General features: G+C 62.3%; 93 protein-coding genes and 1 tRNA gene. 46 read left to right on the top strand and 48 right to left on the bottom strand.

What is annotated here, in order from left to right; genetic code table 11:
* Positions 1-161: 161 nt before the first annotated feature.
* A complete protein-coding gene (gene purB, locus QP909_RS08970) occupies positions 162-1,592 on the bottom strand; it encodes an adenylosuccinate lyase (RefSeq protein ID WP_284766981.1) in 1,431 nt (476 codons plus the stop codon).
* Positions 1,593-1,633: 41 nt separating this feature from the next.
* Positions 1,634-2,908, bottom strand: coding sequence for a phosphoribosylamine--glycine ligase (purD, locus tag QP909_RS08975; protein WP_284766982.1), 1,275 nt, complete (start codon positions 2,906-2,908; stop codon positions 1,634-1,636).
* A 35-nt stretch (positions 2,909-2,943) separates the two neighbouring features.
* On the opposite strand from purD, the gene QP909_RS08980 reads away from it, so the two are divergent.
* Positions 2,944-3,372 carry an HIT family protein gene (locus QP909_RS08980; RefSeq protein WP_284766983.1) on the top strand — a complete coding sequence of 143 codons (429 nt, stop codon included), beginning with the start codon at positions 2,944-2,946 and terminating at the stop codon, positions 3,370-3,372.
* On the opposite strand, the gene QP909_RS08985 is transcribed toward QP909_RS08980, so the two are convergent.
* The 3 genes from QP909_RS08985 to QP909_RS08995 all read right to left on the bottom strand — a co-directional run bounded on the left by QP909_RS08985 (position 3,369) and on the right by QP909_RS08995 (position 7,523).
* Positions 3,369-4,874, bottom strand: coding sequence for a sensor histidine kinase (locus QP909_RS08985; protein ID WP_284767053.1), 1,506 nt, complete (start codon positions 4,872-4,874; stop codon positions 3,369-3,371). The two genes, QP909_RS08980 and QP909_RS08985, sit on opposite strands and share 4 nt — an antisense overlap.
* Positions 4,875-4,886: 12 nt before the next feature.
* Positions 4,887-5,591, bottom strand: a complete 705-nt coding sequence (locus QP909_RS08990; RefSeq protein ID WP_284766984.1) for a response regulator transcription factor — start codon at positions 5,589-5,591, stop codon at positions 4,887-4,889.
* A 186-nt stretch (positions 5,592-5,777) separates the two neighbouring features.
* The gene (locus tag QP909_RS08995; RefSeq protein ID WP_284766985.1) at positions 5,778-7,523 is read right to left on the bottom strand and encodes a pyruvate dehydrogenase; all 1,746 of its coding nucleotides are present in this window, start codon (positions 7,521-7,523) and stop codon (positions 5,778-5,780) included.
* Positions 7,524-7,695: 172 nt separating this feature from the next.
* Here QP909_RS08995 and QP909_RS09000 point away from each other — a divergent pair, with 172 nt between their 5' ends.
* Both QP909_RS09000 and QP909_RS09005 read left to right on the top strand, forming a co-directional pair.
* Entirely contained in the window at positions 7,696-9,207 is a 1,512-nt protein-coding gene (locus tag QP909_RS09000; protein WP_284766986.1) for an MFS transporter, read from the top strand.
* Complete coding sequence (locus QP909_RS09005) at positions 9,173-9,727, top strand: TetR family transcriptional regulator (protein WP_284766987.1); 555 nt, start codon at positions 9,173-9,175, stop codon at positions 9,725-9,727. Before QP909_RS09000 ends, QP909_RS09005 begins: the two co-directional genes overlap by 35 nt.
* Positions 9,728-9,755: 28 nt before the next feature.
* Here the strand turns inward: QP909_RS09005 and QP909_RS09010 are convergent.
* Positions 9,756-9,828 (bottom strand) — tRNA-Thr (locus tag QP909_RS09010).
* A 151-nt stretch (positions 9,829-9,979) separates the two neighbouring features.
* Between QP909_RS09010 and thrE the strand changes: the two genes are divergently transcribed.
* The 5 genes from thrE (at position 9,980) to otsB (ending at position 14,950) form a co-directional block, all read left to right on the top strand.
* A complete protein-coding gene (gene thrE / locus QP909_RS09015; RefSeq protein ID WP_284766988.1) occupies positions 9,980-11,716 on the top strand; it encodes a threonine/serine exporter ThrE in 1,737 nt (578 codons plus the stop codon).
* A gap of 86 nt (positions 11,717-11,802) precedes the next feature.
* Positions 11,803-12,174 carry a hypothetical protein gene (locus tag QP909_RS09020; RefSeq protein WP_005325749.1) on the top strand — a complete coding sequence of 124 codons (372 nt, stop codon included), beginning with the start codon at positions 11,803-11,805 and terminating at the stop codon, positions 12,172-12,174.
* 14 nt (positions 12,175-12,188) lie between these two features.
* Entirely contained in the window at positions 12,189-13,631 is a 1,443-nt protein-coding gene (locus QP909_RS09025) for an alpha,alpha-trehalose-phosphate synthase (UDP-forming) (protein ID WP_284766989.1), read from the top strand.
* A complete protein-coding gene (locus QP909_RS09030; RefSeq protein WP_284766990.1) occupies positions 13,628-14,149 on the top strand; it encodes an META domain-containing protein in 522 nt (173 codons plus the stop codon). Before QP909_RS09025 ends, QP909_RS09030 begins: the two co-directional genes overlap by 4 nt.
* Positions 14,150-14,167: 18 nt before the next feature.
* Positions 14,168-14,950 (top strand): trehalose-phosphatase, encoded by a 783-nt coding sequence (gene otsB / locus QP909_RS09035; RefSeq protein WP_284766991.1) that lies wholly within the window; start codon positions 14,168-14,170, stop codon positions 14,948-14,950.
* On the opposite strand, the gene QP909_RS09040 is transcribed toward otsB, so the two are convergent.
* A complete protein-coding gene (locus QP909_RS09040; protein ID WP_284766992.1) occupies positions 14,947-16,044 on the bottom strand; it encodes a LacI family DNA-binding transcriptional regulator in 1,098 nt (365 codons plus the stop codon). The genes otsB and QP909_RS09040 overlap by 4 nt on opposite strands.
* 50 nt (positions 16,045-16,094) lie before the next feature.
* On the opposite strand from QP909_RS09040, the gene QP909_RS09045 reads away from it, so the two are divergent.
* The 5 genes from QP909_RS09045 (at position 16,095) to QP909_RS09065 (ending at position 20,605) form a co-directional block, all read left to right on the top strand.
* On the top strand, positions 16,095-17,090 hold the full coding sequence (locus QP909_RS09045) for a metal ABC transporter solute-binding protein, Zn/Mn family (protein ID WP_502868646.1): 996 nt from the start codon (positions 16,095-16,097) through the stop codon (positions 17,088-17,090).
* Positions 17,090-17,791: a metal ABC transporter ATP-binding protein gene (locus QP909_RS09050; protein ID WP_284766994.1), complete on the top strand. Its 702-nt coding sequence runs from the start codon at positions 17,090-17,092 to the stop codon at positions 17,789-17,791. The genes QP909_RS09045 and QP909_RS09050 overlap by 1 nt, the downstream gene beginning before the upstream one ends.
* Positions 17,769-18,683, top strand: a complete 915-nt coding sequence (locus QP909_RS09055; protein WP_284766995.1) for a metal ABC transporter permease — start codon at positions 17,769-17,771, stop codon at positions 18,681-18,683. The genes QP909_RS09050 and QP909_RS09055 overlap by 23 nt, the downstream gene beginning before the upstream one ends.
* Before the next feature lie 11 nt (positions 18,684-18,694).
* Positions 18,695-19,531: a CE1 family esterase gene (locus QP909_RS09060; protein ID WP_284766996.1), complete on the top strand. Its 837-nt coding sequence runs from the start codon at positions 18,695-18,697 to the stop codon at positions 19,529-19,531.
* A 63-nt stretch (positions 19,532-19,594) separates the two neighbouring features.
* A complete protein-coding gene (locus QP909_RS09065; protein WP_284766997.1) occupies positions 19,595-20,605 on the top strand; it encodes an HNH endonuclease signature motif containing protein in 1,011 nt (336 codons plus the stop codon).
* 15 nt (positions 20,606-20,620) lie between these two features.
* Here the strand turns inward: QP909_RS09065 and rlmB are convergent, their stop codons facing one another.
* The 5 genes from rlmB to QP909_RS09090 are packed head-to-tail and all read right to left on the bottom strand — an operon-like array spanning position 20,621 to position 24,804.
* On the bottom strand, positions 20,621-21,568 hold the full coding sequence (rlmB, locus tag QP909_RS09070; RefSeq protein ID WP_049377351.1) for a 23S rRNA (guanosine(2251)-2'-O)-methyltransferase RlmB: 948 nt from the start codon (positions 21,566-21,568) through the stop codon (positions 20,621-20,623).
* A gap of 22 nt (positions 21,569-21,590) precedes the next feature.
* Positions 21,591-22,979, bottom strand: a complete 1,389-nt coding sequence (cysS, locus tag QP909_RS09075; protein WP_284766998.1) for a cysteine--tRNA ligase — start codon at positions 22,977-22,979, stop codon at positions 21,591-21,593.
* 44 nt (positions 22,980-23,023) lie between these two features.
* The gene (gene ispF / locus QP909_RS09080; RefSeq protein WP_086588190.1) at positions 23,024-23,506 is read right to left on the bottom strand and encodes a 2-C-methyl-D-erythritol 2,4-cyclodiphosphate synthase; all 483 of its coding nucleotides are present in this window, start codon (positions 23,504-23,506) and stop codon (positions 23,024-23,026) included.
* Positions 23,499-24,248, bottom strand: coding sequence for a 2-C-methyl-D-erythritol 4-phosphate cytidylyltransferase (ispD, locus tag QP909_RS09085; RefSeq protein ID WP_284766999.1), 750 nt, complete (start codon positions 24,246-24,248; stop codon positions 23,499-23,501). The genes ispF and ispD overlap by 8 nt, the downstream gene beginning before the upstream one ends.
* A complete protein-coding gene (locus QP909_RS09090; RefSeq protein ID WP_005325718.1) occupies positions 24,220-24,804 on the bottom strand; it encodes a CarD family transcriptional regulator in 585 nt (194 codons plus the stop codon). The genes ispD and QP909_RS09090 overlap by 29 nt, the downstream gene beginning before the upstream one ends.
* A 192-nt stretch (positions 24,805-24,996) precedes the next feature.
* Here QP909_RS09090 and QP909_RS09095 point away from each other — a divergent pair, with 192 nt between their 5' ends.
* Positions 24,997-25,584 carry a hypothetical protein gene (locus QP909_RS09095; RefSeq protein ID WP_284767000.1) on the top strand — a complete coding sequence of 196 codons (588 nt, stop codon included), beginning with the start codon at positions 24,997-24,999 and terminating at the stop codon, positions 25,582-25,584.
* 73 nt (positions 25,585-25,657) lie between these two features.
* Entirely contained in the window at positions 25,658-27,028 is a 1,371-nt protein-coding gene (gene radA, locus QP909_RS09100) for a DNA repair protein RadA (protein ID WP_284767001.1), read from the top strand.
* A gap of 3 nt (positions 27,029-27,031) precedes the next feature.
* Here radA and QP909_RS09105 read toward each other — a convergent pair whose 3' ends face one another.
* Positions 27,032-27,736, bottom strand: a complete 705-nt coding sequence (locus tag QP909_RS09105) for a hypothetical protein (protein WP_284767002.1) — start codon at positions 27,734-27,736, stop codon at positions 27,032-27,034.
* Positions 27,737-27,800: 64 nt separating this feature from the next.
* Positions 27,801-28,415 carry a carbonic anhydrase gene (locus QP909_RS09110; RefSeq protein ID WP_284767003.1) on the bottom strand — a complete coding sequence of 205 codons (615 nt, stop codon included), beginning with the start codon at positions 28,413-28,415 and terminating at the stop codon, positions 27,801-27,803.
* A 35-nt stretch (positions 28,416-28,450) separates the two neighbouring features.
* On the opposite strand from QP909_RS09110, the gene QP909_RS09115 reads away from it, so the two are divergent.
* Positions 28,451-29,311 carry an iron-sulfur binding domain-containing protein gene (locus QP909_RS09115; protein ID WP_239278228.1) on the top strand — a complete coding sequence of 287 codons (861 nt, stop codon included), beginning with the start codon at positions 28,451-28,453 and terminating at the stop codon, positions 29,309-29,311.
* A gap of 56 nt (positions 29,312-29,367) precedes the next feature.
* On the opposite strand, the gene QP909_RS09120 is transcribed toward QP909_RS09115, so the two are convergent.
* Positions 29,368-29,538, bottom strand: a complete 171-nt coding sequence (locus tag QP909_RS09120) for a DUF4236 domain-containing protein (protein ID WP_080970400.1) — start codon at positions 29,536-29,538, stop codon at positions 29,368-29,370.
* A gap of 58 nt (positions 29,539-29,596) precedes the next feature.
* On the opposite strand from QP909_RS09120, the gene QP909_RS09125 reads away from it, so the two are divergent.
* On the top strand, positions 29,597-30,808 hold the full coding sequence (locus QP909_RS09125) for a lipase family protein (RefSeq protein ID WP_284767004.1): 1,212 nt from the start codon (positions 29,597-29,599) through the stop codon (positions 30,806-30,808).
* An 89-nt stretch (positions 30,809-30,897) separates the two neighbouring features.
* On the opposite strand, the gene QP909_RS09130 is transcribed toward QP909_RS09125, so the two are convergent.
* Complete coding sequence (locus QP909_RS09130; RefSeq protein ID WP_284767005.1) at positions 30,898-33,660, bottom strand: ATP-dependent Clp protease ATP-binding subunit; 2,763 nt, start codon at positions 33,658-33,660, stop codon at positions 30,898-30,900.
* 217 nt (positions 33,661-33,877) lie between these two features.
* Here QP909_RS09130 and QP909_RS09135 point away from each other — a divergent pair, with 217 nt between their 5' ends.
* The gene (locus QP909_RS09135; protein WP_284767006.1) at positions 33,878-35,077 is read left to right on the top strand and encodes a serine/threonine protein kinase; all 1,200 of its coding nucleotides are present in this window, start codon (positions 33,878-33,880) and stop codon (positions 35,075-35,077) included.
* 54 nt (positions 35,078-35,131) lie between these two features.
* Here the strand turns inward: QP909_RS09135 and QP909_RS09140 are convergent, their stop codons facing one another.
* Positions 35,132-36,553, bottom strand: coding sequence for an MDR family MFS transporter (locus tag QP909_RS09140; protein ID WP_284767007.1), 1,422 nt, complete (start codon positions 36,551-36,553; stop codon positions 35,132-35,134).
* A 112-nt stretch (positions 36,554-36,665) separates the two neighbouring features.
* Between QP909_RS09140 and QP909_RS09145 the strand changes: the two genes are divergently transcribed.
* The 3 genes from QP909_RS09145 to crtI all read left to right on the top strand — a co-directional run bounded on the left by QP909_RS09145 (position 36,666) and on the right by crtI (position 40,907).
* A complete protein-coding gene (locus QP909_RS09145) occupies positions 36,666-38,102 on the top strand; it encodes a GuaB1 family IMP dehydrogenase-related protein (RefSeq protein ID WP_284767008.1) in 1,437 nt (478 codons plus the stop codon).
* A 389-nt stretch (positions 38,103-38,491) separates the two neighbouring features.
* Positions 38,492-39,367 carry a phytoene/squalene synthase family protein gene (locus QP909_RS09150; protein WP_284767009.1) on the top strand — a complete coding sequence of 292 codons (876 nt, stop codon included), beginning with the start codon at positions 38,492-38,494 and terminating at the stop codon, positions 39,365-39,367.
* Positions 39,368-39,377: 10 nt separating this feature from the next.
* Positions 39,378-40,907: a phytoene desaturase family protein gene (gene crtI, locus QP909_RS09155; RefSeq protein ID WP_284767010.1), complete on the top strand. Its 1,530-nt coding sequence runs from the start codon at positions 39,378-39,380 to the stop codon at positions 40,905-40,907.
* Between the two features lie 62 nt (positions 40,908-40,969).
* Here crtI and lysS read toward each other — a convergent pair whose 3' ends face one another.
* The gene (lysS, locus tag QP909_RS09160; protein WP_225746412.1) at positions 40,970-42,547 is read right to left on the bottom strand and encodes a lysine--tRNA ligase; all 1,578 of its coding nucleotides are present in this window, start codon (positions 42,545-42,547) and stop codon (positions 40,970-40,972) included.
* A gap of 189 nt (positions 42,548-42,736) precedes the next feature.
* Between lysS and QP909_RS09165 the strand changes: the two genes are divergently transcribed.
* The 6 genes from QP909_RS09165 (at position 42,737) to QP909_RS09190 (ending at position 50,613) form a co-directional block, all read left to right on the top strand.
* Positions 42,737-44,839, top strand: a complete 2,103-nt coding sequence (locus QP909_RS09165; RefSeq protein WP_284767011.1) for a PhoX family protein — start codon at positions 42,737-42,739, stop codon at positions 44,837-44,839.
* 225 nt (positions 44,840-45,064) lie between these two features.
* Entirely contained in the window at positions 45,065-46,777 is a 1,713-nt protein-coding gene (locus QP909_RS09170; protein WP_284767012.1) for a carbon starvation CstA family protein, read from the top strand.
* Positions 46,761-47,018, top strand: coding sequence for a cory-CC-star protein (locus tag QP909_RS09175; RefSeq protein WP_198492073.1), 258 nt, complete (start codon positions 46,761-46,763; stop codon positions 47,016-47,018). Before QP909_RS09170 ends, QP909_RS09175 begins: the two co-directional genes overlap by 17 nt.
* Positions 47,009-47,950, top strand: a complete 942-nt coding sequence (locus QP909_RS09180) for an ArsA family ATPase (protein ID WP_284767013.1) — start codon at positions 47,009-47,011, stop codon at positions 47,948-47,950. Before QP909_RS09175 ends, QP909_RS09180 begins: the two co-directional genes overlap by 10 nt.
* A gap of 49 nt (positions 47,951-47,999) precedes the next feature.
* Positions 48,000-49,298 (top strand): C1 family peptidase, encoded by a 1,299-nt coding sequence (locus QP909_RS09185; protein WP_284767014.1) that lies wholly within the window; start codon positions 48,000-48,002, stop codon positions 49,296-49,298.
* A gap of 13 nt (positions 49,299-49,311) precedes the next feature.
* The gene (locus QP909_RS09190; RefSeq protein WP_284767015.1) at positions 49,312-50,613 is read left to right on the top strand and encodes a C1 family peptidase; all 1,302 of its coding nucleotides are present in this window, start codon (positions 49,312-49,314) and stop codon (positions 50,611-50,613) included.
* Positions 50,614-50,625: 12 nt separating this feature from the next.
* Here QP909_RS09190 and QP909_RS09195 read toward each other — a convergent pair whose 3' ends face one another.
* Genes QP909_RS09195 through dacB form a run of 13 tightly spaced genes read right to left on the bottom strand, consistent with a single transcriptional unit; the run spans position 50,626 to position 61,994 of the window.
* Entirely contained in the window at positions 50,626-51,246 is a 621-nt protein-coding gene (locus QP909_RS09195) for a GNAT family N-acetyltransferase (RefSeq protein ID WP_284767016.1), read from the bottom strand.
* Positions 51,246-52,148, bottom strand: a complete 903-nt coding sequence (locus QP909_RS09200) for a pantoate--beta-alanine ligase (RefSeq protein ID WP_284767017.1) — start codon at positions 52,146-52,148, stop codon at positions 51,246-51,248. Before QP909_RS09200 ends, QP909_RS09195 begins: the two co-directional genes overlap by 1 nt.
* Entirely contained in the window at positions 52,145-52,819 is a 675-nt protein-coding gene (locus QP909_RS09205) for a 6PGD fold domain-containing protein (protein WP_284767018.1), read from the bottom strand. Before QP909_RS09205 ends, QP909_RS09200 begins: the two co-directional genes overlap by 4 nt.
* Entirely contained in the window at positions 52,820-53,860 is a 1,041-nt protein-coding gene (locus QP909_RS09210; protein ID WP_239278243.1) for a DUF6779 domain-containing protein, read from the bottom strand. It abuts the gene before it with no gap.
* Between the two features lie 5 nt (positions 53,861-53,865).
* Positions 53,866-54,339: a DUF3180 domain-containing protein gene (locus QP909_RS09215; protein WP_284767019.1), complete on the bottom strand. Its 474-nt coding sequence runs from the start codon at positions 54,337-54,339 to the stop codon at positions 53,866-53,868.
* The gene (folK, locus tag QP909_RS09220; RefSeq protein WP_284767020.1) at positions 54,336-54,821 is read right to left on the bottom strand and encodes a 2-amino-4-hydroxy-6-hydroxymethyldihydropteridine diphosphokinase; all 486 of its coding nucleotides are present in this window, start codon (positions 54,819-54,821) and stop codon (positions 54,336-54,338) included. The genes QP909_RS09215 and folK overlap by 4 nt, the downstream gene beginning before the upstream one ends.
* The gene (folB, locus tag QP909_RS09225; protein ID WP_284767021.1) at positions 54,821-55,201 is read right to left on the bottom strand and encodes a dihydroneopterin aldolase; all 381 of its coding nucleotides are present in this window, start codon (positions 55,199-55,201) and stop codon (positions 54,821-54,823) included. Before folB ends, folK begins: the two co-directional genes overlap by 1 nt.
* A gap of 3 nt (positions 55,202-55,204) precedes the next feature.
* Entirely contained in the window at positions 55,205-56,167 is a 963-nt protein-coding gene (folP, locus tag QP909_RS09230) for a dihydropteroate synthase (protein ID WP_284767022.1), read from the bottom strand.
* A gap of 37 nt (positions 56,168-56,204) precedes the next feature.
* The gene (folE, locus tag QP909_RS09235; RefSeq protein WP_005325658.1) at positions 56,205-56,798 is read right to left on the bottom strand and encodes a GTP cyclohydrolase I FolE; all 594 of its coding nucleotides are present in this window, start codon (positions 56,796-56,798) and stop codon (positions 56,205-56,207) included.
* A complete protein-coding gene (gene ftsH / locus QP909_RS09240; protein ID WP_284767023.1) occupies positions 56,798-59,155 on the bottom strand; it encodes an ATP-dependent zinc metalloprotease FtsH in 2,358 nt (785 codons plus the stop codon). The genes folE and ftsH overlap by 1 nt, the downstream gene beginning before the upstream one ends.
* A 12-nt stretch (positions 59,156-59,167) precedes the next feature.
* Positions 59,168-59,755, bottom strand: coding sequence for a hypoxanthine phosphoribosyltransferase (gene hpt, locus QP909_RS09245; RefSeq protein ID WP_284767024.1), 588 nt, complete (start codon positions 59,753-59,755; stop codon positions 59,168-59,170).
* A 12-nt stretch (positions 59,756-59,767) separates the two neighbouring features.
* Positions 59,768-60,718 carry a tRNA lysidine(34) synthetase TilS gene (gene tilS / locus QP909_RS09250; RefSeq protein WP_284767025.1) on the bottom strand — a complete coding sequence of 317 codons (951 nt, stop codon included), beginning with the start codon at positions 60,716-60,718 and terminating at the stop codon, positions 59,768-59,770.
* Complete coding sequence (gene dacB / locus QP909_RS09255; RefSeq protein WP_284767026.1) at positions 60,708-61,994, bottom strand: D-alanyl-D-alanine carboxypeptidase/D-alanyl-D-alanine endopeptidase; 1,287 nt, start codon at positions 61,992-61,994, stop codon at positions 60,708-60,710. The genes tilS and dacB overlap by 11 nt, the downstream gene beginning before the upstream one ends.
* A gap of 82 nt (positions 61,995-62,076) precedes the next feature.
* Here dacB and QP909_RS09260 point away from each other — a divergent pair, with 82 nt between their 5' ends.
* The gene (locus QP909_RS09260; protein ID WP_200435783.1) at positions 62,077-62,550 is read left to right on the top strand and encodes an inorganic diphosphatase; all 474 of its coding nucleotides are present in this window, start codon (positions 62,077-62,079) and stop codon (positions 62,548-62,550) included.
* Between the two features lie 209 nt (positions 62,551-62,759).
* Here QP909_RS09260 and QP909_RS09265 read toward each other — a convergent pair whose 3' ends face one another.
* From QP909_RS09265 to QP909_RS09275, 3 genes are read right to left on the bottom strand one after another with little or no spacing between them, the layout of a single operon-like run.
* Positions 62,760-63,335, bottom strand: coding sequence for a hypothetical protein (locus QP909_RS09265; protein WP_284767027.1), 576 nt, complete (start codon positions 63,333-63,335; stop codon positions 62,760-62,762).
* Positions 63,277-64,677 (bottom strand): FtsX-like permease family protein, encoded by a 1,401-nt coding sequence (locus QP909_RS09270; protein WP_284767028.1) that lies wholly within the window; start codon positions 64,675-64,677, stop codon positions 63,277-63,279. The genes QP909_RS09265 and QP909_RS09270 overlap by 59 nt, the downstream gene beginning before the upstream one ends.
* Positions 64,674-65,360: an ABC transporter ATP-binding protein gene (locus tag QP909_RS09275; RefSeq protein WP_284767029.1), complete on the bottom strand. Its 687-nt coding sequence runs from the start codon at positions 65,358-65,360 to the stop codon at positions 64,674-64,676. The genes QP909_RS09270 and QP909_RS09275 overlap by 4 nt, the downstream gene beginning before the upstream one ends.
* A 110-nt stretch (positions 65,361-65,470) precedes the next feature.
* On the opposite strand from QP909_RS09275, the gene QP909_RS09280 reads away from it, so the two are divergent.
* Both QP909_RS09280 and QP909_RS09285 read left to right on the top strand, forming a co-directional pair.
* Positions 65,471-66,163, top strand: a complete 693-nt coding sequence (locus QP909_RS09280; RefSeq protein WP_005325646.1) for a sensor histidine kinase — start codon at positions 65,471-65,473, stop codon at positions 66,161-66,163.
* 3 nt (positions 66,164-66,166) lie between these two features.
* Positions 66,167-66,823 (top strand): LuxR C-terminal-related transcriptional regulator, encoded by a 657-nt coding sequence (locus tag QP909_RS09285; protein ID WP_284767030.1) that lies wholly within the window; start codon positions 66,167-66,169, stop codon positions 66,821-66,823.
* 286 nt (positions 66,824-67,109) lie between these two features.
* On the opposite strand, the gene QP909_RS09290 is transcribed toward QP909_RS09285, so the two are convergent.
* The gene (locus tag QP909_RS09290; RefSeq protein WP_284767031.1) at positions 67,110-67,436 is read right to left on the bottom strand and encodes a hypothetical protein; all 327 of its coding nucleotides are present in this window, start codon (positions 67,434-67,436) and stop codon (positions 67,110-67,112) included.
* Positions 67,437-68,370: 934 nt separating this feature from the next.
* Between QP909_RS09290 and QP909_RS09295 the strand changes: the two genes are divergently transcribed.
* From QP909_RS09295 to QP909_RS09305, 3 genes are read left to right on the top strand one after another with little or no spacing between them, the layout of a single operon-like run.
* Positions 68,371-68,667, top strand: coding sequence for a rhodanese-like domain-containing protein (locus QP909_RS09295; protein ID WP_005325643.1), 297 nt, complete (start codon positions 68,371-68,373; stop codon positions 68,665-68,667).
* A 37-nt stretch (positions 68,668-68,704) separates the two neighbouring features.
* On the top strand, positions 68,705-69,163 hold the full coding sequence (locus QP909_RS09300) for a MarR family winged helix-turn-helix transcriptional regulator (protein ID WP_284767032.1): 459 nt from the start codon (positions 68,705-68,707) through the stop codon (positions 69,161-69,163).
* On the top strand, positions 69,164-73,087 hold the full coding sequence (locus tag QP909_RS09305; protein WP_284767033.1) for a Pls/PosA family non-ribosomal peptide synthetase: 3,924 nt from the start codon (positions 69,164-69,166) through the stop codon (positions 73,085-73,087).
* A gap of 22 nt (positions 73,088-73,109) precedes the next feature.
* On the opposite strand, the gene QP909_RS09310 is transcribed toward QP909_RS09305, so the two are convergent.
* The 7 genes from QP909_RS09310 to QP909_RS09340 all read right to left on the bottom strand — a co-directional run bounded on the left by QP909_RS09310 (position 73,110) and on the right by QP909_RS09340 (position 82,243).
* Positions 73,110-74,756: a metallophosphoesterase family protein gene (locus tag QP909_RS09310; protein ID WP_284767034.1), complete on the bottom strand. Its 1,647-nt coding sequence runs from the start codon at positions 74,754-74,756 to the stop codon at positions 73,110-73,112.
* A 105-nt stretch (positions 74,757-74,861) separates the two neighbouring features.
* Positions 74,862-76,010 carry an alpha/beta hydrolase gene (locus QP909_RS09315; RefSeq protein ID WP_284767035.1) on the bottom strand — a complete coding sequence of 383 codons (1,149 nt, stop codon included), beginning with the start codon at positions 76,008-76,010 and terminating at the stop codon, positions 74,862-74,864.
* Positions 76,011-76,287: 277 nt separating this feature from the next.
* Entirely contained in the window at positions 76,288-77,187 is a 900-nt protein-coding gene (ppk2, locus tag QP909_RS09320; protein ID WP_005329883.1) for a polyphosphate kinase 2, read from the bottom strand.
* 154 nt (positions 77,188-77,341) lie between these two features.
* Entirely contained in the window at positions 77,342-77,488 is a 147-nt protein-coding gene (locus QP909_RS09325; protein WP_284767036.1) for a hypothetical protein, read from the bottom strand.
* Between the two features lie 35 nt (positions 77,489-77,523).
* Positions 77,524-77,706 (bottom strand): hypothetical protein, encoded by a 183-nt coding sequence (locus QP909_RS09330; protein ID WP_284767037.1) that lies wholly within the window; start codon positions 77,704-77,706, stop codon positions 77,524-77,526.
* A gap of 687 nt (positions 77,707-78,393) precedes the next feature.
* Positions 78,394-80,040: a chaperonin GroEL gene (gene groL / locus QP909_RS09335; protein ID WP_023019954.1), complete on the bottom strand. Its 1,647-nt coding sequence runs from the start codon at positions 80,038-80,040 to the stop codon at positions 78,394-78,396.
* A gap of 232 nt (positions 80,041-80,272) precedes the next feature.
* Positions 80,273-82,243 (bottom strand): OPT family oligopeptide transporter, encoded by a 1,971-nt coding sequence (locus QP909_RS09340; protein ID WP_284767038.1) that lies wholly within the window; start codon positions 82,241-82,243, stop codon positions 80,273-80,275.
* A gap of 228 nt (positions 82,244-82,471) precedes the next feature.
* On the opposite strand from QP909_RS09340, the gene QP909_RS09345 reads away from it, so the two are divergent.
* The 8 genes from QP909_RS09345 to QP909_RS09380 all read left to right on the top strand — a co-directional run bounded on the left by QP909_RS09345 (position 82,472) and on the right by QP909_RS09380 (position 92,128).
* Positions 82,472-83,839, top strand: coding sequence for a dipeptidase (locus tag QP909_RS09345; RefSeq protein ID WP_284767039.1), 1,368 nt, complete (start codon positions 82,472-82,474; stop codon positions 83,837-83,839).
* 330 nt (positions 83,840-84,169) lie between these two features.
* A complete protein-coding gene (locus QP909_RS09350; protein ID WP_284767041.1) occupies positions 84,170-87,151 on the top strand; it encodes a Na+/H+ antiporter subunit A in 2,982 nt (993 codons plus the stop codon).
* On the top strand, positions 87,152-87,652 hold the full coding sequence (locus QP909_RS09355) for a Na(+)/H(+) antiporter subunit C (protein WP_284767042.1): 501 nt from the start codon (positions 87,152-87,154) through the stop codon (positions 87,650-87,652).
* The gene (locus QP909_RS09360) at positions 87,645-89,471 is read left to right on the top strand and encodes a Na+/H+ antiporter subunit D (RefSeq protein ID WP_284767043.1); all 1,827 of its coding nucleotides are present in this window, start codon (positions 87,645-87,647) and stop codon (positions 89,469-89,471) included. The genes QP909_RS09355 and QP909_RS09360 overlap by 8 nt, the downstream gene beginning before the upstream one ends.
* Positions 89,464-89,991, top strand: coding sequence for a Na+/H+ antiporter subunit E (locus QP909_RS09365; protein WP_284767045.1), 528 nt, complete (start codon positions 89,464-89,466; stop codon positions 89,989-89,991). Before QP909_RS09360 ends, QP909_RS09365 begins: the two co-directional genes overlap by 8 nt.
* Positions 89,991-90,266 (top strand): monovalent cation/H+ antiporter complex subunit F, encoded by a 276-nt coding sequence (locus QP909_RS09370; RefSeq protein ID WP_049360305.1) that lies wholly within the window; start codon positions 89,991-89,993, stop codon positions 90,264-90,266. The genes QP909_RS09365 and QP909_RS09370 overlap by 1 nt, the downstream gene beginning before the upstream one ends.
* Complete coding sequence (locus QP909_RS09375; protein WP_284767047.1) at positions 90,263-90,643, top strand: monovalent cation/H(+) antiporter subunit G; 381 nt, start codon at positions 90,263-90,265, stop codon at positions 90,641-90,643. Before QP909_RS09370 ends, QP909_RS09375 begins: the two co-directional genes overlap by 4 nt.
* Positions 90,644-90,658: 15 nt before the next feature.
* The gene (locus tag QP909_RS09380; protein WP_284767048.1) at positions 90,659-92,128 is read left to right on the top strand and encodes a glycosyltransferase 87 family protein; all 1,470 of its coding nucleotides are present in this window, start codon (positions 90,659-90,661) and stop codon (positions 92,126-92,128) included.
* Positions 92,129-92,152: 24 nt separating this feature from the next.
* Here QP909_RS09380 and QP909_RS09385 read toward each other — a convergent pair whose 3' ends face one another.
* The 3 genes from QP909_RS09385 to QP909_RS09395 all read right to left on the bottom strand — a co-directional run bounded on the left by QP909_RS09385 (position 92,153) and on the right by QP909_RS09395 (position 94,573).
* Complete coding sequence (locus tag QP909_RS09385; protein WP_284767049.1) at positions 92,153-93,289, bottom strand: glutamate--cysteine ligase; 1,137 nt, start codon at positions 93,287-93,289, stop codon at positions 92,153-92,155.
* 181 nt (positions 93,290-93,470) lie between these two features.
* Positions 93,471-94,274, bottom strand: coding sequence for a LytR C-terminal domain-containing protein (locus QP909_RS09390; RefSeq protein WP_284767050.1), 804 nt, complete (start codon positions 94,272-94,274; stop codon positions 93,471-93,473).
* 23 nt (positions 94,275-94,297) lie between these two features.
* Positions 94,298-94,573, bottom strand: coding sequence for a DUF3263 domain-containing protein (locus tag QP909_RS09395; RefSeq protein ID WP_208853869.1), 276 nt, complete (start codon positions 94,571-94,573; stop codon positions 94,298-94,300).
* Between QP909_RS09395 and QP909_RS09400 the strand changes: the two genes are divergently transcribed.
* From QP909_RS09400 to cls, 4 genes are all read left to right on the top strand, one after another.
* Positions 94,572-95,195, top strand: a complete 624-nt coding sequence (locus tag QP909_RS09400) for a peptide deformylase (protein WP_239278272.1) — start codon at positions 94,572-94,574, stop codon at positions 95,193-95,195. The genes QP909_RS09395 and QP909_RS09400 overlap by 2 nt on opposite strands.
* Positions 95,195-96,184 (top strand): N-acetylglutamate synthase, CG3035 family, encoded by a 990-nt coding sequence (locus QP909_RS09405; protein WP_284767051.1) that lies wholly within the window; start codon positions 95,195-95,197, stop codon positions 96,182-96,184. The genes QP909_RS09400 and QP909_RS09405 overlap by 1 nt, the downstream gene beginning before the upstream one ends.
* 100 nt (positions 96,185-96,284) lie before the next feature.
* Entirely contained in the window at positions 96,285-97,094 is an 810-nt protein-coding gene (locus QP909_RS09410; RefSeq protein WP_005325598.1) for an exodeoxyribonuclease III, read from the top strand.
* On the top strand, positions 97,095-98,558 hold the full coding sequence (gene cls / locus QP909_RS09415) for a cardiolipin synthase (protein ID WP_005325597.1): 1,464 nt from the start codon (positions 97,095-97,097) through the stop codon (positions 98,556-98,558). It abuts the gene before it with no gap.
* A 155-nt stretch (positions 98,559-98,713) separates the two neighbouring features.
* Here the strand turns inward: cls and QP909_RS09420 are convergent, their stop codons facing one another.
* Positions 98,714-99,616 carry a DUF2262 domain-containing protein gene (locus QP909_RS09420; protein ID WP_005325596.1) on the bottom strand — a complete coding sequence of 301 codons (903 nt, stop codon included), beginning with the start codon at positions 99,614-99,616 and terminating at the stop codon, positions 98,714-98,716.
* 135 nt (positions 99,617-99,751) lie between these two features.
* Between QP909_RS09420 and QP909_RS09425 the strand changes: the two genes are divergently transcribed.
* The gene (locus QP909_RS09425; RefSeq protein WP_005325595.1) at positions 99,752-100,486 is read left to right on the top strand and encodes a hypothetical protein; all 735 of its coding nucleotides are present in this window, start codon (positions 99,752-99,754) and stop codon (positions 100,484-100,486) included.
* Between the two features lie 501 nt (positions 100,487-100,987).
* On the opposite strand, the gene QP909_RS09430 is transcribed toward QP909_RS09425, so the two are convergent.
* Positions 100,988-101,452 carry a hypothetical protein gene (locus QP909_RS09430; protein ID WP_005325594.1) on the bottom strand — a complete coding sequence of 155 codons (465 nt, stop codon included), beginning with the start codon at positions 101,450-101,452 and terminating at the stop codon, positions 100,988-100,990.
* A 101-nt stretch (positions 101,453-101,553) separates the two neighbouring features.
* Positions 101,554-101,958: a hypothetical protein gene (locus tag QP909_RS09435; protein ID WP_284767052.1), complete on the bottom strand. Its 405-nt coding sequence runs from the start codon at positions 101,956-101,958 to the stop codon at positions 101,554-101,556.
* Between the last annotated feature and the right edge of the window lie 148 nt (positions 101,959-102,106).

The following is a 102,106-nucleotide window of genomic DNA, read 5'->3' on the forward strand; positions in this document are numbered from 1 at the left end:
ACTTCGAGCTCTCAATGAAAACTACTCCCCACTAATCGGAAACTGATTTCTCAGTCCAACTAATGGGGAGCAGTTCACCGCGCGGGATTCGGGGGCTATTTGATCGAAATGCGAAAAAGAAAGACGCACTGCAAAAAGGAAGGAGCCCAGCGAGGATCGTTTTAGAGGATCTCGCCCGGGGTATAGGCCGCGGCCTTGGGATGCTCGCCTACCAGTGCGTTGATGCGGTTGAGCACCTGGCTGACCTGGGACTCGGCGGCGCCGATGAAGGCGTGCTTATCGGCCAGGGCGGCCTCGAGGTCGGACTCGTCCATGGGCAGGCGGTCATCGGCGGCGAGGCGTTGGACTAGGTCCTGCTCACCGCCGTTTTCGCGCATATTGAGCGCGACGGCCACGGCGTTTTCCTTGATGACCTCGTGAGCGGTCTCGCGGCCCACGCCGGCGCGCACGGCCGCCATGAGGATGCGGGTGGTGGCCAGGAAGGGCAGGTAGCGCTCCAGTTCGCGGTCGATCATGGCCGGGAAGGCACCGAACTCGTCGAGGACGGTGAGGAAGGTTTCGAATTGGCCGTCGAGGGCGAAGAAGGCGTCGGGAAGCGCGACGCGGCGGACGACGGAGCAGAAAACATCACCCTCGTTCCACTGCTGGCCAGCGAGGTCCGCGGCCATGGTGAGGTAGCCGCGGAGGATGACCTGCAGGCCGCCGACGCGCTCGCAGGAGCGGGCGTTCATCTTGTGCGGCATGGCAGAGGAGCCAACCTGGCCCTCCTTGAAGCCCTCGGTGACGGTCTCGTTGCCGGCCATCAAGCGGATGGTGGTGGCCAGCGAGGACGGGGCGGCGCCGAGCTCCACGAGGGCGGAGATGGCGTCGAAGTCGAGGGAGCGCGGGTAGACCTGGCCCACGGAATTGAAGATGCGGTGGAAGCCTAGGTAATCCGCGATGGCCGTCTCTAGGGAGGCGAGCTTGTCCTCGGAGCCGCCCATGAGATCGAGCATGTCCTGGGAGGTGCCCATCGGGCCCTTGATGCCGCGCAGCGGGTAACGGCCGAGGAGGTCTTCGACGCGCTCGATGGCCAGCAGCATCTCATCGCCGGCCGTAGCGAAGCGCTTGCCCAGGGTGGTGGCCTGCGCGGCCACGTTGTGGGAGCGGCCCGCCATGACCAAAGACTGGTACTCGGCGGCGTGACGGCCGATGCGGGAGACCACTGCGATGGCCTTATCGCGGATGATCTCCAGCGAGGTGTGGATCTGCAGCTGCTCCACGTTCTCGGTGAGATCGCGGCTGGTCATGCCCTTGTGAATGTGCTCGTAGCCGGCCAGCGCATTGAATTCTTCGATGCGGGCCTTCACATCGTGGCGGGTGACACGCTCGCGCTCCGCGATGGACTCGAGGTTCACGTCCTCTACCACGGCCTCGTAGGCATCAATGGCCTTGGCGGGGATGTCTACGCCCAGATCCTTCTGGGCGCGCATGACCGCGATCCAGAGCTTGCGCTCCAAGATGATTTTATGCTCCGGGCTCCAGATATTGGACAGCTCCGCGGAGGCATAGCGGGAGGACAGGACGTTGGAAATCTTCTTCTTTTCAGCCACGTGGCTATTATTCCATGCCTGCCCCGCCGCGGGGTGAAGGGTTAGAGAGAAATCTCACCGTCTTCTGCTCGCTTGCCGATGTCCCGGCGCACAAAGCCACCCGCAAACTCGATGCCGTCGACGGTGGCGTAGGCGTCTGCGCGGGCGTCGGCAAGCGTGGAACCCTTGCCCAGCACGCTGAGCACGCGGCCGCCCGCGGTGCGGTAGGCGCCATCGGTATGCACGGTGCCGGCATGGAGGACGCGCTGCGGATCGTCCAGGGCGGCGCCGGAGATGGCATCGCCCTTGCGCGGGGAGGCCGGGTAGCCCTCGGCCGCCATGACGATGATGACGGCGAAGCCATCCTCCCACTCCAGCGGCGGGAGCTCGGAGAGGGTGCCGGTGGCCGTGGCGTGGAGGGCCTCAGCCAGTGGGGACTTGAGCAGGGAGAGCACTGCCTGGGTCTCTGGGTCGCCGAAGCGGCAGTTGAACTCGACGACGGCCGGGCCTTCTTCGCCCCAGGCCAGGCCGGCGTAGAGCAGACCGGAATAAGGGGTGCCGCGGCGCGCCATCTCCTTGGCCACAGGGGTGCAGACCTCGTCCACGATGCGCTGCACGCCGTCCTCCGGCAGCCACGGCAGCGGGGTGTAGGCGCCCATGCCACCGGTATTGGGGCCTTCGTCGTTGTCATAGGCACGCTTGTGATCCTGGGCCGGCAGCAGTGGGACGACGGTCTCGCCATCGACTAAGCAGAAGAGAGAGACTTCGGGGCCGTCGAGGAAGGATTCCAACAGCACCGGGTTGCCGGCCGCGAGGACGGCATCGACGTGGGCGCGGGCGGCGGCGCGGTCCGGGGTGACTACGACACCCTTGCCGCCGGCCAGGCCATCGTCTTTGACCACGAACTGCGGGCCAAAGCGGTCGAGGGCGGCTTCAATGTCGTCCTCGGTGGAGCCCGGGCGCAGCTGCTCCGCGCGGGCGGTCTTGACACCGGCGGACTCCATGACGTCCTTGGCAAAGGCCTTGGATCCCTCGATCTGGGCTGCGTCTTTGCTGGGGCCGAAGACAGCGATGCCGGCCGCGCGCAGGGCATCGGCCACGCCGGCGACGAGGGGAACCTCAGGGCCGATGACAACGAGGTCCGCGGCGATGCTCTGGGCGAGCTCCACCATGCGATCAGCGTCATCTACCTGGGAGTAATCCGGGTGGACGGTAGCGAGGGCGGACATGGCCGCGCTGCCCGGCGCGGCGTGGATTTCGGTGCTTTTGAGGTCGGCGGACAGGCCCTTGACAAGGGCGTGTTCACGGCCGCCCGAACCAATTACGAGAATGCGCATGCCCACCATCATAACTAGCGGGTAGCCTGGCACACATGGCTTCTGTATTTACAAAGATCATTAATGGTGAACTACCCGCTCGCTTTGTCTACCGCGATGAGACCTGCGTGGCTTTCCTCTCCATCGAGCCGCTGCGCTACGGCCACACCCTGGTCGTGCCCATCGAGGAAGTAGATAAGTGGACCGACCTGGATCCCCAGACCTGGGCCCACCTCAACGAGGTCGCCCTGGAAATCGGCGGCGCTATCAAGACCGCATTTGATACCCCGCGCACCGGCTACATCATCGCCGGATTCGATGTCCCGCACACCCATATCCACCTCTTCCCCACCGAGAAGATGGAAGAGTATGACTTTGCCAAGGCCTTCGACGCCGAGAACACCGACGATGCCGCGATGGATGAGGCGGCCGCCCGCATCCGTCAGCACCTCGGCTGCAACGAGGACGGTATTCGGGAGGACTAGGGCTCAGAGGGGGCGTCGGCAAGCGCGGGCAGGCGCACCGTAAAGGTGGTGCCGCGGCCGAGCTCGGAGTCGACGCTAATGCTGCCATCGTGCTGCTCCACCAGGGAGTGGACGATGGCCAGGCCCAAGCCGGAGCCACCGGTATCGCGGGTGCGCGAGGTATCCGCGCGGTAGAAACGCTCGAAGATGTGCGCCGCATCTTCCTGGGACATGCCCTTGCCGTCATCGCTGACATCGACCAGCACATCATTGTCCTCGCGGCGCAGGCGCAGCGTCACCGTGGCATCATCGCCGCCGTGGCGGATGCCGTTGGTCACCAGGTTGAGCAGCACCTGGTGCAGGCGGCTCGCATCGCCATTGACCACCGGGATGGACTTGGCATCATTGGCCACCTTAATCTCGCGGCCGGGGAAGGCCGCGCGCGCGGAAGAGCCCACGGACAGGGCCAGCTCCAGCAGGTCTACGGGGTGCAGGTCTAGGCGCGTGCCCTCGGCGCGGGTAAGAGCCAACAGGTCCTCCACCAGCAGGGACATGCGCTTGGACTCATCATCGATCTTAGAAAAGACCAGATCCACGTCCTTGGTGGCGCCGGAGCGATAGAGCTCGGTATAGCCGCGCAGGCTGGTCAGCGGCGTGCGCAGCTCATGCGAGGCATCGCCGACGAAGCGACGCATCTGTTCCTCTTTTTCCTGCGCGCGCACGACGGAGCGCTGCAGCTGCCCCAGCATGATATTGAGCGCGGCGGCCAACTGGCCCACCTCGGTGTGCAGCGGCCATTTGGGAACGCGCTTGTCTAGGTCGCCTGCCGCGATTTGCGACGCCGTCTTTTCCACCACCCGCAGCGGCCGCAACGCCCTGCGAATAAACCAGAAACCTACGGCCGCAATGGCGGCCAAAGCAATGGCAGCAATGGTCACCTGCACCATGGCTAGGCCGTGCAGGATTTCTTTTTCATGGGTCATGTCCTTAGCAATGACCGTGATGACGCCCTTGGAATCCGCGAAGGCGAGCGCGCGCCACTTGGTGTTGTTCTCGATGGAACCCACGGTGGTGGGGTAGCCGCCGAGCGGGATATTCTCCGCATTCGGGGTGGTTGACGATGGTCCCGAGTAGCGGATGGTGCCATCGGGCAGGTAGTTCAACACCACGTATTCGGTAGGCGGGCGCTTGGTGTGATCGCCGATGAAGAAGTCATTACTGATATCGCGCGCCCAAGTAGTCGACGCGGAGCGCAGCTCATCATCAACGTTATTGAAGAGCACGTTGCGCATGATGGAATTCACCGCAAAGGACGAGCCCGTAATGCCGAGCCCGGAGACCACGACGAGGAGGATGACCAGCCACGTCCGCAGCGGCATTGCCTGCGGAATCTGGGAAAACATTCGCCGCTTGGAGGACTTTTCCTCCCCTTCGCCTTGCCCCAGGCCCTCAAGCCACATGGACTGCGGGCGCGCCGCCGCCGGTGCAGGCGCCTGGCCCTGGGTCTCCTGTGAATCTTCCATCACTTAAGCACTTTAGGAGCGCGGGGTGCGCAGTACATAACCCACGCCGCGCACGGTGTGGATCAGCTGCGTCTCGCCGGTATCAATCTTGCGGCGCAGGTAAGAGATATAGGACTCGACCACGTTGCCATCGCCGCCGAAATCGTAGTGCCACACATTGTCCAAAATCTTGGACTTGGACAGCACCACTTCCTTGTTCTGCATGAGGTAGCGCAGGAGGTTGAACTCGGTGGGAGAAAGCTCGATGAGCTCGCCGGCCTTGGTGACCTCATGGGTGTCATCATTGAGCGTCAGATCCGCATAGCTCATGGTGGCATCGTTGGTGGATTCTTCCGCCGCGCCGCCGCGGCGCATGATAACGCGCAGGCGGGTGATCACTTCTTCCAGGCTAAATGGCTTCGTCACGTAATCATCCGCGCCGATGGTCAGGCCGTGGATGCGCTTGTCCACACCGTCCTTAGCGGTGAGGTAGAGCACCGGGCCGTCCAAGCCTTCTTGGCGCAGCTTGCCCAGCAGCTCGAAGCCATCCATGCCCGGCATCATGACGTCCAGGATGTAGGCATCAGGGTTTACTTCGCGGGCAATGCGCAGCGCCTCGTTGCCGGAATTGGCGCTGTACACCTCGAAGTTCTGGAACTTCAGCGATACGGTGAGTAGCTCCACAATATTGGGTTCGTCATCGACGACAAGAACCTTGGCGAGTTTAGTGTCTTCCATGTTCTCCTCAGATCCCCTTAAAGGTTGTGATTTTCTAACACGTCATCATGGCACGCTTGCTTTCCAGCCTACTGAAGAGTTTCTGCCTGAATCCTGTGAACGTGAGTACTCGGCCTGGTCGGGGCAAAAGAAAACCACGCCCCTCCTTAGGTGAGGAAGGGCGTGGTAGCTAGCGCAGCGCGCTATTTAGAAGTCCTGCGGGCGTGGGATGTTGCGCAGGTTGGACTTTGCCATGGTGATCATCTGGCCAACGCCACCGTCCAGAACGGTGCGGGTGGCAGCCTTGGAGAAGCCCATGAGCTGCTCGATGGTCAGCGTCGGTGGCAGGGAGAGGGCGTTGGGGTCAGTAACGACGTCGATAAGAGCCGGGCCGTTATAAGCCAGCGCCTTCTTGATCTGCTCCGGTGCGTCCTTCGGATCCTCGATGCGGAAGTGCTTGATGCCGGAAGCTTCTGCAATCTTGGCGTAGTTGACGGACTCGTGGTCGGTCTCGTGCTCCGGCAGCCCCTGCACCAGCATCTCCAGCTTGACCATGCCCAAAGAAGAGTTGTTGAACACGAACATCTTGATAGGCAGGTTGTGCAGCTTCACGGTGAGCAGCTCACCCATCAGCATGGACAGTCCGCCATCACCGGAGAAGGTGATGACCTGGCGGCCCGGGTTAGCAGCCTGTGCACCTAGTGCCTGCGGCAGGGCGTTGGCCATGGTGCCGTGGCGGAAGGAGCCGATCTGCTCGCGCTTGCCGTTAGCGGTGATGTAGCGAGCGCCCCACACGTTGCACATGCCGGTATCGACGGTGAAGATGGCATCCTCATCGGCGTTCTTGTCAATGAGGTCAGCAACGTACTCCGGGTGGATCGGGGTGTGCTTGTCCACGTTGGAGGTATAAGCCTCAACGACGTGCTCCAGCTTGCCGTAGTGCTTCTTGAGCATCTTGTCCAGGAAGGAGCGGTCCTTCTTCTCATCCACGTGCGGCAAGATGTTCTCGATGGTGGCGGCTACGTCACCGGTGACCGGGTAGGAAATCTTGGTGCGGCGGCCGATGTGGGAGCCGTTGATGTCTACCTGCGCCACATTGGCATCTGGCAGGAAGTCGTTGTACGGGAAGTCGGTACCCAACAGGATGAGCAGGTCAGCCTCGTGGGTGGCCTCGTGTGCCGCACCGTAGCCCAGCAGGCCGTTCATGCCTACGTCAAACGGGTTCTCGTACTGGATGTACATCTTGCCGCCCAGGGCGTGGCCGATGGGAGCCTTGATCTTCTCCGCCAGCTTGAGCACCTGCTCACGGGCGTTCTTGACGCCGGCACCGACGAAGAGGGTGACGGACTTGGCCTCGTTGATGGCCTGGGTCAGGGCAGCGGCCTCGGCCGGATCCGGGAAGACGACCGGGCGGCCAGTAGAGATCTTGGACTCGACGAAGGAGTCATCCTCGGCGTCCTGCATGGAGACGTCACCCGGGATAACGAGGACGGAAACGCCATTGCCGGCCATGCTGGACTGGATGGCGTGGTGCAGGACAACGCCGCCCTGCTCAGCGGAGTTGACCATCTCGCAGTAGCCAGAGCACTCCTGGAAGATTGCCTCTGGGTGGGTCTCCTGGAAGAACTTGGAGCCGATCTGGCGGGATGGGATGTGGGAAGCCAGTGCCAGCACCTTAGCGCCGTTGCGGTGGGCGTCGTACAGGCCCTGGATCAGGTGGGTATTGCCCGGGCCGCAGGATGCGGCACATACAGCCAGCTTGCCGGTGGTCAGGGAATCTGCCTCAGCAGCGAAGGCTGCTGCTTCCTCGTTGCGGACGTGAATCCACTCGATGGAGGAGCGACGAACGGCATCCACGATCGGGTTCAGGGAGTCACCGACGAGGCCATAAATGCGCTCGACACCCTGCTTTTCCAGGGTGTCAACTAGCTGTTCTGCATAGTTACGTGCCATTAAAAATCATCCTTAACTCTTAATTGGTGTTAATACCACTGTGCTACTTAGGCCGCAGGAAAGTCCACTCATCTCCTATACACTCACACACTGCGCCCAGCTGTGAGGAAGGCAATACTAACCTATATTCGGATGCAAACTGTAACGACCGTTCGGTACTGTTTACTGCGCTATGAGTATCCACCCGCCCCGCGCACAAGACCACACCGCTGCGACCTCCACGGCCGCCCAGCGGTGGTCTTTCTGCGCCGTCATCTCTCTGGGGTTACTCATGGTTGGGCTGGATAATTCCATCCTCTACACCGCATTGCCGCAGCTGTCGCAGCAATTGCACACGACCGATACCCAGCAGCTCTGGATTATCAACGCCTACGCGTTGGTGCTCTCCGGCCTCCTTCTTGGCGCCGGCACACTGGGCGATCGCACCGGCCACCGGCGGATGTTCCTCATCGGCTTGGCCGTCTTCGGCGGCGCTTCCCTGCTCGCCGCTTATTCCCCCAGCGCTTGGACGCTGGTTTTAGGTCGCGCCTTCTTGGGCTGCGGCGCCGCCATTATGATGCCGTCGAGCCTTGCGCTTCTCCGCCTGACCTTTCCCGATGAGGTGGAGCGCAATACGGCCATTGGCATCTGGGGTTCTGTCGCCGTCATCGGCGCGGCGGCTGGCCCCACCGTGGGCGGCTTCTTTTTGGAGCATTTCTGGTGGGGCTCGGTCTTTTTGCTCAATGTCCCGGTTGTGGTCGTGACCATTGTGCTGACCTTGTTCCTTGCCCCGCCAAACGCTCCGAACCCTCATAAACACTGGGACTTCCCCTCGTCCCTGTATTCCCTTATCACTCTCGCCAGCCTGGTGCTGGCCATTAAATCCCTGGCACACAACTGGCCGCTAAGCGCCGCCGCAGGCATCGTCTTCATCTGCGGCGCGCTCGCCTTTGGCCGCCGCCAGGCTCGCTTGTCAGATCCCCTGCTGACCTTCGATATCTTTGGCTCCCGCATCTTTAGCGGCGGGGCCCTAACGGCCGGCGGCGCCATGTTCGGTCTCGCCGGCCTGGAGCTGCTGAGTACCCAAAAGCTGCAGCTTGTCGACGCCCTCTCACCCCTCCACGCCGGCCTCATCATCTCCGCCATGGCGCTCTCTGCCATCCCTACCTCCATCCTGGGAGGTGCCACCTTGCATCGCGTGGGGTTCCTCCCACTCATTAGCGGCGGATTCTTGCTCATGGCTGCCGGCATGGCCCTGGTGGTGGTGAGCCGGGGTGAGACGCTTCCCCTACTTGTCTCCGCCTTAGTACTCACCGGCCTAGGCGCGGGCCTGGCCATGTCCGTGTCCTCCACCGCCATCATCAATGCCGCGCCCCTTCATCGCACGGGCATGGCCTCGGGTGTAGAAGCGGTCTCCTATGAATTCGGCACCCTGATCTCCATTGCACTAACTGGCACCCTTGTGCCGCTGCTCATGGCCCGTGAATTGCCCCCGCACCTCGCGGAACTGGGAACCGACGCACTGCATCACCCCGCTTCCCACGCGGCCGCCGCTAGCGCCTACAATGCCGGATATCTTTCCACCATCGGCGGCCTAGCCTGCTTCGCCTTGCTCCTAGCCGCGATAACCGCCTGGTGTTTCCGCGATAACCCCAGATCAGGAGATCCCTATGCCGCGACTCAACAAAAAGGCTGCAGCCCTTGAAGCTGCGCTCGATATCATCGCCGCCGAGGACGTCTCTGGCCTTACCTACGACTCCCTGGCGCAAGCGACCGGCATGTCCAAGTCTGGACTCATTTATCACTTCCCTACCCGCCACGCCTTGCTCGTAGACTGCCATCGGTTTTGCGCCGCACGCTGGGAAACAGAACTCGAGCGCCTGGCCGGCGGCCACCCGGCAAGCGAGCTCAGCTGGGCCGAGCGCTCCCGAGCGCTCGTATTGTCGATGGGCAAGAACGACCCGCTCATCCAACTTTTGATGTGCGTACATTCCCAGACCCATCCGGATTTTTCCGCCCAGTGGGCCGAGGTGGATGCGCGCTGGATGGTCGATCCTTCCGCCGCCGAGACGGACGAGGATGATCTGCTGGTCATGCTTCTTAGTACCGGCCTGTGGGTGCACGATCACCTCAACCAGCGCAAGCTGTCCCCCGCTAATCGCCAGCGCATGGTCGACCGGCTTTTTCGGCTTATTGACGCCCCCTCAAAAACCACCGAAGGCTAGGCCCACCCCTGGGCCTAGCCTCCTTTTGAGCTGGAGACGAGACTTGAACTCGCAACCTACGCATTACAAGTGCGTTGCGCTACCAATTGCGCCACTCCAGCACCGCGGGAGAAATCCCGCTCGTTGCATAGTACCCGAGCCCCGCCGCCGAGGGGAAAGCCGGTCCCCCATCTATGCATTGTCAGGGTGCAGGGGCTAAAGTTCAGGCAGAATCTTTCCCACATTCCCAGCGCTTTTTCGAGGGTTATTTCCGTGTCATTTTTGTCCGCTATGCGGGAGCGCCTGCGCGCTTCCTCGGGCCAGGTAGCCATCATCGACGCGGCTAAAGCCGCACCGCCGCCATCACCACTCGCCCCGGTCGATCTGACCGACGCCGCCCAGGTCACCGGCGTTATGGAGATCGCCGCTCGCATTGGTGAAATCCTCATCGGAGCCGGCACCGCCAACTCGGATGCGCGCGCCCAGGTGCACCTAGCAGCGTCGTCGTATGGCTTGCACTACTGCCACGTGGACATCTTGATGAATACCATCACCATCCACACCACCATCGGCACCGGCGAGCAGCGCAAGAACCTGCACGTCTTCCGCGTGGTGCCGAGCATTGGCGTGGATTTTTCCAAGCTCGCGGCCGTCGATAAGCTCATTCGCTCCATCCACTCCGGCCAGATGCCGCCGGCCATGGCGGAGCAGCGCCTCGATGAGATCGACCGCATGCCCGCGCCCTATAAACCGTCCACGGTCATGCTCGGCTGGGGCGCGATGGGTGGCCTGATTTCCATGATGCTTGGCGGCGACCTGCTCGTCGGCGTAGTGGCTTTTGTGGTCTCCGCGCTCATCATGGGCTTGAACGCCTGGTTGGCTAATTACCGCCTGCCGCCCTTTTATCAGAATGTGGTCGGCGGCTTTTTCGCCGTCTTCCCGGCCGCCATTTTGTACAATGTCGCGGCCTCCTTCGGCATTAATTTCTCGCCCGCACAGATCATTGCCTCCGGCATCATCGTGCTGGTGGCGGGGCTGACGTTGGTGCAATCGCTTGTCGACGGCATCACTCGCGCCCCCGTCACCTCCTCCGCCAGATTCTTCGAGGCCCTGCTGTCCACCGGCGCCATCATCGCCGGCGTGGGCGTGGGCATCCAGCTGGCCGATTCGCTGGGCTTTAACCTGCCGCCGCTGGCCACGCTGGCCCCGCCGGTTTACCACGAAATTCCGCTGCTAGTACTACTTGGCGGTACCGGTTCTGCCGCCTTTGCGCTGGCCTGCGGCGCGGCCTGGATTGAGGTCACCATGTCTGGTCTTACGGCCGCGGCCGGCATGATTTTCTATTACTTCGTGGTGGTGCCCTTCGGCGTCGGCCCGGTGATTGCCTCTGGTCTTTCCGCAGTGGTCGTCGGCCTGGCCGGCGGTTTGATGTCGCGCCGCTGGGGAATCCCGCCGCTTATCACCATGATCGTGGGCTATACGCCGATGCTGCCCGGCCTCATGCTCTACCGCGGCATGTACGCCTCGCTCAATGAGCAGATGATTACCGGCTTTACCAATATGGCAACGGCGCTGGCTATTTCCGGCGCGCTGGCCGCCGGCGTGGTGCTGGGCGAGCGCGTGGCTCGCCGCCTGCGCCGCCCGCAGTATTTCCGCCCCTACTCCGCCTTCAAGCGCATCGGCCGCTTCTCCTTCCACAAGGCCACGCACTTGGCCCGCAAGGCCCCGCGCATCCCGCGCGTGCCGATGTCCCCGTTTGCCCCGCGCGTCAATCGCCCTGAGCTACCACCAAAGCTCGGGCCGAAACCACCGCAGCAGCACCCGCGCCACGAGGCCCAAAGCCATGCGCCGCATACCCGCTCGGCCGCGGACCTGTGGCCGGAGGATTCTCAGTGGCCGGCGCAGCCGCAGCAGCGCGAGAAGACCACCTATACCGTGCCCGGCACCGAAACGTTTCATGCCCAGAAACCGGAGCAGCCAGGCACCGAATCCGGACCCGAGCGGCCCTAAACGCCGCCGGTAGCGTACAATATTTGCTCTGATAGCTTTTCTTGCAAGCGCTTAAGTAGTTTCCACAACGTTCAGGAGGACACGTCGTGCCACCCAAGGTCCAAGACACCCACCCACAGGCTGACCAGAATCACGCCCTTGAGGAGGAGACCTCCCGCGCAGCCCGCCGCATCGTGGCCACCTATGCGCAGGACTTTCTCGACGGCGTGACCCTGATGTCCATGCTGGGCGTGGAGCCAAAGGGCCTGGTGCACAAGAAGGTGCTGGCGGAGCAGGCCGATGCCGCTCCAAAGAAGTCGACCAAGAAATCCAGCAAGAAGTCCACGAAGAAGTCGACTAAGAAGTCCACCAAGAAATCGACGAAGAAGTCGACCAAGAAGGCTACAAAGAAGGCCACCAAAAAGGCGACGAAGAAGGCCTCCAAGAAGGCAACGAAGAAGTCCACGAAGAAGTCTTAAGTTATTCTTGCACCATGAGTGAGCATGGCAATGACTTCGTGGTGGTGGCCAACCGCCTGCCGGTAGATCTGGAAACCCAGCCTGATGGCAGCCATGCCTGGACACCCTCGCCGGGCGGTCTGGTCACCGCTTTGTCTCCAGTCCTCGAATCGCACCAAGGATGCTGGGTGGGCTGGCCCGGTGTGGCCGATGCCGCACCAGAGCCCTTCCGCACCGATACCGGCGTGCTGCTGCACCCAGTCAAGCTCACCGAGTCCGATTTCGAGGGCTTTTACGAAGGTTTTTCTAATGCCACCCTGTGGCCGCTCTACCACGATCTCATCGTCACCCCTACCTATGACCGCGATTGGTGGCACGCCTATCGCGAGGTCAACCTGCGTTTTGCAGACGAGGTAGACGAGGTCGCCGCCGAGGGCGCCACCGTATGGGTACAGGACTACCAGCTGCAGCTTTTACCTGGCATCCTGCGCCAGAAGCGCCCGGATCTCACCATCGGATTCTTCCTGCACATCCCCTTCCCTTCTGCCGATCTCTTCCGCCAGCTGCCCTGGCGCGAGGAGCTCGTGCGCGGGCTACTTGGCGCGGATCTCATCGGCTTCCACTTGGAGGCCAATGCCCGCAACTTCTTGGAGCTTGCCCGCCGCCAGGGCCTCGACGTGGAAGGCGAGGCTAGTACCCGCGAGGTCACCGCGCATATTCGCCTGCCGCAAGGGCGCACCATTGGCGTGGGAGCCTTCCCCATTTCCATCGCAGCAAAGGACTTTGCCGCATTCACTGGGGAGGAGAAAGGGGACGTCGCCAAGCTGCGCGAAGAGCTGGGCTCACCCCAGCGCATTATTTTGGGCGTGGACCGGCTCGATTACACCAAAGGCATCCTGCAGCGGCTGACCGCCTTCGAGGAGCTGCTGGACACCGGCGTACTCGATCCGGAAGAGGTAACGCTGGTGCAGCTCGCCACGCCATCGCGCGAGCGCCTCGACCATTACAAGGCCACTCGCTCCAAGGTGGAAGAAGCCGTTGGCCGCATTAACGGGCGCTTTGCCCGCGTGGGCCACCCGGTGGTGCACTACCAGCACCGCGGCGTGGCCAAGAGCCTCCTGCGCTGCTACTACCGCATGGCCGATGTCATGCTGGTGACCCCCTTCAAGGACGGCATGAACCTGGTGGCCAAGGAATACGTCGCCTGCCACGACGATGGCTCGGGCGCGCTGGTACTCTCCGAGTTCGCCGGCGCGGCCGATGAGCTCAGCCAGGCCTACCTGTGCAATCCCTTCGATATCGAGTCTGTCAAGGCCGCCTTGCTCAATGCGCTCAAGGCGCTTGACGACGCCCCCTCGGCAATGACCCAGCGCATGCTCACCATGCACCAGCAGGTCACCGAGCACGACGTGCAGCTATGGTCCCAGTCCTTCCTGGGCTGCCTGCGCCAGGTCGAAGAACAGGAGGCGGGCGCATGATGTCTCGCTTTACCCGCCTGGCCGCAGCGCCCATTGCCGCGACCTGTGCCGCCGCATTACTGGCCGGCTGTGCTTCCGGCGACGAGGAGCCCCAAGCCCCCGGCGATGAGCAGATCCTGGATAAGCAGTGGCAGGTAGTCTCCATCAACACCACCCCGGACGCCGCCTCCACCATCCCGGAATCCATCCCGCAGGCACCCACGTTGAGCTTTGGCCAGTCCACAATGGTGGGCACCACCGGGTGCGCCCAAATGGTGGGCAAGGTGACCTATTCTGCCGATGATGAGCGCCAAAACATCCGCGAGGGCAACCGCCTCCACTTTGACGAGGTGGAGTTTGACGAGACCTCCGAGGATTGCCACGGCGCGTCCGTGTGGGCCGATAACCTGCTGCGCAACCTGATTTCCGCGGACCACGATTTCCACTACACCGTCAATTCCAATAACCAGCTGGTCTTGGAACTGGTCACCGATGAAGTGGACTCGCCGTCTATCAAGTTGGTTTCCCTGGGCGGATAGTTGCGTAGGCTGGAAGCCATGACGCTTTCAACTGCCATCAAGGCCCTTGCCGCCGCCGAGCACCTCGCGGTGGTGTCGGATTTCGACGGCACGCTCTCCCCCTTCGCCACGGCCATCTATGAGGTCGAGATGAACCAGGAGTCACTGCGCGCCCTGGATAAACTGGCCCACCTGCCGAATACCACCGCAGCCGTTCTCTCCGGCCGCCACCTCGAAGGCCTCCAGCGCGTGTGCCCGCTGCGCGAGCCCGTTCTCTTTGGCGGCTCCCACGGTGCCGAATCCTCCTGGGAGGAGACAGATCTGACCCCCGCGATGCGCGAGCACCTCGCCACCAAGGAAGCCGAGATTCGCGAGATCATGGAGCGCTTCCCCGGCGCGGATATCGAGGTCAAGCCCTTCCAGCGCGTTCTGCACCTGCGCGCGCTCGAGGATTCCGACCCAGAGGCTGCCGCCCAAGCTTATGAGGCCGGCTGCGCGCTCGATCCGGGCGGCTTCCCGCGCACGGCCGGCAAGTCCGTGGTGGAGTTCTCCGCCACCCAGGCCACCAAGGGCACGTGGATTGAGAACTTGCGCGAGCGCACCGGAGCCACCGCCGTGGTCTTCTTGGGCGATGACGTCACCGATGAGGACGGTTTCCGCGCCCTGCACCAGCCGCCAGACGTCGGCGTCAAGGTCGGCGAGGGCGAGACCGCGGCCGTAGTGCAGCTTGCCGACGTCGACGCCGTCGCCCACTTCCTCACCGAACTCGCCGCCGCCCGCGCGGCCCATGTCAGCCGCCCCAACAACGGCGGCGCTGCCTAGCGCGGCGGCGCCACCGTCCGCCCGGCCGCGAAGCTGGTCTGCAGCACGCGCCGTAGCACCGCAGTTTCGCCCGCGCCCGATTCCTCTGTGCCCGCGATGAGTTTGGCAAGCATGTGGCCGGCGGCCGCGCCCTTGGCCTTATTGGGTTGGACGATCGTCGTCAAGCCAAGGCGCTGCGCCGCATCAATGCCGTCGAAGCCGGTAACGGATAACTCACCGGGGACGTCGATGCCCCGCTCGCGCGCATAGGTCATCACGCCCAGCGCCATCGAGTCGGTTGTGCACAGGACGGCGGTGAGGTCGGGGTGGGCGTCGAGAAGCAACTGCGCGGCCGCCCGCGTGGTGTGCGCATCGTTGATGTGTTGAGTAACCACGGGCACGGTCTCGGGCGCGATGCCCGCCTGCGCAAAGACGTCCATGGCACCCATGACCCGGGCGCGCTGCACGTGCATATCGGCGCCCTGCAGCTCACCCCACGAAATGGGGCCATCGTGGCGCTCGCGTTTGAGACGAATCGCCAGCACTCCAATCTTGCGGTGGCCGGCCTCCACCAGCGCGCGGGCGGCCGGGGCAATCGCCGCGCGATCATCGATGCCCACGAACGGCAGGCCCGAATCCGTCGGCTGATCGCAGACCACCACCGGCAGCCCGCGGCCGCGCGCCGCCTCGAGGTAGGCATCCTCGGCCGCCACGGAGTAGACCACAAAGCCATCCACCGCAGCCGAGCCCACCAGGCTGGCCGCCTCCGCCTCGCCCTCAGGACCGGCCGGGATGAGGGTGAGCGTAGTCTGCGCGCCGGCCGAGGCTTCTGCCATGCCAGCCAGGAAATCCACCGAGGCCATGTCCTCGAAGGCATAGGACAGGTGCTCGGTCAGCAGCACGCCCACCGAGCCCGCGCGGCGAGTGCGCAGGCTGCGGGCCGTAGGGTCCGGCCCAGGATACCCCCGCGCCTTCGCCGCCGCCAGGATGCGCTCGCGCGTTGCGGCCGAAAGCTGGTCCGGCCGACTATAAGCATTGGATACCGTCGTGCGCGAAACACCCAGTTCGGCGGCCAGCGAGGCTAGCGTCTTGCGGGTGGGGCTGCGTTTCACCATGGCCGCAAGCATACCCCGCGGCCGTGTTTTCAATACATATTCAATTGACAATGGTTCCCATCAAACGCACACTGGAAGCTATGCATACCTCACTTCGCGCATCCGCAGCCCTCCTCGCGGCCGGTGGCCTCCTGCTGACCGCCACCGCCTGCTCCTCCGACACCGAGGACTCGGCCGCCGAGCCGGGCGCCCAGAAGAAGATTTCCATCGTCGCGTCCACCTCCATCTGGGCCGACGTCGCCCAAGCCGTGGCCGATACCGCCTCCGGCGTGGACATCGAGGTCAAGCCCATCGTCGAGGGCAACGGCGTTGACCCGCACCACTTCGAGCCTTCCGCGGCCGATATCGCCAAGGCCGAGGACGCGGACCTGCTCGTGGTCAACGGCGGCGGCTACGATTCCTGGATTTACCAGGCCGTCTCCGACCAGGACAACATCATCTCCGCCCTGCCGCTCACCGATCACGGCAAACTGGCCGATGAACCCAATGTCATGACCATCGACGCCGCCAAGGCCACCGCCAAGAAGGACCCGAAGAAGGTCACCAATATCGAGGGCAACGAGCACATCTGGTACGACCCGGCCGCGCTTGACGAGGTCGCAGGAAATATCGCTGACCAGATCAACGAACTCAATACCGATGCCAACGCCAGCACCGAGCGCGTGGATTCCCACGTCGACCGCCTGCGCGACAAGCTCAAGGAACTGCCGGGCGACCTCTCCTACGCGCAGACCGAGCCGATTGCGGACTACATCATGAAGTACACCTCCGGCAAGGATGTCACCCCAGAGGGCTACCGCAAGGCCACTATTTCTGAGGGCGAGCCCACCGCGGCCGACCTCGCTGCCTTCACCAAGGCGATTAAAGAGGACAAGGTAGACCTGCTTATCTTTAACCCACAGACCGAAACCGATACCGCCGGCCGCATCAAGTCCGCCGCGGAGGATGCGGACGTCTCTATCGTCGAAATCGGCGAGACCCCACCGGATGGCAAAGAATTCTGGACCTACTATGACGAGGTCACCGATTCCCTAGGGCAGCTCTAGTGCTCATCCAGTTTCATGACGCAGCGGTTGCCCCGCTGTGGTCCAGCCTTAACCTCGCCGTTGACCGCGGCGAGTTTATCGCCGTTTTGGGCCCCAATGGCGTGGGCAAATCCACCCTGCTCGGCACCATCTTGGGAACCCGCAAGCTCACGGCCGGCACCGTCGACGTTAACTGCCGCGTCGGCTTCATCCCGCAGCAACGCATGTTCCCGGCCGACCTGCCGCTGCGCGCCCGCGATTTAGTCTCGCTCTCGCTCGCCCACGGCGCTTTCCGACGCCGCCGCCCACCCCGCCATCGCGTCGACGAGCTCCTCGCCGAGGTCGGTGCCACCGGCCTGCGCGACCGCCGCGTCGGCCAGCTTTCCGGCGGCCAGCAGCAGCTCATCCGCCAAGCCCAAGCGCTGGCCAACGACCCCGAGCTCATCCTCGCCGACGAGCCGCTGCTCTCGCTCGACCCGGCACGCCAGCAAGCCACCGTGGACAAGCTGGATGCGCTGCGCCGCGAGCGCGGTACCTCCATCATGTTTGTCACCCATGGCATCAACCCGGTGCTCGGCGTGACCGATAAGGTGCTCTACCTCGCCCCTGGCGGCCATACCTTCGGCACCGTGGATGAGGTCATGCGCTCCGATGTCCTTTCCGAGCTCTACGGTTCCAAGGTCAACGTCTTAAACGTCGATGGGAGGCTTATCGTTGTCTAGCTTTGTAGAAGACACCCAGTACCTGCTCAGCGTGGACTTTGTGCAGTCCTCGCTTATCGCCTCCGCGTTGCTGGGCATTCTCTCCGGCGTGATGACCTCGCTCATCGTGCTGCGCCAGATGTCCTTTTCCGTCCACGCCACCTCCGAGCTTGCGCTCATGGGTGCCTCGGCCGCGCTGCTCTTCGGCCTCAACCTGGGCTTCGGCGCGGTGGCCGGCGCCATCGTCGCCGCCATCATCCTCGCCGTGCTGGGCTTTAAGGGCCAACAAGATAGCGCCATCGGCGTGGTCATGAGCTTTGGCCTCGGCCTCTCGGTGCTGTTTTTACACCTCTACCCCGGCAATGCAAATACCGCGATGACGTTGCTGACCGGCCAGATCGTCGGTGTGTCTTCGGCCTCGGTATGGCTCTTGGCCGCGACCACCGTGGTCATCCTCGCCGCCGTAGCCATCCTGTGGCGGCCGATGCTCTTCGCTTCGGCCGACCCGGTCATGGCCCAGGCAGCCGGCGTACCCACCCGCTTCATTTCCGTCGCCTTCGCCGTACTCGTAGGCTTGGCGGCCGCGCAGTCGGTACAAATTGTCGGCTCGCTGCTCGTCATGGCTCTGCTCATTACCCCGGGTGCGGCGGCCGTGCAGATTACTTCCTCGCCCCTGCGCGCGGTCATGTGGGCCACCATCTTTGCTGAGGTCTCGGCCGTGGGCGGCTTTGTCTTGTCGCTCGCGCCCGGCCTTCCAGTCTCGGTTTTTGTTACCACCATTTCTTTTGTCATTTACTTGGTGTGCCGCCTCATTGGCTGGCAGCGCAATAAAAAGGCGGTGCGTGACGAGGTCGCCGCGCAGCGCTTCCACGCCGACTGCCACAGCACCGCCGAGGAGCACCACGCCGACTAGACTGGGCGGCTATGCACGTACACCGCCGCACCGCGGATGTGGATGGCCGCACCCGCCGCTTCCTCGTCATCGCGCCGGATAACCCCGGCCCGCGCCCGGACCTCTTGCTCTTCTTCCACGGCTCGCTGCAGTCCGGCAGCGTGATGCGCCGCTTTACCAACGGCACCTTCGACGAACTTGCCGACGCCACCAATACCGTCCTCGTCTACCCCGACGGCATCGACCGCCATTTCAACGATTGCCGCAGCATCCTGCCGGTTACCGCCCGCGCGGAGAACGTGGACGACGTTGCCTTTACTGCCTTCCTCGTCGAAGAGATGCGGCGCGAATTCGGTACCGACCGCACCTTTGCCTGCGGCTACTCCAACGGCGGGCAGATGGTGCTCCGCCTGCTTTTCGACGCCCCCTTTAGCCTCACCCGCGCCTGCATTTTCGCTTCCACCCTGGGCGAGGGCGACAACCACGCGCCCAGCAACCCGGCCGGTTACAGGCCCACGCCACTGCTGTTTTTCCACGGCACCGCCGACCCGTACGCGCCTTATGAGGGCGGGGTCGCCGGGCTGGATGCCGAGCGCACCCGCGGACGTGTGCTTTCCGCGCCGGCCACCGCCGAGCACTTCGCGCTGGCCAATGGTTGCCAGCCGCCGCGCGACTACCGCCCCACCGCGGATGTCACCGCCACCGCATACGACGGCGATTTCCCCGTCGAGCTGTGGACCATGAAAGGCCTCGGCCACGTGATTCCCTCTAGCATGAAAACCGACCCACGCATAGGCCCAAATACGGATTCCTTCCGCGCTGTGGATAAGGTCCGCGAGTTCTTCGGCCTCGACGACGCCCAGGCTTAGTTATCCACACCCGCACCCAACGCACCGCGCGCCGGCGTGCACCCGCACTTAACGTGTGGAGCCGTGAACGCGCTACAAACATTCTTGACAGGCCTGGCCGCCGGCATGGACATCATCGCCGACTGCCATGGCCTTACTAAGCGCGCGCTTATCGACGCCGGCTGCCCCGACACCACCGCCGCCCGCCTTCTCACCCTCGCCGATACCTACTTCGGCCCCACCGCCTTTAGCCGGCTCCAGCGCGAATCCATCGCAGCGGCGCGCACCAACGAGCACAGCCTCACCGCGCTGCTGGCCATCGAGCGCCACGCCACCAAGCTGAAGAATAAGCGCCAGGCCTGGGCGCTGCGGCGGGAGCTGTGTGGGATGAAGGGGGACGTGTCGGACGTCGATAAGCAGGGGCGCAAGCGCGTGCGCGAGATTAAAGGCCCGCCGCAGCGCAAGCCCGGTGTCAAGCTCTACCGCCGCGCCGATGGGCCGTGGACCATGACCATTACCGGCAAGTCTGCGGACATCGCGGATATGCACGCCGCGCTTGATAAGGACGCCCCACTCGATTCGGTGCGCAAGATTTTCCAAGGCGACGCCGCGGCCTCCCCCGCGACCGTGACCACCACTGTGGTGCTGCGCTTGGACGAACTCGACCGCGTCGTCGACACCGCGGGCGATGACATCACCCTGCAGCTCACCAATGGTGCCCGGATGACCGGCGCGGACCTAGTGCGCCGCGCATTTACCGCGCACGGCTATGTGACTCTGATCCACCCCGTTAAAGGCCCAGTGAACTTGTACCGCACTGAGCGGCTCGCCTCGCCGAAGCAACGGACAATGGCCGCCGCGGAAAATCCCACCTGCCCGTGGCCGCAGTGCAATTACCCCGCCGATGAATGCCAAGTCCACCACCTCACCGCGTGGCGCCACGGCGGCGAAACTAACCCCGAAAATCTCACCATCGCCTGCCCGTATCACAACGGCGTCAACGACGATGACCCCAACGCCCCGCCGCTGCGCGGCCGCCTGGCCAGGGTGAATGGAACCATTAAGTGGCTTCCACCCTGGGCGGAAAGCGGCTAAAAACCTCGCTGGAGGTTACTGGGCCGCGCGGCGCTGGCGTGCGAATTCGGAGAGCACGGAGCCGGCCGCGACGGAAGCATTGAGGGACTCGACCCAGTCCGTCATCGGGATGGACATGATGACGTCGCAGTTTTCGCGCACCAAGCGGGAAATACCCTTGCCCTCGGAGCCGATGACGATGACCACGGGATCCGTCGCCCCGTTATAGGTATCCAGCGTGTGCTCGCCGCCGGCGTCCAGGCCGACGACCTGGTAACCGCTCTTTTGGAATTGCTGCACGGTGCGGGTGATATTCGTCGCGCGGGCAACCGGCAGGCGCGCCGCCGTGCCGGCCGAGGTACGCCACGCCACGGCGGTCACGGACGCGGAGCGACGCTCAGGGATGATGACGCCGTCGCCGCCGAAGGCCGCCACGGAGCGGATGACCGCGCCGAGGTTGCGCGGGTCGGTGATGTTATCCAGGATGACGAACATGCCTGGGCGTGCGTTCTCTGCTGCACGGGCGATGAGCTCGTCGACGTCGGCGTACTTATACGGCGGAATCTGCAGCCCGATGCCTTGGTGCATGCCGTTACCGGTCATGCGGTCCATCTCGTGGCGTTGCACCTCGATGATGGGGATATTGCGGGTATTGCACATGGCCACGGCCTCGGACAGTCGCTTGTCATTGCGGGTGCCGGCCACGATGTAGAGCGTGGTGGCCGGCACCTTGGCGTGCAGACACTCGATGACCGGGTTGCGGCCCACGACCATCTCGGCGGTCTCCTTCTGGTGGCGGCCGGAGTTGCGGCGCTCGCGCTCCAGCTTGGCCTTGTGCTTGGCGTGGTAGATGCGGTCCTCCGCCTTGGGCGTCGGGCCCTTGCCGGCTAGGCCCTTGCGGCGCTGGCCGCCGGAGCCCTTGGTTGCGCCCTTCTTATTGGTCTTGCGGATTCCCGCGCCACCGCGGCCGTGGGTACGTGCCATAATTTATGTCCTTTCGGAGTGCTTAACGCTGCGCCAGCGACCAGGTCGGGCCGTCTGGTGTATCGGTGATGGTGATGCCGGCGGCCGCAAGGCGGTCACGGACGGCGTCGGCAGTAGCGAAGTCCTTGTCCGCACGCGCCTGGGTGCGCCGCTCCAGCTCAGCTTGTACCAGCGCATCCAGCGCGGCATCCGCCCCGCTAGCTTGCGCTCCATCTTCCCACTCCAGCGGGTCAAAGCCAAGTACGTGCGCCATCGCGCGGACCTGGCTGGCCAGCGTGCGCGCCTCGGCCTCATCGCCGGCCGCGAGCGCCTTATTGCCGGCGCGGACGGTGGTGTGGATTTCCGCCAAAGCCTTGGGCACCGCGATGTCATCATTCATCGCGTCTTCAAAGCCCTGCGTCCACTCGCCAAGCTCCAGATCGTCGAAGTGGCCGAGGAAGTCCTCGATGCGGCGGTAGCCGGCGGCGGCCTCGGTCAGCGCGGCTTCGGAATACTCCAGCACGGAGCGGTAGTGTGCCGAGCCCAGGTAGTAGCGCAGCTCCACCGGGCGCACCAGCTCCAGCATATTCGGGATAGACAGCACGTTGCCCAACGACTTCGACATCTTCTCACCCGACATCGTCACCCAGTGGTTGTGCATCCAGTAATTAGCGAACTTATCGCCGGCCGCGTGCGACTGCGCGATTTCGTTCTCGTGGTGCGGGAACTGCAGGTCCAGGCCGCCGCAGTGGATATCGAAATTAGAGCCCAGGTAATAGGTGGACATGGCCGAGCACTCCAGGTGCCAGCCAGGGCGGCCGTCGCCCCACGGGGTAGGCCAGCTGGGCTCGCCCGGCTTCGCGGCCTTCCACAGGGCAAAGTCCTGTGCGCCGCGCTTGGCGGAATCCTCGCCTTCGCCCTGCTCCATTTCCTCTACCTTGTTGCCGGACAGCGAACCATAATCGGAGCCTTCGGCCTTGGTCCAGGCGGCGACGTCGAAGTAGACGGAGCCGTCGGCGGGGTAGGCAAAGCCGGCGTCGATAAGCCGCTGCATATAGTCGACCATCTGGGTGACAAAGCCGGTCGCGCGCGGCTCTACCGAAGGCGGGATGACGCCCAGGGTGTTATAGGCCTTAGTGAACTCGCGCTCATACGTCGACACCCACTCCCACCAGGGGCGATTATTCTCGGCCGCCTTGGTGAGGATCTTGTCATCAATATCTGTGACGTTGCGCACCAGGGCTACGTCATAGCCTTGGGCGAGCAGCCAGCGGCGCAGGATGTCGAAGGCGACGCCGGAGCGCAGATGCCCAATGTGCGGCTGCGCCTGCGGGGTGGCGCCGCACAGATAAATCGAGGCGTGGCCGGGGCGAATCGGCTCGAAATCGCGTTGGCTGCGGGTGGCTGTGTCATAAATGCGCAAAGTACTCACGCCACCCAGTCTAATTGACGCGTGCGCGGGGTTAGTGTGGTGGGCTAGGCGCGCCAGACGACGGCCGTGGCAACCGCTGCGCGGCCCTCCTTCCGGCCGGTGAAGCCTAAGTGGTCCGTCGTGGTGGCAGAGACGGACACGGGGGCACCAAGGATTTCGCTCAGTACCGCTTCGGCCTCTTCGCGGCGCGGGCCCATCTTGGGGGTCTGGCCGATGAGCTGGGCCGCGGCGTTGCCGATGATAAAGCCTTCGGATTCGAGCAGTTCGCGGCATTCGCGCAGCAGTTTCGCTCCGGATACGCCGTCGTATTCGGGCCGGCCGACACCCACGAAGGAGCCAAGGTCGCCGAGGTGGGAGGCGGATAAGAGGGCGTCGACAAGCGCGTGCGCTACCACGTCCCCGTCGGAGTGGCCCTCGCAGCCATCCACGCCCTCGAAGAGCAGGCCGGCGATCCAGCAGTCCTTGCCGGCCTCGATCTGGTGAGCATCGGTGGCGATGCCTACGCGCGGGATAATCGGGTTAGTCATGGGTCTCCTCGGTCAGGGCGTGGGCCAGGGTGAGATCGATGGGCGTGGTGATTTTGAACGCCAGGGTATCGCCTGGCACGGTTGCCACGCGCTCGCCGTGCCATTCCATGAGGCTGGCGTCATCCGTGGCGGTGAATTCGGGCTGCTCGGCCCAATAATCGAGGTTGGCCTGGCGCAGTGCAGGCAGGCGGAAGGCCTGCGGGGTTTGCACGGCGCGCAGGCGGGAGCGGTCGGGAGTGCTCACCACGGCGTCGGCCGCGACTTCCTTGATGGTATCGGCCACGGGAACCACGGGCACGGCCGCGGGGGCGCCTTCGAGCACACGCTTAGCGACGCCCCGCACCATCGCCGGCGGAGTCAGCGCCCGGGCCGCATCGTGGATGAGTACCACGGCGTCGTCGTCGGGAATTGCTTGCAGGCCGGCCCACACGGAATCGGCGCGCTCGCTGCCGCCGTGCACGAGGCGGATGGGCGCGGCGTTGGTGGTGTCTTTAGCGCCTGCGGTGTCGATGCGGCCGATAATCCGGGCTGCTTCGGGCTCCATATCTGGGCTGACCAGCACAATGACCTCGTCCACCACGCCGGAGGCCAGCAGCGCGCGCACGGAGCGCTCCAAGAGGGTGCGCCCGCGCAGCTCGACATAAGCCTTGGGCACCTCGGCACCGAGGCGGGTGCCTTGGCCGGCGGCCGCGATGAGCGCGATGACGCGCGGTTTAGTCTTCGTCGTCGAAGGAGAGGTCATCGAGATCGATGTCGTTGTCGATATCGGTGGTGATGGACTTATCGTCTACCAATCCGGCCGCGCGGTGGCGCTCGATGGTGGCATCGATCTCTTCCATCATGGTGTCGGCCTTCTTCTCATCGACCGGCTTGGCCAGCGCGAGCTCGCCCACCAGGATGGTGCGGGCCTTGCCCAGCATGCGCTTCTCGCCGGCCGAAAGGCCACGGTCCTGGTCGCGACGCCACAGGTCGCGAACGACCTCGGCGACCTTATTGATATCGCCGGAGGCCAAGCGCTCCTGGTTAGCCTTATAACGGCGGGACCAGTTGCCGGCCTCTTCAACGTCCTCGTCACGCAGCACGGAAAAGACCTTTTCCAGGCCTTCCTTGCCCACGACGTCGCGCACGCCGACGTTATCGGCATTCTTGATGGGCACGCGGACGACTAGGTCGGACTGGTTGATGTGCAGCACCAGGTATTCCAGCGTCTCGCCGCCCATCTCGCGGGTCTCGATATCCTCGATGACGGCCGCACCGTGGTGCGGGTAGACGACGACCTCGCCGACCTTATACTCCATTGCCACTCCTTGTGTTCCCGATTTATCCCGGTTGACTAAGGCCGCCATTTTATCACGCACGGCCGCCCCGCCTGCGGATACCCCCGTATACCCCCACGGTCTACCCGCCCGGTTTGGGACAAACTGTGTACTTTAATGCGAAAGGGACTAGGCTAAAGCGTTGATAAGCCCTGTGATCGCAATTGATGGAGGATGCTCAACGTGCAGTCCCTGAAGTCCGCCGCCCGCCGCGGTGCCATTATTTCCGTTACCGCCGTCTCCGCTCTGGCGCTGGCTTCTTGCTCGGCGGGTCATGTCACCCAGACCGCTGACAAGGTGGCTGCGGTCGATGGCGCTTCTGCAAGCACGGAAGACAACAAGGTTGCGGTTCGCGATGTCACCATCCTGGTAGAACCAGATGGCACCGCTGCCCTGAAGTTCACCGCCGTAAACCAGGGCTACGATACCGATGTCATCTCCTTGGAGTCCGTCAAGGTCGATGGCCAGCGCGTAGAGATGGACAAGGCTCAGCCGCTGCACCGCGACCAGTCCATCATCGCGGATTCCCAGAAGAACCTGGACGCCACCACCCAGCAGGATTCCGAGACCGTCCAGTACATCGCCACTACGCTGAAGAACGATGACTTCGGCTACGCCGGCAGCCGCCCAGTCACCTTCGAGTTCTCCAACGGTTCCATCGACGTGGACGCCACTATCGCCGCCACCCAGATGCAGTCCGGCGAGTTCGACCGCGACGTCGAGTCGTCCGAGGGCTACTCCTCCGAGGCTCCAAAGAACTAAGCCCCACCGCCCAAAAGTCTCGCCTCCAGCCCGTTTCGGGCCGGGGGCGTTTATGTGTTTTAGGCTAGAAGCCATGGCCAAGAAATCTCGCCCTATCCACACATGTTCCGAATGCGGCTACGTCTCGCCGAAGTGGCTCGGGCGCTGCCCCGACTGCGGGTCCTGGGGCACATTGGAGGAAAGGGCGCCGGTGGTGGCGGGGCCGGGTGTGCCGGGGGCGTCGGCAAGCAAGGGCGTAGCGCCGTCCAGCCCGGCGCAGCCGATTACCAAGATTGGGGCGCAGGCGACAAAGACGGTGCGCACCGGCATCGGTGAGCTCGACCGCGTGCTAGGAACCGGCATTGTGCCGGGTTCGGTGGTGCTTATGGCCGGCGAGCCCGGCGTGGGCAAATCTACGCTGCTGCTGGAAGTAGCCTCGCGGTGGGCCCAGCTCGGCCGCACCGTGCTCTACGCGACGGCCGAGGAATCCGCCGGCCAGGTCCGCTCCCGCGCCGAACGCACCGGGGCGCTGCAGGAATCGCTGTACTTGGCGGCCGAGTCCAACTTGGATGCGGTCTTTGGGCACGTGGATAAGCTTAAGCCGAGCCTCATTATCGTCGATTCGGTGCAGACCATGCACGCCGTGGGCGTGGAGGGCGTATCGGGCGGCGTGGCGCAATCGCGCGCGGTGACGGCCGCGCTGACTTCGCTGGCGAAGTCCACCGGCATTCCGGTGCTGCTGGTGGGCCACGTGACCAAAGACGGCAACGTGGCTGGCCCGCGCGTGCTGGAGCATCTTGTCGACGTCGTCTTAAACTTCGAGGGCGACCGTCAATCCAGCCTGCGTATGCTGCGCGGCATCAAGAATCGCTTTGGCGCCACCGATGAGGTGGGGTGTTTTGAGCAGACGGCCGGCGGCATTCGGGAAGTCGCAGACCCTTCCGGGCTGTTTCTCTCGCACCGCGGCACGACGCCGGATGGCTCGGCCGTGACGGTCGCGATGGACGGCGTGCGGCCGATCCTCGCGGAGGTGCAGGCGCTGACGGTGGACCCGGTAGCAAAGAACCCGCGGCGCGTGGTCACCGGGCTAGATTCCAACCGCGTGCCGATGGTGCTTGCGGTGCTACAGGCGCGAGCGGGCCAACGCACCAACGATAAGGATGCTTATGTCGCCACGGTGGGTGGCATGCGGATTACAGAAACCGCCACGGATTTAGCGGTGGCGCTGGCAACGTGGTCCTCGCTGCACGAGCAGCCGCTGCCGGCCAAGACGGTGGTCATCGGCGAGGTGGGCCTGGCCGGCGAGTTGCGGCCGGTGCCCAATGTGGAGCGGCGCTTGATGGAGGCCGCACGGCTGGGCTACAAGCACGCGATTGTCCCGCGCGGAGATATCGAGCCGGTAGAGGGCATGCGCGTGCACCAGGCCGGGACGCTGGGGCAGGCCATCGCCGCAGTGTCGGGGTAGCGCCTAGCGCAGCGTGAAGTCCTGCGGCGGGGAGGAGTTATCGCCGATGACGGTGTGGGCGAAGTAGGCCCCAGGTTCGGCCGCGGGGCGATCGGTGCACTCGCCCGGCTTGGAGGCCTGGCGGGACCATTCGGCCTCGAATTTCACGTCCTTGCCGGCCGGGAAGGTTTGCGAGCCGGTCTGCACGGAGGCGTAGCAATCCGTATCGGACCACACGCGCTGGTTATCGGCCATCTTGTAGACCTCGAAGCGCAGCAGGTTCTTGTCCAGGTCGATCTTGCAGTCCGCGGCCGTGGGGTTGGTGACCGTCATGAAGAACTTCGGCAGCTCGCCCTCCGGCACGGAGTAGTTCAGCATGGAGGTGCGCACCTGGAGGTCCGCGAGGTCGCAGGTCTTCTTGGCTGCCTCAGAGCTTGCAGGCGCAGCGCTCGACGGTTCGCTTTCGGCCGCCTTGCTTTCCGACGCCCCCTCGGCCGACGCCTCCGCAGCCGTCTCCGAGGCAGCCTCGGAGGTCTCCGGGGCGGCAGAAGACGAGGTCTGCTCCGGCGTGGGCGCAGGGGCGGCGGTATCAGCCGGCTCATCGCTGCTGCCCCCGAAGGCGGCCACGGCCGCCCAGATCAGCACCACGGCCAGCACGAGCACGATGATGAGCGCCGCCACGCGGCGGCGCTTGTAGATCTCTTCAGGTAGGGGCTTTTTCTGCGTCACGCTGTCAATTTTAAGCGGTGGGTGCGGGCCGGTGCGCTAAGCCCGCGCCGCGTGTCAGGTTGGGTTATTCCACCCCGAAGGTCTGCAGGGTTTCCACGCTGGAGTCTTCCAGCAGGTAGCGCGCGCCGACAACGCCCAAAACGCGCTCGTCTAATAGGCGGCGCACGTTGGGCACGCTGGCCACCAGCTGGGCGACGGTCTGGCGGGTGTGTTCCCGCTCGACGTCGTCAGTCGTGGCATTCGGTCCCGCCACCAGCGCGGAGGCGGCGACCTTCTCGATAATGGGTCGCTGCAGGCCGGTGGGCAGTTCGCCGCCGGCCACGAAACCGGTAGCCGCGCCGACCGCGCCACAAGATTGATGGCCGAGGACCACCAGCAGGTTGGGCTTGAGGGCGGCGAGGGCGTAGTCGAGGGAGGCCAAGACGGCGTCGTCAAGAATGTGGCCCGCGGTGCGGATGACAAAGGCATCGCCGAAGCCGATGTTGAAAACGTGCTCAATAGGGGCGCGGGAATCGGAACAGGAAATGACCACCACGCGGGGATCCTGACCTTGGGTCAGGCCTTCGCGGTTATAAATCTCGCGCACGTCGACGGTCTCGCCATCCAGCACGCGCTGATTTCCCGCCTTAAGGGCCTCCCATACGGCCTGCGGTTCGTGGGCAACATTACGTAAAGGCATAGGCCACATTCTAATGCCCTAGACTATCTCCCACGATGGATTCGCAAGCTCTTCTTTCCTGGTTTGATGCCAATGAACGCGACCTGCCGTGGCGCCGGCCTGGCACGAGCGCGTGGGGCGTGCTGCTCAGCGAGGTCATGAGCCAGCAGACGCCGGTCGCGCGCGTGGCTCCGGTGTGGGAGGAATGGATGCGGCGCTGGCCCACCCCGGCGGACTTTGCCCAGGCCACCCGGGCGGAGGTGCTGCGCGCCTGGGGCAAGCTGGGCTATCCGCGGCGCGCGCTGCGCCTGTGGGAGTGCGCGGCGGCCATTGGCGAGGGCGAGGTACCGGCGGACGTCGATAAGCTGCTGCGCCTGCCGGGCATCGGTGACTACACCGCGCGCGCCGTGGCCTGCTTCCACTATGGGGTCAACGTGCCGGTGGTCGATACCAATGTGCGCCGGGTGTATGCGCGCGCGGAGGAGGGCAGGTTCTTGGCGCCGCAGCCGTCGAAGCGGGAGTTAGCGGCCGTGGCGGAGCTGTTGCCGGCCGAGAATGGGCCGCGTTTTTCGGCCGCGCTCATGGAATTGGGCGCGCTGGTGTGCACAGCGAAGAATCCCTCCTGCGAGCAGTGCCCGCTGCGCGCGAGCTGTGCATGGCAGCTCGCTGGTCGGCCGCAGCCCAGTGCAGAGGAGCAGGCACGGGCAAAAAAGCGCGTGCAAAAATTCGTCGGCACGGACCGACAGGTGCGCGGCAAGATTTTGGACGTGCTGCGTGCGGCGGAGCGGCCGGTGCCGCAGTCCGAGATTGATGTGGTCTGGCCCGATGCGGCGCAGCGCTCCCGGGCGTTGGCTTCGCTGCTTACCGACGGCCTCGCCGAGCAAAACGACGCCGGCCTGTTCCACCTCCCTATTTAGGAGGTTAATAACGGCCAGCTATAATCGCAGGTCGCGATCCAGGGTGTGTGATCTGGTTAACGCCAGCGGCCGCGGAAATTGAATCCGCCCGGCAGGTTCACCCACATGCCGCCGCGGGAATTAAAGGTGACCGGTCCTACCTTGGTAGACATCGACGCGCCGGATCCGGAGACGTTGATCCAGCTATTCTTGCCGGTCTTTTTTCTTGAACGATACTGAAGTCCCATAGGCATATATTTTAGCAATTCCACTTCCACCGTTCCTACTGTGCAGTAGGTTTTGGGCATGAAAGGAATTTGCATAAGGCTTGTAGCCGTTTGTTCACTACTTCTTGGTACCCTCTTCGTTCCGCCGACAGCGCAGGCGGCGGTAACCTCGACCCGGCCTTCGCCGCACGTACTCGATGGCATCGGCCGCGGCCAGGCGTTCACCTACGACACCACCACGGATGGCGGTCAGCCAATTCAGGCCTCGGCCACCTTGTACGAGTCCACCGCACCGTGGCGTGGCAAGGGCGAGCGGCCCACCATCATCTTTGCGCCCGGCACTCGCGGCGCAGGAGACCAGTGTGCACCATCGCGCGCCGGCATGGGCCTAGGCTCAGTGGGACTAAGCAAGGTCGGCTCCCCCACCATCAACGCGAACTACGAGTACGGTTTCTACATGGGTGCGCTCCAGCATGGTGCTCGCGTCATCGTCGCGGACCTTATCGGACTCGGTATGCCAGGGCACCACACCTACGTTAATCACATTGAAGAAGCACACGCCATGCTTGATGCCGCCCGCTCCGGCCTGGAGCTGGCGCGCGCTCCGCAGGACGCCCCTATTGGGTTTGCGGGCTACTCGCAAGGCGGCGGTGCTTCGCTGGCCGCTGCGGAATTCGCCGACTCTTATGCACCCGAATTGAACGTGGCCGGAACCTACTCCGGCGCCCCGCCGGCTGACCTGCCCAAGGTCATGAAGGCCATCGACGGATCTTCCATCGTCCACGTGCTGGGCTACGCCATCAATGGCTTTGCTGAGCGTGACCCCAAATTCCGCGAAGCGGTCCTTGAAGAATTAAATCCCCGCGGCATCGACTTTCTGCACTCCGCGGCCACCAGCTGCGCGGGTGACTCCATCCTCATGTGGGGCTTTACCAACACCCGCCAACTCACCCGCACCGGGGAATCACTATCCGAGCTCGTAGAACGCAAGCCCGTCATCAAGGAAACCTTGCTACGGCAGAATCAGGGCAAGCACCCGCTCAAGGGCCCGGCGATGATCGCCAGCTCGCCGCACGATGACCTCATCCCGCACGAGCAGGTCCGCGCCGTCGCAGGAGCCTACTGCCAGATGGGCGGAACCGTAGAATTCATGGCCGCACCCGGCACCGCGACTATCCCGGGCGCTGGCGCCGACCACGCGCTGCCGCTCTACGTCAATATCCCGGTGGGTTTGAAATACCTCTTTGACCGTTTCAACGGAAAACCGGCACCATCTAATTGTGCTGTTTAAATGGCGCCCGACCCTACGGAACTACACATAAAAAGCCACCCAGCCTCGCAGAAAGCGAAGTACTGGGTGGCTTTAATCGTTGCCCCGAGTTACATCGGCTGGCCGGCGCCTGCTGGCGGCGGGTTGTGGCCGTCGTCATCGGAGTCGGAACCAGAGCCGGACTCTAGGTCGGTTCCGGCGGCGGTGGAGCCGCCATCGCCCGGAACGTCCGGAGTGATGGTGTCGGGCTCGCCGGCATCGGTGGAATCGGCGTCGTTTTCGCGCACCTCGGCGTCGTCAAGCTGCGGCTCCTCGGTGTCCTCCGGCAAAGGCTTCGGGCGTGGACTGAAGGTGAACTTCGCGCCCGTGTTGTCCTTGGACTCGCCGTCCCAGCCCTCGACGTCGACGGTGATGATTTCGCCGGCGCCGATTTCGCCGAAGAGGATCTTCTCAGAGAGCTGATCCTCGATCTCGCGCTGGATAGTGCGGCGCAGCGGACGAGCACCCAATACTGGGTCGAAGCCGCGCTTAGCCAGCAGGTCCTTGGCCTTCTGCGTGAGCTCGATGCCCATATCGCGCTCATCCAGCTGCTTGGCCACGCGGCCGATGAGCAGCTCGACCATCTCCACAATCTGCTCCTGGGTGAGCTGGTGGAAGACGACGATGTCATCGATACGGTTCAAGAACTCTGGGCGGAAGTGCTTCTTCAGCTCGTCGTTGACCTTCTGCTTCATCCGGTCGTACTGAGCATCCGCATCGTTCTCGGAGGAGCCGGTAAAGCCCAAGCCCACCGGCTTCGAGATGTCCTGGGTGCCCAGGTTCGAGGTGAAGATGAGAACGGTGTTCTTGAAGTCGACGACGCGACCCTGGCCGTCAGTAAGGCGGCCATCTTCCAGCACCTGCAGGAGGGTGTTGTAAATCTCCTTGTGGGCCTTCTCGATCTCATCGAAAAGCACAACGGAGAACGGCTTACGGCGAACCTTCTCGGTCAGCTGGCCACCCTCTTCGTAGCCTACATATCCCGGAGGTGCACCGAAGAGACGGGAGGCGGTGAAGCGATCGTGGAACTCACCCATGTCGATCTGGATGAGGTCATCATCCGAACCGAAGAGGAAGTTAGCCAGGGACTTCGACAGCTCGGTCTTACCCACACCGGACGGGCCGGCGAAGATGAAGGAACCGGACGGGCGGCGCGGATCCTTGAGGCCTGCACGGGTGCGGCGGATGGCGCGGGAGACGGACTTGACCGCCTCGTCCTGGCCAATGATGCGCTTGTGCAGCTCCTCTTCCATGTTGAGCAGGCGGTTGGATTCCTTCTCCGTCAGCTTCAGCACAGGGATGCCGGTCCAGTGCGCCAGAACCTCGGCGATCTGGTCCTCGCCCACCTCGGCGATTTCCTCTAGGTCACCGGAGCGCCACTGCTTTTCCTTCTCCGCGCGCTCCTCGCCCAGCTTGCGCTCCTTATCGCGCAGGCCGGCTGCCTTCTCAAAGTCCTGGGCATCAATGGCCGCTTCCTTTTCCTTGCGGACCTCAGCGATGCGGTCATCGACCTCGCGCAGGCCCTTCGGCGCGGTCATGCGCTTGATACGCATGCGGGCGCCAGCCTCATCGAGGAGGTCAACGGCCTTATCCGGCAAGAAACGATCATTGATGTAGCGATCCGAGAGGGAAGCTGCAGCATGCAGCGCCTCATCGGTGTAGGACACGCGGTGGTGTGCCTCGTACTTATCGCGCAGGCCCTTCAGGATCAAGAAGGTGTCATCCAGGGAAGGCTCCTCCACCTTGACTGGCTGGAAGCGGCGCTCCAGGGCGGCATCCTTTTCGATGTGCTTGCGGTATTCCTCAAGGGTCGTAGCACCGATGGTCTGCAGCTCGCCACGAGCCAGCTTCGGCTTGAGCAGCGAGGCAGCATCGATGGCGCCTTCAGCAGCACCAGCACCAACCAGGGTGTGGATCTCATCGATGAACAAGATGATGTCGCCGCGCTGGTTAATCTCCTTGAGCACCTTCTTCAGGCGTTCCTCAAAGTCACCGCGGTAACGGGAGCCAGCTACTAGGGAACCCAGGTCCAGCGAGTAGAGCTGCTTATCCTTGAGGGTCTCCGGAACCTTGCCGTTGACGATGTCGAGCGCCAAGCCCTCAACGACGGCGGTCTTACCAACGCCCGGCTCACCGATGAGCACCGGGTTATTCTTCGTACGGCGAGACAGCACCTGCATGATGCGCTCTACCTCGGACTCACGGCCAACGACCGGATCGAGCTTACCGTCCTTCGCGGCCTGGGTGAGGTTGCGGCCGAACTGGTCGAGCACCAGGGAATTGGAACGCTCGCCGGAACCGCCGGAGCCACCACGGCCGCCCGCGCCGGCACCTGCGCCTGCGCCGACCGGACCGGAGCCCTGGCCGTTGGAGGAACCGCCCTCCTGCTGGCCGCCCTCATAACCGGACAGCAGCTGGATAACCTGCTGGCGCACGCGCGGCAGGTCGGCGCCGAGCTTGGTCAGCACCTGGGCGGCAACGCCGTCGCCCTCGCGAATGAGACCCAATAGCAAGAACTCAGTACCGATGTACTTGTGTCCCATCTGCAGGCCTTCGCGCAGGGAAAGCTCCAAGACCTTCTTGGCGCGTGGGGTAAAGGGGATGTGGCCGGTGTGTGGCTGGCTACCCTGGCCAATGATTTCCTCGACCTCGCGGCGGACATCCTCCAGGGAGATACCCATGGATTCCAGCGCCTTGGCGGCCACGCCTTCGCCCTCATGGATAAGGCCGAGCAGGATGTGCTCGGTGCCGATGTAATTGTGGTTAAGCATGCGTGCTTCTTCCTGCGCCAAAACGATGACGCGGCGAGCACGATCGGTAAACCTCTCGAACATGATTCCCCTATACTTTCGCTTCTAATGTGATACCCACTCTAACGCGGCAGTCCGCCGATAATTTCCGGTTTTGTTCCCAGATGCCCGCAATACCGCCAGAATCCACCATATTCGCAGCTCACACGGGTGTACGCCGGTAGCGAACAGGGGCATGGGCATGTAATCTAGAATCGTTTTTGTTCCCTACCCCTCCCCACTATTTAAGGACGTCGCGACCGTGCCCCAGCTTCCTGAGTTCTTTGCCACCCAGCACAACCTGCACGAAGTGGCCGTGTTGGATGAGGCTCCATCGTCTACCCTCTTTGCTGTCGAAGATGGAAACACGCACCAGCAGCTAAGCGTGGAAATCTTCGCGCCGGAAATTACCGGAGTGGTGGACAAGTCCACGGCACTGCATGGGTTGCGCCACCCAGCCATCGCGCCGCTGGTGGGCACGGGCACCACCGCGAACGGGCAGGAATTCATCGTGCGCGAAGGGACTTCCGGAACCCAGCTTTCTGAGCTGCCCAATAATCTCAGCCGCGAAGAGGCCGCCGACGTCTTTGGTCCACTGGCGGGTGCGGTGGACTTCCTAATTTCCCGCGGCCGGGCAGATTTTGCGGTGCATGGGCTAAGGGAGGCCCGGGTGGGCGTCGATAAGCAACGCCAGGTTTCGGTGCTGGCTGCGGCCGGTCCGTCCGGCGAAGAGCACGGCGATGCGGTGGCGGCGTTTGAAGAGCTCGTCGCCCAGAAGTGCCCGGAGTATAAGCCCACTGGCACGGCAGAGAGTGCCAAGGATGTGGTGGAGCACCTGCGCCCGCAGCGCGAGTTTGATACCGCGCAGATTCCACGCGTGCAGGAGCCAGAACCGCGCCCTCAGCAGCAGTTTGCTCCGCCGCAACAGCCGCAACCGATGGGCCAGCCCATGGCGCAGCCGCAGCAACCGCTGGCACCCGCACCGAAGAAGAAGGGCAAGGGCGGGCTCATTGCGCTCATCACGGTGCTGGCGGTGGCCGCGATTGCTGCTGCGGCCGCGCTGTGGTTCTTCCTGTCCTACCCCAGCTGGAATGATAAGGAGCAAAACCTCGCGGATGCATATCCGGACTTGGTGGGCTCCCGCAGCGGCCAGGACGGCTTCGATGGGGCTAAGTGCTCCTCGCGCGACCCGGAGCCTGGCCAAGAGGCCAAGATTTCCTGCGTGGGCGATGGGTTCAACTACATCGTGACCTACTACCCCAGCGTGGAGGAGCGCGATGCCATGCTTCCCGACGCCGAACCGGTCGAGCTTTCCAATGACCAGTGCACCATCCAAAGCTTTGAGACCACCGCGGATGTTCCGACCTACGTAATGGCCGTGGAAGGCACCCAGTCCGCATTCCTGGTGTGGGGCGATAAGGCTGAAGAGGAGCGGCTGAACCTGCCGCTGTGCGCCTCTTAGCTCGCGCCCTAAAGTTTAAGGCCCGCTGGTGCGGGCCTTTATTTTTCCTCGTGCCTATTCCCCGGAGGGTACGCGCTTGAGGAACGGGGCCAGCACAACGACCACCAGCGAAAGCACTCCGGCAAAAAGGAAGGCCCAGTGCGCGCCGTGAGCCGTGGCGGCGGCCTCGTTCATACCTTGGGCCGCACCGGACTTGGTGCCACGGGTCAGGAAGGTCATCAGGAAGGCAGTGCCGGCCGCGCCCGCCAGCTGCTGCAGGGTATTGAGGATGGCGGAGCCGTGCGAGTAGAGCTCGTCTGGCAGGGAGGCCAGGGACGTCGTCATCAGCGGCGTCATCATGAGCGCAATGCCCAGGGCAAAAAGGATATGCATGCCAATGACCATCCATACCGCACTGTCCTCGTTGAGCAGGGTCATCAGCCACGTGCCCGCGGCTAGGAGCAGGGCGCCGGGGATCATGAGTGGGCGGGGCCCGTGGATGTCATAGAGGCGGCCGACCATCGGCGAGATGCCGCCTTGGAGCAAGCCACCAGGCATGACGACGAGCCCGGTGACCAGCGAGCTTACCGCCAGGGAGGTCTGCAGGTAGATGGGCAGGATATTGACCACGCCGAGCAATAGCCCAAACATGAGCAGCATGCCTAGTACCGCCACGGTGAAGTTGGGAACCGTAAACGGGCGCATGTCCAAAAGGGCGCGATTGTCCTTGGCCAGGCGCAGCTGGCGGCGGGTGAAAAGCGCCAGGGCCACGAGGCCGACGATGAGAACGACGATGTCTACCAGGCCATCACCCTCCAGCATGTTTTCCAGGGACGATACGGCGTAGACCAACCCGCCAAAGGCGATGACGGACAGGACTACGGACAGGAAATCCAGCGGGGTATCGCGCTTATCTCCCACGTTGACTAGGCGGAAATAGCCGGCGGCGCAGATGAGGCCGAGCAGCGGCACCATGGTCCAGAAGATGACATGCCAGCTAGACATGCTCAACACGAAGCCACCTACAGTGGGCCCGAGCGCCGGGGCCACGGAGATCACCACGGAGATAATGCCCATCACGCTGCCGCGGCGCTGCGGCGGGACGAGGGTCATTGCCACCGTCATCAGCGTAGGGATCATCAAGGCGGTGCCGGCCGCCTGGAATACGCGCCCCACCAGCAGCACGCCGAAGGCCGGGGCGAGCGCCGCCAGCACCGTACCGGCAAGAAATACGCCCGACGATGCCAAGAAGATCTGCCGGGTGGTGAACTTATCCATGAGAAAGCCGGTGGTCGGGATGACCACGCCCATGGTGAGGAGGAAACCGGTAAGCAGCCACTGGGCAGAGGTCGCGGGGATGTCGAAGTCCGCCATGATGGTGGGCAGCGCCACCGACAGGGCGGTCTCGTTCAGGATCATCACCATCGCGCCGAGGACGAGGATGGTGAGGTTGATTTTTACCTCTGCGGAAATGTGGGGATCTGGTTTCTGAGACACCCAGACAGGATACTGAGGCCGCGGGTGCGGGGAAAGTCGAGGAGTATAATTTTAGTGTCTTCATCCGCGCGGTGAGACCGCGCCACCCGAGCCTAAAGCGAGGTACACCCCAGTGCGTTTTCTCAACGATGCCCATCCGCCGTACGAATTGACCTACTCCGACGTATTTATGGTCCCGAGCCACTCCGAGGTGGGCTCGCGCCAGTCGGTAGACCTCACCACTGAGGACGGCACCGGAAATACCATCCCGCTCATCGTGGCCAATATGACCGCCGTGGCCGGGCGCCGCATGGCCGAGACCATCGCCCGGCGCGGCGGGCTAACCATCCTGCCACAGGACCTCTCCTTAGACGCGGCCGCAGAAACCATCGCCTCTGTGAAGGCGGCGGACTTGGTCTATGACACCCCAATTACCGTCAAGCCGCACCACACCGTGGGCTATACCAGCAACCTTTTGCACAAGCGCGCCCATGGTGCCGCCATCGTGGTCGAGGGGGACATGCCCATCGGCATCATCACCCCAAAGGACCTGCGCGGGCAGGATAACTTCACCGCCGTTGGCCAGCTAATGACTACCGACTTGGTCACGCTGCCGGTGGGCGTTGACCCACAGGAGGCTTTTACCAAGCTGCGCAAAACCTCCCGCAAGCTGGCGCCAGTGGTCAACCCGGATGGCACCTTGGCCGGAATCCTCACGAGGAAGGGCGCGGTGAGGGCGAAGATGTACAGGCCGGGCGTCGACAAGCAAGGCCGCTTACACATCGGTGCTGCGGTGGGCATCAACGGTGACGTGGAAGGTCGCGCCCGTGCCCTAGCGGAGGCCGGTGCTGACGTCCTCGTCATCGATACCGCCCACGGCCACCAGGAAAGCATGCTTACCGCGCTGCGCAAGGTCAACGCGCTGGAACTGGGGCTTCCCATCGCTGCCGGCAATATCGTCACGGCCGAGGGCGTGCGCGAGCTGGCCGCGGCCGGCGCGGACATTATCAAGGTCGGTGTGGGTCCGGGCGCGATGTGCACCACCCGCATGCAGACAGGCGTGGGCCGCCCGCAGTTCTCGGCCGTCCTAGAGTGTGCTGCAGCCGCCCGCGAGGTTGGCGCCCATGTTTGGGCCGACGGCGGCGTGCGCGACCCGCGCGATGTCGCCCTCGCACTTGCCGCAGGTGCCTCCAATGTCATGATCGGCTCCTGGTTCGCCGGCACCTTTGAATCCCCAGGTGACCTGCACAAGGATGCCGACGGCGCCTTTTATAAAGAATCCTTCGGTATGGCGTCGCGCCGGGCGGTGCGCGGCCGCAATTCCGATACCGAGGCCTTTGAGCGCGCCCGCCGCGAGATGTTCGAAGAGGGCATTTCTACCTCTCGCATCTATCTCGACCCCGAGCACGGCGGCGTGGAGCACCTGGTGGACCGGATTGTCTCTGGCGTGCGTTCCTCGTGTACCTACGCCGGTGCCGATTCCCTAGCCGCCTTCCGCGAACGCGCCACCGTGGGCGTGCAGTCCGCCGCCGGCTTTGCCGAGGGGCAGCCACGGGCCACGAACCGCTAAAACAATAACCCCAGTGATGTGCAGATGGCCTGCAGGGATCGCTCTGGGGCTTTCAAATGCGACACTACCATGGGAGCCATGACGCCTCAATCAGCTACCCAACGCCAGCTAATTGAATGGTTTTCAGCTCCCAGAATGAAAAGGTTTCTCGATCATCCTGACCCGGCGGCTCTTTATCTATGGAACACCCGCGTCTCGAAGGCATTCCTAGAAGATATTCAGCACGCTGAGGTACTTCTGAGGAACCACATAGACACAGCACTTCACAAAGTTTGTTCCTGGATCTCCCCGGAAGCGGCCTCCTGGATACTCGAACAGTCAAGAGTTCGAGTGCTAAGAAGCCAGCGTCCCTAGAAGCCCTCCGCTCAGCACGTGCTACGTTGACAGATATGTTGACTCGCTATGACCAAGCGGCCTCCCGCGCGGCCGCGCAGGTTATGGGGCAGTACTCCACCAGTTTCTCCCTGGCCACGCGGCTTTTGCGCGGACGGGTGCGCGCCGATATCCGCCACCTGTATGCGGTGGTGCGCATTGCAGACGAGCTTGTCGACGGCGCCGCAGCACAAGCCCACACCGACCCCGCCGCCGCGCTGGATGCCTACGAGCAGACCATCTTGGCCGCACCGCGACAGCGACTGCACACGGACCCGATAGTGCACGCTTATGCCATCACGGCTCGCCGCTGCGGCTTCCACCGCGAGTACCTTGCTGCCTTCTTTAGCTCCATGCGCGCGGACCTGACCCAGCGCGAATATTCCCCGTCGGAGCTACAGGACTATATCTACGGCTCAGCGGAAGCCATTGGGCTATTGTGCCTGCAAATTTTCTTGGCCGAGGAGGACGTCTCCCCGACCGACCGCGCCGCCATGGAGCGCGGCGCCCGCGCGCTAGGGTCAGCCTTTCAGAAGATTAATTTCCTGCGTGACCTGGCTGAGGATAGCTCCACTTTGGGCCGCACCTATTTTCAGCAGGCCCCATCTGGACGGATTGATGAGGCCACCAAGTCCGCGCTTATCGCAGAGATCCGCCGGGAGCTCGCCACCGCCGCGCTCACCATCGACTTACTGCCGGCCTCTGCACGGGTGGGGGTGAGCGCGGCGGCGGATATCTTTGCTGAGCTCACCAATCGCCTTGCCGCCACTCCGGCTACGGCGCTTGCCACTACACGGGTATCCGTTCCGAACCACACCAAGGCTTGGCTCGCGGCCCGCGCGGTGCGCCGTCGCGGCCGCAGCAGCCAGACCTCGGCTACGGGCGAAAACTAAGGAGAACATCATGCACGCCGTCGTCATTGGAGCCGGCATCGCCGGACTCGCCACCGCCGCTTTGCTCGGCCGCGAGGGCTACGAGGTCACCGTTGTGGACTCGCTGGATGAGGTAGGCGGGCGCGCCGGCAGCTTTGCGGAGGCCGGCTTCCGCTGGGATACCGGCCCGTCGTGGTACCTCATGCCCGAGGCATTCGATCACTTCTTTGCGCTGTGCGGCACCTCCACCGAGGCGGAGCTGGACTTGGTCGACCTCTCCCCCGCCTACCGCGTCTTTCATGGCGATACGCCGGTGGATGTGCGCTCCGGCATCGAGGAAGTCACCGCGCTTTTCGAGTCACTCGAGCCCGGCGCGGGGGAGAAGGTTCGCGAGTACTTAGCGCAGGCCAGCGATACCTACGAGATGGCGCTTAAGCACTTCCTCTACACCACCTTCTCCGCGCCGCTAAACCTGGTGCACCGCGATATCCGCACCCGGTTGTCCCGCCTTATAGCTCTGCTGACGGTGAACCTAAAGCAGCATGTGGGCCGGACGTTTTCTGATGCCCGCCTGCGCCAAATCTTGAGTTACCCGGCGGTCTTTTTGTCCTCCGAGCCGGCCGCTGCACCGGCACTGTATTTCTTGATGAGTCACACCGACCTGGTGGAGGGCGTGCGCTACCCGCAGGGTGGCTTTGCCGCCGTGGTCCAGGCTATCTACCGGCAGGCACAGAAATTCGGCGCCAGCTTCCGCTTGGGCGAGGAGGTTACTTCCATCAAGGTCGCCAATCGTCAGGTCACGGGCGTGCGCACGAATAAGGGCGCCATCCACGCCGATATCGTGGTCTCGGCGGCGGACGTGCACCACACCGAGACCCAGCTTTTACCGCCCCAGCTGCGCACCTACCCGGAGCGCTACTGGGGCCGGCGCAATCCCGGTCTGGGCACCGTGCTCGTTTTGGCCGGGGTAAAGGGCGATCTGCCCGAATTAGCGCACCATACGCTGCTTTTTAGCCAGGATTGGGATCCGGATTTCCGCGCCGTCTATTCCGGTCCGGAGCCTTCCCGGCCGTTGGGCGCCTCGAAGTCCATCTACGTATCCAAGACCTCGGCCACCGACCCGAACGTAGCGCCCGCGGGCTACGAAAACCTCTTCATTCTGGTGCCGGTGCCGGCCGCGGAGGCGCCCGGGTTCGGCAATGCCTACCACGCAGAGGAATCCGAGCGCGTTGCCGCGATTGCCGACGCCGCCCTTAACCACATCGCAGCCACGGCCGGGGTGCCGGATTTGGTAGACAGGGTCGTCGTCAAGCGCACGCTCGGCCCTGCCGATTTTGCCGAGCGCTACCATGCTTGGTCGGCCGGTTCTATTGGGCCCGCGCACACGCTGCGGCAATCGGCGTTTTTGCGCGGGCGTAATGCCTCGCGCAAGGTCGATGGACTCTATTACGCAGGAGCCACCACCGTGCCGGGCGTGGGCGTGCCGATGTGTCTGATTTCGGCCGAAAACATTATTAAGCGCCTGCGCGGCGATAAATCCGCCGGGCCGTTTTCGCACTAGCCCAGGCACGGCAAAAGCCGCCAGCCACGTGGGCTGACGGCTAGAGATTGGCCGCTGGGCTGCTACTTCTGCTCTGGTTTAACCAGTGGGAAGAGCACGGTTTCACGGATGCCCAGGCCGGTCAGGGCCATCAGCAGGCGGTCCATGCCCATGCCGGTGCCGGCCGTAGGAGGCATGCCCTGCTCCATTGCAGCAAGGAAGTCCTCGTCCAGCACCATGGCCTCGTCATCGCCACCGGCGGCCAGGCGAGCCTGATCCTCAAAGCGCTCGCGCTGGATAACCGGGTCCACCAGCTCGGAGTAGCCGGTTGCCAGCTCGAAGCCGCGGACGTAGAGATCCCACTTCTCGGTCACGCCCGGCTTGGAACGGTGCTGACGGGTCAGTGGGGAGGTCTCAACCGGGAAGTTCTTGACAAAGATGGGGCCTTCCAGCTGGTCCTCGCACAGGACCTCCCAGATTTCCTCCACTAGCTTGCCGTGGCCCCAGCCGCCATCCTTGGGGACGTCAAGGCCGATGACGTCTGCAATGCCCTTGAGCGTCTCGACGTCGGTATCGATGGTGACCTCCGGCTGGCCCGGGAACTTGCGCTGCAGGGCTTCATTGAGGGAGGGGTACATCTCGATTTCGGGCCACTCTTCGCCGCCGAAGTCGAACTCGGTGCCATCCGCCAGGGTGACGGTGGTGGAGCCAAAGACGTCGCGCGCTACGGCCTGGATGGACTCGCGCGTCATGCGGGCACAATCGTCGTAGTCGCCCCATGCAGCGTAGGTCTCGAGCATGGCGAACTCCGGCGAGTGAGAACGGTCCACGCCCTCGTTGCGGAAGTTGCGGTTGATTTCGAAGACGCGGTCAATGCCGCCGACGACGGCACGCTTCAAGTACAGCTCCGGCGCAATGCGCAGGTAGAGGTCAATATCCAGCGCATTGGAGTGGGTGATAAACGGGCGAGCGGCCGCGCCACCGTGCAGGGTCTGCAGCATCGGGGTCTCGATTTCAACGAAGTCCTGGCTTTCCAGGTAGTTGCGCAGCGCGCGCATGACCTTCACGCGGATCATGGCGTTCTTGCGGGCCTCTTCGCGGATAATGAGGTCGTTATAGCGCTGGCGCACACGGGTATCTTCTGCCATATCGGCAAAGGACACCGGCAGCGGACGCAGGGACTTAGCGGCCATGGTCCACTCAGAAACCATGATGGACAGCTCACCGCGGCGGGAGGAAATCACGCGGCCGCGCACGGAGATGAAATCGCCCAAGTCAACATCGGACTTCCACGCGTCGAGGCGCTCCTTGCCTACCTCGGCCAAGGAAAGCATGGCCTGCACCTGGGTGCCGTCACCATCTTGCAGGGTGGCAAAGCACAGCTTGCCGGTATTGCGCATAAAGATAAGGCGTCCGGCAATGGCGTGGGTTACCTCGGTTTCCTCGCCTGGGGCCAGGTAGGTCACGCCTTCTTCGGCGCCCGGCTCTTCGCCCTCGGGTACAACGCGGAAATCGTGGCGCAAATCCTTCAAAGAGATGGTGCGCTCAACGGTTACCGGGTAGGCCTCTACGCCGGATTCCAGCAGGCGATCGCGCTTCTCGCGGCGGATGCGCAGCTGCTCAGGGACATCGTTTACTTCATTATTCTTCTGCTCGCTCACGTTAGCCTAGGGTAGTCGATCCCCACCGCAGCACGCGATTTAGCCCACGCCACCCTCACCCCGGAAAAGATTTACGCATAATTCACTTAACCGTCACCTCCGCGCCAACGCACAGTTACTGAGATCCCCTTATATATATGGCTGTCCCCGTGTCTAAACAATATTTTCAACCCATTTGGAGCAGTAATAATGGCGCTTAAAGGCCGCAACCTTCTCTCTAGTCTCTTTGCCTCCTCTCGTTCCAGCCTGACCTGCACCTACAAGTGCGGTAATGCTTGCTTTGGCGAGTGCGAGAACAAGTCCAATAACCCGTACTTTGCTGACCAATTCTCCCGCCGTACCGCGCTGCGTGCGGGTAGCCTGTCCGTCGTAACCGTTGGCGGCGGCGCTGCTTTGGCGGCCTGCTCCAACCCGGATGATGCGTCTAATGAGGCTTCTTCCTCCGAGGGCAAGGGCGGCAAAACCTCTGAGGCGAACGTTGAGCTCACCTCCGCAGAGGGCATGAAGTTCGACCCAGTACAGCCAAACGAGAAGGACGAAGTGGTCATCCCGGATGGCTACGAGCAGTCCGTCCTCATTGCCTGGGGCGACCCGCTGTTTGAGGACGCGCCGGAATTCGATGACAAGAACCAGACCGCCGAGGCAGCAGAAAAGCAGTTCGGCTTCAACAATGACTTTGCGGGCCTTATCGAGCACCCGAACGATGACAACCGCCTTATCTACGTCTGCTCCCACGAGTACACCACCGAGCCGCAGATGTTCCCCAACTACGATGCGGATAACCCGACCGAGGAGCAGGCCAAGATCGGCTGGGCTGGCCACGGCCACTCCATCGTGGAGGTATCTAAAGTTGGCAAGACCGGCGAGCTCAAGCGCGAGTTCGGCCCTCTCAACCGCCGCATCACCGCCACCACCGAATTCACTCTGGTGGGCCCAGCTGCCGGCTCCGATTACGTCAAGACCTCCGCCGATAAGACCGGCAAGAAGGTCAAGGGCACCCTGAATAACTGCTCCGGCGGCATCACTCCGTGGAATACCATGCTCTCTGGCGAAGAGAACTTTGACCAGTACTTCGCCCACGCCAAGCTGGATGACAAGAAGGCGCAGGAGTCCCTGGAGCGCTTCGGCATGGAAGACGGCGAGTCCCAGCGCAAGTGGGAACGCTTTGATAAGCGCTTCGACGTCTCCAAGGAGCCGAACGAGCCGAACCGCTTTGGCTGGATCGTAGAAATCAACCCGCTGGACCCGAAGTCCACCCCGGTCAAGCACACCGCGCTGGGTCGCTTCAAGCACGAGGCCGGCAACATCCACATCGCCTCCGACGGCACCGTGGTGTGCTACTCCGGCGATGACTCCCGCTTCGAGTACATCTACAAGTTCATCTCCACCAAGAAGTACAAAGAGGGCGACATCGAGCACAACCTCTCCATCCTGGACCACGGCACCCTGTACGTGGCCAAGATGGAGGGCAACTCCCCAGAGGACGAGATTGACGGCTCCGGCGTGCTGCCAGAGGATGGCGCCTTTGACGGCAAGGGCGAATGGATCAAGCTGCTGACCTCCGATACGGAGAACAACAAGTTCGAGTCCCACGTTGATGGCATGTCTGCCGAAGAGGTTGCCGTCTACACCCGTGAGGCCGCCGATAAGGTGGGCGCTACCAAGATGGACCGCCCTGAGGATATGCAGGTTCACCCAGACTCCGAGAAGGTCTACGTCGCCCTGACCAACAATAAATACCGCGGCGCTACCGGCGAGAATGCCAAGAAGAACAAGGAAGAGCCGATGGAGTGGGCTCCTATCAAGGAGAACAAGAACGGCTTGGTCATGGAGATTGAAGATGACCACGCTGGCGAGAAGTTCACCTGGAACCTCTTCTTGGTCTGTGGTGACCCGAAGGAGGCCAATACCTACTTTGGTGGCTTTGACAAGGAGAAGGTATCCCCGATTTCCTGCCCGGATAACCTGGCCTTTGATAGCCACGGCAACCTATGGATCTCCACCGACGGCAACGCCCTTGAGTCGAACGATGGTCTCTACGCGGTGACCACCGAAGGCGATACCCGCGGCGAGCTCAAGTGCTTCCTGACGGTCCCGGCAGGTGCCGAGACCTGCGGCCCCATCGTCACCGATGAGCGTGTGATGGTTAACGTTCAGCACCCAGGTGAAACCGATGACGCTACCTTTGAAAAGCAGACCTCCCACTGGCCAGAGGGTGGCAAGTCCACCCCTCGCCCAGCAGTGGTTGTGGTGTGGAAGAAGGACGGCAACATCGGCGTCGATAAGAAGTAAGCACCACCTGGTTTAAGCACCCACCGCGCGGCCCTCGTTCCTCCACTGGAACTGGGGCCGCGCTGTTGTTTTCCTGCCGGCAGCATGAGGTACTGCGCCGCCTGCGCCTTCCAAATATAAATCCACCCGCCGGTCTCCCCCACGGGCTAATACCTATGTGAGTTATGGCATACTAACCGCACGTGTGAGACACGCCACCTGACCGCCCATGAGGAGACGCACACCATGAACTCTCTTGTCCTCGCCATCATCGGCATTGCGATGATGGGCGCCGGCTATCTGCTCTATTCCAAGGTCCTAGGAAAGAGCATTTTCCGGCTATCCCCGAACTACTCCACCCCGGCCCACACCATGGAAGACGGCGTGGACTTTGTGCCCACCAATAAATACGTCCTGTGGGGCCACCACTTCACGTCCGTGGCGGGCGCCGCGCCCATCATTGGTCCGGCCGTAGCCGTCATCTGGGGCTGGGTTCCGGCGTTTCTCTGGGTCACCCTCGGCACCATCTTCTTTGCCGGCATGCACGATTTAGGTGCGCTGTGGGCGTCGCAGCGCCACAAGGGCCAGTCCATCGGCACTTTGTCTGGTCGCTACATTGGCAAGCGCGGGCGCAACCTCTTCCTCATCGTCATCTTCCTGCTGCTGTTGATGGTGAATGCGGCCTTCGCCGTGGTCATTTCGAACCTGCTGGTCTCCACCCCTACGGCCGTTATCCCCACGTGGGGTGCCATCGTCGTCGCGCTGCTTATCGGCCAGGCCATCTACCGCCTGAATTGGAACCTGCCGCTGGTCTCCATCGTGGGCGTTGTCGCGCTCTACGCGTTGATGATCATCGGTGACCGTGTGCCTGTGGTCCTACCAGATACTGTCCTGGGCATCCCCGCCAACGGCGTGTGGATCATCTTGTTATTCATCTACGCCTTCATCGCTTCGCTGCTGCCGGTGTGGGTGTTGCTGCAGCCGCGCGACTACATCAACGGCCTCCAGCTCTTTGTGGGCCTGGCCATCTTGTACGGATCCTTCCTCATTACCCGCCCTTCGCTGGCCGCACCGGCGCTGCGCGATAACGTGCCGGACGGCACCCCGGGCATCTTCCCGCTGCTCTTTGTCACCATCGCCTGCGGCGCTATTTCCGGCTTCCACGGCGTGGTGGCCTCCGGCACCTCGTCCAAGCAGGTGGATAAGGAAACTGACGTGCGCTTTGTGGGGTACTTCGGCGCCGTGGGCGAGGGCTTGCTCGCGCTGGGCACCATCATCGCCACCACCGCGGGCTTTAAGTCCGTGCAGCAGTGGGAAGAAATCTACTCCGAGTGGAATGCCGGCGGCGTGGAGGCTTTCGTGCAAGGCGGCGGCGCACTCATGAATGAGGGCATGGGGATTCCCACGTCCCTCTCCGGCACCATCTTGGCCACCATGGCCGTCCTCTTCGCCGCCACCACCATGGACTCGGGCGTGCGCCTGCAGCGCCTAGTGGTGCAAGAAATTGGCGAGATCATGGGTGTGCGCATCAAGGCCCTGGCTGCCACCGTCATCGCGGTGGGCTTGGCCTTCGGCCTGACCTTCTCCGCCGGTGCGGATGGATCCGGCGGCATGACCATCTGGCCGCTATTCGGCACCACCAACCAGCTCATGGCGGGCCTTTCCTTGGCCATCGTGGTGGTCATCCTGACCCACCTGCGCCGGCCGACGTGGCCGGTGGTCTTCCCGCTCATCTTCGTTACCGCCATGTCACTGTGGGCCGCACTGCTCCAGCTGAAGTCCCTCTTTACCAGCCAGAATTGGCTTCTGTTCTGCATGGACGTCATCATCGTGGTCGCCGCCATCTGGGTCATTGTGGAAGCCGTCGGCGCCATCTCCCGCGCCCGCAAGGAGACCCCGCTGGAGTGGACCGATGATGACCTTGACGCCCCACTGCCCGAGCATGCTCGACAAGCTTAAGGCACTTGCGGCCGGGCTCAATGAGTACTACCAGGCCCCGTATCGCGCCAGCTTTGCCAAGGCCCAGCAGCAAGAAGACGATCTCTTCTTGATGCTGGTTGCCTCGGAGGCGCTCGGCATCCCCAACCCCGCCAGCTACTACACCCTGGAGCTTTTGCCGTTGGTCTATGAGGATTTCCACGCCTGGCATACCCGCATGGGAATGGATAAATCCCCGCTGGAGAATATTCAATGTTGTTAGAGACCGCACCCATCATGTTCTTTGGCGGCAAGGGCGGGGTGGGTAAAACTACCCTGGCCACCGCTACCGCGCTACGCCTGTCCCGCGAGCATCGCGTCTGCCTGGTGTCCACGGACCCGGCGCATAACCTGGGGCATATTTTTGGCACCTCGCTTGGCGACGCCCCCTCAGGCCTCACCCCTACCCTGTCCGCCATCGAGATCGACCCGGCGCGCGCGACCGAGCAACACCTAGCGCAGGTAGGGAACTCGATGCGCCGCTTTATGCCCGAACACCTGCACGGTGAGGTGAAAAAGCACCTCGACCTAGCCCGGCAATCTCCCGGCACGCAGGAGGCGGCGCTATTGGAGCGCATAGCGGCGCTCGTAGTGGAGGAATCCGACTTTGATTACCTCGTCTTCGATACCGCTCCCTCTGGGCACACTTCGCGGCTGATGGCCCTGCCGGAGATCATGGCCGCTTATACCGATGGGTTACTCTCCCGGCGCGAGAAATCCGATAAATTCGGCTCGCTGGTGCGCGGAATGTCGCAAGGAAGCGGCGCGGATAATGACCCGGTGGACCGGCGCAATCAGGAAATTCGCGCCACGCTTTTCCAGCGCCGCGAGCGCTTTGCCCAGCTGCGCACCGCGCTTGCCTCCCCGCGCACCGTGTTCCATATCGTGCTCACCGCCGAGCGCCTGCCCGTGCTGGAATCTGCCGAGTTTCATGCGGACCTCACGAGCAACGGTGTGCGGGTGGGATCCATGCTGGTTAACCGGCGCACCCCGGCCGACCAAGGCGAGTTCTTAGCCGCCCGGCGCGCCGCCGAGGATGAGGCACTCGCACTCCTACGCGCCCAGCTGCCCGATACCCCGGTGCGCGAGGTTCCGTGGTTGCCGGAGGAAGTGGGGACTCCGGGGGCCGTCGGCAAGCTGGCGGCCTATCTCTAGCTCCACCCGCCCGCGCCGCTGTGGGCTCGGGTCTGCTAAAACCGAAACTATGACTTTGCTCACCAACGAATACCTATCTCACTTGCGCGAGGAGGCCGCGGCCGATTCCCGGCTGCGCATCGCGCGCAACGCCATCACCAACGTCGGGGCGGCCAAGGCGGCCCTAGACCGCGACCGTATTACGGCGCTCTACCCCACCACCGAGGTCAAGCTGGATAGCTTGGGAGTATCGGACCAAAAGCGCTCGGGCCGCTGCTGGATGTTCGCGGCGTTGAACGTCTTCCGTCACCGCGCGGCCAAGGAACTCAATGTAGATAACTTCGAGTTTTCCTTCACCTACTTGCAGTACTTTGACAAGCTGGAGCGCGCCAACCTGGTGCTCAACCAGCTGCTGGATAAGAAAGACGCCGGCTGGGACGAGCGCACCGTCGCCGCGGTGCTGGACCACGCCGGGGCCGATGGCGGCTGGTGGTGCTTCTTTAGCAACCTCGTAGCCAAATACGGCGCCGTCCCTGCCGAGGTCATGCCGGAGGTACGCTCGTCTGGAAATACCGCGGAAATGAACCGCGACCTGGCCACCGTGGTGCGCCGCGCCGCCGCACAGGACGGCCCGCGCGAAGACATCCTCGCCCAGGCGCGCAAGGATATCCACCGCATCCTGGCCATCCACCTGGGCACCCCACCGGAGGAATTTACCTGGGCGTATCGCACCAAGGACGAGCAATTCGTGCGCCTGCACTCCACCCCGCGCGAGTTTGCGGATAAGTACCTGCCGAACTTGGACGAGTACGTGGTGCTGGCCGATGACCCCCGCTCCACCAACCCCAAGCATCGCGTGTTCAGCAGCGCCGAGGAGACCAATGTGTTGGGCGGCGCACCGCAGGAGTACCTCAACGTCAGCGCGGCCGAGCTGAAGGACACTGCCAAGCGCAGCCTGGCGGCCGGCGAGCCGGTGTGGTTTAGCTGCGATGTCAACCGCCAGTTCTCCTTCCTCAACGGCGTATGGGACGAGGGATTGGTAGATACCGATGGCCTTTACGGCATCGATTCCTCCATGAGCAAGGAGGAGCGTTTTACCTCCGGCGAGACCGCGCCCACCCACGCGATGGTGCTCACCGGCGTCGATGGTGACCGCGCCTGGCGCGTGGAAAATTCCTGGGGTTCTAAGCCGCCGCGCAAGGACGACGGCGAGGATGTGCCCGGTAAGGGCTTTGCCACGATGGCCGATGCCTGGTTTGACCAGAACGTCTTCCACATCGCCGTCCGCAAGGAGCACCTGAGCGACGAGCTGGCCCAGGCTCTTGCCACCGAACCGATTGAGCTTCCCCTCTGGGACCGGATGAACTAAGGAGAATCGAGAAATGTCAGAGATTAACCCGAACGAGGTTCATGCCGCCAATGCCGAGCTCACCAGCGATGCCACGCTGCGCCTGGTACGCAATGGGGTGGCCCAGGAGGGCGTCGACAAGCTCAGCCTCGACCGTGAGCAATTGCGCACCCTTACCCCGGTAACCAGCCATAAGCTAGATTCCTGGGGCGTGGCCGACCAGAAGGCATCGGGCCGCTGCTGGATTTTTGCCGGCCTCAATTCCCTGCGCGGCGGGCTCATGGACAAGGCCAAGCTCAAGGACTTTGAGCTCTCCCAGACCTATATTTACTTCTTTGACAAGCTGGAAAAGGCCAATTGGTTCCTCACCGCCATGGCTGAGCTCAAGGACCGCGAGATTACGGACCGCACGGTGACCAAGCTCATGGATGATCCCATCGATGACGGCGGCCAATGGTCCATGTTCGTCGCCCTAGTGGAAAAGTACGGCGTGGTGCCGCAATACGCCATGCCGGAGACCGCGTCTTCCGAGGCCACGGCGATGCTTAACCACAATCTGCAAACCGTGCTGCGCCGCGCCGCCCACCGCATCCGCCGCGGCGAAGAGGGCGCGCATGAGCAGGCGCTTGCCGACGTCTACCGTATCCTCACCGCCAACCTTGGCCTGCCGCCCGAGGAGTTTGTGTGGCAGTACCGCGATAAGGACGATGAGTTCCACCGCGCGGGCACCTATACCCCACAGGAGTTTGCCCAGGAATTCCTGCCGGCGGACCTAGGCGAGTACGTGTGCGTGGTCAACGACCCGCGCAATGCCTACGGCGAGCTCTACACCGTGGAGTACCTGGGCAACGTGGCCGGAAAGCGCGTGACCTATTTGAACGCGCCAGTGGAGGTGCTGCGCGATGCCGCGCGTGCCTCCATCGAAGACGGCCAGCCCGTCTGGTTCGGCTGCGATACCGACCAGCAATCCGATGATGAGCACGGCGTGTGGGCCAAGCACCTGCACGATTATGAGGCCTTCTACGGCGTGGAGATGGATCTGGACAAGGCGCAGCGTTTGCGCCTGCACGAGTCCCTCATGACCCATGCGATGGTCTTTACCGGCGCCGATATCGCAGACGATGGCACCGTCAATCGCTGGCGCGTGGAGAATTCCTGGGGCCCGAAGAAGGCCGATAAGGGCTTTTGGACCATGGCCGATGACTGGTTCGACGAGTTCGTCTTCGAAATCGCCGTGCACCCCTCCCGCCTGCCAGAACAATACCAAGCGGCGTTGCAGTCCGAGTCCGTCACTACCCTGCCGGCCTGGGATCCGATGGGCGCGTTGGCGCGTTAAGCCTGCGGCACGCTAAGCCTGCGGCGTGCCAAGGCGCCGCACATAAAACATGCACACCAAGTCGCGGTCCTCGTTGACCGCGATGGTGCGCTCGCCCACCTGAGTGAAACCGCGGCTGTCATAGAACTGATAAGTGCAGCCGTCATCGGTAAACAAGTAGACGTTCTTTCCCTCATGACGGGCTTCGAAGGCCTCGAGCAGCGCCGTTCCTACGCCGCTCACGCCGGAATTGGGATCCGCGACGAGGAAGCCGATTTCGCCATCAATGGGGTGCTTACCCAAGTACTTGAGCAGCATGTCCTGATTGGCGGCATCGTAATCATCGCGGTGCCCGCCCGGGCGCAGGTTATTAAAGATTTCCACCGCGCGGACATAGGCCTTGCGCCACCACGGATACGGCAAGGCGGGCTTGCCTTTCATGGAAGCCAAAAGCACGCCGAGGAAGCGGTCGCCATCGTAGGCGGCCAGGATATCGGTGGCCTTGGCGCGCTCTAAATCCCAAAAGTAGCGGCCATAGGCGCGCTCAAAGCGCGGGTTCTTTACAAACCAGTGCAGGTGCATGCCCTCGATGGCAAAAGAAATGGCTTTGGGCTCATCGCGCGGGTCAAGGTCGCGAATCTGGATATCGGTCATTAGTCCTCCGATGGCTGCTGGGAAGCGGTACCCTGCGCGCGCTGTAGCGCGCGTTGTTGCTCGCGCTCGAGCTCGGCCTTGGCTTCGTGCTCTTCAATGTTATTAAAGCCGATGCCCAGCGGCAGGCCCACATTATCGATGAGGCGGACGCCGCCGATTGTCGCGGCAACGAGCAAGCGGGCATCCCCCTCCTCGGGAGGCATGCCGAGGTCGCGACCGCGCACCTCAAGGTAATCGGATTCAACGCCTGCTGCGCGCAGGACTTCCGTGGCAACCTCGCGGACCTTCTCTGCACCGGCTTCGGCGGCATGTGCGCCGGCGGTCAGTGCGGCGGATAGGGCCGCGGCTTGGTCACGGGATTCGGCCGGAACGTTGGTATTGCGCAGGCTCATCACCACGCCATCGGGCATGCGTACGGCGGGCACACCCTGCACGCGGACACCCAGGTGGAAGTCTTGAACCGCGTGATGGATAGCGAGGAGGAGCTCGTAGTCTTTTTCGCCGAAGAGGACGTCGGTAGGCGAAAGCGTCAGGATGAGCGCAAGGTACAGCGAGAGATCCTCGCTGAGGTCCGGTTCAAGGGCGGTCGCGGCGTCGGCCGGAGCCACGGCGATGCGGCGGCCATGCGGCCACAAGGTTTCTGGCGAGTAATCCCACACGATGTCCACGCCCTCGGCGCGCAGGAGTTCAAGGTCCTCCTCGTGCGGGGACTGCAGGGCCACGACGGTAACCGCGCCGCGAATGTGCTTGGCCGCGCGGACCAACGCGATATGGCCGGCGTGCACGCCGTTGGTCAGCGGCACGAAGGCCACCGGACGGCCAGTCTTATGAAAGGCGCTGCCAACCATGCGGATGCGCTCAATCTCACTGATGACGGTGGCATTTCCCAGCTCTAGGCTCATCGGCTCTCCTCTTGTAGGGCCCACATCTCCAGCTCCTCGCGGCCGTCTACCTCGCCTAGGCGGCGGGCAACCTCCACGTAGCTGCGGCGCAGGCCGGGGTCGGTGGCGCCGCGATAGGCGGCGATGATTTCTTCGGTGTCCATGTCCTCACCCACCATGGGCTTTTCCTCTGCAGAGGGGAAGAAACGAGCATCGACCGCCGCAGAGATGTGCAAGCGCCGCAGCATCTCGGCGTAGTAGGCGCGGGCGGCAAAGGAAGGACGTTCGGCATCGGAAAGCGCGACGGCTTCGCCGCGGAACTCGGTGATATTGAGCTCCACCACAGTCTCGCCCAGCTCGTCCAAGGTGGTAACGGCCCAGCGCATGAGTGCAAATGGGGCGAGTGCCGCAACGACACACCCGCGCGTTTCTAGCGGATCTAGCACTTGGACACCGCGCGAGAGGCAGGTGTGGAACGCGATTAGCCCGTGGTGGACGTGGGGTTCAAGAAGTTCCACGGTAGCTTCTAAGCGGGCATCGCCCACGGCGATGATGAGGGCCTCAAAAGAGGCAAGTTCGGCTGGGTCCGAGAGCATCTGCACCTCATGGCCGGCGCGTTCCATGGCATTGGCCAAGGTAAAGCCGGCCAGGCTCCGGCCGAAGAGGGCTACCCGCATGCGTGGCGGGCGCATTTATTTATCCTTCTTCTTCGCCTGGGCCAGCAACTCGGCCACGGATACCGCGCCTTCGCGCTTATCGTCGCTGCGACGGCGTCCGCGTGTCTGCTCCTCTGGCTGAGGTTCAGCCGCACGGTGATGCGGGCGGGCTGCCTTCTGGCGTACTGGTTCGGCCGATTCCGGAGCCACATGTTGACCCGAGCCTGGATACTCCGCGCGCTCGTCGCGCTGCGGCGCCGCCTGCTGCGGAATGTCCTGGGTCTCATCATTGGCCTTGGTGGCAGCCTCTGGCTTGCGGTGGCTGCCGTGGTGCTCGCTGGCCGCGGACGTGCGGGCATTCTTCAGGGAATCATCGCCGCCGGTATCCCAGCGCACGGCCTGGAAGCCACCAGTGTTGAAGGTGGAGGCACCAGAAGTCTTACCGGAGGTGCGCTGCGCACGGGTCTTTTCGCTGATGATGTCATTGAGCGGGTTGGCCTCGGTGTGCGCCGCGGACGGCTGATTGCCCAATCGGCCGGCGATGGCATCGGCGGACGGGGCGCCGGAGGAGGACTGGGTGAAGTCCACATTGCCTTCCTCAGAGCCAGGGCGAGCAGCGGCCGCGGTCTGGGCCTCGAGCTGCATGATGCGGCGCGCCTCGGCGTGCAGGGCGGCCGGTTCATAGGTGAAGTCCTGGCCGGAAAGATCCTCAATCTGCTTGCGGATGGCAGCCAGCTCGGTGCGGATCTCATCCAGCAGCTCCTGGTCTGGCAGCGGCTGGCCATCGGCTGCGCGGACCTGCTTAAGCTCGGCGCGGTGAGCGCGCTCCTGCAGCTCCAGCTTGGTCACGGATTCCTCGGCCTGACGGCGGTAGCGCATGACCAGGAAGAAGCCAAGCACGGCAGCCCACAGTGCTGCAATGAGGGCGATCTTGAGCGCGGCGGCAGAGCCGGAAATCAGCATGACGATGCTGGCTACAACGGCCAGCACCACGAGGACGATAAGGCCGATCTGGCCCAAGTCCGGCTTGGTCGTCTTGGCGGAAGTATTGCTAGAAGAAGAGCGCGGCTCAGTCATGCTCACTAATGTACCGTTTGAACCCCATCTGGTGGGGGCGGGGCCTCACAGTGTCGCTCTAGCCGCAGGCCAGCGGCGGCCATCGCGAGGCCACCAAGTGCGGAGGCAATGACACCCACGAGGTCATCGGACGCTGCGGTGAGCGTACCGGCGTTGGGGATGACGTAGACGGCAATGCCGGCATAAATGCCACCCACGATGGAACCCGTCCATGCCGAGGCCTTTCCTACCAGCATGAACTGCGTGATGGTCATGGGGTTGAGCTGCGAATTATCCAGGCCAATGCCATGCTCGTCCTCGGTGGCTTGGTCCACCTTCCAGGTCAGCGCCACACAGACAACGGCCATAAGCCACAGCGTGGCCGAGACCGTTACCGGGATTTGCAGCATGGAGCCATAAAAGCGCGTGGTGAGGATGGCCGCCGCGGCGGCAAAGAAGACCCCGGTGCCGATGAGGGCCCCCAGCGAGGTCCGTGTCATAGCTCCTCCATCATGCCCAGCCGGCGAATCTCGGCGCGCTCTTTCAGGTCGAGTGCTGCTACCCGCTTGGCGACGCCCTCCCCACTCAACCTAGCACCAGCATCGGCCGCCAACCACGGAATCAGCACGAAGGCGCGCTCGTGGGCATAAGGATGCGGGACAATAAGCTCTGGGTCATCGGAGGTATAGCCCTCGATATCAATGATGTCTACATCCAGCGTGCGCGGTCCCCAGTGGCGCACGCGCACGCGCTCGGCGGCCTCTTCGAGCTTCTGCCCGCGGCGCAGGAGTTCCTTCGGAGTCTCGTCGACGTCCACGATGAGCACCGCGTTGAGGAATTCGTCTTGGTCCGTCACGCCCCACGGAGGGGTGGCATAGACGGGCGAGGCGGCAACGATCTCGCCGGCGAACTCATCAAATACCGTGCGCAAAAGCTCCACGCGGTCATCCATATTGGAGCCGATAGACAGCACCGCACGCATTAGAGGGTCCTCGCGTGCTTGCGGGAGCGACGGGCGACCACGGCGACGTCGGCAAAAGTGCGCGGAATCGGCGCCTTCGGCTTGTGCAGGGTGACCTCCACGGCATGCAGACCTTCGAAGTTCTCCATGATGGTATCGGCCACCTCGCTGGCGACGGTCTCGATGAGGTCGCGGGCGGGGCCTTCGATGATTTTGGCGGCGACGTCGGCAAGCTCGGCGTAATTGATGGTCTTGGTCAAATCATCGGTGGCGGCGGCCTCTGCGAACTCGGACCAGCAGGTGATATCCACGATGAAAGGCTGGCCCGTGCGCTTTTCTTCCTCAAAGACACCGTGGTAGCCAAAGCATTCTAGGCCAGTGAGCTCGATGCGGTCTGCCATGTTTTACTCCTCAGGGTTGCGCGGTAGGGCGGTGGATTTCATGGTGCCGTTGCCATCGGCGCCATTGCTATAGCTGCCGCTAGCATTGGCCCCGCCCGCGTAGCCGTTACCGGCGTTCCACGCGGCCGCAACATCGACGGCATCGCGGGAGACGGCGACCTCGTGCACTCGCACACCCCACGCGCCCATCTGGGCGGAAATGGCGGTCACGGCCGCAGTCGCGGGATCGGCCAGCAGTGGGCTGGACTCCACGCCACGGTCCTCCCGGATGGCGGCGAGGAAGCGCTTGCGCGAGGCTCCCACCAGCACCGGGAATTCGGCGTCGAGGAACTCCGGCAGGGCCTTGAGCAGCGCCCAATTATCCTGCGGGGTTTTGGCGAAGCCTAAGCCCGGATCGAGCACGATATTATCGCGGCGCACGCCGGCCGCCAGCGCGTTATTTGCCAGGCGCTCGAGGGTCTCATGCACATCGCGCACCACATCGCCGCCGTGGTCGGCGCTACCGGCCGCGGAACCAAAGGCGCCTTCCTGCAGCGTGCGCCAGTGCATCAAACAGACGGGCACGCCGGCCTCGGCCATCGCGCGATACATCTCCGGATCGGCCAAGCCACCGGAGACGTCATTAATCATGTCCACGCCGGCCGCTGCCGCCGCGCGGGCCACCGAGGCGCGCATCGTATCCACGGAGGTGCGGATGCCCAGCTCGCTCAGCGCCTTAATGACGGGAACCACGCGGCGCTTTTCGACGTCCGCTTCTACCCGCACCGCGCCCGGCCGGGTGGACTCACCACCGACGTCAATCATGTCCGCGCCCTGCGCCACGAGTTCGCGGGCGTGGTTGATGGCGGCATCGACGTCCAACCACTTACCGCCATCGGAGAAGGAATCCTCCGTGACGTTGACAATGCCCATCACCAGCGTGCGTTGGGCAATGGTCAGATCCGATACCGAGGTTGCCTGCTGCATGGCGTGCTCCTTCTCGTTTTCGTGGTAACCGGGGGACTTAGCTGCGAATCAGGCTGAGCACCTCGGCGCGGGAGGCGGCATTGTTCTTGAAGCCGCCGCGCACCGCGGAGGTGGTCGTCGTCGCCCCCGGCTTGCGGATGCCGCGCATGGCCATGCACAAGTGCTCGCACTCAATGACCACGATGACGGACTGCGCACCGAGGACCTCCACCAAGGCGTCCGCTACCTGCTGGGTGAGGCGCTCTTGGACCTGGGGGCGCTTAGCGTACATATCTGCCAGGCGGGCGAGCTTGCTCAAACCGGTGACGTGGCCGTCTTTGCCCGGGATGTAGCCAATATGCGCCACGCCGTAGAACGGCACCAAGTGGTGCTCGCAAGTGGAATAAATGGGGATATCGCGCACCAGAACCAATTCTTGGTGGTCCTCAGCGAAGGTCTTGTGCAAGACCTCGGTCGGGTCCTCGTGCAGTCCGGCGAAGACTTCGCGGTAGGCACGGGCCACGCGGGCCGGGGTTTCGCGCAAGCCCTCGCGGTCAGGGTCCTCCCCTACCGCAAGGAGAAGCTCACGCACCGCTGCCTCCGCTCGGTCTTGGTCAAAGGCGGCGCGAGCGGGAATGTGATTATCAGGCATTAGTTATCTTCTTGCTTGTCGTCCTCGCGCGCATAGGGGTTCTTGCGGCGATCCTTTTCATCCCAGCTAGGGGTAAGCCACTGGCTGGTCTCGGCATCGTCATTCGCGCCGGCATCCGGCTTGTGGTGCTTTCCGCCACCGGCAGCGGGGCGTGCGGCCGGACGGGCGGATGACTCGGAAGCCGGGCCAGACTGGGCGTCGCGAGCCTGCTGGGTCGGCTGGGTCGGCTGGGCCGGCGTGGAGTCCGCGGATTCCTTAGCGGGGCCGCTGCCCAACTCGCGGGCGGTGTCCGGATCGACGTAATCGCCGGCGTGCTGACCAAAGTTGAAGCCCACCTCACCCTTCGGCTCTTCGCCGGCGAGGCGGCGCTCGCGGGCGGCCCGGGAGGCATCGAGAAGCGTCATGCGCTTAGGCAGCTCCTCGCCGCGCTCCTTCGCCAGCTCGACCGGGGTCTTCACTGGGGCGTAGCCAATCTGGCGCGGGAAGCGATCGTCCTCACCTGGGAAGACGTCGAAAGCCTCGCGCGGCTCGATGCCGTCGAAGATGCGCTCCAGGTCAGGGCGGCGCAGGGTTTCTTTCTCCAGCAGGGCCTCGGCCAGCTTGTCCAGGTAGTAACGGTTATTGCGCAAGATGTCATAGGCCTGCTCGTGCGCGCGCTCGAGCAGGTAGCGCATTTGCTCATCAATCTTGGAGGCAACTTCATCGGAGTAATCGATGGAGCCGCCGCCACCCATCTGGCTGAAGGGATCGCCCTGCTCCTTGCCGTACTTTACGGTGCCCAGGTCCGGGGAGAAGCCGTACTCGGTGAGCATGGAACGAGCGATCTTGGTGGCGTTTTCAATATCGGAAGACGCACCGGTGGTCGGCGCACCGAAGACCAGTTCCTCGGCCGCGCGGCCGCCCATGGCAAAGACCAAACGGGAGAAGAGCTCGTCGCGGGTGTACATGCCCTTGTCGTCTTCCTGGGAGGTCATGGCGTGGCCGCCGGTGCGGCCGCGGGCCAGGATGGTGACCTTGTACACGCGCTCAATATCCTTGAGTGCCCACGCAGAAAGCGTGTGTCCGCCCTCGTGGTAAGCGGTGACCTTCTTCTCATGCTCGGAGATGATCTTGCCCTGGCGGCGCGGGCCGCCCACGACGCGGTCGGTCGCCTCTTCCAAAGCGTCATAGGTAATGACGTTGCCGCCAATGCGGGCGGTCAGCAAAGCGGCCTCGTTGAGCACATTGGCCAGGTCTGCACCGGACATGCCGGCGGTGCGCTTGGCCAGCTGCGCTACGTCCACCTCTTCTGCCAGCGGCTTATTCTTCGCATGCACGCGCAGGATCTGCTCGCGGCCGGCCAAGTCCGGGTTGGTGACCGGAATCTGGCGGTCGAAGCGGCCTGGGCGCAGCAGCGCCGGATCGAGGATGTCCGGGCGGTTGGTGGCGGCGATGAGGATTACGCCCTCGCGGTCACCAAAGCCGTCCATTTCTACTAGGAGCTGATTGAGGGTCTGCTCGCGCTCATCGTGGCCGCCGCCGGTGCCGGAGCCGCGCTGGCGGCCCACGGCGTCGATCTCGTCCACGAAGATAATGCAGGGGCTATTTTCCTTCGCTTGCTTGAACAGGTCGCGCACGCGGGAGGCACCCACGCCGACGAACATCTCCACAAAGTCAGAACCGGAGATGGAATAAAACGGCACGCCGGCCTCGCCAGCCACGGCGCGGGCCAGCAAGGTCTTACCGGTACCCGGAGGTCCGTAGAGCAGCACGCCGCGCGGGATCTTGGCACCCAGGTCGTGGTAGCGGGTGGGGTCTTCCAGGAAGTCTTTGATCTCCTGTAGCTCGTCCACGGCCTCATCCGCGCCGGCTACGTCCTCGAAGGTATTGGTCGGCATATCCTTGGTCAGTTCCTTGGCCTTGGAACCACCGATGCCAAACATGCCACCAGCGCCCTGCTGCATGCGGGACATGAGCCAGAAGAGCACGCCGAAGAGGATGATCATCGGCAGCAGCATGCTGAGCATGGAGCCCAAGAAGGATTCCTGCGTGACATTGGTCTGGTACTTCTCGGCACCGGAATCCTTGACGGCGTTAAAGACCTGCTCTGAGGCGCGGGCCGGGTACTTGGCCACGATCTCCTGCACGCCGTCGCGCTCGTCTACCGTGATTTCGTCCTTGAGCTTGATGCGCAGGCGCTGCTCGCGGTCATCGATTTCCACCTCATCGACGTTTTTGTCTTTGAGCTGGGTCAGCGCAACGGAGGTATCCGCTTGCACGTAGCCGCGGGCATCGTTGCTAAAGAAGGTAAAGGCGTACAGCGCGATAAGGATAAGCGCCGCTATCCCGCCGTAGCGAAGAATCTTGTTGTTTTTCATTACTGCGCGATTTTAGTTGGTGGTATAGACATCGGGGTGGAGGGTGCCCACGTAGGGGAGATCGCGGTAGCGTTCCGCATAGTCCAAGCCGTAGCCGATGACGAACTCATTCGGGATATCAAATCCCACGTCCAGCAGGTCAATATCGGCCTTGACTACCTCCGGCTTGCGCAGCAGGGTGACCACATTCAGCGAGGCAGGGTTGCGGCCTTCCAGGTTGCGGATGAGCCACGACAGGGTGAGGCCGGAATCGATGATGTCTTCCACGATGAGCACGTTGCGCCCGGCAATATCGCGGTCCAAATCCTTCAAAATGCGCACCACGCCGGAAGAGGAGGTGGAGGCGCCGTAGGAGGATACGGCCATAAACTCCAGCTCGGAGGGGATGGATAGCTTGCGCGCAAAGTCCGTGAGGAAGAATGCGGCGCCCTTGAGCACGCAGACCAACAGCAGGTCTTGCTCAGAGTCGGCATACTTTTGCGAGACCATATCCGCGAGTTCTTGGACGCGGTTTTGCAGTTCCTCTTCTCCAATGAGGATTGCTTCTACATCGTCACCGTAGCGGTTTGCGGGAACGGCGAAGTCTTTCTTGTCGTGCACGTGTGCGCTCCTTTAATGACCAGACAATAGTGCCAGTTTGCCACCTATACGGGCTACTTCCAACCTCTGCCCCACCTGCCGCGCCGAACGCACGGCCACCGGGCCTTGCCCGTGCCAGTGGGTGCACAGCTTGCCGACGTCCCCCACTCCCCTCCTTGTTACCTCTACCCCTTCGCTGACCAGCCACGCCGCGATTGCCCGCCGGCGCCGCGGCTCCGCCATCGCCGCCAGATCGGCGCAGTCCGTAGTGGGTGGGGTGCGCAGGGCGGCGTCGTCAAGCGCCGCATCGCCCGCTGCTTGCGCCAGCGCTGGCACCGCGTCCCCGCCGATGATGCGGCTCAACTGCGGAATGACCTCGCGGCGCAGCGCCACGCGGCGGAAATTCGTGTCCGCGTTCTGCGGGTCCTGCCACGCCGATAGGCCCAACTCCGCGCAGGCGCCCTCGGTATCGGCGCGGCGCACGTTCAGCAGCGGCCGCACCACGCGTGTGCCTTCCACCTCGCTGCGCTCGCTCATGCCGGTCACCCGCCCGCGCAGCGCGCCGAGCAGCAGCGTTTCCGCCTGGTCATCGGCCGTATGCGCCACGGCCACCTCTAAGCCTTCGTCTGCGCATGCGGCGGCCAGTGCCCGATACCGCGCCGCACGCGCGGCCGCCTCCATCGACTCCGCCCCCGCCGCAGCGCCCGCCTCAACGCTGAGCACCCGCGCCCGCGCGCCCAGCGTTCGCGCCTGTTTGGCCGCGCGCTCGGCCTGCGCCCGCGATCCGTCCTGTAACCCGTGGTCCACGCACAGCGCGAGCACCTCGTGTCCCTCCGCCACGAGCGCCGCCATGAGAGCCAGCGAATCCGCTCCTCCGGACAGCCCCACCGCCACTGCATGGTCAAGGCCAGCAGCGCGCACGCCGCGTCGACACGCTAGAAAGTGCGGCGAAACCCGCGGCCAAAAGGGCTTATTAGAACTCATGCAGTGCAGAAGCCAATGCGTCTTGAGCCTTGCGGGCGGACAAAATATCGCCGTCATTAACAATGAACGCAAAGGCATATACGCGCCCGGAATTGCCCTGCGCGGTGCCGGCCAAAGCCGAGACCCCAGTCAGCGTGCCCGTCTTGGCGCGCACATAGCCCTTGGCCGCGGAATCGCCGTAGCGCTCGTACAGCGTGCCATCGCCGCCGGCCACCGGCAGGTAGGACACCAGCGGGCGCTGGCGCGGATCCTTGACCGCGCCATTAATGAGCTGCGTCAGCAGACCGGCCGTGAGGCGATTGTCCACCGAGAGCCCGGAATTATCCTTTATGTCGACGCCCTCGACGTCGAAGCCCTCTTCCCGCAGGACATCCAGCGTGGCCTGCGTATCGCCTTCAAAGCTGGCTTCCTTGCCACGGGACATCGCCAGCTCACGCGCAATGGCCTCAGCCATGACATTATCGGAATGGCGCACCATTTCTCGGGCGCGGTCCGCTAGCGGCGGCGAATCCACACTCGCCACCTCCTGCGCGTTCTCCGCCACAGAGCCCATGCCTACCTTGCCCGCGCCGAGGCGATCGCCTAGCTGCTTAGCCACATCCAAAGCCGGCTCATGACTCCTCGGCACGTCCCCCGTCGTCGCGCCCAAGCGACCACCGTAGAGCATGGCCGGTTCCATTGGCGCGACGAAGCCGCCGTCCACGTTTTCCGGATCCCACCCCGGGGCCTGCGCCTCGCCGGACCACACGGAGGTATCGATGTAGACGCCATCGACCTGCTCGACGTTCTTCGAAATCTGCTCGGCCAATTCATCGAGCTGCTCATGCGTCATCCACACATCGCCCGCAGCCTTGATGACCACGTTCTTTTCGTTCGACCCACGGTAGACCTTGGTGGTGATTTTCTCATTCTCATCCAGCGCCAACGTCGCCGCCGCGGTGGTGAGGACCTTCGTGGACGAGGCCGGGGTAAGCCGCTTATCCGCGTCGCGCTGCCACACCACGTCACCGGTTTCGGTATCGATCACCTCGCCGCCGAAAGTGGCAAGGTCCTTATTCTTCGCGAGCTCATCCAGCTTCGCGCTCAGCGCATCCAGGTCTGCCTCGCCCGGCTGTGCTGCGCTCAACGGCTCCTCAGGAGCCTCGACCGCCTGTGCCTCCCCGTGGGAGAGATCGCCATATTCGCGCTGGAGGGTAACGCCCAGCGCAGCCGTACCTCCGACCGCTGCCGCTACCACGAGCGCGGTCGCTGACCACCAAACATGCTTTGCTTTCATTGCCTTTAACCCTAGCGCGAATCCGCAACGCGCTAGACTATGGGCAGTAATTGATACCCAATCCCCCATGGAGGACATCGCTGTGAGCGTTGAAGTAACCATTGAAATCCCGAAGGGCTCCCGCAACAAGTACGAGGTTGACCACGAGTCCGGCAAGGTCTACCTCGACCGTTACCTGTTCACCCCGATGGCTTACCCGGCTGACTACGGCTTCATCGACCACACCCTGGGCGAGGACGGCGACCCGCTCGACGCCCTGGTCATCCTGCCGGAGCCGGTCTTCCCGGGCGTAGTCGTTGAGGCCCGCATCGTCGGCGTCTTCAAGATGACCGACGAGGCCGGCGGCGACGACAAGCTGCTCGCCGTCATCGATGACCCGCGCTGGGAGCGCTACCAGGACATCAACGATGTGGAGCAGCACATCAAGGACGAAATCGAGCACTTCTTCGTCCACTACAAGGACCTGGAGCCGAACAAGGAAGTCACCGGCTCCGGCTGGGGCGACAAGGCCGAGGCAGAGAAGATCCTCGAAGAGGCTAAGGCTCGCTTCAAGTAAGCGCTTCTGCCGCACGCTAACGGCGGCACTGTGAAGGTACGTTTCCGCAGACGGTAGGGACCGAAGAGGTTTCCCACCGCGCGCCGAAGCGTACCTTTCGCGTTTTCCGACTAATCACTGTCGTGAACGGTAAATAGTGGCGAAAATAGCGTGTTTCGGGGCGTTATTTGCCGTGAACGCCAAAGGCACCCGTGGACGAAAACCGCGCCTTAGGAGCCACAATGGGAGGCAAGCGAGCCGTCGAGCTCAGACTCCGGGGCATCAGGAGCGATGGGGTCCTCGGCGAACTCCTCGCCCGTGCGCGCCTTGTCCTTGGCAGTAGTGAGCATGAGCGAGCGGCTGTCCGGGTAATCCAGCACCACGTTGGCGGAGGCGTAGCCGGCGATCGGCTCGCCGAAGGTGCGCACGTTGTCCAGGCCGCGGAAGGTCAGGAGGATGGCTTCGGCGGAGGAGGCGGCGTCGATGGCGGCAACGAGGAGCTCCGCGTTGGTCGGGTCCTCTTTAAAAGCCTCGCGGGCGCGCTGAAATTCTTCGCTCTCGCCATAGATTCCGGTATACGCTGCGGCATCCACCACCGCGGTGTTTATACGTTTTTCGCTGGTGTTGAAAGGAATATAGGGCTTGCCCAGCAGCGCCCCGCCATAGGAGGGGCCGAGGAAGTACACGGCGGCGAGCACCGCGATAAAGGCAACGCCGAAAAGTCCGCCAAAATTTTCAGCACAGTTTTCATTCTTTTCGACCTCCTGTGCGCAGCACGTAGCCGCGCAACGGTTCAACAAGGACAATGGCAAGAAGCGTGACCACCCAGCCCACCGCCAGGAAGCCGAAGGCCATAAGCAGGCGAGCGCTCACATCGACGTCGCTTTGCTCGACGTTGGAGAAGAACATCAGCGAAGCAATTCCGCCGCCGAAGAGAAAACCGAAGAAGCTCAAGGCCACGACCGGCCCCATGACGGTCAGCGCCCCGGAGCGGAACTGGAAGCCGCGCGGCACGCCCATCAAATCCAGAGAGCGGATGAGCTCCTTGTCCTCGAAGATGCCGGAAACCTGACCCAGGATGATGGACATGGTGGTCAACGTGAAGCCGAAGACGAGGGTTAGTACAACGCCAGTGGAGATGTCCTTGAACACCACGTTCATCCCGGGATCTTCTTTGACCACCGAGGCCAAGGCATCGGAGCCCAGGGGCGCGGCGACGAGGAAGCCGGCCAGGTAGCCGAAGAAACCGATGGCAGCGCTGCGCCGCCATGCCGGGCGGGCATTGCCCGCCACGCGCTTGCAGGCCACGAAGTGCGCGGTTCCGGGGAGGAGGGAGAAGACGTGCGCGCCCAGCTGCAGGATGAAAGGCGCGATGAGGTTGATGCTCATCAGCATGCCAAACATGACCACGATGACCATCGCGGTGGGCGGGCCCGCCTTGCCCGTGAGGAACACGCCGCCGACTGCCACGATGATGAGGAAGACGATGGCGCGCCACCAGCGGTAGGCCGCGGGCATCTGGCGTTTGGCCACGCCCAGCGGGCTCACCCGCACGCGGCGCATGCCGTACAGTGCCGCGCCGATGGCCAAGAGGAAGAGCACGCCGGCCACAGCTATATATCCCCACCAGGGCAGCAGAATCTCTGTCAGGTCAATGGGCCGCATCTGGAAGTCCAGCTGGGTAAGGACCGGTGCGACGAGTAGGCTAATCAGCCCGCCGAGCACGATGCCGATCACCGCCTGGAGGCCGGTTTCCACAATGGCCATGCGCTCCACCTGGCTGGAACTTAAGCCCAGCAGGCGCAGGGTGGCCAGGCGCTGCTCCCTGCCGGACGCACCCAGGACGGCGGCCTGCGAGGTGAGGTTAAACAGCGCGGGAAGGATGAACGCGCAGGCAAAGAGAGCCAGGGCGAACCAGGGATAGAGGAAGGCCTCCATCTCGTTGCCAAAGGCCTCCTTGAGGGCGGGCGCGGCGTCCTCGACGTGCTGGGCGCGCTCCCAAAACATCCAGGTACCACCCGCAACCAAAAAGGCGATGGCGGAACCGATGGTCAGGCTCACAATCGCCAATAGAGAGACGATGCCCGTGCCCGAGCGCGCGCGAATGGATTCGCGCTGCAGGTCATAGACCAAGGTGGCGGTGTTCATCGAATCACCCCCAGGCGGCGGTCGTCGTGAATGATGCCATCGCGAATCTCCACGCGGCGCTGCATCCAATCGGCCACCTTCGGGTCGTGCGTGACCATGACCAGGCTCGCCCCGGCCTGGCGCACGATGGTGGTGAGCATCTGCATGACCTCGTGGCCGGTGGACTGGTCCAGCGCACCGGTGGGCTCGTCGGCGAAGACGATGCCCGGATTTGCCACCAGTGCACGCGCGATGGTCACGCGCTGCGCCTGGCCACCGGAGACCTGCGCCGGGCGACGATCCGCCAAACCGCCAAGGCCAAGCTGATCAAGAAGCTCCATCGCGCGCTTGCGGGCAGCCCCACGCGATACTCCGTTGAGCATGGCGGGCAGCGCCACGTTGTCCACGTTGCTCAGCTCCGGCAGCAGCTGGCCGTCTTGGAAGACGAAGCCGAAGTTGCGCAGGCGGGTGCGGGAGCGGGGGCCGTCGCCAAGCGCGGAGAGCTCCTCGTCGCCGTAGCGCACGCTGCCGTGCGTAGGCGTCAGCACGCCGGACATGCAGTGCAGCAGCGTGGATTTGCCGGAGCCGGACGGCCCCATGACGGCCACGAGCTCGCCCGGTTCAATGTCGAGGGAAATTCCGGCGAGCACCGGGCCGCCGCCGAAGTCCTTGGTGATGTCTGTCAGGGAAAGTGTCTGTGCCATGTCTCTCATTCCACCGTGCCGGGCCCGCGGAAAGAACAGCCCTAGCGTTGCTCTTTAAGGTAGTGCCAGCACTACCCCTGTAGTTCGGGGCGCCCGATATGCTGTGAACCGTGTTCCGTAAAAAGCCCCAACCCACCACGCACGAGCAGCAGCAGGCGCAGCAGATTGCGCAGCTCACGGCCTCGCGGCGCGCCATCGCGGACGCCTACGAGGTGGAGCGCGCCCGCATCGAGCGCGACCTGCACGACGGCGCGCAGCAATACCTCGTGGCCGCGAGCATGAAGTTGGGCGAGGCTCTTCTCGACGCCCCCGCTGACCTCACCGAGCTCCTCACCGCTGCAAAGCAGGACGTGGACCGCGGCCTGAATTCCCTGCGCGCCACGGTGCACGGTATTCACCCACAGGTGCTGCAGGATCACGGCCTGGTCGCCGCGCTTGCCGACGCCGCCTCCTCCCACGGCCCCCACGTCAGCGTCTTCGCCCCGCATCCTCTGCCTGAGCTCTCCGCCTCCGTGCTGGCCTGCGGCTATTTCTTCGGCACGGAAGCTTTGACGAATGCGGCCAAGCATGCGCCGGGCGCGCCGGTTTCGGTGCTGGTGACCTCGGACGATTCGCTGCGCATCACCGTGGTGGATGAGGGCCACGGCGGCGCACAGGTCGTCCCCGGGCACGGCCTGGCGGGGATGGCCGAGCGTCTTGCTGCCTTCGGTGGAGAAATGTCTTTGTCCTCACCGCCTGGCGGCCCGACCCGGGTGGCCGGGTCCATTCCCCTTCTTCTCGATCGCGGACAGCCAGGAGTGTAAAAGATGAGCTTAAGGATTGTGGTAGCGGATGACTCCGCCATTCTGCGCGAGGGCCTGGCCGGCCTGTTGGAGCGCCGCGGGCACTCTGTAGTGGGCCAGGCTTCCTCTGCTCCTTCGCTCGAGGCTGTGGTGGATAAACTGCGCGACGACCTGCCGGACATCGTCATCACGGACGTGCGCATGCCGCCGGGCATGGGCGACGATGGTTTGAAAGCCGCCGTGAATTTGAGAAACGCCTACCCGGGCCTGCCCGTCATGGTGCTCTCCCAATACGTGGCCCCGGCCTATGCGGTGGAGCTCTTCGACTCCCCCGGGGCCGGCACCGGCTACCTTTTGAAGGACCGTGTCTCCGAGGTGCGCGACTTCCTGGCCAGCCTGGACGTGGTGGCCCAGGGCGGCACCGTCATCGACCCCACCGTGGCTCAAGCTCTCATGAGCTCCGGACGCAGCGGCTTGGGCGAGCTCAGCCCGCGCGAGCGCGAGGTTCTCGAATTAATGTCCCGCGGCAAGTCCAACAAGGACATCGCCGCCGAGCTCGTTTTATCCGCCGCCGCGGTGGCCAAGCATGTCTCCAACATCTTCACCAAGCTTCGCTTAGACCCCAGCGAGGACAACCGCCGCGTCAAGGCGATTCTGGAGTACCTCTCCGCGCACCGTTAAAACGCGCACGCAGGCCTGCGCGGGGCCAGCGCCGTGTACGTCACTTTGACCCCATGCGCCACCGAGTATCGTCGCGGTCCGCCCGCACGACGCTCACGGTAAATAGCGCGCGACCCCCATTTTCCGGCGCTATTTACCGTGAACGACATCGACTCCTCACACGAACCGACGATTTAAGTGCCACAGCCAGATCCGCGGCTTGCACCTGCGTGCTCTCCGCCAGAATTCGTTCTTCAACACGAAGAATCACGCGGTCCTTCGCATCCAAATTCTGAGCAGTCGTGGCCTAACTTTCTGGCCGGTTTGTGCTCTGATCCAGCAAGGTGCGAGTTTTAACCTTCACAAGGTTGAGATTCCACAGTCGAGCCTCATCGACCATAGCGAATTCGGTGGTGTCCTCATCCGAGATGTCCACTTCGATGGTGACGGCATTGTCTGCGGAAGAATTGATGGTGTAGTTAAGTCCTTCAAGCCTGTCAATTAAAGTGGTGACCGCTTCGCTTGTCGGGGAGATCGTGCCCGAAAGCGAGGTAGCAATATCAACGAGTTCCTTTTCCTCGGGTACTTCTCCACCACTGTCGATGACAGCAATATTGCTGAATCGGCGATCCATCCTCTACAGGGGCAATGGAGGGATCTTCCGCTGAACCAACTTTCGTAACCGTAAGCGTCCCCGTGACGTCCTCAAACGCTAGCTGCTCCCGTGGACTGCGGTTATTGCAGGCAAAGTGAATGGTGTCGCCGTCCCTCTTGGTGATAACAATCCCTGAATCGCCAGTCATGCATTCATAGCCAGGTTCGACACCTTTCTTGTAACTATGGAGGTATTCGTTAAAAACACTGAGCCAGTCTGACTGTTGTCCGGTTCGCAGACGAAAGCTTGCGCTATTACTAACGCCATCGGTAAGTCGAATGCTGTTTTCTGTCTCATTATCAATGAGTAGGAACTCAGCGCTATAGGTCCTAAGCCTCATTGCAGTGGGAGCCGTTCCTGGACGAACTGCAAATTCGAGGTTGACAATATATTCGGTGTGAGGCTCCAAGCTCACCTCGATATCGCATTCAATGGTGATGCCATCGATTTCAAGCGTCCCTTGTCGAAGCTCTGTCCGCATCCCTGTAAGACTTTGCATCAAAAATTTCCCTTTCAACTCAGATGAATGTTGAAAACGTGGCGGAGAAGACCCACTCTCACTATGAACAGCAAGCCGTACCGTGGGCTGTACGCCACTCTAATCACGACCAAGACAGGTTCGCCTGAATTCACCTCGGTTGCCGCTGGAAATTGAGGCCCTGCGCACATCCACCGCGGATGCCAAGGACTTGGCCCAAGGCATACTTTAAGCCTCGACTACAAGAGGTTAAGCACTGAAGCAGATAACTGTTTGGGCTACAAGTCTAGCGAGACAAGAGCTAAAGCTGCTGGAACAGGCAATTGACTCAACGGGCCGAGCACACAGTTTTCGACGCACCTGGTTGCTCACGGCTCTTCTCGGACGCGGAACACGGAGCAGCATAAGAACCTATGCGTGACTAGGGTATGAGACATGAAAAACGTTCAACCAACTGAAGTACCAGAAGGCGCTCAGCTCATTGATGTCCGCGAGAATGATGAGTGGGCGGTGGAGCGCGCGAAGGGCGCGACCCATATCCCGATGAGTGAGATTACGGGTCGCATCCAGGAAATCGACCCGGACAAGGACATTTACGTCATCTGCCACGCGGGCGGCCGCAGCATGCAGGTCTGCCAGTATCTGGAGCATGCGCTGGGCTGGGACACCATCAACGTCGATGGCGGCACGGATAAGTGGAAGGCTGCCGGACTTCCCATCGAAACGGATTAATTGGCCTTAACCAATCTTTTGGGATTATTATGATGGTATGGCTTCCACGAATAATTCTGTAATCCCAACTGCCCTACTCGAATCCCCGTCATTCCAGCTGGAGCGCCTCCGCCGCCGCACCCGCGATGGCGTCGAGGCCGCCCTGCAGACCAAGCAGACGACGCTGCGCGAGTACTGGGTCCTTACCTGCCTGGTAGACGCGGATGCCGCGTCGCAGTCCTACCTCTCCGAGACCCTGGCCATTGACGCTTCTGACATGGTGCGTCTTATCGACGCCCTCGAGGACCGCGGCTGGGCCAAGCGCGAGCGCGATCCGAAGGATCGTCGCCGCCAGATCGTCGCGTCCACCAAGAAGGGCGCGAAGGCCCACAAGGACTTGGCGGAGCTTGTTTCCGCCGCCGAGGACGAGGCTTTGGATGAGTCCACCAATAAGCAGCTCAAGCACCTGCGTAAGTTGGCCAAGTCCATCATCGCCGCGGACGAAGAAGAGGCGTAAATGGCAGGACCCGAATCACGTGTCCCGCAGCAGTACCTTCTAGGTAGCGCGGCACCGCGGCCGCGCACGCTGTGGGACATCATCACCACCACCGCGGAGATGCACCCAGACGCCGCCGCGCTGGACGACGGCGAAATCATCACCTACTCCGAGCTCATCCACGAAGTCGAGCTGTGGGCCACCGAGCTGCACGCCAATGGCGTGCGCCGGGGCGATCGCATCGGCATTCGAATGACTTCCGGCAAGCGCGAGCTCTACCTCGCCATTTTGGCGACCCTGGCGGCAGGCGCGGCCTACGTGCCTGTCGACGCCGATGACCCAGACGAGCGCGCCGAGATGGTCTTCGGCGAGGCCGATATCGATGGCGTCTTTACAGATGAAGGCTTCCGCTTCCTGCGCGATTCCGCGCGCCCAGACGCCCCCGACAGGTCCGCCGAGGAGCCGGCTGAGAACCCCAATGCCCCGCGCCCAGAAGACACCGCGTGGATCATTTTCACCTCCGGTTCTACCGGCAAGCCGAAGGGCGTGGCTGTAAGCCACCGCTCCGCGGCCGCCTTCGTGGACGCCGAGGCCAGCCTCTTTTTGGTCAATCACCCGCACGGGCCACTCGGCCCGGAGGATCGTGTGCTCGCCGGGCTATCCGTCGCCTTCGATGCCTCCTGCGAGGAAATGTGGCTGGCCTGGGGCCATGGCGGCTGCCTGGTCCCGGCGCCGCGATCCCTGGTGCGCTCCGGCATGGACTTGGGCCCGTGGCTCATCCGCCGCGATATCACCGTCGTGTCCACCGTGCCTACCTTGGCGGGCCTGTGGCCGGCCGAGGCGCTGGATAATATCCGCCTGCTCATTGTCGGCGGCGAAGCCTGCTCGCAGGAGTTGGTGGACCGCCTGGCCACCGAGGACCGCGAGATGTGGAATACCTACGGCCCTACCGAGGCCACCGTCGTCGCCTGTGCGCAGCAAATGCTGCCCGGACGGCCGGTGTCCATTGGCTTGCCGTTGAATGGGTGGGACCTGGTGGTCGTCGACAAGCAGGGCATGCCTGTGGAAATGGGCGGCGTCGGCGAGCTGGTGATCGGCGGCGTGGGACTGGCGTCCTACCTGGATCCGGCCAAGGACGCGGAGAAGTACGCTCCGCTGGAGTCAATGGGCTGGCAGCGTGCGTATCGCACCGGTGACCACGTGCGCCTGGAAGAAGACGGGCTGTACTTCGTCGGCCGCGTGGATGACCAGGTGAAAATTGGCGGGCGCCGCATCGAGCTCGGCGAGGTCGAAGCCAATGTCGCGGCCCTGGATAACGTCTATAACTCGGCCGTGGCCGTGCAAAAGACCCCGGGCGGCGAGTCCGTCCTGGTGGGCTATGTTTCCCTCGAGGATGAGGCCAAGGGCTTCGATCACGAGGCGGCGCACGCCCGCCTGGCCGAAACCATGCCGGCCGCACTCGTCCCGCGCATCTGCGTAATGGAAGAACTGCCGGTGCGCACCTCCGGCAAGGTGGATAAGAAGGCCCTGCCGTGGCCGCTGCCTGGAGTGGGCGTGGAATCGACCACGCTGACCGAGACCGAGAAGTGGCTCGCGGAGCTGTGGGTCGAAACCCTCGGCGTGTCCGTGGAAGACGAGAACGCCGACTTTTTCTCGCTCGGCGGCACCTCGTTGGCGGCCGCGACCCTCGTGGGCCATATCAGGGAGCGCTACCCCACCGTGGCCGTGCGCGACCTCTACGACCACCCGCGCTTGGGCTCACTGGCCGAGCTCATTGCCGGCGCCGAACCGCGCCCCGCGGCTGCTGACGTCCCCATGCGCGAGGTCACCAAGGTCGGCTTCGGCACCCGCCTCGCCCAAACCCTGATTCAGATCCCCATCATGACGCTGGCAGCATCCAGCTGGCTGGCCTGGCTCATGCTGGGTTCCACCGTGGCGGCATCGCTGGGCTTCGAGTGGGCCGCGGCCTATCCGTGGTGGCTGGTCATCGCCATGCTCATCGTCTTTGTGACCCCAGTCGGCCGCATCCCCATTGGCGGCTACGGTGCGCGTCTTATTACGGCCGGCATTAAGCCGGGCGATTACCCGCGCGGCGGTTCGACGCACCTGCGCATCTGGGCGGCCGAGCGCTGGGCTAATGCCTCCGGCGCGAGCTCCCTGGCCGGCGCCACGCGCGTGAATAACTACGCCCGTGCTCTTGGCGTCAAGGTCAAGCGCGGCGTGGACCTGCACTCTCTGCCGCCGGTGACCGGCCTGCTCACCTTGGGTAAGCACGCCGCCATCGAGCCCGAAGTGGACCTCTCCGGTTATTGGCTGGACGGCGATATCCTGCATGTGGGCGCCATCGACGTCAAGGAAGGCGCTCGCGTGGGCGCGCGCTCCACGCTGCTATCTGGCACCGTGGTGGGCAAGTATGCCCACGTGGAGGCCGGTTCCACCGTCACCGGCCGCAAGAAAATCAAGGACGGACAGCGTTGGTCCGGCTCACCTGCCAAGAAGGTGGGCCGCTCCAAGCACCGCTTCCCGTCCCATCCCCCGAAGCACCGGCCGTGGTGGGTGGCCATTTATGACGCCACCTCCGTCCTGCTGGCCATCCAGCCGGTTGTTGCGCTGGCGGTAGGCGCGGCCGTCGTCTTAGCCCTCGTGCATTCCACGGGTGGCGATAGCTTCGTCGGCGCGGTCTTCTTCGCTCCCGTCGGCGCGCTGGCGGCCTTTGCCACCTATATGCTGCAGACCTGGCTGGGCGTGCGCATCCTCTCGCTGGGCATTAGCCCAGGCGTAGCACCCGTACGCTCGGCCAAGGGCTGGCGCCTGTGGGCCATCGAGCGCCTCATGGACGAGGCCCGCACCAAGCTCTTCCCGCTCTATGCCTCGCAGCTGACCCCAGCGTGGCTGCGCGCGCTCGGCGCGGAGATTGGCGCGAATGTGGAAATCTCCACCGCGGTCATGATCCCCAAGCTCACCGAGGTCAAAGAAGGTGCCTTCCTGGCCGATGACACTATGATCGGCGGCTACGAGCTTGGCGGCGGCTGGATGCGCACCGGCGAGACCAAGGTGGGCAAGCGCTCCTTTGTGGGCAACTCCGGCATCACCGCTCCCGGCCGCAAGCTATCCAAGAACTCGCTGGTTGCCGTGCTTTCTTCTACCCCGAAGAAGACAAAGGCCGGCGCCAACTGGTGGGGTGCGCCGCCAGAGCGCATGCGCCGCGTGACCGTAGAGGTGGACTCCCCCGCCAACTCGGGTGAGGCGCTGACCTATAACCCGGGCTTTGCCGTTAAGGCCGCCCGCGGTGTGGTGGAAACCATGCGTCTTTTGGCACCGATGTTTTCTGCCATGCTGCTCGCGGCAACCCTCAGCGTCTATGACTCGCTTCTCGACGCCCTCGGTTTCCCCCTCACCTGGCTCCTTTCCGGCCTCGTGCTCATGGGCATGGGTGCGGTGGCCATGGCCGTCACCGTCGCGGTGAAGTGGATCTGCGTGGGCAAGCACCGCGCGGCCGACCACCCGCTGTGGTCCGCTTTTGTCTGGCTCAATGAGCTGCAGGATACCTTCGTGGAGGTCGTCGCCGCGCCGTGGTTCTTCCAGCACACCTACGGCTCCGGCGAGATCAACCTGGGGCTGCGCGCCCTCGGCGTGGAAATCGGCCGTGGTGCGTGGATCGATTCCTACTGGTTCCCGGAAACGGACCTCATCCGCATCGGTGAGGCCGCCACCGTGGGCCCTGGCACTGTGGTGCAAACCCACCTTTTCCAGGACCGCGTGATGAGCCTAGATACCGTCACCATCCAGGACGGCTCCACGCTGGCCGCCCATTCGGTGGCGCTGCCGGCCTCGCTCATCGGCACGGCGTCCACCGTGGGTCCCGGTTCGCTGGTCATGCGCGGTGACCGCGTGCCCACCAACGCTGTATGGCAAGGCAACCCCATCGAGCCGTGGAAGCGCTAGGCCGACGGCAGTAACCTGCGACCTACCTCGCGAAGTCCTGGTATTTAATCATTTCGCCGGACTTGAAGTCCCAGGCCTCCACCCGGACGCGGTCAGCAAAGACCTTGACCCGCAGTCCGGTGGAGGCCTCTTCCTTTTCCTTGACGATTGTCTCGTCATTATCGCCATCCGGCAGGTACTCATTGAGGATGGCACCGGTATTGACTACCGGGAAGCCGGTGCGGCCGGCCTCGCCGGTACCGTCGTAGCGGCGGGTTCCCCACCAGTTATTTTGGTGCAGCGAGGAGTGGCTGTGGCTGCTAAACCACACGATGTTGTTGTACTTATTGACCACATCGGAAAGCGCCTCAAGGTCTTCGAAATCATTCTGGTACCACGCCGAATGGGACATCGATACCGTCTGCGGCAGCAGCGGATGGCTAAAGACCAGCGCCGGTGTGCCCTTGGCATCCCAATACGCCAGGCGCGCATCTAGCCAGTCGAGCTGCTCCTTGCTGATGCGCTGGAAGGGCTCCTTGCCGTGGCGCATGACATCGGAATAGAACTCGGTATTTACCGAAATGAGCGGCACCCCATCCACCACTTCTTCCTTCCACGGCTTATCTTGGCCGGAGTATTTGAGGAAGCGCTCCAGGTAGGTCTCAGATCCTTCCCTGCCATACATTTCGTGGTTGCCGATGGTCCACAATTCCTTGCCCGATTCGTGCGGCACCTCGCTGTGCGCGGCCAAGAAAGCATCCCACTGCCGCTGCGAGCCATCGTCCACGAGGTCGCCGTTGAGCACCAGCGCCCCGGCCTTATCCTCCATGCCGTTTAACTGGCGGACCGCGTCTTTGTAGTCTTGGGGGTCGCCTTGGACGTCGGAAAGCACGTCCACGGTAGCCTGCGGCGAGCCTTGAAGCTCACCGAGCGGCTTGACGACGCCCACGTTGTCCACCGCCCACCACCAGTCATCATTGCCGTTGTTGTAGCTGAAGCTAACCTGCATATTCTTCGCGCCGGCCGGCACGTCCACGCCAATGGACTCGTGCTTAGAGAATACGTCTTTGTCGAAGGCGGCGATTTCCTGGGTTTCCCCACCATCGAAGGAGACCGTTACCGTGGCATTCTGCCCATCCTTACCCTGGCGGTAATGGTGGTCGAATTCCACATTCACTCGCTCCTGCCCCGCCACCGGGATGGCCGGGCTCTTTAGGCCTGCGGTCATGGAATCGCCTTCGGCCAAGCGCTGCTGCTTGTTGTCAATGATGGCGAAAGTGTCATGCGCCTGCGTGAAATAGTGGCGCATGTCGGTACCGGCCGCCCAGGTCCAGTGGCGCATATCGCCAAAGGTCCAGCCCTTCCAGCGGGCCTCGCCCGAGTCCACGCCGTGCACGTCCGTGCTCCACCCTTCCGGCGCGCGGTGGGTAAACCATGCCGGGGTATCCACCCCGTCGAAGCTTTCCTGCCACAGTACCCGCGACTCAGCGCTTTCCCCCGGCCGCGCATCGTCCCCCGCGGAGGACCCCTCGGACGAGCCCTGGGAAGACCCCCAGGAAGAGCCCAACGATGACCCCAAAGAAGAACCAAAGGAGGAACCTGGAAGCGAGGACTGGGCCGCCGCAATGGGCGCACCCACCATTCCGGTGAGCGCCAGGACAGAAGAGAAAGCACAGAGTTTATTTTTCATAATTCAATTTCTATCCGGCCTGGGCAACGAGGCGGTTACATATACGTAAACTCTTGGCAAGCACTGTATGCCTGCCAAGAGTTCGCGCTTTGAGCTCCACGTATTTTAGGCGTGGCGGTCGAGCCAGTCCACGACGGTATCGAGAGCTTGATCGGCAGCCGGCTCATTGAAGACCTCATGCTTCTGGCCTTCCCAAGTCACATACTCCACGTCTTCAGAAGAGATGGAGTTGTACCAATCCTGGGAGAAGTACGGCGGCACGATGCCGTCCTTGGTGCCGTGCATGATGAGCGTCGGTGCGGTGAAGAGATCCGCATTGACGGCGTCATAGTTCGCGATTGCTGCCAACTGCAGGGCGGTACCGGCGCTGGTCTTCTGCGCGATAAGCGGGCTCGAAGCATACTCGTCCTTGACCGCCTGGCTGGTGGAGACCCCATCCGTGAATGGGTTAGACAGCTTGATGTTCTTGCTCCACTCCGGCGATTGTGCGCCGATTTCGGTGCGGTGCGGAATGAGGTTCTGCGCATAGTGCGCATTAAAGCTGGTGAGTTGGGCCAGCGGCAGGCGCTCAAAGATGGTGGGATCCAGCTTCTTCTGGGTCTCCGAAATATCATCCGGGGTGATATTCTTTCCGGCCACATTTTTGCCCGACAGGTTCAGCGGCGCGCCGCCACCGTTGGTGATGATGCCATCGACCTTGCCCGGCTCGCGGATGCCATAGGCCTCCACGGTCAGCGCGCCCATCGAGTGGCCCAGCAGGAAGGTCTTTACTCCCTGGTTTTCCTCCTTGGCCAAGTCCACCACATGGTCAAAGTCATCCAGGATGTACTGGAAGTTATCGATGTGTCCCAGTGGCACGCTGCCGCCAGCGGACTTTCCATGCCCGCGGTGGTCTACACGGTAGACGTTGTATCCCGCATCCAGCAGGCGCTTGGCGACGTAATCATATCGCCCCGAGTGCTCAGAAACACCGTGCGCAAGAACCACCGCACCGCGTGGGTTGGCCACCTTTTGCTTGCGGTAGTAGATCTTGACTCCCTCGCCGTGAGCACTGTCGAAGTAGCCTTCCTCATCGGATACCTGCTTTTCCGAGACAGTTGGGCGCCCCAATACGTCTGGCTTTTGGTCTGCCGTGGGCGCAGGCTCCGAGGCTTCCTGGGCGATTGCCCCTGCCGTGAACGTACCAGATACCGCAACTGGTGCCGCCAGTACTGCTGCCGCCGTCAGGCAAGCGGTTACGTGCTTCTTCATCATCACTGTCTCCTCGTGGTGCTGTAGGTCATATCCTTGTGCTAGATGAGATTGAGATAACAGTGATGCTAAATATCCTGAGACAGAGACCACAAATAGTTTTCGGCAATGTTACCTACGGTTCCGTAACATAACCGCACGGAAATAGCCTTTTAAAATCCCCTAATTTCCGCGAAACTATTCTTTCCCATTTACCCCCTTTTGGTGCCCCTTAAAACAAAAAGCGGGAAACTCGGACTTACCGAGTTTCCCGCCTATTGTGCGGCTAATTTAGCTCAACCTAGTCACCAATCTGGTCGCGACCACGCTTGACGATGTTCTCATCGACCTCGCCCACCAGCTCGTGATCCTTGTTCGTGTACTCGAACTTGGATAGCACATAGCGCATGGCGTTAATACGGGCGCGCTTTTTGTCGTTGGACTTAATGGTGATCCACGGCGACTCTTCCGTATCCGTGTAGCGGAACTGCTCTTCCTTCGCGCGGGTGTAGTCATCCCACTTATCCAACGAAGCCAGGTCCATCGGGGATAGCTTCCACTGGCGCACCGGGTCGATCTGGCGGATAGCGAAGCGGGTGCGCTGTTCCTTACGGGTAACAGAGAACCACAACTTGGTCAGGGAGATACCCGAGCCCAGAATCATGTTCTCCAGCATCGGAACCTCACGGAGGAACTCCGCATGCTGGCTTTCGGTACAAAAGCCCATAACGCGCTCCACGCCGGAACGGTTGTACCAAGAGCGGTCAAAGAAGACGATCTCGCCACCGGCTGGGAAGTGCTCGATATAACGCTGGAAATACCATGAGGTGGATTCGCGCGGCGAGGGCTTCTCCAGAGCCACAGTGCGAGCACCACGCGGGTTCAGATGCTCGTTAAAACGCTTAATGGTGCCACCCTTGCCGGCCGCATCTCGACCCTCAAAGAGGATGATATGGCGCTGGCCAGTCTCCTTGGTCCAGTTCTGCCACTTCAGCAGCTCAATCTGCAGCGCGCGCTTAACGGACTCGTACTCATCGCGAGTCATACGCTCATCGTAGGGGTAATTTTCACGCCAAGTCTGAACCGGGGAACCATCCGGCATGATTAGCGAAGGATCATCCTCATCGGTTCCATCGACGACGTAGCCGTCAGTTTTAGCCAGGTCGATCTCGGGAAGGTCGTCGTCTTTAATATCAGCCATGCATTTAGTGTAACCCGAATGTAGACATCAAGCGCGCCAAATTTTCGCAGTTACCCCTGCCCCCCAGATGACCAACAAAACAAAAAGAAGGCCTACCGAAACGGTAGGCCTTCTTGCTTCAGTGAGCATTAAAGCTCAGAACTGAAGGATGTTCTTATGCGAACATGCCGAGCAGGTCGGAAGCGCCCTTAGCGATCTCGATGAACGGCTTCATGATGTCAGCGTAGAAGTTGAAATCGGAAACCAGAGCAGCCCACTCGGTGTCCAGGAAGTTTGCAGAGCTCATCAGGAAATCAGACATTTGAATTCTCCTTGAAAGTTAGAATAGGTGGTTAATTACTTGGAAGAGAGGGAGGACATTGCCGGAGCAAAGTCAGAAGAGGACGGGTTATCACCGAGGAAGCCGATGAAACCGAGAGCGTTGCCCAGAGCCTCAGCGGTGTTGTTGATGACCTTGCCCCAGCCTTCCCAGGTGGTAACAAAGTTGTCCAGGTGAGTGATGATGGTGGAGAGATCCATGTTTGAACTCCTACATATAGATCCGAAGCTTTTTGCCGCGGAGGGGTTTGCAGTTTGCAGACACCCTCAGTGGGCGTCACAAGAAATATTTTGGCACAAGTTCAATCTAAAGCAAGTCAATTTTGCATTGGTGTCTTCACATCTAGGCGATTTGATAAGAAAAGAGCTATATCCTATAGGGGGTATTGAAAAGTTTTTACCTCACGACACAATCGCCCTGAACTGCGATTTTCGTTTGCTGAATAGTTGATAGCGTTAAATAAAATTTAACACTGTAACGCTTTGGGGTGTAGCAAACGATAGTTATGCCCGTAAACTAGTCTTCCCAAGCGAAAAAATATTTCTAATTTAGTCCGTTAAAATTACCCCTATACGGGGTCAGTGAGGCGCATGGTTCGCGTGTTAAGTACCGTGGCGCTGAACTGTAAGCCTGCCTGAGTAATGAATCGGGCATTGCGAATTGAACATGTGCACCGATTAGAAAACCACAGTGACAAGCAGATTCAGCGATTGGCCCAACAAAATCGCGATGCGCTCATATCTTATCGGCGAAGCAAAGTGGTGCAGACACGCCGAAGCGCCCCGCCTCATGCGCTCTAAAGCACAGAAGCGGGGCGCTCAAAAGGGGCTAGAAGGCCGCTAAGGGCCTTGTCTGAGCCCGTCTCCTAGACCTATCGGGGTTTGGACTTAGAAGCCCATGCCGCCCATAGCGTCAGCGTCCGGCATGCCGTTGTTGGCACCGGCCGGCTCAGGCTTGTCGGCTACGACAGCCTCGGTGGTCAGGAACAGAGCTGCAATGGATGCAGCGTTCTGCAGAGCGGAGCGGGTGACCTTAACCGGGTCATTAATGCCAGCCTCCATGAGGTTGACGTACTCGCCGGTAGCAGCGTTCAGGCCCTCGCCTGCCGGCAGGGAGGAAACCTTGTCAGCAACAACGCCCGGCTCCAGGCCAGCGTTGTGTGCAATTTGCTTCAGCGGTGCAGACAGGGCCTCGCGGACGATCTTGACGCCGGTAGCCTCGTCGCCCTTGAGATCATCCAGGGAATCCAGGACGGAAGCGGCCTGCAGCAGTGCTACGCCGCCGCCGGCAACGATACCCTCTTCCACGGCAGCCTTTGCGTTGCGGACTGCATCCTCAATGCGGTGCTTGCGCTCCTTGAGCTCGACCTCGGTAGCGGCACCGACTTTGAGGACGGCAACGCCGCCGGAAAGCTTAGCCAGGCGCTCCTGCAGCTTCTCGCGGTCGTAGTCGGAGTCAGAGCTTTCGATCTCGGCACGGATCTGCTTGATACGGCCGTCGATCTGCTCCTGAGAGCCAGCACCCTGAACGATGGTGGTCTCGTCCTTGGTGACGACAACCTTGCGTGCCTGGCCCAGGTACTCGAGCTCGGCGGTCTCGAGGGAGAGGCCGACCTCCTCGGAGATGACCTGGCCGCCGGTGAGGATGGCCATGTCCTGCAGGGTGGCCTTGCGGCGGTCGCCGAAGCCCGGGGCCTTAACCGCAACGGACTTGAAGGTGCCGCGGATCTTGTTCACAACGAGGGTGGACAGGGCCTCGCCCTCAACGTCCTCAGCGATGATGAGCAGCGGCTTGCCGGACTGCATGACCTTCTCCAGCAGCGGGACGAGGTCCTTGATGTTGGAGATCTTGGAGGAGACCAGCAGGATGTACGGATCCTCCAGGACCGCCTCCTGGCGCTCCATATCGGTAGCGAAATAACCGGAGATGTAGCCCTTATCAAAGCGCATGCCTTCGGTTACCTCGAGGTCAACGCCGAAGGTATTGGACTCTTCCACGGTGATAACGGAGTCCTTGTTTACGGAGCCGTTGCCCACGGTGTACATAGCCTCAGCGATCTTCTCGCCGATTGCTGGGTCAGCGGCGGAGATGCCAGCGGTGGTAGCAATCTGCTCCTGGGTTTCTACTTCCTTGGCGGAAGACAGCAGGGAGTCCACAACCTTCTTGGTTGCGGTCTCGATGCCGCGCTTGATGCCCATTGGGTTGGAACCTGCGGCCACATTGCGCAGGCCTTCGCGTACCAGAGCCTGTGCCAGCACGGTTGCGGTGGTGGTGCCGTCGCCTGCGACGTCGTCAGTCTTCTTGGCGACTTCCTTGACCAGCTCGGCGCCGATCTTCTCGTAAGCATCCTCGAGCTCGATTTCGCGAGCGATGGAAACACCGTCGTTGGTAATGGTCGGGGCGCCCCAGGACTTTTCCAGGACGACGTTGCGACCCTTGGGGCCGAGGGTGACCTTGACGGCGTCGGCAAGCGTGTTCAGGCCGCGCTCAAGGCCGCGGCGGGCCTCTTCATCAAAAGCGATAATCTTTGCCATTGTGTTTGTGCTCCTTGGTTTATTGAGGACGACACTCACGTCTTTCTCGCTGCGGACGCCCGCGACGGCATGGCTGGTGAGTGTGAACCAACCTCAACCACAACGATGTAGATTTATCTGGCACTCATACTGTGCGAGTGCTAACGACCATTCTGGCACTCTCCTACCGTGACTGCAAGAAAAAATGACGCCCCCGCGAAGGGACGCCATTATATAAGGAATGGATCAGGAACTAAGCCTTCTTCACCGTGCGTTTGGTCCAGCGGTAAATGAACGTCAGCGCGATAATAAAGAGGATCACGCCCACGATGGTCGCAGACGTGCCGCCCTCGAAGATTTCCAGCGGGCTCTCGCCGCCAGCAGCGGCAATGATGCCGGCGTTGACCACGCCAAAGAGGGACTCACCCACGATGAGGCCGGTGGCCAGGAGGGTACCCATACGCTTGGCAAACTCCGGGTGGGATTGCTTCGCGGCCCACTTGTCATAGAAGGTGCCCAAGATGGCACCGATGGGAATGACGATGGTCAGGGCGGCCGGTAGGTACATACCCATGCCGGCGGCCAGCGGGGACAGCGAGTACTTATCGGTGAACTTGCGCAGGAGCTCATCAATAATAATGAGGACAGCGCCAATGGCCATGCCGATGAAGATGAGGTTCCAATCCAACGAGCTATCGAAGATGCCGGAGGCAACGGAGGACATTAGGGCGGCTTGCGGGGCCGCCAGGGCGTCTTCGCCGGCGCCTTCCATGCCTTGGAAGCCGAAGCCATTGAGCATGACCTGCAGAATCGGCGGGATGACCAGGGAGCCGAAGACCACGCCGATGATGAGCGCAACCTGCTGCTTCCACGGAGTAGCGCCGACGAGCTGACCGGTCTTGAGGTCCTGCAAGTTGTCATTGGAAATGGTGGCAATGCCAAAGACGATGGCCGCGGTAAAGAGCGTGTAGGCCACCAAAGACAAAGGATCCGCAGTGGTGCCGCGGGTGACAGCCGCGATGAGCAGCGAGGCAGCGAGCACGGCGATGATGCCAATGGAGGAAATTGGCGAGTTAGACGCACCGATCAGGCCGGCCATGTAGCCGCACACGGAGGCGATAATCAGGCCTACCAGCAGGGTAAAGAGGACGGAGACGGTAATGAGCACGGCCATGTGGTCGTGGATATCGGTACCGCGCACAAAGTCCCACAACAGCAATGCGATAGGCACCATGAACGCCACGATGGTGGTGGCGACATAGGGGAAGGGAATATCACGCTCGGTAACGTCCACGGCGGAGCCGGACTTGCGGGCGCGCGAGGAGGCTAGAGACTGACGGATGCCCACAGCAATGGGAGCGGCGATCTTCAGCAGGGTCCAAATGGCGGCGATGGCCATGGTCCCCACACCGATGAAGCGGATGTCATCGGAGAAGGTGGTATCGACGACGTCGGCAAGCGCGGTGGCGCCCGTAATATCGCCGGTGGTGAAGATAGGCAGCAAAATGAAGTAGGAAATCACCACGCCTACCAGCATGGCAATGCCTACCGGCAGGCCCACCAGGTGACCCACGCCGATAAGCGCGGTAGACAGGCTGGTGCCCAAGGTGGTCGCGCCAGCGCCGAGCTTGAAATAGGCGGTGACCTCGGAGGCGGCGGCCTTCATTGCGGTCAGCAGCGCCATGACGGCCGAGGTGATACCGCCGGCGACGATGACGCGCAAACCCTTGGCATTTTCTTCGTGGCTGGTGCCGGAAGCACTTTCATCGCCCACCTTGAGGACCTCGGCCGCGGCCACGCCCTCCGGGTAGGGCAGATCGGAGCCGGTGACCAAAGCGCGGCGCAGCGGGATGGAATACATCACGCCCAGCACGCCGCCGATGATGCACACGCCGGCAGTCTGCAGGAAGCCAAAGCCCTGCCAGTACCCCACCATCACCAGGCCCGGGAGGACGAAGATGATGGCAGACAGGGTGCCCGCAGCAGAGGCAATGGTCTGCACAATGTTGTTTTCTTTAATGTTGTGGCCCTTGAACCGGCGCAGCACCGCCATAGAAATCACGGCGGCCGGGATGGAGGTAGCAAAGGTCAAGCCCACCTTCAGGCCTAAGTACACATTGGCAGCGGTGAAGATGAGGGTAATCAGGCCACCGATGATAATGCCGCGCAGAGTCAGCTCGGGCAGGGAGGCCTTGGAACCTGCGGCGGATGATGCGTTCGCCATGCCAGGTCCTTTCTATTCTCGGCTATGAAAGTTTCTCGTTTCACCCTGCGTAGCAAACCGCGGCCTGCCACGTCCGTTTCTGCCTGTTTGGCGCCGGTTTCTTCCCGGAATAGGGTCCGAACGGACAAAATCCGCACAGGGTGGAATGAATAAATTTTAGTTCACCACCCCAGCGTTTTCCTATTCCGGTTGCTCTATAGCTTGGGGCGGGCGGGTACCGTAGAGAACATGACTGCACTTAATGAAAGCATTCGCAACGACCGCGAGACCATTTTCCGCCAGCTCAGCGAGCTCGTGGCCTTTAACTCCGTCCATGACGAGGAAGGCCTGGAGGACCAGACCAAGGACGCAAGCCAGTGGGTTAAGTCCGCACTGGAAGAGTCCGGAGTGAGCGTGGAAACCATCACCACGGCCGATGGCTCCACCGCCATCTTGGGTGAGCGCAAGGGCGATGAGGGCGCCAAGACGGTGCTGCTGTACTCCCACTATGACGTGGTGCCGGCCGGCAACCGCGAGGCTTGGGAATCCGATCCATTCACCCTGACCGAGCGTGAGGCCGCTGATGGCTCCACCCGCTGGTACGGCCGCGGCGCCGCCGACTGTAAGGGCAATGTGGCCATGCACTTGGCCGCCCTGCGCGCGGTGGACAATAACGGTGGTACCAAGGTGAACCTGAAGTACCTCATCGAGGGCTCCGAGGAGCGCGGCGGCGAGGGCCTATCCCAGCTCATCAAGGATCGCCCGGAGCTTTTTGCTGCCGACGCCATCCTCATCGCCGATGCGGGCAACGCCGCTGTGGGCCAGCCGACCTTGACTACGTCCCTGCGCGGCGGCGCGCAGATTGGCGTGCAGGTCGATACCTTGGCCTCCGCCGTCCACTCCGGCCAGTTTGGCGGCGCGGCACCGGATGCCGCCAAGGCGCTGATGCGCGCCATCGACTCCCTGTCCGATGAATACGGCCGCACCGTTATCGACGGCGTGGATACCACCGCCGAGTGGTCCGGCCAAGAGTACCCAGCCGAGGCCTTCCGCGCCGATGCGCAGCTGCTGGAGGGCACTAAGATCATGGGCGAAGACGACCCGGCCGGTGCCACCCCGGTGGCCAATATGGTCTGGTCCCGCCCGGCTATTACCGTGACCGGCTTTACCTCCACCCCGGTGGCAGAAGCCGTCAACGCCGTGCCCGCCACCGCTTCCGCGCAGCTCAACTTGCGCGTTCCGGCCGGCGCCGATGCCGCCGCGATTGCCGACGCCGTCTGTGATCACCTCCGCGCCCACACCCCATGGGGCGCCCACGTTAAGGCCGAAGTGCTTGAGGCCAATGCCGGTTTTGCCACCGATCCAGAAAAGCCCGCCGCTGCACTACTGGGCGAGTGCCTTTCCGAGTCCTATGGCACGGACACCGCCGCACAGGGCATGGGCGGTTCCATCCCGCTGACCACCGAGCTGCAAGAGGCTCACCCCAAGGCGGAGATCGCTCTCTACGGCGTGGAGGAGCCAAAGTGCACCATCCATTCGGCCAATGAGTCCGTCGATCCCACCGAGATCGAGAACATCGCTGCCGCAGAAGCGCTCTTCTTGCAGCGCTACGCCTAAGACTGAAACCCCAGGTCCAGCCCGGGACCTGCCTGCCGCCGCGGTTAGCGCGGCTTACCCCGCACCTTGGGTGCGGGGTTTCTTTCTGCCGCGAAATGGCACCATATAATACAGCCCATAAAAATAATCCTTTCGAAGTCGTAGAAAAACCGGTAAAGTGACAAAAAGTTGGCCCCGCGCTCGGCCATGTTGCTTGCACTGTGCCGCCGCGGCGTACTCAGCGGCGCGCGGCTCGTGAATGTTCTCGCCTCTCGTCAGTTGTGTGCTCGTGGTATTCGCGGCAGCGGGGTATAAAAACGTGACACAACCATAAGGAGCGCAGTAACCAACGTGCTAGTACTTCTGGGTGCTCTTATCGCCGCCTCCGTGGTCGCGCCGCTGCTCATCATGCGAATGGGTCGCCCGGCTTTTGGAATTTTGGCACTGGTTCCCGGCTCAGGCTTCGTATGGACTCTCGTGCATTTCCTGCGCGGTACCTTCACAGACGGCGGCGCGGTCGAACAGACCGTGGAATGGATGCCGTCCGCCAACCTGAGTTTTAGTCTCCGCTTGGACGGACTAGGCGCGCTATTTAGCCTCATCATTTTGGGCATGGGCGCGCTGGTGCTGGTGTATTGCTGGGGCTATTTTGACGGAACGCGGCGCCGCCTGGCCCTGTTCGCCGCGCAAATGGTGGGCTTTGCCACCGCCATGTTTGGCCTGGTGGCCGCGGATAATTTCCTGCTGATGTACGTGTTCTGGGAGATTACCTCCATGCTGTCCTACCTTTTGGTCAGCTACTACGCGGAGCGTGCCTCTTCCCGCCGCGCCGCACAACAGGCGCTCATGGTCACCGCACTGGGCGGGCTATCCATGCTCATGGGTATCATCCTGCTCGGACGCCAGACCGGGGCGTGGACCTTTAGCGATATCGCCGCCTATCAGCACTTTGCCCAGACGCCCTACGTGACGGTAGCTATCGTGCTCATCTTGGCGGGCGCGCTGACGAAGTCCGCAATCGCGCCGGCACACTTCTGGTTGCCGGGTGCGATGGCGGCGCCGACTCCGGTCTCCGCTTATCTCCACTCCGCCGCGATGGTGAAGGCAGGCATCTACTTAGTCGCGCGCCTCGCGCCATCGATGTATGAGGTTGCCACCTGGCACGTGGTGGTTATCTCCCTGGGCGTATTTACCATGCTGCTGGGCGGCTGGATGGCGCTCAAGCAGCGCGACCTGAAGCTGGTGCTGGCCTATGGCACCGTCTCCCAGTTGGGCTTTATTACTTCCATCGCAGCTGTGGGTTCGCGCGAGGCTATGCAGGCCGCTCTCGCGCTGACCTTTGCGCACTCGCTCTTTAAGGCGGCGCTCTTTATGGTCGTCGGTGCCATCGACCACTGCTCGGGAACGAGGGATATCACCAAGCTATCCGGCCTGGGACGCAGGGAGCCTTTCCTCTTTGGCATCGCTATCATCTCTGGCCTGTCCATGGCTGGCGTCCCACCGCTCTTTGGCTTCGTGGCCAAGGAGGCCGTGCTGGAAGCCACCATGCACGAGGATCTGCTCGCCGGCATGCCGCGCAATATGATGCTCGTGGCCTATGTCCTCGGCTCTATCCTCACCATGGCCTATACGCTGCGCTTTTTGTGGGGCGCCTTCGCTACCAAGCAGGAGGTTAATGGCACGGAGCCAGCAGAGGCCGTCGCCAAGATGCATCCCGTCAGCATCGGGCTTTGGCTCTCCCCCGCCGTGCTCACCGCCTTGACCGTGGCGCTCGGCGTATTCCCCAAGCCACTCTCGGCAGCCTTTGACCAACACCTCAATTCCACCTTCGACCCCAAGCCACATAGCGAACTGGCATTGTGGCATGGCTTTAACGTGGCACTGGGCCTCTCGGCGCTCATCATCGTTGCCGGTATCATCCTGCACTGGCAACGGCAGGTGCTAGAAAAATGGCAATTCTCCTACCCCGCTCTGGGCAATGCGGATGATGCCTATGATTCGGTCATCGCTCATCTGCGCAAGCTCTCGCTGCACACGACGGCAACCACGCAACGCGGTTCCCTGCAGCTGAACTTGACGGTCATCTTTGCCACGTTGATGCTGCTTCCGCTAGCTATGCTCATTAAAGGTGACCTCACCGATATCCGCATGATCGTGGCGGAAAATCCTTGGCAGGTAGTGGCCGCCTTCATCATCATGGTGGCCGCTGTGGCCGCTACGGTAACCGATAATCGCTTGTCCGCCGTCATTATCGTTGGCGTAACCGGCTATACGCTTTCCTTCATATTTGCGCTGCATGGCGCTCCGGATCTGGCGCTTACCCAGCTGCTGACGGAGACCATCGTGATGGTACTTTTCATGCTGGTGCTGCGCCGCATGCCGGCCTCCACCGAGTGGAAGCAGGATCCCAAAATGGGGCGCCTACGCGCGTGGCTTTCGGTGGGCACGGGTCTGACGGTAACCGTGGTGGCGATGTTTGCCATCAACGCGCGCCAATCCAAGCCCATCTCTGAGTTCATGCCGGATCTGGCCAAGGAGATTGGCCACGGCGCCAATACCGTCAATGTTTTGCTGGTGGACCTGCGCGCATGGGATACCTTTGGCGAGATCACGGTCATCATCATCGCTGCGTTGGGCGTGGCCTCTCTGATTTATCGCACCCAGTCCTTCGCCCGCGCGAGCCGCCGCCCCACCCTGCAAGTTACTGGGCGGCGCTGGCTGGCAGCCGGCGTGGAATCAGAGCAGGCGCTCAACCGTTCGCTGATGATCGATGTCTCTACCCGCGTGCTCTTCCCGTCTATGGTCGCGATTTCCTTCTATTTCTTCTTCGCGGGCCATAATGCACCAGGTGGCGGCTTCGCCGGTGGCCTCGTCGCCGCGCTGGCTCTTATCCTGCGCTACCTGGCTGGCGGGCGCGCAGAGCTGGATGAAACCCTGCCTATCGACGCCGGCCGCACCATGGGTACCGGACTCTTCCTATCCGCGGTGGCCGTGGTGGCCCCAATGTTCTTTGGGCACCCACCGCTTACCAGCGGGTACACCTCACCGGAGATTCCGCTCATCGGCAAGGTTTCGCTGCCTTCGGCGTTGGTATTCGATGCGGGCGTCTACCTCATCGTCGTGGGCCTTACGCTCTACATCCTGAATTCCTTGGGTGCCAAGTTGGATGAGGAAGAGGAAATGCGTAAGCAGCGCGCCCGCGATCGTGCCCGCTCGCTGGCCCGGCAGCAACGCCAACGCACCGCCAAGCAAAAGGCGCAACGGGCGCAACGCAAGGAAAAGAAACAAGCCACCACGGCAAGCACAGCCGCTACGACAGGAAAGGAGAAGTAAATGGAAGCCAACCTCTTCCTCCTGCTCGCCGCCGGCGTGCTTGTAGCCGCGGGCATCTACCTGCTGCTAGACCGCGCCATGACCAAGATGCTGCTGGGCCTATTGCTTTTGGGCAATGGCGCCAACCTTTTCTTGCTCCAGGCAGGCGGCTCGGCCGGTTCCCCGCCCATCGATGGCCGCGAATCGGAACCGTATGGCGCCGAGATTGCAGACCCCCTCGCCCAGGCAATGATCCTTACCGCCATCGTCATTTCCATGGCGCTAACAGCCTTCATACTGACCTTGGCCTACCGCCAGTACCGCTACCGCACGGACGATGTCATTGAAGATGACGCGGAGGATACCGCCATTGCCGCCAAGGCTGCACGCCCCGGCAATGCGGCCGCAAGCCCGGATCACGATGCCTCCAACGATCCCACTACGGGCAGGGCAACCAAGGAAGGCGATAACTTCGGTCCAGAGTCCTTTGAGGAGCCTGTAAAGGGGGCCCGCGATGAATGAGACCATGCAACCGCTTGTCGATGCCCTCTTTCCCTACATCGGCTACCTCATCCCCCTGCCCATTATCATCCCGGCGGTAGCCGCAGCGCTCGCCTTGATCTTTTCCCGCGTGCCCAATGTGCAGCGCCAAATCGTATTTTTCTCGCTGCTTATAACGGCGGTAGTCAACGCCATGTTGATCCTCATTGCGGATTTTGAGGGCATCCAAACACTGCAGGTGGGTGGCTGGGACGCCCCAGTGGGCATCACGCTTGTGGCGGATCGCCTCTCTGCGGTGATGCTTTTTACCTCTTCCGTGGTGCTCTTTTCCGTCATTTGGTACGCCATCTCCCAGGGCGTACGCGACGGCACCAAGGACGAGCCGGTGGCAGTCTTCTTGCCCACCTACATGCTGCTGACCATGGGCGTAAACATCTCCTTCTTGGCCGGCGATCTCTTCAACCTTTACGTGGGCTTCGAGGTCTTCCTCGTGGCATCCTATGTGCTTTTAACCTTGGGTGCCTCGGCTGGTCGCGTGCGCGCTGGTGTGGGCTACGTGATGGTGTCCATGGCCTCGTCGATGATTTTCTTGCTCGCGCTGGGCTTTGTGTATTCGTCTGTGGGCACCGTGAATATGGCGCAGGTTGGCCAGAGGATGCAGGACATTCCGGAAGGCACCCGCACCGCGATCTTTGCCACGCTGCTCGTAGCCTTTGGCATTAAGGCAGCAGTGGTCCCACTAGACGCCTGGCTGCCGGACTCGTATCCCACGGCGCCATCGCTTGTCACGGCCGTCTTCGCCGGCCTGTTGACCAAGGTGGGTGTCTACGCCATCATCCGCGCCCGCTCCTCCGTCTTTACTGCCGGTGGGCTCGATACCGTGCTCATGTGGGTTGCCCTAGCCACAATGTTGGTAGGCATCCTAGGCGCGATTGCGCAGTCCGATATTAAACGCCTTTTGTCCTTTACCCTGGTCAGCCACATTGGCTACATGATCTTCGGCGTCTCGCTCGGTACCGCCCAGGGGCTTTCCGGCGCCATCTTCTACGCTGTACACCACATTCTGGTCCAGACTGCGCTATTCCTCGTGGTCGGACTCGTTGAACGCCAGGCCGGCACCTCGTCGCTGCGCCGCTTGGGTTCGCTGATGTACTCGGCCCCGCTTATCGGAATTTTGTACTTCATTCCAGCCATTAACCTGGGTGGCATCCCGCCGTTCTCCGGTTTCTTAGGCAAGATCATCTTGCTGCAAGCCGGTGCGAATGAGGGTTCCTGGATGGCGTGGGTACTCATCGTCGGTGCTGTGGTCACCTCGCTGCTGACTCTCTACGTCATGATGCTGGTATGGGCTAAAGGCTTCCAACGCGACCGCGCCGATGCCCCGGAAGGTAACGTGGCGCTCGCCCGCCCGGCCCCGCTTTCCGATATCACCGATGAGGTCGAGTTTTCCTCCCGCCAGGATGTGGGCAGGGTGCCTTTTGGCATGATCGCCTCTACTACTCTGCTGGTGGCCGCGTCTACCTCCATTACCTTTCTGGCCGGTCCAATGTCCGGCGTGACCTCACGCGCTGCCGAATCCGCGCAGGACACGTCCATCTATCAATACGCGGTCTTGGGCGACCGCGCGGATGACCCCACCCGCCACCTCAACCAGAAAGAGCGCTACACCGGCGGAGCGGATTCCTATGAAAATCGCCGGCATCCCTCCCAGGATGCGGAGCCGCCCGCCCAGCCAGGACTAGATGCCCGCACCGACCCAGAAGCCGGCGGCCGCGATTCCCACTCCGGCACTGTAAAGACACCAGACGCCGCTAAGAGGAAGGATATTAGCGATGACTAACGCACGCTTTTCCGGCCTGCGCCACCGCTTCCGCCCGTGGTTCATCGTCTGGCTGACCATCATGTGGTGCATGCTCATGGGAGAGATCACCGTGGGCAATGTGGTGGCCGGACTCCTCATCGGCACCGTTATCGTCTTTGCTCTGCCGCTGCCGGCCATGCCCATTACCGGCATCGACGTTTCTTGGGGCAAGCTCGTTGTGTTCATGATTCGCTGGTTCTGGGAGCTGTTCTACGCCTCGCTCAAGGTGGGCTGGCTGGCCGTGCGCCCGCAGCCGGTGCCCAAGACCGCCATCTTGGAGCTACCCATGCGCTTGGATAATGAGTTCGTACTCTCCCTGGCCGTAACGCTGTATAACCTGCAGCCAGGCGGCACGGTGACCGATATCGACATTGCAAACCGCATGATTACCGTCCATATCCTGGACGCCCGCGATGAGGCCCAGATTCAGCGCGAAATCGGTGCCGTGGCCCACCTTGAAGCCTCATTCATCGACATCTTTGAAAGGAGCCACCCCTAATGGATCCGCAGATCTATAACGCAATTTTGCTGGTGGCCGCCGCGCTGCTGGTGGTCTCCTTCCTCATCACCGTCTGGCGCATTGTCACCGGCCCCAATTCGTTGGACCGCTTGGTGGGCATGGACGGCTTTACCGCGATGTTCCAGTGCGCGTTGGCTACCTATATGTGCTGGTCGCTCAATACCACGGTGGTCTCGGCCATGCTGGTCATTGCGCTGCTGGGATTCATCTCCACCGTGTCTGTCACCAGGTTTAGGAAGAGGGATAATCAATGAGCTGGTCTTTCATCGCAGATGTGCTCTCGCTCATCCTGATAATCGGCGGCAGCGTCCTCACCTTGGCGGCGGCTATCGGCATCGCCCGCTTCAAGGACACCATGTCTCGTGTACACGCGGTAAGCAAGCCGCAAACCACAGGGCTTATCCTCACCATCCTCGGCGCCATCATTCGCATCACCGGCGCGGAATCCTTCAGCGTTGCCGAGCGCGGGGATTTAGGAATACTCGTTTTGCTGGTACTGTTTGCCATGTTCACTAGCCCGGTAACCGCGCAGCGCACCTCGCGTATTGCACGCCGTGAGGGTCTGTACGGCACCGAGGAAACCATGTCCCGCAACGACCGACCCGCCGCGAAGTCGCTGCGCCGCAAGTAGGAGACGCTTTTCACCGTGAAAAAGCTTTATGGGCTTCCCACTATGGTGACTTTGCTCGCCGCTCTCATCGGCCTCATCGTCTACCGCTTCAGCATCTTCGACGGCAATAGCGCCTTTGTGTGGCGCGTTCCCCTGGATCTGAAGATTTATTGGCTCGCCGGCGGTGAGGTGGCCCAAGGCGCGGATCTCTACGATAATGCCTATATTGGCGACCTGCCTTTTACCTATCCGCCCTTTTCCGGCACCCTTTTCACGTGGCTTTCCTCGCTTGCCGACGCCCCCTTGATCCTCCTTTGGCAGGGCGGCACCGCCCTCGCCTTGTTCACGGTCATCATGCTGGTCCTGCGCGAGCGGGGTCTCAAGCTCTCCCCGGCAATCTGGCTGCTGGGCATCTTGCTGCTGTGCTGCACCCCGGCGAATGAGCCGGTGCACGGCACCTTATTCTTTGGCCAGATCAACATCTTTTTGATGCTGCTGGTGGCCTTAGACATCCTCCCGCGCAAGCGCGCTTTGCCGGGCATCGGCATTGGTTTGGCTGCGGGTATGAAGCTCACCCCGGCCTATATGGGTCTGGTCTTGCTCTTCCAGAAGCGCTGGTGGCAAGCGATCATCGCCATCCTTACGTTCGCGGTAACCGTGGCCATTGGTTTCGTGACCATTCCGGATGCCGCCGACTTCTGGACCGACGCTATCTTTAAGTCCTCCCGCGTGGGCGAGCACACCAACCCTGGCGCGCAGTCGATTCGCTCGGTGATGGTCCGCGCCTGGGGCATTGATGGCGGCTGGATCTGGCTCGCTGCCGTGGTCGTGGTCTTCATTTTGACCTGCCTGGCGCTGCGCACCGCGATGAAGCACCGCAATAATTCCGCCGCACTCGCGCTTGCCGGAATCAGCTCCTGCTTGGTCTCCCCGTTCTCCTGGTACCACCATTGGGTGTGGACGGTGCCGCTAGCCGTTGTCGTGCTAGTTGCCGTCAACCAGGGTCTGGGCAAGCGCCTGTCCGGTTTCCTCGGCGCGCAGGTCGCTGGCCTCATGTCGGTGCTCGCTATGTGCGCGGTGACCATGCCGTTCATCTCCGCCCCCGTGTGGCTGTCTGCGGCTAGCCGTTCACTCAACCACTGGGATCTGCAGCCATGGGGAATGTTGGCTTTCACCGGCGCCGGTGTCCTCTTTATCGCCTTCTACGCGGTGTGGGGTTTTATCCCTGGCACCCAGCCGGAAGAGGAAGCGCCCGCCCCGGGCCGCCACCATCTGCCTGCGCAGCCCGCTGGCGCGGAGGCCGGGGCACGCCCAGTGCGCTCGTTTAATACCGCAGCTACGAACCGGAGGGGCCAGGGTCATTCGCGGGCAGCGCAACCCGTCAGCGATGAAACGGCAGAAATGCCCGCGGTAGGGCCGGAAACGCGCGCGTTCCCGGCGGCCCAGGACATCACCGATATCCCCGATACCCCGGCCTACGGTCGCCACTCGCGCCCTGAGGACTAGCCCCAGGCCAGCCTGCCCGCCGCTTTAGAGCGGGCGGAAGGTGCGCAACTCGCGGCAGGTCTCCTCGACCACCTCGCGCCAGCTGCCGGATTCTTTGAAGAGGCGGCGCTGCCGCTCATAGCCGGCGCCGTCATCGATAATTTCGTGGATGAGGTTGAGCTCGTTGACGCATCCCAGCTCGCGCGCGATGGGGCTAAGCTCGTCCACCATCTCCGCTAGCTCGTCCTTGACCCAGGCCTCATCGGTCTCGCGGGAGGTAATCACCAGCGCATCCATGCCGTAACGGGCACCGCGCCACTTATTTTCTGCTACGTGCCAGGGCTGCAGGATGGGGAGGGGCTCCGCGGCGTCGATAAGCCGGTCGTAGTAGACCACCAAGCAGTGAGTAAGCGCCACGATGGCGGAGAGCTCGCGCAGGTTGGACGTCGCATCAGAGACGCGCACCTCCACCGTGCCCCACTTGGAGGCCGGCCGAATATCGAAGTGCATGGAACCGGTGTGGTTAATAACGCCGGAAATGGCTTGGTCGCGCATATAGGACTGCCACTCGGCCCAATCGCGGAATTGGTACGGCATGCCTGCAGTGGGCAGCTGCTGGTACAGCATGGTGCGGTTGGAGGCATAGCCGGTATCGAGGCCCTCCCACCCGGGCGAGCACGCAGAAATGGCCAGCAGGTGGGGGTACTTGGTCATCAGTGCATTGATGATGGGCCATACGCGGTCCTCGTGGCTAACGCCCACGTGCACGTGCGTGCCCCAAAGCAGCATCTGCTTGCCCCAGTACTGGGTGCGCGCGATGATTTCTTGATAGCTGGGCTTATCCGAAAGCGGGTTCTCGCGGAAGTCCGTAAACGGGTGGCCGCCAGAGGCCCAGACGTCTACGCCCAGCTTATCGGCGGCTTCTTCCACCGCTTTCAGGGAAGTGTTCAGGTCAGCGATGGCTTCCGGCACGGTATGGCAGATGCCGGTGACCAGCTCCACCGTGTTCTGGAGGAATTCCTTTTCCAGATGGATCTCGGGATGGGCTGCAGTGGCGAGGTCAATAAGTTCTGCGCCGCGCGGGACAAGGTCGCGCGTGTCGCGGTCCACGAGCGCCACCTCCCATTCCACGCCGAGCGTTGGTTCGGGAGAGCGGGCGAATTGTTCTGCCGGGATCTTCACCCATTCAGCTTAACGGGTGACAGGTATTAAGACGTGAATTTTATTTAACCTGTTCGCACCGGCGGTCCTGCGGGCGCGGAAAAGTTCAGATCACAAAAAGTCCAAGGCATTCGGCCGAAGAACTATGGTACTTGCTCTTCGGCCGGAGGGCCTTGGACTTTAAATTAGGTGCGCGGCTTGCTTAGGCCTGCGGTACCGCCAGGGCGACGACGACGGCACCGTCATCGGTTGCTTCCTTAGGCAGGTCGCGGTTCATCGGAGCGATATCGGCCTGGTAGCGGGCGGCGACCTCCTTGGCCAGTGCCTCAGCGGAGGCGTCACCCTCGGGGAAGAAGACGGTGGTCTTTGGAACGGTGAGGACATCGCCCGGCAGGTTGCCCACGTAGCCAACCTTGAAGCCGCCGCCCTTGAGGGAATCGGCTTCCTTCTTAGCCTTGTCTACCTCGCCGGAGTTATTGAGGACGCTGACCTTAATATCGTTGCGGTCGCGCGCGGCGGAGTGGGCGTTTTCCTCGCCTGCGGCGGCATCTCCCTCGGCCGCGGCTCGCTCATCGGCAGCGCCGGAGGCAGCTTGGTCGCCTGCGCCGTCGCCTTCGCCCTCACCTGGCGCCGGTGCGGGGGCTGGGGCGCTAGCACCTTCGGAAGCGCCAGGGGCACGGGAACCTGCGGCGTCGGGGCCAGCGGAGCCTTCGGGCGCGGCACCGATGGTGGAACCGGTGGAGTTTTCCTGCGTGCTCTCGGAGGCAACGGTGGAGTCATCGTCGCCCGAGGTCATGGAGTACAAAGCCCAGAGGCCGAGCATGACGGCCACGGCGATGAGGACCATCGCCAAGCCGCGCAGCGGGAGGCCGCCCTTTTTAGCATGCGCGCCGCCGCCAGCGGGGCGCTGCTTAGCAGCACTAGAAGCGGAGGCGCCGGCAGCAGAGCCGGCGCGGGTTTCGTCGGATACCTTGTCGGTCGAATTTTCCGGATTCACATTAGTCACATACGCAACACTAGTACCCAGAATTAACTATCTGAGGTATTTCCCCGCGCGGCGCGCCGCGTGTCTTCTCGCTCCTCGCGCAGGCGACGCAGCCGTGCAACCAGGAGGGGATGGGATTGGGCGGCCGCGGGGGCGTCGAGAAGCAGGTTAAGGCGCTGGTGGTAGCGCACCGGGGAGATGTCCAGCTGCGCGCGGATGGCCTCTTCCTTGCGGCCGATGCTGCGCGGCGCGGTTTCCTCGAAGTCCAAAATGGCGGCGTCTAGGTCAGACAAGGGGTTCATGCCTAAACTGTAAGGCATGACTATTCGCCCCATCGTTATCCACGGCGAGACCGTGCTTCACGAACCCACCCAACCGGTGGAAGAATCCGAGATTTCCACCCCGGAAATGCAGCAGCTCATCGCGGACATGTATGAAACCATGGACGCCGCCAATGGCGTGGGCCTGGCCGCTAACCAGGTAGGAATTGGCAAGCGCCTCTTTGTCTACCACTGCCCCGATACGGACGGCCCCAATGGCACCGAGCTGCCGTCCGAGGAGGCGGGCATGCGCAAGGGCTGCGTCATTAACCCCGTGCTGGAGACCTCCGAGATTCCAGAGACCATGCCTGCCGATGACGGCTCCGATGACGAGGGTTGCCTCTCCGTGCCGGGCGAGGGCTTTCCCACCGGCCGCGCCGACTGGGCGCGCGTGACCGGCAAGGACGAAAACGGCAACGACATCTCCGTCGAGGGTTATGGCTTTTTCGCCCGCTGCCTGCAGCACGAGACTGGCCACCTCGATGGCTTCCTCTACACCGATACCCTCATCGGCCGCTATAAGCGCCAGGCCAAGAAGGCCATCAAGCGCAATGGTTGGACCGAGCCGGGCTATTCCTGGGTACCGGGTGAGGACGCCGATCCCTTCGGCCACGACGACTAATGTCACGCATTTTCCGCTCCGACGCCGTCCAGGTGGGCGAGCGCGTGGTGGCCCGGCGCGACTTCGGCGATGTGCATAGCGATGTCATCGGACATGTGCTGAGCCTCAATCCACTGGTCATTCGCCCACAAGAGGTCGGCGGCTACCCTTCCGACCTAGAGGCGGTGGAGATCCCGCCGGAGCAGCTGAAGATCATTAAGCGCCTTTCCCCGCGCATGGTCCGCAATTCCGATATCCGCGCCGTGGAGGTTGCCGCGGCCGCGGCTTTCCCTGGCACAGACCACGCCTGGACCAGCGACGGTTCCTGGCTGTTGCGCGCGAGCGACGGGGTTTCCGGCCACTCCAACTCTGCCGTGCCTGTGGGGCCTTCCGCCGGCTTTACACCAGTGCCGCTGGAGGAGATTAAGGCCTTCTACGCCCGCCACAACCTTCCGGTGCGCCTGTTGGTCCCGGAGCGCATTGGCAAACCGGCCGAGCGCCTGCTCGCCGACCCAGCTTGGGAGACCGAGCCAGAAATCCTCGCCATGGTCCTGAGGGATCTGCCCACGCTTGCCGACGCCCCCTCTTCCTCCCCCACCTTCCACCTCACCGCCCAGCCCGATGACGAGTGGCTGGCGATGTATCAATCCCGCACCGATGCCCTTCCTGCCGAGGCGTTGCAGAACCTTGGCGCTCACATCGAGGGACCGCTCGGCTTTGGCCGCCTGGTCCTCGATGGCGAGACCGTCGCCATCGCCCGCGGCACCCTGAGCGAATCCGGCGATGGCACCACGTGGCTGGGTCTTTCTTCCATCGAAGTGGCCGAGGACTTCCGCCGCCGCGGATACGGAGCGCTCGCGCTCCAACATTTGCTGCACTGGGGCCACAACAACGGCGCTGAGCACGCGTACCTCACCGCGCCGACCTCGAATATCGCCGGCGTGCGGCTGGCGGAGAAGCTCGGCTTCATCGAGCAGCACCGGCGCATCTACGCCCGCCTGCGCGACTAGCTCTCCGCGCTGCGGACTTCCGGTCTGGGCGGTGAACGTTATGGGACTCCTTGTGGGCTGGGTAGTGAGCTTGACTCACTACCCAGGTAACCTATGTGGCATGCGCATCGCCACGTGGAATATTAACTCCGTCCGTACCCGCACACAGCGGGCGCTGAACCTTATCTCCAAGCACGACATCGACGTTTTGTGCCTGCAAGAAACTAAGGTGAAAGACGATAAGTTTCCACGCGAGGTCTTCGAGGATGCGGGTCTCCATGTCACCTGCCACGGGCTCAACCAGTGGAACGGCGTGGCCATTGTGTCCAAGGAAGAGCCCGAGGACGTCTTTATCGGCTTTCCGGGCCAGCCAGGCTTTGCCAAAGATCCAGAAAAGCCGCAAGACCGTGAGGCCCGAGCACTAGGGGCTCGCATCCGTGGCGTAGAAATCTGGTCACTCTACGTGCCCAACGGCCGCGAGATCACGGATCGCCATTATGACTACAAGCTGGACTTTCTCTATCACTTGGCGCGCTATGCGGAAAATCATGCGCAGTCCAAATTGCTTATGAGCGGTGATTTCAATATTGCCCCGCGCGATGAGGACGTGTGGGATATAGAGGCCTTCCGTGGCAAGACGCATGTCACCGAGCCAGAGCGCGCCGCGTTCCAGATGCTGGAAGAAGCAGGCCTCGAGGAAGTTACTCGCCGGTTCACGGAGGACCAGCGCTATACCTACTTCGATTACAAGGGCATGCGCTTCCAAAAGAACGAAGGCATGCGCATCGACTTCCAGTTGGCTTCAGCCCCGCTTGCCCAGCACGTGACCGGCGCGCAAGTAGACATGGTCGAGCGCGCCGGCGATAAAACCTCCGATCACTGTCCGCTTCTCGCAGATTACAATCTGCCCGATTTCAATTCCGTGCGATAAATGTCTTGGTCTCTTGATCTCAGCTTCTGGCAGCTCGTATTCCTGATCCTTGATTACGGCATCAAGATCATTGCCGTTGGCTTCGTGCCCGAAGGCCGCCGACCTTCCAGTTCAACCGCGTGGCTGCTGGCAATTCTGGTGCTGCCGTTTATCGGCCTGCCGCTGTTTTTGCTCATGGGCTCGCCGTATATCAACCGGCGTCGCCACCGCATCCAGCAAGAAGCCAATGAGAAGATTGAAAACGTCACAGCCCGCACCCCGGATCATCCGCAGGGCCTCCTTTCGGCGGAAGTAGAGTCGGTTATTCGGCTTAACCGCGAGCTGACTGGGTTCCCAGCATTGGTGGGCCATAACCTTGGCCTGCACGCGGATTATGACGAGTCCATTCGCGCCATTGCCGCCGCTATTGACCGCGCCGAGAAGTATGTATCCATCGAGATCTACATCCAGTCCTGGGATGAGACCACAGACGTCTTCTTTGAGTCGCTGCGCAGGGCTACCGCCCGAGGTGTAAAGGTGCGCTTGCTCTTGGATCAGATCGGCAGCTTCAAGTACAAGGGCTACTTCAAGCTGGGCAAGCGGCTAACGGAGATTGGCGTCGACTGGCATCTCATGCTGCCCATCCAGCTGCACAAGGGCCGCTTCCGCCGCCCTGACCTGCGCAATCACCGCAAGCTGGTGATTATCGATGGCAAGGTGGGCTTTATTGGCTCGCTGAATATGATTAAGCGCCAGTACAAGACCAAGGACCGCTACTGGATTGACTACATGGTGGAGCTTTCCGGCCCGATTGTGACCTCCATGTCCGCAATCTTCGCCGTGGATTGGTACCTCGAGGCAGAAGAGAACCTGCCACTGGATGAGCTGCCATATGACGACGCCCAGACTGCCGACGCCAACCACCTCCAGATAATCCCCTCCGGGCCGGGTTACACCACTGAGCCCAACCTGCGCATGTTCAACTCCCTGGTACACCACGCCAAGGACCGGCTGGTACTGTGCTCGCCCTACTTCGTCCCGGATGAATCCCTACTGGAGGCCGTGACCACCGCCTGCTACCGCGGCGTGGACGTGGAACTTTATGTCTCTGCCAAGGCGGACCAATTCATGGTCAACCACGCCCAATCCTCCTACTACCAGGCGCTGCTGGAGGCGGGCGTGCACATCTACCAATTCCCCTATCCCTTTGTTCTGCACTCCAAGTTCATCATCACCGACCCGGATGACCCCGGCCGCGATCCGCTGTGCATGTTCGGCTCCTCCAATATGGACCCGCGCTCGTTCGGCCTAAATTACGAATCCACCATGCTGGTGGCCAAGGGAGACCTCATTGACCAGTTCAACCAGCTCGTATCCAACTACCGGGCCGTATGCCACGAGCTGACCCTTGAGGAATGGAATGAGCGCGGATTTATCCGCCGCTACGTGGATAATGTCATGCGTCTTACCTCCGCGTTGCAATAAAGCGGGTACTGGCTGCAACGGCTTCAGCGAAGACTGCGCATATTTACCCACCCGAAGGCACTTCAACCTGCGGGTTTATCGATTTTCCCAGGTAGCTTATAACTATATCCCTGTAGATCTATACCCCGAGCCGATCAACCAACAAAACCGTCATCTTAGACGTCCATCTCGATCGAGGTGGGAGTTCCGTCCCTCTTCGTCTTCACCGTCACGGGGTGCCCTCCGAACATGTACCCGTCGTCGAACTCGACACCAACGTTTCCCCTGTGGGGAATGTTCACCACAGTCGGAGTCAGCTTGGCGTAGACGTCCTCCACCCCGAGTTTCGGGGCGGGTGTCGGCCTCCCTTCCGCCTCGGCCACATCGTGGCGCCACCGGTTCGCGGCCGGAAGCGCTTTTTCGGCCCCCAGCATGCGCGCTTTATCGAGGTACTCCTGGGAGAGGACGTTGTTGATGAAGTTCAGCGCCGACTTGAACTTCTTCGCCATGTTCCCCTGGCCCGCGAGGAGCAGTTCCGGCCCCTCGTACCACATACTGACCTTGACGCCGAGGTCGTCCGCTTTACCCTCGAAACTCGGGAACGTCCGGTCAAGGACCAGTTGTCCGATATTGGCCTCCAGGATCACCGGTTCGGCAGTCTTGGCCGAGAGTTCTTCCATCTCTGGGTCGGGCAGCGGGTCAAGCATTTCCCAAATGGTGACGTAGGGTTCCTTCCTTATATCGGAAAAGAAGTAGCTACCCCGCGCGCGATACACCTTGAACGGCTCCAGATCGGCGATTTCCCGCGGATCCCAGAGCGTCTTTCCCTGCCGGGTGTGAAACAGGTGCGGGTAACGCACATGGATACTTCCGGTGGTTACTTCCCCGTCGGGAAGTAACCGGAGAGCTACACCAGGCATAAGCATAAGTTGGAGTTTGAGCTTGTCTTTGGCGTAGTCGTCACCCACGACCCTCTTTTCCGGCACCGAGGAGACGATGAAGTGGAATTCGACTTCCTCTTCCTTAGCGCTCCTCTGCGTAACAGGGGCATCAGGAAATTCCTCGTAAAGCGACAGCATGCGGCAATGGTAACTCACCCCACGTGCCCCCGCACCGGAATTCATGGCGGCGGGACCCGACACATGTTCGCCCCGCGCACCTCCGATCCCCAGCCAGCCAGGGGGCATGACCGGGGTGTTTGTTACTGTGTGTGCATGAACCGACACATAGTGCCCGCCCTCGCCCTCGCCGCCGCCTGCACCACCGTCGGCGCCTGCTCCACCAACCAGGACACCGGGGACAACCCCGCCACCGGGGTCTCTGCCTCCCCGACAGTCGACAAGGGCCCCGTCGATCCCCACACCACCGTCGTCGACGACACCGCCGCCCCGCAGGGCTACAGCATGGACAGCATCAACCAGATGATCCAGGACCAAGAAGCCGAAAACCCCGGCATCAACCAGGACATGGTCTCTATGGCCCAGGAAGTCACCGCCGACCCGGCCGAATGCGCCGCCTTAACCCCCACCGGCGTGACCTACATCTCCAAAATCGTTCAGAACCCCGACGCTATCGCGGCCCGCGACTTCACCAACGAGTCCACTGACGCGACACTTAGCGTCGCCGTCTCATCCGACCCGCAGCTGTTGAACCACCCCCGTGACGTGTCGGTATGCGAGTCGATCACCAGGGCTCACGCCGGCGGATCCACGTCCTATACTGCGGCACCCATGGAGCTGCGCGTCGACGGCGCCGACTCCGTCACCGCCGCCGAGGTAACCCTGACGCAGTCCTCCTCCCCCCTTTCCGGTGACAACGGCTCCGTCAGCCGCATCGCCTACGTCGAGATCGACGGGGCCACCTACACAGTCTCCGGCTCCCCCGAAGTCGCACCCGAAGAATTCACCCGCATGGTCCAGGCGCAGGCCGAGAAAATCCGCCAGCGATAACACACCGCGGGTCATGCCCGCCCCGCTCCCAGACGCCGGTGGCGGGCAGGAGACGTCGCCTACCGCCAAGCAAGGCTGACAGGGTCCCACACCCCAGCCGCGGTGGCAGGATCCCCGCCCAGGATGGGGTCCAAAAGGAGACCGGCGATACGCAACGCCTCACCGACATCTCTCCGCCGCTTCCGCACCCTTCATGCCACAAGAAATACACTGTATGTTCTTTTGGGGCCATTCACGAAGATGCTGAAGCCTCAACAATGGGATTCATGTCCTACAGGGTGTAGCTTATATTTCCTTCCAGCCCTACAGGGCTAGATGTTCGGGAGCTACCTAACAAGGTTCAGATCCTTGCTCGCAATACGAGCGCAACGACCTTAGCCATATACCGCAGTACAAAGCGGGAAACTAGAACTTTCGCCAAAGTTGGGGCTTACCCTAAATGTTTTCCGTTAAAGCATGGTGTTGCCGCTTCGTTCGCTAACACCTAAGGATTACTTTTCTCTAGGCAAGGAACGACGTTTCAAGAAAATCCTCGAGACTCCAATATTCAGGATCAAACCACGCAACGCCTTCGTCGACTTCGAGTGCGACTAATTGGTCAGGCAGGAGGATGAGGAAATCATTTATCTCGGTGCGGATTCCTTGGCGTTGTAGCTCTTGTGCGACTCGTTCAGTGCTCTCTTGCGCGGTCTCGGCGGGGCGACGATTAAGGTCAACGCCATAGAAAGTATCCGTGATTGGCACCTCCATGTACTTCATTTCAACGGTGACGCACTTACCGTCCTCCACACAGCACACAATCTTGCGGCCAGGATCACCAGGCTCGAGTGCTTCGATATCAACCCAGCCTTCAAACTGTTCCTCATACGTATCCGCAGCTAACTCCGAGTCATAGCATGCTTTAGTAGCCTGGTTCACCGTCATACCGGGCTTTACGGGCAAGGGGCAGGTACCTTCAATATTCATTTTCTCGATGCACTTCCTTCTTCGTCGGTTGTTTAATACGTCAAGGCATTTGGTTAGGCTGTCGCGTAAGTCAGACTGCGCACTCGCGTGATTGATATTGGCTAGCTACCCCAGTAAATAGCTACAACTTTGCCGAATTCGTACGACAATGCGATTGTCCCTTTGTCGTGGGGAATGGTTATGCCGTCACGGTCGTGCTCAAATTCGATCCCCACATCTTTTAGGGCTTTTACAAACTTTCGGCTTGACAATGACAGTGGGATATCAAGGAAGCTATCTGACTCCCGCGCATCCAAGATCTCTATTGAGGTAATCAATCCGGCAGTCTCGGAGCCTTTAATGGCGTAGTTTATTCCCCCAATTACACATTTCCCAAGAACCTGACTCGTAGTAGACATCTTGAGAAATGAAATGTCTCGGCATCGGTAATCAGACAGAAGATTTTCGTAATATGAAACAGGTGCAGATAGCTGCAACGGTTCAGGTACCTCAAAATTGAACTTCATTTTCTACAACTCCTTGACGCAAGATGTTTATCTTCTGGACCCTGCCTTTTGGAAGTGGGGTTGCCCGCAAATCGTGGACACGTAGTGGGGCTACCTAGTGTTTAGGCAGCTATTTCTTTTCTACTGGTGGTTAGACCAATGTGGTTTT

The sequence above is a fragment of the Corynebacterium sp. MSK195 genome (assembly GCF_030228885.1).
Taxonomy (GTDB): Bacteria; Actinomycetota; Actinomycetes; order Mycobacteriales; family Mycobacteriaceae; genus Corynebacterium.

Bases quoted from the DNA above. Each gene is read 5' to 3' on its own strand.
- purD (WP_284766982.1), bottom strand. From the start codon at position 2,908: ATGCGCATTCTCGTAATTGGTTCGGGCGGCCGTGAACACGCCCTTGTC.
- QP909_RS08980 (WP_284766983.1), top strand. From the start codon at position 2,944: ATGGCTTCTGTATTTACAAAGATCATTAATGGTGAACTACCCGCTCGC.
- QP909_RS08985 (WP_284767053.1), bottom strand. From the start codon at position 4,874: ATGGAAGATTCACAGGAGACCCAGGGCCAGGCGCCTGCACCGGCGGCG.
- QP909_RS08990 (WP_284766984.1), bottom strand. From the start codon at position 5,591: ATGGAAGACACTAAACTCGCCAAGGTTCTTGTCGTCGATGACGAACCC.
- QP909_RS08995 (WP_284766985.1), bottom strand. From the start codon at position 7,523: ATGGCACGTAACTATGCAGAACAGCTAGTTGACACCCTGGAAAAGCAG.
- QP909_RS09000 (WP_284766986.1), top strand. From the start codon at position 7,696: ATGAGTATCCACCCGCCCCGCGCACAAGACCACACCGCTGCGACCTCC.
- QP909_RS09005 (WP_284766987.1), top strand. From the start codon at position 9,173: ATGCCGCGACTCAACAAAAAGGCTGCAGCCCTTGAAGCTGCGCTCGAT.
- QP909_RS09025 (WP_284766989.1), top strand. From the start codon at position 12,189: ATGAGTGAGCATGGCAATGACTTCGTGGTGGTGGCCAACCGCCTGCCG.
- QP909_RS09030 (WP_284766990.1), top strand. From the start codon at position 13,628: ATGATGTCTCGCTTTACCCGCCTGGCCGCAGCGCCCATTGCCGCGACC.
- otsB (WP_284766991.1), top strand. From the start codon at position 14,168: ATGACGCTTTCAACTGCCATCAAGGCCCTTGCCGCCGCCGAGCACCTC.
- QP909_RS09040 (WP_284766992.1), bottom strand. From the start codon at position 16,044: ATGGTGAAACGCAGCCCCACCCGCAAGACGCTAGCCTCGCTGGCCGCC.
- QP909_RS09045 (WP_502868646.1), top strand. From the start codon at position 16,095: ATGGTTCCCATCAAACGCACACTGGAAGCTATGCATACCTCACTTCGC.
- QP909_RS09055 (WP_284766995.1), top strand. From the start codon at position 17,769: ATGGGAGGCTTATCGTTGTCTAGCTTTGTAGAAGACACCCAGTACCTG.
- QP909_RS09060 (WP_284766996.1), top strand. From the start codon at position 18,695: ATGCACGTACACCGCCGCACCGCGGATGTGGATGGCCGCACCCGCCGC.
- rlmB (WP_049377351.1), bottom strand. From the start codon at position 21,568: ATGGCACGTACCCACGGCCGCGGTGGCGCGGGAATCCGCAAGACCAAT.
- ispF (WP_086588190.1), bottom strand. From the start codon at position 23,506: ATGACTAACCCGATTATCCCGCGCGTAGGCATCGCCACCGATGCTCAC.
- ispD (WP_284766999.1), bottom strand. From the start codon at position 24,248: ATGACCTCTCCTTCGACGACGAAGACTAAACCGCGCGTCATCGCGCTC.
- QP909_RS09090 (WP_005325718.1), bottom strand. From the start codon at position 24,804: ATGGAGTATAAGGTCGGCGAGGTCGTCGTCTACCCGCACCACGGTGCG.
- QP909_RS09095 (WP_284767000.1), top strand. From the start codon at position 24,997: ATGCTCAACGTGCAGTCCCTGAAGTCCGCCGCCCGCCGCGGTGCCATT.
- radA (WP_284767001.1), top strand. From the start codon at position 25,658: ATGGCCAAGAAATCTCGCCCTATCCACACATGTTCCGAATGCGGCTAC.
- QP909_RS09110 (WP_284767003.1), bottom strand. From the start codon at position 28,415: ATGCCTTTACGTAATGTTGCCCACGAACCGCAGGCCGTATGGGAGGCC.
- QP909_RS09115 (WP_239278228.1), top strand. From the start codon at position 28,451: ATGGATTCGCAAGCTCTTCTTTCCTGGTTTGATGCCAATGAACGCGAC.
- QP909_RS09120 (WP_080970400.1), bottom strand. From the start codon at position 29,538: ATGGGACTTCAGTATCGTTCAAGAAAAAAGACCGGCAAGAATAGCTGG.
- QP909_RS09125 (WP_284767004.1), top strand. From the start codon at position 29,597: ATGAAAGGAATTTGCATAAGGCTTGTAGCCGTTTGTTCACTACTTCTT.
- QP909_RS09130 (WP_284767005.1), bottom strand. From the start codon at position 33,660: ATGTTCGAGAGGTTTACCGATCGTGCTCGCCGCGTCATCGTTTTGGCG.
- QP909_RS09150 (WP_284767009.1), top strand. From the start codon at position 38,492: ATGTTGACTCGCTATGACCAAGCGGCCTCCCGCGCGGCCGCGCAGGTT.
- crtI (WP_284767010.1), top strand. From the start codon at position 39,378: ATGCACGCCGTCGTCATTGGAGCCGGCATCGCCGGACTCGCCACCGCC.
- QP909_RS09165 (WP_284767011.1), top strand. From the start codon at position 42,737: ATGGCGCTTAAAGGCCGCAACCTTCTCTCTAGTCTCTTTGCCTCCTCT.
- QP909_RS09170 (WP_284767012.1), top strand. From the start codon at position 45,065: ATGAACTCTCTTGTCCTCGCCATCATCGGCATTGCGATGATGGGCGCC.
- QP909_RS09175 (WP_198492073.1), top strand. From the start codon at position 46,761: ATGCTCGACAAGCTTAAGGCACTTGCGGCCGGGCTCAATGAGTACTAC.
- QP909_RS09180 (WP_284767013.1), top strand. From the start codon at position 47,009: ATGTTGTTAGAGACCGCACCCATCATGTTCTTTGGCGGCAAGGGCGGG.
- QP909_RS09185 (WP_284767014.1), top strand. From the start codon at position 48,000: ATGACTTTGCTCACCAACGAATACCTATCTCACTTGCGCGAGGAGGCC.
- QP909_RS09190 (WP_284767015.1), top strand. From the start codon at position 49,312: ATGTCAGAGATTAACCCGAACGAGGTTCATGCCGCCAATGCCGAGCTC.
- QP909_RS09195 (WP_284767016.1), bottom strand. From the start codon at position 51,246: ATGACCGATATCCAGATTCGCGACCTTGACCCGCGCGATGAGCCCAAA.
- QP909_RS09200 (WP_284767017.1), bottom strand. From the start codon at position 52,148: ATGAGCCTAGAGCTGGGAAATGCCACCGTCATCAGTGAGATTGAGCGC.
- QP909_RS09205 (WP_284767018.1), bottom strand. From the start codon at position 52,819: ATGCGCCCGCCACGCATGCGGGTAGCCCTCTTCGGCCGGAGCCTGGCC.
- QP909_RS09210 (WP_239278243.1), bottom strand. From the start codon at position 53,860: ATGACTGAGCCGCGCTCTTCTTCTAGCAATACTTCCGCCAAGACGACC.
- QP909_RS09215 (WP_284767019.1), bottom strand. From the start codon at position 54,339: ATGACACGGACCTCGCTGGGGGCCCTCATCGGCACCGGGGTCTTCTTT.
- folK (WP_284767020.1), bottom strand. From the start codon at position 54,821: ATGCGTGCGGTGCTGTCTATCGGCTCCAATATGGATGACCGCGTGGAG.
- folB (WP_284767021.1), bottom strand. From the start codon at position 55,201: ATGGCAGACCGCATCGAGCTCACTGGCCTAGAATGCTTTGGCTACCAC.
- folP (WP_284767022.1), bottom strand. From the start codon at position 56,167: ATGCAGCAGGCAACCTCGGTATCGGATCTGACCATTGCCCAACGCACG.
- folE (WP_005325658.1), bottom strand. From the start codon at position 56,798: ATGCCTGATAATCACATTCCCGCTCGCGCCGCCTTTGACCAAGACCGA.
- ftsH (WP_284767023.1), bottom strand. From the start codon at position 59,155: ATGAAAAACAACAAGATTCTTCGCTACGGCGGGATAGCGGCGCTTATC.
- tilS (WP_284767025.1), bottom strand. From the start codon at position 60,718: ATGAGTTCTAATAAGCCCTTTTGGCCGCGGGTTTCGCCGCACTTTCTA.
- dacB (WP_284767026.1), bottom strand. From the start codon at position 61,994: ATGAAAGCAAAGCATGTTTGGTGGTCAGCGACCGCGCTCGTGGTAGCG.
- QP909_RS09270 (WP_284767028.1), bottom strand. From the start codon at position 64,677: ATGAACACCGCCACCTTGGTCTATGACCTGCAGCGCGAATCCATTCGC.
- QP909_RS09275 (WP_284767029.1), bottom strand. From the start codon at position 65,360: ATGGCACAGACACTTTCCCTGACAGACATCACCAAGGACTTCGGCGGC.
- QP909_RS09285 (WP_284767030.1), top strand. From the start codon at position 66,167: ATGAGCTTAAGGATTGTGGTAGCGGATGACTCCGCCATTCTGCGCGAG.
- QP909_RS09290 (WP_284767031.1), bottom strand. From the start codon at position 67,436: ATGGATCGCCGATTCAGCAATATTGCTGTCATCGACAGTGGTGGAGAA.
- QP909_RS09295 (WP_005325643.1), top strand. From the start codon at position 68,371: ATGAAAAACGTTCAACCAACTGAAGTACCAGAAGGCGCTCAGCTCATT.
- QP909_RS09300 (WP_284767032.1), top strand. From the start codon at position 68,705: ATGGCTTCCACGAATAATTCTGTAATCCCAACTGCCCTACTCGAATCC.
- QP909_RS09305 (WP_284767033.1), top strand. From the start codon at position 69,164: ATGGCAGGACCCGAATCACGTGTCCCGCAGCAGTACCTTCTAGGTAGC.
- QP909_RS09310 (WP_284767034.1), bottom strand. From the start codon at position 74,756: ATGAAAAATAAACTCTGTGCTTTCTCTTCTGTCCTGGCGCTCACCGGA.
- QP909_RS09315 (WP_284767035.1), bottom strand. From the start codon at position 76,010: ATGATGAAGAAGCACGTAACCGCTTGCCTGACGGCGGCAGCAGTACTG.
- ppk2 (WP_005329883.1), bottom strand. From the start codon at position 77,187: ATGGCTGATATTAAAGACGACGACCTTCCCGAGATCGACCTGGCTAAA.
- QP909_RS09325 (WP_284767036.1), bottom strand. From the start codon at position 77,488: ATGTCTGATTTCCTGATGAGCTCTGCAAACTTCCTGGACACCGAGTGG.
- QP909_RS09330 (WP_284767037.1), bottom strand. From the start codon at position 77,706: ATGGATCTCTCCACCATCATCACTCACCTGGACAACTTTGTTACCACC.
- groL (WP_023019954.1), bottom strand. From the start codon at position 80,040: ATGGCAAAGATTATCGCTTTTGATGAAGAGGCCCGCCGCGGCCTTGAG.
- QP909_RS09340 (WP_284767038.1), bottom strand. From the start codon at position 82,243: ATGGCGAACGCATCATCCGCCGCAGGTTCCAAGGCCTCCCTGCCCGAG.
- QP909_RS09345 (WP_284767039.1), top strand. From the start codon at position 82,472: ATGACTGCACTTAATGAAAGCATTCGCAACGACCGCGAGACCATTTTC.
- QP909_RS09355 (WP_284767042.1), top strand. From the start codon at position 87,152: ATGGAAGCCAACCTCTTCCTCCTGCTCGCCGCCGGCGTGCTTGTAGCC.
- QP909_RS09360 (WP_284767043.1), top strand. From the start codon at position 87,645: ATGAATGAGACCATGCAACCGCTTGTCGATGCCCTCTTTCCCTACATC.
- QP909_RS09365 (WP_284767045.1), top strand. From the start codon at position 89,464: ATGACTAACGCACGCTTTTCCGGCCTGCGCCACCGCTTCCGCCCGTGG.
- QP909_RS09370 (WP_049360305.1), top strand. From the start codon at position 89,991: ATGGATCCGCAGATCTATAACGCAATTTTGCTGGTGGCCGCCGCGCTG.
- QP909_RS09375 (WP_284767047.1), top strand. From the start codon at position 90,263: ATGAGCTGGTCTTTCATCGCAGATGTGCTCTCGCTCATCCTGATAATC.
- QP909_RS09400 (WP_239278272.1), top strand. From the start codon at position 94,572: ATGACTATTCGCCCCATCGTTATCCACGGCGAGACCGTGCTTCACGAA.
- QP909_RS09395 (WP_208853869.1), bottom strand. From the start codon at position 94,573: ATGCCTTACAGTTTAGGCATGAACCCCTTGTCTGACCTAGACGCCGCC.
- QP909_RS09405 (WP_284767051.1), top strand. From the start codon at position 95,195: ATGTCACGCATTTTCCGCTCCGACGCCGTCCAGGTGGGCGAGCGCGTG.
- QP909_RS09410 (WP_005325598.1), top strand. From the start codon at position 96,285: ATGCGCATCGCCACGTGGAATATTAACTCCGTCCGTACCCGCACACAG.
- cls (WP_005325597.1), top strand. From the start codon at position 97,095: ATGTCTTGGTCTCTTGATCTCAGCTTCTGGCAGCTCGTATTCCTGATC.
- QP909_RS09420 (WP_005325596.1), bottom strand. From the start codon at position 99,616: ATGCTGTCGCTTTACGAGGAATTTCCTGATGCCCCTGTTACGCAGAGG.
- QP909_RS09425 (WP_005325595.1), top strand. From the start codon at position 99,752: ATGAACCGACACATAGTGCCCGCCCTCGCCCTCGCCGCCGCCTGCACC.
- QP909_RS09430 (WP_005325594.1), bottom strand. From the start codon at position 101,452: ATGAATATTGAAGGTACCTGCCCCTTGCCCGTAAAGCCCGGTATGACG.
- QP909_RS09435 (WP_284767052.1), bottom strand. From the start codon at position 101,958: ATGAAGTTCAATTTTGAGGTACCTGAACCGTTGCAGCTATCTGCACCT.